This is a genomic window from Paraburkholderia sp. SSBN10T, from assembly GCF_056619545.1.
This window is the reverse complement of the sequence record NZ_JBWQQI010000003.1, coordinates 115,344-228,174: the sequence shown is the minus strand read 5'-3', so window position 1 is coordinate 228,174 and position 112,831 is coordinate 115,344. Positions and strand designations below refer to the sequence as shown.

104 protein-coding genes and 1 pseudogene (1 of these 105 running past the window's edge) are annotated in these 112,831 nt (G+C 63.7%); 65 read left to right on the top strand and 40 right to left on the bottom strand.

The window, feature by feature from the left end:
• The 4 genes from AC1ECK_RS05910 to AC1ECK_RS05895 form a co-directional block, all read right to left on the bottom strand.
• Positions 1–736, bottom strand: partial view of a xanthine dehydrogenase family protein molybdopterin-binding subunit gene (locus AC1ECK_RS05910; RefSeq protein WP_480316863.1) — the beginning only. It extends 1,499 nt beyond the left edge of the window; 736 of the gene's 2,235 nt are visible here — the first part of the coding sequence; it begins with the start codon at positions 734–736; its stop codon lies off the left edge, out of view.
• Complete coding sequence (locus AC1ECK_RS05905) at positions 733–1,734, bottom strand: FAD binding domain-containing protein (protein ID WP_480316861.1); 1,002 nt, start codon at positions 1,732–1,734, stop codon at positions 733–735. Before AC1ECK_RS05905 ends, AC1ECK_RS05910 begins: the two co-directional genes overlap by 4 nt.
• 9 nt (positions 1,735–1,743) lie before the next feature.
• Positions 1,744–2,448: a 2Fe-2S iron-sulfur cluster-binding protein gene (locus AC1ECK_RS05900; RefSeq protein ID WP_480316859.1), complete on the bottom strand. Its 705-nt coding sequence runs from the start codon at positions 2,446–2,448 to the stop codon at positions 1,744–1,746.
• Positions 2,449–2,820: 372 nt separating this feature from the next.
• On the bottom strand, positions 2,821–3,732 hold the full coding sequence (locus AC1ECK_RS05895) for a LysR family transcriptional regulator (RefSeq protein WP_480316857.1): 912 nt from the start codon (positions 3,730–3,732) through the stop codon (positions 2,821–2,823).
• A gap of 93 nt (positions 3,733–3,825) precedes the next feature.
• On the opposite strand from AC1ECK_RS05895, the gene AC1ECK_RS05890 reads away from it, so the two are divergent.
• Positions 3,826–4,914, top strand: a complete 1,089-nt coding sequence (locus tag AC1ECK_RS05890) for a zinc-binding dehydrogenase (protein WP_480316855.1) — start codon at positions 3,826–3,828, stop codon at positions 4,912–4,914.
• Between the two features lie 21 nt (positions 4,915–4,935).
• On the opposite strand, the gene AC1ECK_RS05885 is transcribed toward AC1ECK_RS05890, so the two are convergent.
• The 3 genes from AC1ECK_RS05885 to AC1ECK_RS05875 form a co-directional block, all read right to left on the bottom strand.
• Positions 4,936–6,267 (bottom strand): type II toxin-antitoxin system HipA family toxin, encoded by a 1,332-nt coding sequence (locus tag AC1ECK_RS05885; protein WP_480316853.1) that lies wholly within the window; start codon positions 6,265–6,267, stop codon positions 4,936–4,938.
• Positions 6,268–6,269: 2 nt separating this feature from the next.
• A complete protein-coding gene (locus AC1ECK_RS05880; protein WP_480316851.1) occupies positions 6,270–6,725 on the bottom strand; it encodes a helix-turn-helix transcriptional regulator in 456 nt (151 codons plus the stop codon).
• A gap of 341 nt (positions 6,726–7,066) precedes the next feature.
• Entirely contained in the window at positions 7,067–8,359 is a 1,293-nt protein-coding gene (locus AC1ECK_RS05875) for an aspartate carbamoyltransferase (protein WP_480316849.1), read from the bottom strand.
• A gap of 336 nt (positions 8,360–8,695) precedes the next feature.
• Between AC1ECK_RS05875 and dapA the strand changes: the two genes are divergently transcribed.
• Positions 8,696–9,553, top strand: coding sequence for a 4-hydroxy-tetrahydrodipicolinate synthase (dapA, locus tag AC1ECK_RS05870; protein WP_480316847.1), 858 nt, complete (start codon positions 8,696–8,698; stop codon positions 9,551–9,553).
• Between the two features lie 41 nt (positions 9,554–9,594).
• Here the strand turns inward: dapA and AC1ECK_RS05865 are convergent, their stop codons facing one another.
• From AC1ECK_RS05865 to AC1ECK_RS05855, 3 genes are all read right to left on the bottom strand, one after another.
• Complete coding sequence (locus tag AC1ECK_RS05865) at positions 9,595–10,395, bottom strand: hypothetical protein (protein WP_480316845.1); 801 nt, start codon at positions 10,393–10,395, stop codon at positions 9,595–9,597.
• A gap of 108 nt (positions 10,396–10,503) precedes the next feature.
• Positions 10,504–12,573, bottom strand: a complete 2,070-nt coding sequence (locus tag AC1ECK_RS05860; RefSeq protein WP_480316843.1) for a putative bifunctional diguanylate cyclase/phosphodiesterase — start codon at positions 12,571–12,573, stop codon at positions 10,504–10,506.
• Between the two features lie 93 nt (positions 12,574–12,666).
• Positions 12,667–13,107, bottom strand: coding sequence for a rhodanese-like domain-containing protein (locus tag AC1ECK_RS05855; RefSeq protein ID WP_480316841.1), 441 nt, complete (start codon positions 13,105–13,107; stop codon positions 12,667–12,669).
• 97 nt (positions 13,108–13,204) lie between these two features.
• Here AC1ECK_RS05855 and ftrA point away from each other — a divergent pair, with 97 nt between their 5' ends.
• Positions 13,205–14,173 (top strand): transcriptional regulator FtrA, encoded by a 969-nt coding sequence (gene ftrA / locus AC1ECK_RS05850; RefSeq protein ID WP_480316839.1) that lies wholly within the window; start codon positions 13,205–13,207, stop codon positions 14,171–14,173.
• A gap of 150 nt (positions 14,174–14,323) precedes the next feature.
• Positions 14,324–15,235 (top strand): hypothetical protein, encoded by a 912-nt coding sequence (locus AC1ECK_RS05845; protein WP_480316837.1) that lies wholly within the window; start codon positions 14,324–14,326, stop codon positions 15,233–15,235.
• A gap of 131 nt (positions 15,236–15,366) precedes the next feature.
• Here AC1ECK_RS05845 and AC1ECK_RS05840 read toward each other — a convergent pair whose 3' ends face one another.
• Positions 15,367–17,493: a DUF6600 domain-containing protein gene (locus tag AC1ECK_RS05840; protein WP_480316835.1), complete on the bottom strand. Its 2,127-nt coding sequence runs from the start codon at positions 17,491–17,493 to the stop codon at positions 15,367–15,369.
• Positions 17,494–17,966: 473 nt separating this feature from the next.
• Here AC1ECK_RS05840 and AC1ECK_RS05835 point away from each other — a divergent pair, with 473 nt between their 5' ends.
• Complete coding sequence (locus AC1ECK_RS05835) at positions 17,967–19,229, top strand: DUF2252 domain-containing protein (protein ID WP_480316832.1); 1,263 nt, start codon at positions 17,967–17,969, stop codon at positions 19,227–19,229.
• A gap of 109 nt (positions 19,230–19,338) precedes the next feature.
• Here the strand turns inward: AC1ECK_RS05835 and AC1ECK_RS05830 are convergent, their stop codons facing one another.
• A complete protein-coding gene (locus AC1ECK_RS05830) occupies positions 19,339–20,355 on the bottom strand; it encodes a sterol desaturase family protein (protein WP_480316830.1) in 1,017 nt (338 codons plus the stop codon).
• 52 nt (positions 20,356–20,407) lie between these two features.
• Positions 20,408–21,421: a YVTN family beta-propeller repeat protein gene (locus AC1ECK_RS05825; RefSeq protein WP_480316828.1), complete on the bottom strand. Its 1,014-nt coding sequence runs from the start codon at positions 21,419–21,421 to the stop codon at positions 20,408–20,410.
• 215 nt (positions 21,422–21,636) lie between these two features.
• On the opposite strand from AC1ECK_RS05825, the gene AC1ECK_RS05820 reads away from it, so the two are divergent.
• From AC1ECK_RS05820 to AC1ECK_RS05810, 3 genes are all read left to right on the top strand, one after another.
• Positions 21,637–22,956, top strand: a complete 1,320-nt coding sequence (locus tag AC1ECK_RS05820; RefSeq protein WP_480316826.1) for an Nramp family divalent metal transporter — start codon at positions 21,637–21,639, stop codon at positions 22,954–22,956.
• Positions 22,957–23,041: 85 nt separating this feature from the next.
• Positions 23,042–23,533, top strand: coding sequence for an N-acetyltransferase family protein (locus AC1ECK_RS05815; protein WP_480316824.1), 492 nt, complete (start codon positions 23,042–23,044; stop codon positions 23,531–23,533).
• 207 nt (positions 23,534–23,740) lie between these two features.
• The gene (locus AC1ECK_RS05810; protein ID WP_480316822.1) at positions 23,741–24,490 is read left to right on the top strand and encodes a glycosyltransferase family 2 protein; all 750 of its coding nucleotides are present in this window, start codon (positions 23,741–23,743) and stop codon (positions 24,488–24,490) included.
• A gap of 70 nt (positions 24,491–24,560) precedes the next feature.
• On the opposite strand, the gene AC1ECK_RS05805 is transcribed toward AC1ECK_RS05810, so the two are convergent.
• On the bottom strand, positions 24,561–25,568 hold the full coding sequence (locus tag AC1ECK_RS05805; RefSeq protein WP_480316820.1) for a flippase-like domain-containing protein: 1,008 nt from the start codon (positions 25,566–25,568) through the stop codon (positions 24,561–24,563).
• Between the two features lie 335 nt (positions 25,569–25,903).
• Entirely contained in the window at positions 25,904–26,401 is a 498-nt protein-coding gene (locus AC1ECK_RS05800; RefSeq protein WP_480316818.1) for an arsenate reductase ArsC, read from the bottom strand.
• A gap of 153 nt (positions 26,402–26,554) precedes the next feature.
• On the opposite strand from AC1ECK_RS05800, the gene AC1ECK_RS05795 reads away from it, so the two are divergent.
• The 11 genes from AC1ECK_RS05795 (at position 26,555) to AC1ECK_RS05745 (ending at position 36,027) form a co-directional block, all read left to right on the top strand.
• Positions 26,555–26,893 (top strand): hypothetical protein, encoded by a 339-nt coding sequence (locus tag AC1ECK_RS05795; protein WP_480316816.1) that lies wholly within the window; start codon positions 26,555–26,557, stop codon positions 26,891–26,893.
• Positions 26,894–27,187: 294 nt separating this feature from the next.
• The gene (locus AC1ECK_RS05790) at positions 27,188–29,569 is read left to right on the top strand and encodes a HAMP domain-containing protein (protein ID WP_480316814.1); all 2,382 of its coding nucleotides are present in this window, start codon (positions 27,188–27,190) and stop codon (positions 29,567–29,569) included.
• Between the two features lie 54 nt (positions 29,570–29,623).
• Positions 29,624–30,346 carry a methyl-accepting chemotaxis protein gene (locus AC1ECK_RS05785; RefSeq protein ID WP_480316812.1) on the top strand — a complete coding sequence of 241 codons (723 nt, stop codon included), beginning with the start codon at positions 29,624–29,626 and terminating at the stop codon, positions 30,344–30,346.
• A gap of 11 nt (positions 30,347–30,357) precedes the next feature.
• Positions 30,358–30,897: a hypothetical protein gene (locus AC1ECK_RS05780; protein WP_480316810.1), complete on the top strand. Its 540-nt coding sequence runs from the start codon at positions 30,358–30,360 to the stop codon at positions 30,895–30,897.
• 25 nt (positions 30,898–30,922) lie between these two features.
• Positions 30,923–31,882 carry a chemotaxis protein CheX gene (locus tag AC1ECK_RS05775; protein WP_480316809.1) on the top strand — a complete coding sequence of 320 codons (960 nt, stop codon included), beginning with the start codon at positions 30,923–30,925 and terminating at the stop codon, positions 31,880–31,882.
• 21 nt (positions 31,883–31,903) lie between these two features.
• The gene (locus AC1ECK_RS05770; protein WP_480316807.1) at positions 31,904–32,269 is read left to right on the top strand and encodes a response regulator; all 366 of its coding nucleotides are present in this window, start codon (positions 31,904–31,906) and stop codon (positions 32,267–32,269) included.
• 197 nt (positions 32,270–32,466) lie between these two features.
• Positions 32,467–33,072 carry a GNAT family N-acetyltransferase gene (locus tag AC1ECK_RS05765; RefSeq protein WP_480317337.1) on the top strand — a complete coding sequence of 202 codons (606 nt, stop codon included), beginning with the start codon at positions 32,467–32,469 and terminating at the stop codon, positions 33,070–33,072.
• An 85-nt stretch (positions 33,073–33,157) separates the two neighbouring features.
• Positions 33,158–33,700 carry a PaaI family thioesterase gene (locus AC1ECK_RS05760; RefSeq protein WP_480316805.1) on the top strand — a complete coding sequence of 181 codons (543 nt, stop codon included), beginning with the start codon at positions 33,158–33,160 and terminating at the stop codon, positions 33,698–33,700.
• Positions 33,701–33,881: 181 nt separating this feature from the next.
• Positions 33,882–34,808 carry an ABC transporter ATP-binding protein gene (locus AC1ECK_RS05755; protein WP_480316803.1) on the top strand — a complete coding sequence of 309 codons (927 nt, stop codon included), beginning with the start codon at positions 33,882–33,884 and terminating at the stop codon, positions 34,806–34,808.
• Positions 34,805–35,566: an ABC transporter permease gene (locus AC1ECK_RS05750; protein ID WP_480316801.1), complete on the top strand. Its 762-nt coding sequence runs from the start codon at positions 34,805–34,807 to the stop codon at positions 35,564–35,566. Before AC1ECK_RS05755 ends, AC1ECK_RS05750 begins: the two co-directional genes overlap by 4 nt.
• A 152-nt stretch (positions 35,567–35,718) precedes the next feature.
• Positions 35,719–36,027 carry a hypothetical protein gene (locus AC1ECK_RS05745; protein WP_480316799.1) on the top strand — a complete coding sequence of 103 codons (309 nt, stop codon included), beginning with the start codon at positions 35,719–35,721 and terminating at the stop codon, positions 36,025–36,027.
• Here the strand turns inward: AC1ECK_RS05745 and AC1ECK_RS05740 are convergent.
• On the bottom strand, positions 36,024–37,055 hold the full coding sequence (locus AC1ECK_RS05740) for a substrate-binding periplasmic protein (RefSeq protein WP_480316797.1): 1,032 nt from the start codon (positions 37,053–37,055) through the stop codon (positions 36,024–36,026). The two genes, AC1ECK_RS05745 and AC1ECK_RS05740, sit on opposite strands and share 4 nt — an antisense overlap.
• Here AC1ECK_RS05740 and AC1ECK_RS05735 point away from each other — a divergent pair.
• From AC1ECK_RS05735 to AC1ECK_RS05715, 5 genes are all read left to right on the top strand, one after another.
• Positions 37,015–39,171 (top strand): ATP-binding protein, encoded by a 2,157-nt coding sequence (locus tag AC1ECK_RS05735; RefSeq protein ID WP_480316795.1) that lies wholly within the window; start codon positions 37,015–37,017, stop codon positions 39,169–39,171. The genes AC1ECK_RS05740 and AC1ECK_RS05735 overlap by 41 nt on opposite strands.
• Entirely contained in the window at positions 39,168–40,799 is a 1,632-nt protein-coding gene (locus tag AC1ECK_RS05730; protein ID WP_480316793.1) for a hybrid sensor histidine kinase/response regulator, read from the top strand. The genes AC1ECK_RS05735 and AC1ECK_RS05730 overlap by 4 nt, the downstream gene beginning before the upstream one ends.
• On the top strand, positions 40,796–41,428 hold the full coding sequence (locus AC1ECK_RS05725) for a response regulator (protein WP_480316790.1): 633 nt from the start codon (positions 40,796–40,798) through the stop codon (positions 41,426–41,428). The genes AC1ECK_RS05730 and AC1ECK_RS05725 overlap by 4 nt, the downstream gene beginning before the upstream one ends.
• 142 nt (positions 41,429–41,570) lie before the next feature.
• On the top strand, positions 41,571–41,819 hold the full coding sequence (locus tag AC1ECK_RS05720) for a hypothetical protein (RefSeq protein WP_480316788.1): 249 nt from the start codon (positions 41,571–41,573) through the stop codon (positions 41,817–41,819).
• Between the two features lie 28 nt (positions 41,820–41,847).
• Positions 41,848–42,057, top strand: a complete 210-nt coding sequence (locus AC1ECK_RS05715) for a hypothetical protein (RefSeq protein WP_480316786.1) — start codon at positions 41,848–41,850, stop codon at positions 42,055–42,057.
• A 31-nt stretch (positions 42,058–42,088) separates the two neighbouring features.
• On the opposite strand, the gene AC1ECK_RS05710 is transcribed toward AC1ECK_RS05715, so the two are convergent.
• Complete coding sequence (locus AC1ECK_RS05710; protein WP_480316784.1) at positions 42,089–43,054, bottom strand: LysR family transcriptional regulator; 966 nt, start codon at positions 43,052–43,054, stop codon at positions 42,089–42,091.
• Between the two features lie 99 nt (positions 43,055–43,153).
• On the opposite strand from AC1ECK_RS05710, the gene AC1ECK_RS05705 reads away from it, so the two are divergent.
• The 5 genes from AC1ECK_RS05705 to AC1ECK_RS05685 all read left to right on the top strand — a co-directional run bounded on the left by AC1ECK_RS05705 (position 43,154) and on the right by AC1ECK_RS05685 (position 48,063).
• On the top strand, positions 43,154–44,236 hold the full coding sequence (locus tag AC1ECK_RS05705; RefSeq protein WP_480316782.1) for an ABC transporter ATP-binding protein: 1,083 nt from the start codon (positions 43,154–43,156) through the stop codon (positions 44,234–44,236).
• Between the two features lie 65 nt (positions 44,237–44,301).
• Complete coding sequence (locus tag AC1ECK_RS05700) at positions 44,302–45,018, top strand: HAD-IA family hydrolase (protein ID WP_480316780.1); 717 nt, start codon at positions 44,302–44,304, stop codon at positions 45,016–45,018.
• A complete protein-coding gene (locus AC1ECK_RS05695; RefSeq protein WP_480316778.1) occupies positions 45,015–46,328 on the top strand; it encodes an NAD(P)/FAD-dependent oxidoreductase in 1,314 nt (437 codons plus the stop codon). Before AC1ECK_RS05700 ends, AC1ECK_RS05695 begins: the two co-directional genes overlap by 4 nt.
• A gap of 53 nt (positions 46,329–46,381) precedes the next feature.
• A complete protein-coding gene (locus AC1ECK_RS05690) occupies positions 46,382–47,275 on the top strand; it encodes an ABC transporter permease (RefSeq protein ID WP_480316776.1) in 894 nt (297 codons plus the stop codon).
• Positions 47,272–48,063 (top strand): ABC transporter permease, encoded by a 792-nt coding sequence (locus AC1ECK_RS05685; protein WP_480316774.1) that lies wholly within the window; start codon positions 47,272–47,274, stop codon positions 48,061–48,063. Before AC1ECK_RS05690 ends, AC1ECK_RS05685 begins: the two co-directional genes overlap by 4 nt.
• On the opposite strand, the gene AC1ECK_RS05680 is transcribed toward AC1ECK_RS05685, so the two are convergent.
• The gene (locus AC1ECK_RS05680; RefSeq protein ID WP_480317335.1) at positions 48,050–49,744 is read right to left on the bottom strand and encodes a GMC family oxidoreductase; all 1,695 of its coding nucleotides are present in this window, start codon (positions 49,742–49,744) and stop codon (positions 48,050–48,052) included. The two genes, AC1ECK_RS05685 and AC1ECK_RS05680, sit on opposite strands and share 14 nt — an antisense overlap.
• Positions 49,745–49,758: 14 nt before the next feature.
• Positions 49,759–50,796, bottom strand: coding sequence for an ABC transporter substrate-binding protein (locus tag AC1ECK_RS05675; RefSeq protein ID WP_480317333.1), 1,038 nt, complete (start codon positions 50,794–50,796; stop codon positions 49,759–49,761).
• A 443-nt stretch (positions 50,797–51,239) separates the two neighbouring features.
• Between AC1ECK_RS05675 and AC1ECK_RS05670 the strand changes: the two genes are divergently transcribed.
• Positions 51,240–51,665, top strand: coding sequence for a DUF3830 family protein (locus tag AC1ECK_RS05670; protein WP_480316772.1), 426 nt, complete (start codon positions 51,240–51,242; stop codon positions 51,663–51,665).
• 142 nt (positions 51,666–51,807) lie between these two features.
• Here AC1ECK_RS05670 and shiA read toward each other — a convergent pair whose 3' ends face one another.
• Positions 51,808–53,127: a shikimate transporter gene (shiA, locus tag AC1ECK_RS05665; RefSeq protein WP_480316770.1), complete on the bottom strand. Its 1,320-nt coding sequence runs from the start codon at positions 53,125–53,127 to the stop codon at positions 51,808–51,810.
• A gap of 424 nt (positions 53,128–53,551) precedes the next feature.
• Between shiA and AC1ECK_RS05660 the strand changes: the two genes are divergently transcribed.
• The 4 genes from AC1ECK_RS05660 (at position 53,552) to AC1ECK_RS05645 (ending at position 56,576) form a co-directional block, all read left to right on the top strand.
• Positions 53,552–53,926 (top strand): DUF2946 domain-containing protein, encoded by a 375-nt coding sequence (locus AC1ECK_RS05660; RefSeq protein ID WP_480316768.1) that lies wholly within the window; start codon positions 53,552–53,554, stop codon positions 53,924–53,926.
• A gap of 299 nt (positions 53,927–54,225) precedes the next feature.
• Positions 54,226–54,696, top strand: coding sequence for a copper chaperone PCu(A)C (locus AC1ECK_RS05655; RefSeq protein WP_480316766.1), 471 nt, complete (start codon positions 54,226–54,228; stop codon positions 54,694–54,696).
• 33 nt (positions 54,697–54,729) lie between these two features.
• Positions 54,730–54,906 (top strand): hypothetical protein, encoded by a 177-nt coding sequence (locus AC1ECK_RS05650; RefSeq protein ID WP_480316765.1) that lies wholly within the window; start codon positions 54,730–54,732, stop codon positions 54,904–54,906.
• 260 nt (positions 54,907–55,166) lie between these two features.
• A complete protein-coding gene (locus AC1ECK_RS05645; RefSeq protein ID WP_480316763.1) occupies positions 55,167–56,576 on the top strand; it encodes a DUF2252 domain-containing protein in 1,410 nt (469 codons plus the stop codon).
• Positions 56,577–56,614: 38 nt separating this feature from the next.
• Here AC1ECK_RS05645 and AC1ECK_RS05640 read toward each other — a convergent pair whose 3' ends face one another.
• From AC1ECK_RS05640 to AC1ECK_RS05625, 4 genes are read right to left on the bottom strand one after another with little or no spacing between them, the layout of a single operon-like run.
• The gene (locus tag AC1ECK_RS05640) at positions 56,615–57,376 is read right to left on the bottom strand and encodes an energy transducer TonB (protein ID WP_480316761.1); all 762 of its coding nucleotides are present in this window, start codon (positions 57,374–57,376) and stop codon (positions 56,615–56,617) included.
• Entirely contained in the window at positions 57,369–57,767 is a 399-nt protein-coding gene (locus AC1ECK_RS05635; RefSeq protein ID WP_480316759.1) for an ExbD/TolR family protein, read from the bottom strand. Before AC1ECK_RS05635 ends, AC1ECK_RS05640 begins: the two co-directional genes overlap by 8 nt.
• A complete protein-coding gene (locus tag AC1ECK_RS05630) occupies positions 57,764–58,369 on the bottom strand; it encodes a MotA/TolQ/ExbB proton channel family protein (protein ID WP_480316757.1) in 606 nt (201 codons plus the stop codon). Before AC1ECK_RS05630 ends, AC1ECK_RS05635 begins: the two co-directional genes overlap by 4 nt.
• Before the next feature lie 40 nt (positions 58,370–58,409).
• On the bottom strand, positions 58,410–60,761 hold the full coding sequence (locus tag AC1ECK_RS05625; RefSeq protein WP_480316755.1) for a TonB-dependent receptor: 2,352 nt from the start codon (positions 60,759–60,761) through the stop codon (positions 58,410–58,412).
• A gap of 356 nt (positions 60,762–61,117) precedes the next feature.
• On the opposite strand from AC1ECK_RS05625, the gene AC1ECK_RS05620 reads away from it, so the two are divergent.
• From AC1ECK_RS05620 to gndA, 7 genes are all read left to right on the top strand, one after another.
• Positions 61,118–63,091, top strand: a complete 1,974-nt coding sequence (locus AC1ECK_RS05620; protein ID WP_480316753.1) for an APC family permease — start codon at positions 61,118–61,120, stop codon at positions 63,089–63,091.
• 108 nt (positions 63,092–63,199) lie between these two features.
• The gene (locus tag AC1ECK_RS05615) at positions 63,200–63,958 is read left to right on the top strand and encodes an SDR family oxidoreductase (protein ID WP_480316751.1); all 759 of its coding nucleotides are present in this window, start codon (positions 63,200–63,202) and stop codon (positions 63,956–63,958) included.
• 49 nt (positions 63,959–64,007) lie between these two features.
• Complete coding sequence (locus AC1ECK_RS05610) at positions 64,008–64,340, top strand: oxidoreductase-like domain-containing protein (RefSeq protein WP_480316749.1); 333 nt, start codon at positions 64,008–64,010, stop codon at positions 64,338–64,340.
• On the top strand, positions 64,337–65,194 hold the full coding sequence (locus AC1ECK_RS05605) for an NAD-dependent protein deacetylase (RefSeq protein WP_480316747.1): 858 nt from the start codon (positions 64,337–64,339) through the stop codon (positions 65,192–65,194). The genes AC1ECK_RS05610 and AC1ECK_RS05605 overlap by 4 nt, the downstream gene beginning before the upstream one ends.
• A 225-nt stretch (positions 65,195–65,419) precedes the next feature.
• On the top strand, positions 65,420–66,025 hold the full coding sequence (locus AC1ECK_RS05600; RefSeq protein WP_480316745.1) for a pyridoxamine 5'-phosphate oxidase family protein: 606 nt from the start codon (positions 65,420–65,422) through the stop codon (positions 66,023–66,025).
• Entirely contained in the window at positions 66,026–66,643 is a 618-nt protein-coding gene (locus tag AC1ECK_RS05595; RefSeq protein ID WP_480316742.1) for a DUF938 domain-containing protein, read from the top strand.
• 184 nt (positions 66,644–66,827) lie between these two features.
• Positions 66,828–68,237, top strand: coding sequence for an NADP-dependent phosphogluconate dehydrogenase (gene gndA, locus AC1ECK_RS05590; protein WP_480316740.1), 1,410 nt, complete (start codon positions 66,828–66,830; stop codon positions 68,235–68,237).
• 139 nt (positions 68,238–68,376) lie between these two features.
• Here gndA and AC1ECK_RS05585 read toward each other — a convergent pair whose 3' ends face one another.
• Both AC1ECK_RS05585 and AC1ECK_RS05580 read right to left on the bottom strand, forming a co-directional pair.
• Positions 68,377–69,120 (bottom strand): DUF2968 domain-containing protein, encoded by a 744-nt coding sequence (locus AC1ECK_RS05585; RefSeq protein WP_480316739.1) that lies wholly within the window; start codon positions 69,118–69,120, stop codon positions 68,377–68,379.
• Positions 69,121–69,255: 135 nt separating this feature from the next.
• Positions 69,256–69,576 carry a hypothetical protein gene (locus AC1ECK_RS05580; RefSeq protein WP_480316737.1) on the bottom strand — a complete coding sequence of 107 codons (321 nt, stop codon included), beginning with the start codon at positions 69,574–69,576 and terminating at the stop codon, positions 69,256–69,258.
• Positions 69,577–69,899: 323 nt separating this feature from the next.
• On the opposite strand from AC1ECK_RS05580, the gene AC1ECK_RS05575 reads away from it, so the two are divergent.
• The 3 genes from AC1ECK_RS05575 (at position 69,900) to ltaE (ending at position 72,229) form a co-directional block, all read left to right on the top strand.
• Positions 69,900–70,211, top strand: coding sequence for a cupin domain-containing protein (locus AC1ECK_RS05575; RefSeq protein ID WP_480316735.1), 312 nt, complete (start codon positions 69,900–69,902; stop codon positions 70,209–70,211).
• Positions 70,212–70,329: 118 nt separating this feature from the next.
• Positions 70,330–71,079, top strand: a complete 750-nt coding sequence (locus tag AC1ECK_RS05570) for a peptidoglycan DD-metalloendopeptidase family protein (protein WP_480316733.1) — start codon at positions 70,330–70,332, stop codon at positions 71,077–71,079.
• 142 nt (positions 71,080–71,221) lie between these two features.
• The gene (ltaE, locus tag AC1ECK_RS05565) at positions 71,222–72,229 is read left to right on the top strand and encodes a low-specificity L-threonine aldolase (RefSeq protein WP_480316731.1); all 1,008 of its coding nucleotides are present in this window, start codon (positions 71,222–71,224) and stop codon (positions 72,227–72,229) included.
• 171 nt (positions 72,230–72,400) lie between these two features.
• On the opposite strand, the gene AC1ECK_RS05560 is transcribed toward ltaE, so the two are convergent.
• Both AC1ECK_RS05560 and AC1ECK_RS05555 read right to left on the bottom strand, forming a co-directional pair.
• Complete coding sequence (locus tag AC1ECK_RS05560) at positions 72,401–73,768, bottom strand: MFS transporter (protein ID WP_480317331.1); 1,368 nt, start codon at positions 73,766–73,768, stop codon at positions 72,401–72,403.
• A gap of 411 nt (positions 73,769–74,179) precedes the next feature.
• Positions 74,180–74,407 carry a hypothetical protein gene (locus AC1ECK_RS05555; protein WP_480316729.1) on the bottom strand — a complete coding sequence of 76 codons (228 nt, stop codon included), beginning with the start codon at positions 74,405–74,407 and terminating at the stop codon, positions 74,180–74,182.
• Positions 74,408–74,737: 330 nt separating this feature from the next.
• Between AC1ECK_RS05555 and AC1ECK_RS05550 the strand changes: the two genes are divergently transcribed.
• A complete protein-coding gene (locus tag AC1ECK_RS05550; protein WP_480316727.1) occupies positions 74,738–77,191 on the top strand; it encodes a glycogen/starch/alpha-glucan phosphorylase in 2,454 nt (817 codons plus the stop codon).
• Between the two features lie 66 nt (positions 77,192–77,257).
• On the opposite strand, the gene AC1ECK_RS05545 is transcribed toward AC1ECK_RS05550, so the two are convergent.
• The 5 genes from AC1ECK_RS05545 to AC1ECK_RS05525 all read right to left on the bottom strand — a co-directional run bounded on the left by AC1ECK_RS05545 (position 77,258) and on the right by AC1ECK_RS05525 (position 80,490).
• A complete protein-coding gene (locus tag AC1ECK_RS05545) occupies positions 77,258–77,722 on the bottom strand; it encodes a hypothetical protein (RefSeq protein ID WP_480316725.1) in 465 nt (154 codons plus the stop codon).
• 2 nt (positions 77,723–77,724) lie between these two features.
• Positions 77,725–78,213 (bottom strand): helix-turn-helix domain-containing protein, encoded by a 489-nt coding sequence (locus AC1ECK_RS05540; RefSeq protein ID WP_480316723.1) that lies wholly within the window; start codon positions 78,211–78,213, stop codon positions 77,725–77,727.
• Between the two features lie 57 nt (positions 78,214–78,270).
• A complete protein-coding gene (locus AC1ECK_RS05535) occupies positions 78,271–79,347 on the bottom strand; it encodes a hypothetical protein (RefSeq protein WP_480316721.1) in 1,077 nt (358 codons plus the stop codon).
• A 244-nt stretch (positions 79,348–79,591) separates the two neighbouring features.
• Complete coding sequence (locus AC1ECK_RS05530; protein WP_480316719.1) at positions 79,592–79,921, bottom strand: hypothetical protein; 330 nt, start codon at positions 79,919–79,921, stop codon at positions 79,592–79,594.
• Positions 79,922–80,082: 161 nt separating this feature from the next.
• Positions 80,083–80,490, bottom strand: coding sequence for a DUF6232 family protein (locus AC1ECK_RS05525; protein WP_480316717.1), 408 nt, complete (start codon positions 80,488–80,490; stop codon positions 80,083–80,085).
• 345 nt (positions 80,491–80,835) lie between these two features.
• Here AC1ECK_RS05525 and AC1ECK_RS05520 point away from each other — a divergent pair, with 345 nt between their 5' ends.
• Both AC1ECK_RS05520 and AC1ECK_RS05515 read left to right on the top strand, forming a co-directional pair.
• Positions 80,836–81,207 (top strand): YciI family protein, encoded by a 372-nt coding sequence (locus tag AC1ECK_RS05520; RefSeq protein WP_480316715.1) that lies wholly within the window; start codon positions 80,836–80,838, stop codon positions 81,205–81,207.
• On the top strand, positions 81,204–82,472 hold the full coding sequence (locus tag AC1ECK_RS05515) for an RNA polymerase sigma factor (protein ID WP_480316713.1): 1,269 nt from the start codon (positions 81,204–81,206) through the stop codon (positions 82,470–82,472). Before AC1ECK_RS05520 ends, AC1ECK_RS05515 begins: the two co-directional genes overlap by 4 nt.
• Before the next feature lie 70 nt (positions 82,473–82,542).
• On the opposite strand, the gene AC1ECK_RS05510 is transcribed toward AC1ECK_RS05515, so the two are convergent.
• Complete coding sequence (locus AC1ECK_RS05510; protein ID WP_480316711.1) at positions 82,543–83,460, bottom strand: LysR substrate-binding domain-containing protein; 918 nt, start codon at positions 83,458–83,460, stop codon at positions 82,543–82,545.
• A 180-nt stretch (positions 83,461–83,640) separates the two neighbouring features.
• On the opposite strand from AC1ECK_RS05510, the gene AC1ECK_RS05505 reads away from it, so the two are divergent.
• From AC1ECK_RS05505 to AC1ECK_RS05495, 3 genes are all read left to right on the top strand, one after another.
• Positions 83,641–84,339: a pirin family protein gene (locus AC1ECK_RS05505; RefSeq protein WP_480316709.1), complete on the top strand. Its 699-nt coding sequence runs from the start codon at positions 83,641–83,643 to the stop codon at positions 84,337–84,339.
• Between the two features lie 47 nt (positions 84,340–84,386).
• Positions 84,387–84,809, top strand: a complete 423-nt coding sequence (locus AC1ECK_RS05500; RefSeq protein ID WP_480316707.1) for a DoxX family protein — start codon at positions 84,387–84,389, stop codon at positions 84,807–84,809.
• A gap of 64 nt (positions 84,810–84,873) precedes the next feature.
• The gene (locus tag AC1ECK_RS05495; protein ID WP_480316705.1) at positions 84,874–85,764 is read left to right on the top strand and encodes an aldo/keto reductase; all 891 of its coding nucleotides are present in this window, start codon (positions 84,874–84,876) and stop codon (positions 85,762–85,764) included.
• Positions 85,765–85,840: 76 nt separating this feature from the next.
• On the opposite strand, the gene AC1ECK_RS05490 is transcribed toward AC1ECK_RS05495, so the two are convergent.
• On the bottom strand, positions 85,841–86,824 hold the full coding sequence (locus tag AC1ECK_RS05490) for an aldo/keto reductase (protein WP_480316703.1): 984 nt from the start codon (positions 86,822–86,824) through the stop codon (positions 85,841–85,843).
• A gap of 129 nt (positions 86,825–86,953) precedes the next feature.
• Here AC1ECK_RS05490 and AC1ECK_RS05485 point away from each other — a divergent pair, with 129 nt between their 5' ends.
• Positions 86,954–87,856 carry a LysR family transcriptional regulator gene (locus AC1ECK_RS05485; protein ID WP_480316700.1) on the top strand — a complete coding sequence of 301 codons (903 nt, stop codon included), beginning with the start codon at positions 86,954–86,956 and terminating at the stop codon, positions 87,854–87,856.
• Between the two features lie 16 nt (positions 87,857–87,872).
• On the opposite strand, the gene AC1ECK_RS05480 is transcribed toward AC1ECK_RS05485, so the two are convergent.
• Entirely contained in the window at positions 87,873–89,273 is a 1,401-nt protein-coding gene (locus tag AC1ECK_RS05480) for a sensor domain-containing diguanylate cyclase (protein ID WP_480316698.1), read from the bottom strand.
• 400 nt (positions 89,274–89,673) lie between these two features.
• Here AC1ECK_RS05480 and AC1ECK_RS05475 point away from each other — a divergent pair, with 400 nt between their 5' ends.
• From AC1ECK_RS05475 to AC1ECK_RS05450, 6 genes and pseudogenes are all read left to right on the top strand, one after another.
• Complete coding sequence (locus AC1ECK_RS05475; RefSeq protein WP_480316696.1) at positions 89,674–90,585, top strand: substrate-binding domain-containing protein; 912 nt, start codon at positions 89,674–89,676, stop codon at positions 90,583–90,585.
• Between the two features lie 161 nt (positions 90,586–90,746).
• Positions 90,747–91,172 (top strand): annotated as a pseudogene (locus AC1ECK_RS05470) (hybrid sensor histidine kinase/response regulator); the annotation flags it as partial.
• 84 nt (positions 91,173–91,256) lie between these two features.
• On the top strand, positions 91,257–92,924 hold the full coding sequence (locus AC1ECK_RS05465) for a PAS domain-containing sensor histidine kinase (protein WP_480317329.1): 1,668 nt from the start codon (positions 91,257–91,259) through the stop codon (positions 92,922–92,924).
• Between the two features lie 159 nt (positions 92,925–93,083).
• Complete coding sequence (locus AC1ECK_RS05460) at positions 93,084–94,190, top strand: extracellular solute-binding protein (RefSeq protein WP_480316694.1); 1,107 nt, start codon at positions 93,084–93,086, stop codon at positions 94,188–94,190.
• A 158-nt stretch (positions 94,191–94,348) separates the two neighbouring features.
• Positions 94,349–95,857, top strand: a complete 1,509-nt coding sequence (locus AC1ECK_RS05455) for a DUF3138 family protein (protein WP_480316692.1) — start codon at positions 94,349–94,351, stop codon at positions 95,855–95,857.
• 41 nt (positions 95,858–95,898) lie between these two features.
• A complete protein-coding gene (locus AC1ECK_RS05450) occupies positions 95,899–97,539 on the top strand; it encodes an amidohydrolase (protein ID WP_480316690.1) in 1,641 nt (546 codons plus the stop codon).
• 53 nt (positions 97,540–97,592) lie between these two features.
• Here AC1ECK_RS05450 and AC1ECK_RS05445 read toward each other — a convergent pair whose 3' ends face one another.
• Positions 97,593–98,414 (bottom strand): helix-turn-helix transcriptional regulator, encoded by an 822-nt coding sequence (locus tag AC1ECK_RS05445; RefSeq protein WP_480316688.1) that lies wholly within the window; start codon positions 98,412–98,414, stop codon positions 97,593–97,595.
• Between the two features lie 369 nt (positions 98,415–98,783).
• Between AC1ECK_RS05445 and AC1ECK_RS05440 the strand changes: the two genes are divergently transcribed.
• The 3 genes from AC1ECK_RS05440 to AC1ECK_RS05430 all read left to right on the top strand — a co-directional run bounded on the left by AC1ECK_RS05440 (position 98,784) and on the right by AC1ECK_RS05430 (position 103,807).
• Positions 98,784–101,003: a LamG-like jellyroll fold domain-containing protein gene (locus AC1ECK_RS05440; RefSeq protein WP_480316686.1), complete on the top strand. Its 2,220-nt coding sequence runs from the start codon at positions 98,784–98,786 to the stop codon at positions 101,001–101,003.
• Positions 101,004–101,257: 254 nt separating this feature from the next.
• The gene (locus AC1ECK_RS05435; protein ID WP_480316684.1) at positions 101,258–102,514 is read left to right on the top strand and encodes an MFS transporter; all 1,257 of its coding nucleotides are present in this window, start codon (positions 101,258–101,260) and stop codon (positions 102,512–102,514) included.
• 216 nt (positions 102,515–102,730) lie between these two features.
• Positions 102,731–103,807 carry a porin gene (locus tag AC1ECK_RS05430; protein ID WP_480316682.1) on the top strand — a complete coding sequence of 359 codons (1,077 nt, stop codon included), beginning with the start codon at positions 102,731–102,733 and terminating at the stop codon, positions 103,805–103,807.
• A gap of 7 nt (positions 103,808–103,814) precedes the next feature.
• Here the strand turns inward: AC1ECK_RS05430 and AC1ECK_RS05425 are convergent, their stop codons facing one another.
• Positions 103,815–104,279 (bottom strand): MarR family winged helix-turn-helix transcriptional regulator, encoded by a 465-nt coding sequence (locus AC1ECK_RS05425; protein ID WP_480316680.1) that lies wholly within the window; start codon positions 104,277–104,279, stop codon positions 103,815–103,817.
• Between the two features lie 163 nt (positions 104,280–104,442).
• On the opposite strand from AC1ECK_RS05425, the gene AC1ECK_RS05420 reads away from it, so the two are divergent.
• The 5 genes from AC1ECK_RS05420 (at position 104,443) to AC1ECK_RS05400 (ending at position 109,951) form a co-directional block, all read left to right on the top strand.
• Complete coding sequence (locus tag AC1ECK_RS05420) at positions 104,443–105,225, top strand: crotonase/enoyl-CoA hydratase family protein (RefSeq protein WP_480316678.1); 783 nt, start codon at positions 104,443–104,445, stop codon at positions 105,223–105,225.
• A 75-nt stretch (positions 105,226–105,300) separates the two neighbouring features.
• Positions 105,301–107,184, top strand: a complete 1,884-nt coding sequence (locus AC1ECK_RS05415) for a feruloyl-CoA synthase (protein WP_480316676.1) — start codon at positions 105,301–105,303, stop codon at positions 107,182–107,184.
• A gap of 14 nt (positions 107,185–107,198) precedes the next feature.
• Positions 107,199–108,101, top strand: coding sequence for an amidohydrolase family protein (locus tag AC1ECK_RS05410; RefSeq protein ID WP_480316674.1), 903 nt, complete (start codon positions 107,199–107,201; stop codon positions 108,099–108,101).
• A gap of 21 nt (positions 108,102–108,122) precedes the next feature.
• Positions 108,123–108,896: an SDR family NAD(P)-dependent oxidoreductase gene (locus AC1ECK_RS05405; protein ID WP_480316672.1), complete on the top strand. Its 774-nt coding sequence runs from the start codon at positions 108,123–108,125 to the stop codon at positions 108,894–108,896.
• A gap of 104 nt (positions 108,897–109,000) precedes the next feature.
• A complete protein-coding gene (locus AC1ECK_RS05400; RefSeq protein WP_480316670.1) occupies positions 109,001–109,951 on the top strand; it encodes an alpha/beta hydrolase in 951 nt (316 codons plus the stop codon).
• Between the two features lie 68 nt (positions 109,952–110,019).
• On the opposite strand, the gene AC1ECK_RS05395 is transcribed toward AC1ECK_RS05400, so the two are convergent.
• Positions 110,020–111,123 carry an NAD(P)-dependent alcohol dehydrogenase gene (locus AC1ECK_RS05395; protein ID WP_480316668.1) on the bottom strand — a complete coding sequence of 368 codons (1,104 nt, stop codon included), beginning with the start codon at positions 111,121–111,123 and terminating at the stop codon, positions 110,020–110,022.
• 27 nt (positions 111,124–111,150) lie between these two features.
• Positions 111,151–112,632 carry a benzaldehyde dehydrogenase gene (locus AC1ECK_RS05390; RefSeq protein WP_480316666.1) on the bottom strand — a complete coding sequence of 494 codons (1,482 nt, stop codon included), beginning with the start codon at positions 112,630–112,632 and terminating at the stop codon, positions 111,151–111,153.
• Positions 112,633–112,831 lie beyond the last annotated feature (199 nt).

The following is a 112,831-nucleotide window of genomic DNA, read 5'->3' as shown; positions in this document are numbered from 1 at the left end:
AGCCCTTGCCGCCGAAACCGCCACCGATGAACGGCGAGATCACGCGCACGTTGTCGGGCGATACGCCAAGCGCTTTCGCCACGGCGTTGCGCGTACCGCTCACGCCCTGGGTGGAGTCGTACAGCGTCAGTTGCGGGCCGTCCCAATGCGCCATGGTGGCGTGCGGCTCCATCGGGTTGTGATGTTCGACCGGCGTCGTATAGACGGCGTCGACGCGCACGCTGCCGGCGGCGAGCCCCGCATCGAAATCGCCGCGCCGCGTGTCGGTCTGGCGGCCCTGCGGACTGATCGGCGCGTGCGCGTTCGCCTTGGCACTGTTGAAGTCGAGCACGCCGGGCGCGGACTGGTACGCGATGCGCAGTTGCTGCGCGGCGTCGGTGGCATGTTCGAGCGTATCGGCGACAACCACCGCGACCGGCTCGTTACTGTAATTAATCTGGTTGTTCTGCAACAGCGAGAGATAACGGCCGGCCGGCTGCGCCAGCGGCGGGCGCCCGCCGTTGGGCAGGCGCGGCGCGTTCTGATAAGTCATCACCAGCAGCACGCCCGGCAGCGATTGCGCGCGGCTCGCGTCGATCGACGCAATGGTGCCGCTCGCGATGGTGCTGGTCACCAGTACCGCGTGCGCGAGGCGCGCCTCGGGAAATTCCGCGGCATAGCGGGCTTCGCCGGTGACTTTCAGCAGGCCGTCGGTGCGGTCCATCGGCTGACCGACCAGTGGGGCATTCAGGTTCATGCGACCCCCCCGGTCCGGCCGGCGGCCTGGTTCACGGCTCGTACGATCGAGCGTTGCGCGAGGCGCACCTTGAAGCGGTTGCCGCTGAGCGGCTGCGCCTCGCCCATGGCGGCTGCGGCGGCTTCGCGCAACCTCGCATCGGCGAGCGGCCGGCCGGCGAGCATCTGCTCCGCGATGCTCACGCGCCATGGCTTATGCGCGACACCGCCTAACGCGATATGCGCAGTCGTCACCGTATTGCCGTCCATTTGCAGCGCCGCGGCCACCGAGACGAGCGCAAACGCGTAGCTCGCGCGGTCGCGCACTTTCAGGTAGTGGGAATGGTCGCTAAAAAGCGGGGGCGGCAGGTCGACCGCCGTGATCAACTCGCCGGGTTGCAGCGTCGTATCCACCTCCGGGTGGTCCGCGGGGAGGCGGTGAAATTCGCCGATCGGAATGGTGCGCTCGCCACGCGGGCCGCTTACGCGCACCACGGCATCGAGCGCCGCGAGCGCGACGCTCATATCCGACGGGTTCACGGCGACACATTGCGAACTGGCGCCGAGAATCGTGTGCGTGCGGTTTTGTCCCTCTATCGACGCGCATCCGCTGCCCGGCTCACGCTTATTGCATTGCGTGAAGGCCGTGTCGTAGAAGTAGCCGCAACGGGTGCGCTGCATCAGATTGCCGCCCACTGTCGCCATGTTGCGCAATTGCGGCGAGGCGCCCGCCAGAAAGGCTTGTGAGAGCAACGGATATGGCTCGCGCACCAGCGCATGATTGGCGGCGTCGCTGTTGCGCACCAGCGCGCCGATGCGCAGGCCGCCGTCGGGCAGGGTGCCGATCGTGTCGAGCCCGCGCAGGTGTGTGATATCGACGAGGTGCAGGGGCCGCTCCACGCCCCCTTTCATCAGGTCCAGCAGATTGGTGCCGCCGGCGATAAACGCCGTGCCGGGTTGCTGCGCTGCGCGCAGCGCGCTGCCGAGGTCGACAGCGCGTTCGTAGGAGATCGCGTCCATGCGGGCCTCCTAGGCGTTGCCGGTGTCGCCGCTGTGCACGGCGCGCACGGCGGCGACGATATTGGCATACGCACCGCAGCGGCAGATATTGCCGCTCATGCGTTCGCGGATTTCGTCGTCGGAGAGTTGCGCGGGACGGCTGCGCACATCCGCGGTGACGGTGCTTGCCGTGCCGCCGTTGAACTCGCTCAACAGTGCGGTCGCGGAGCACAGTTGCCCCGGCGTACAGTAGCCGCACTGGAACGCGTCATGTTCGATGAAGGCGCGCTGGATCGGACTCAGCACGCCGTTGCTGGCGAGGCCTTCCACGGTGGTGATCGTCTCGCCATCGTGCATCACGGCGAGCGTGAGGCACGAGTTGATGCGCCGGCCTTCCGCCAGCACCGTACAGGCGCCGCATTGCCCGCGGTCGCAGCCTTTCTTCGTGCCCATCAGGCCGGCGTATTCGCGCAGCGCATCGAGCAAGGTCACGCGCGGCTCCAGTTGTAATGTGTAGGCGCGGCCGTTGATGTTGAGCGTGACCGGCCGTGGCGGCTCAGGTACGCGTGCTGCGGCGGGCGGCGCGACAGCGGGCTGCGTTTGCGCTTGCAGACGCGGTGCGACACCGACAGTCGCGGCGGCAGCCGCGGATTGCAGGAAGCGCCGGCGCGAGGGTTGATTGGGGCTGGCGATAGATGTTTCGTCCGAACCCGGAGAGACTCGATTCCTGGACATAACGTTCTGTTTGCTCCATGAAAGGTCGATGCAATGCACTGACAGCGAAGGGTCAAGTAATTCCGGTGCCGCGGAGGCGCCTGATGGCCCGTTCGGGCTGCGACGGTTCAACAGGGCGAAGCCCCGGGACAGAAAGGCACAAGCAGGCACAAGCGGACACCCCGTGGCATTGCTCTGCACAATGCGTTTAACTATATGCAATACGAGAGATGGTCAGGCGCTGTTTATTGGGCCAAAACCGAAACACTGTTTTGTGCGATACAGAGGACCGACGCGGCCGTCGCACGCGGGGCATGAGAGACGGTATTCAGGCTGGTGCCGGAAACATCGCTGACTGCGCTTTTTGGTAAGGCATGCAGATCAAATAAAGCCTTATGCCGAGGCCAGAGCCGTTAACGTTTCGCGCAACCACACGAGCGCCGGATCGACATGATTGCGCGGATGCCATGCGAGAAACAGCGTGAAACCGCGTGCCTCGAACGGCAGTTCGAAAAGGTCGAGCCGGTTGGTGTGACGCGCGGCAAAGCGCGCCGGCAAGGTGGACACGTAATCCGAATGGGCCAGCAGCTCGGGGACCAGCGTGAAATGCTGGACCGAGAGCGCGACACGCCGCTCGCGGCCGAGCGCGTCGAGATGCTCGTCCATGAAGCCGTGGAAGCTGCCGCCGCTGGTCGACACCAGTACATGATTCAACGCGCAGTAGGTCTCCAGATCGAGTGGTGCGGTGCCGCGCGGATGCCCCTTGCGTTGCGCGAATACGAAACGCTCGTCATGCAGTTTGCGGGCTTTCATCGCGGCCGGAATCATCCGCTCCGAGCCGAGCAGCAGATCGATCTCGCCGCGCTCGAGGCGCTCCGCCACCGACGGCTGATCGGCCACCACGAACGCGATGCGCACGCCCGGCCCGGCCAGTTCGGGCAGCCGCTCCATCAAGGGCAGGCCGAGCACGGAGGTGGCGTTGTCGTTGGCGGCGATCACGAAGCGGCGCGTGTCCGTATGCGGATCGAAGGCCGGCTGGTGGCGCACCACAACTTCGAGGTTCTTCAGCGCCGCATGCAACGGCTCCATCAAGGCGAGAGCCCGTGCGCTGCGCGTCATGCCGCGACCGGTTTCGGCGGGGATCAACAGCGGGTCGCCGAAGATCTGCCGCAGCCGCGCGAGTTGCGTCGAGACGGCCGGCTGCGTCAGATGCAGGCGCTCGGCAGCGCGGGTGACGTTGGATTCGGCGAGCAGGGCGTCGAGCGATACCAGCAGGTTCAGGTCGATACCACGAAGATCAATCATATTGATGGGTCGCATTCCAGTAATTGATTTCAAGAATACGTAGCCGGTGGCTAGAGTTCAAGCGTCCACTCAACCCCTTCTCTGGAGTCAGACATGAAAGCCTGGATGCTCGATCAACCCGGTCAACCGCTTGCCCTGCGCGAGGTCGCGCAACCGCTGCCGCGCCGTGGGGCGGTGCTGGTGCGCATGGAGGCGGTGCCGCTCCTCAGCTACACGCGCAGCTACCTCGAGGGCAAGCTGCCGTATGCGTATCCGCCGGGACCGTTTTCGCCGGGGACCAATGGCGTGGGCCGGGTGGAAGCGCTCGGCGAGGGCGTGGTGGCGTTTCGCGTGGGCCAGCGCGTGAGCGTGAATCCTTACTGGGTCGCCGACGAAACCGTGCGCGAACCGGCTCAGGCGCTGCTCGGCCTGACGGCGATCAGCGCCGACAGCGGCGCACTGCTGGCCGAGTTCCCGCACGGCACATGGCGCGAACTGGCCGAATTCCCTGCGGCGACGCTGATTGCGCTGGACGGTCTCGACAGCACGCCTTCCGCGCGGCTCGCCGTGCTCGCCAAACTTGTGGTGCCGTTCGGCGGCCTGCGGCGCGGCCGGCTGGCCGCAGGCGAGACGGTGGTGGTGAACGGCGCGAGTGGCTACTTCGGCTCAGCGGCGGTGCTGGCGGCGCTCGCCATGGGTGCGAGCCGGGTGGTCGCGCTCGCCAGGCGGGCGGAGCCGCTGCAGGCGCTCGTCGAACTGGGGCGCGGGCGGGTGGTTCCGGTCGTGTTGTCCGGCGAGGTGGCGCGGGACGTGGCGGCGATTCGCGCCGCCTCAGGCGGCGGGGCGGATCTCGCCTTCGATATGGTCGGCCAGGCGAGCGATCCGCACGCGACGCTTGCCGTATTGCGCAGCTTGTACCGCGGTGGCCGGCTGGTATTGATGGGCAGCATGCAGGTCGAGTTGCCGATTGCCTATCAGGAGATGCTGCTGAACAACTGGGAGTTGATTGGCCACTTCATGTACACGCGCGCCGACTATCTCGCGCTGGTGGCGTTGGCAGCGTCCGGGCAACTTTCGCTCGACGCAGTGGAGTTGAAGCCGTATTCGTTCGCCGCTCTGGAGGAGGCGATCGACGCGGCCGGCGAGATGGCGGGGCTGCAATGCACTGTGGTGAGTTCGGCAACCGGGCAAGCCTGGGGCTGATGCAGGGGCTTATGCAGGGGCTTATTGAGCGGTGAGCTTCGTGCTTTGTCGCAGCATGCCTGCAAAAATCGCGTCGGATACGTCCTTCGGGAAGCCGGCCGGCAACAGCGCCCCTACCTTCGCTACGACTTCTTCTGTCATGTCTGCCAGGGCCGTGATCATCTCTTCGACATCGGCCGGGGCCAACGTCACGCGTTGGCCCTGTGCAATCCAGTGACTGGGCCGGATTTCATTGATCAGGTAGTGGGCGTTCTTGCCCCGTACCGCCATGGCGAGCCTGGCACGGCGCGCAGGGAGCCGGTTCGGGCCATTCCCGATGATCGGATGCGCGGAAAGCACGTCATAGAGCGGCGTGGCCTCATAGCGGTTCGACCTCAGGTGAGCGATGCTGAAATTCTTCGCGTGACCGTCCGTTGCGGCGAGCATCCAGAAAACCATCTGTGTCATGAAGAAATTGCGCTGGTCGAGCGCAGCCTGCTCGGAACCGGCGAGGACTTCCATCACCTTCTGGATGCCTGGGCCACCCTCCGATTCATATTTCGCCGCCGCGGGCGTACCGGTCGCCTGACACATATCTTCCTGGGGAAGCCGCAGGATCCAGGATGCGTCACTCGCGAACCTCCGATCGAACCGCTCGACAACGAGCACTTTCTGGTCCTCGAAGGTGGCGATTTCGCAATTGGCGACAGGTAAGCCGTACGCGGCCACGATCTTCGAGCATAGCCACTCGTTTTCTACGGAAGTGCGCATGTCGGCGCGCATGTTTCCGACCAGTCCAAGCGGTAGCTTCAGGATGTGAGTGGTCGGTGTGCTGCCTTCGGGCAGGAGCCACTGGTTGTCATGCCACAGAAGCGCGGTCTTTTCCTGCGCGCCGGCGATGGACAGGCGCAGGTCGTCGATGGGTTCGTGCTGGCCCAGCAAGGGCGCGGCGGTTGTTTCGCGCAGCAGAAGGGCGACTTCTGCCTCCTTGAGCGGGCGAGCGCGGATCTGCTCGAGATCGTCCGGTGTTTCGTCGGGCGGCAGCATCTGGATCGCGCCCACGCAGTCGCGGCCCAGCGTTGCCAGCAGTTCGAAAGGCGATGTGCCGCCGGTTTTGTAGCGCCCGGCAATGCGCTCTCGGATCGCCTTGCTGTCGGGCAACAGGTTATCGAAATAGTCCGACACGACCTTGCCCCGATAGGGCTGGTTGCCGGCCGTAAAAGGCAGCGAGAGCGACAGGGGGCGCCCTTGTTCGTCCGCGATCCAGTCTTCGAAGTAGGTGAGCTTTTCCCCGTCTCTGGTGGTCTCCCACGTTCCCACGGGCAGACCGTTCATCCAGAGCTTCAGGCTTTTGGTGTGTGCGCGGCGGGCCATCGTTACCAGTCTTCCCGCTTCCTGGTGGCCGCGCCTGTTGGCGCCTTTGGCTTGCCGGCGGCCGGTTTCGACGACCCTTGGCCGGGACCGGGCGCCGGTGTGGCGCCGGTCCCGGCAGCGCCCGTTGCCGGCAATGCGGGCGCGCTGATTGCGCGCTTTTTCACGGCGCTTTTCTTTGCTGCGACCGGTACTTTGATGGTTCGCGTGCGCCCGGGCGTGCGGCCTTTGACGAGCGCCGAGGGCGCCGCCTGAGTCAGAACGATACCGACCTTGAGCATCTGCAAAATATGGAATAGCCGATCCAGGCTGGCGGATTCGGGCTTCGCTTCGAGCTGGGCGTAGGTCTGCTGAGTGACCCCCAGACGGGCCGCCACCTGAGCCTGGGTGAAACCCGCCGCCTTGCGGAAGCCCATAAGGAGCGGACGCAGTTGGCGGGGAGTTTTGACGGGATAGTCCACGACGATCTCCGGTAGGCGCGAAAAACAGGATATAGGCTGTAAATGACAAAAACAGTATATAGCCTGTATTCGTCAAATACAATAAATTGACTGTAAATGGCGAATACAGGAAATAGCCTGTTCGACGAGTCATCCCGGGGGAAGCGGGCGAAGGTTTTTGCCGTGGGCGGTGTGGGGTGAGCAGAGGGTGTAAGGGAAGGGGCCAGTCGGCTTGCGTGGGCGGCGCGACTCAAGCAGCCCATTGCTGGCGGGCGAGTCGGCGCATCGAGCCGAGAGAGGGCGCGGTCCTTTCGAACCGCAGCCGCGGCCAACCCGGGGCCGGCCGCGACCGCTCCTCTCGCTCAATCGATGCCGTGAAACACCGCGTCATCCGGGCCGAGATACACCGGCGGACGCCAGGCCGCATCGCGCATCGAATGCTGGACGAGCTTCTCGACGCCGAGCAGCACGGCGAAAATCGCCATCCGCACCGGGATGCCGTTGTCGGTCTGGCGGAAGATGGCCAGACGCGAATCGTGGTTCAGATCGACGCTCAGGTCGTTCGCGCCCGGCCGGCTATCGCGCGGCAGCGGGTGCATGATCAGCGTATCGAGCCCGCACACGCTGTCCACCAGCGCCTGATTGATCTGGAAGTCGGGCGTATAGCCTTCGAACGACTCGTCCGCAAAGCGCTCTTTCTGGATGCGCGTGGCGTACACGACGTCGGCGCCGCGCAGGCCCGCCTTGAGGTCGTGGGTCTGCTCGACCACGTGCTCGTTGCGCGAAATCTGCTCGACGATATAGCCCGGCATTTCCAGCGACGGCGGCGAGATCAGCGTGAACTTGATGCCGCGATACAGCGCCAGCAGCTTGACCAGCGAATGCACGGTACGGCCGTACTTGAGGTCGCCGACCAGCGCGATATGTGAGCCGTCGACAATCTTGCCGAGGCGCGAGAACTCACGTTGGATCGTGTACAGGTCCAGCAGCGCCTGGCTCGGATGCTCGCCCGGGCCGTCGCCGCCGTTGATCACCGGCACGTTGGTCGCGCGCGCGAATTCGGCCACCGAGCCTTGCTCCGGATGGCGGATCACCAGCGCGTCCACATAGCCGCTCATCACGCGGCTCGTGTCGTAGATCGACTCGCCCTTGGCCATCGACGAGAAGGTGAAACCGGTGGTGTCGCACACCGAGCCGCCGAGCCGGCAGAAGGCCGCGCCGAAGCTCACGCGCGTGCGGGTGCTGGCCTCGAAGAACAGGTTGCCGAGCACCGCCCCTTCCAGCACGCGGGAAATTTTGCGGCGCCGGGCGATGGGCTGCATGATGTCGGCCACCCGGAACAGGGCTTCGACCGAATCGCGCGAGAACTGGTCCACCGACAGCAGTTGCGGCTTGCCTTCAAACAGCATCTGGCTGGCCAGCGATTGTGAGTCTACGCTTTGCGTATAGTTTTCTCCCGGCTCGCCGTGCACCACGATTTCCGACACGAAGCGTTCGACGATTTCCGGCATGGCCCGCGATTCCTGCGAGTCGTCGGGCAGCAGCCACGTGTCCAAAGCCCGGCGCGACACACCGATACGGCTTGCGAAGGTGTCGCGGGTCATGTTGAGGCGACGCATGGCGTCGCGGAGGAAGGCTTGCTGCGGGACGCTCATGCGGTCACCTTTGGGTCGGGTTAATGTACGCGTTGCGTATATTAGATCGGCGACAGAAGAAGTCAAGCAATTTTGCGACAGGTGTTACACTGCTCGCCATGCAAACCGGCCACCTGCTCCGCTCAACCGCAACCCGCCTCGCGCTCGCGAGTGTGGCGTCTGCCTGCGCGGCCGCTAGCGCCAAAGCCAAAAAACAGCTGCTCATCTGACCGGAGCCTGCTGTTCCGTCAGATGTCGACGGAACAGTCTTTCAGGGCCCGCGTTTTACCTCCCCGCTTTTGACCCCTTCCTCGCCATGCTGAACGGAATCGATACGGTCGCGTTCGAGGTTAAGTCATGTCTATCTTTTCGGGTATCTGGATTCCTGTCATCACGCCGTTCGCCGACGGCGCCGTCGATCACGCCGCGCTGCGCCGGCTCGTGCATGTCTATGCCGAAGCGGGCGTGGCGGGTCTGGTCGCGCTCGGCACCACCGGTGAGCCGGCGGCGCTCGAGGCCGCCGAGCAGGACGCGGTGCTGGCGACCATCCTCGCCGAGGCGGGCGCGCTGCCGGTGCTGGCGGGCGTGGCCGGCAATCACAGCGCGAGTCTGCGGACGCGCATCGCGCAGTTGAACGAACTGCCGGTGGCGGGAGTGCTGATTTCGGCGCCGTACTACATCCGGCCTTCGCAAGCTGGGCTGATCGAGCATTTCACCATGCTGGCCGATCTCAGCAGCAAGCCGGTCGTGCTGTACGACATCCCGTATCGCACCGGCGTGCGCCTCGAACTCGCGACGCTGCTGACGCTCGCTGCGCACCCGCGGATCCAGGCAATCAAGGACTGCGCCGGTTCGCTCGACACGACGCTCGCGCTGATTCTCGACGGCCGCCTGCAGGTGCTCGCCGGGGACGACATCAACCTGTTCAACACGCTGTGCATGGGCGGCAGCGGCGCGATTGCCGCGTCGGCGCATCTGCAGCCGGAGCGCTTTGTGGCGCTGTACCGTGCGCTCACGCAAGGGCGGCTCGAAGACGGGCGAGCGATTTTTCATTCGCTCGCGCCGTTGATCCGGGCGCTGTGCTCGGAGCCGAATCCCGGTCCCGTCAAGGCGGCGCTGGCGGGCCTTGGGTTGATCCGCGCCGAACTGCGGGCGCCGATGACGAGCGCGTCGGACGAACTGCACGAACGTCTGCGCCAACTGCTGGCAGCCTGAACGCGAGGCCGTGGAGCTGGGCCGCATTGCGTCCCATGCGCTCAGGTGAGATCCGGCAGGGACGCGCGCGGTAACGGCGCGCGCTGCTCCGGCAAGCCAGCCGGTTCAGGCGCGTTGCCGCTCAGCGCCGGATTGAGCGGCGCGAGCCGCTGCGCGGCTTCGCGGTCGAGATTGGCGAGCATCCCCTGTTCGGCGATCAGATGCTGCAGGGCCAGCACGATCAAACCGATGATCAACAGCAGGTCGCCGGCGAACACCACCGCATAGAGTGCCGAGGTGGTCTGTGGATTGCCCAGCAACAGTGACAGGTTGCCGCGATTCATCAGCACCAGCGTCAGCGGCACGACTGCGTTGAGGCTCGCAATCACGCTGGCGATCGCCACCAGCATGCGCGCCGGACCGAGGTCCGGGCGGCGTCTGCGGCATACCTCATAGAGCGTCAGCGCGCGGCACGGCAGGAAGAACAGCGTCAGCAGCGCTGCCCGGTACACGGGCGGCGCGTCGAGCCTGTGTGCCAGCGCGAACAGCACGCAGAACAGCGCACTGATCGCCAAGCCCTTGCGCAGCGAGACAGGGGCGCCGAACAGCACCCGCGTGCCGCTCCAGATCAGGATGCGCGATTGCAGGCCCAGCACCGCGGTGGCGATCAGCAGCAGCTTGGTCGGCCACACCGCATGCAGGCCGAAGCACGCGGCCGCTGCGCTCATCAGAAAGAACGCGGCGGACCAGAAGCGGAATGCCGCGACACGTTCGAAGATGCGCGAGAGTGCCGCGGAAACGATTGCGCTGCAGAGGAACGTCATCAGGCACAGCGTATTGAACGTTGCTACGTCGAATCTCATGAAATCTCCAGCGGGCAAAACCTGTCTGCTGCAACGCATCGGTAAGAAAGGGTTGCCGCCCGGCATTCGCGGCTCGATTGAATTGCTGATCCGCCTGTCGAGTATTGCCTAGACCATCGTCATCCGTTCCTTGAGCAAGGCGCCGAAGGTGTCGGCCGACAGCGGTTTGCCAAGTAGAAAGCCTTGCATCTCGTCGCACATCATCGCTTTGAGCTTGTCGAGCTGCGAGGCCGTTTCGACGCCTTCAGCCACCACGTCCATGTCGAGCGAATGTGCAAGCGCGATGATTGCCGAGACGATCGCCGTGCCCTCCGGACCGTGGTCGTCCAGACCGTTGATGAAGAACCGGTCGATCTTCAGTTGCTTGACGCGAAAGCGCTGCAGGTAGGCGAGGCTCGAGTACCCGGTGCCGAAATCGTCGATCGCGATTTCGAAGCCGCTCGCCTGAAAGTCGCGGATCATCTCGATCGTGCGCGGCGCGTCCTGCATGGCCACCGTTTCGGTGATCTCGAACATGATGCGATCGCACGCCACCTGTTCAGCTTTCACGATCTCGAGCACGTTCGCGACGAGGTTCGGCTGGGAGAGCTGGCGCGGCGACAGGTTGATCGCCACCTTCATCGAAGGCAGGCCGTCGGCCTCCCAGCGGCGAATCTGCCGGCAGGTTTCGCGTACCACCCAGTAGCCGATCTGCACGATTTGTCCGGAGCGTTCGGCGATCGGGATGAATTCGAGCGGCGTCAGTGCGCCGAGGATCGGATGGTTGAGGCGGATCAGCGCCTCTGCACCGACCAGTTGATTGCCGTCGCCGCGAAATTTGGGCTGGAACAGCAGCGTGAAATAGCCGGCGGCCAGCGACTCGTGCAGCGCATGCTGGATTTGCAACGTGCGCGTCGCCGCTTCGTTCATGCTCGCTTCGAAGAACCGGTAGGTGCTGCGGCCCGCGCGCTTGGCTTCGTACATCGCGGCATCGGCGTGCTTGAGCAGCGTGTCGACGGAGTCGCCGTCCTGCGGAAACAGCGCAATACCGATACTGGGCATCACCTGCAACGGCTCGTCGTCGTTCCACATGCCCTCGCGCATGCGCTCGAGCACACTTTCCGCGATCAGCTTCGCGTCCTGGCGCGACACCAGATTCTCGCAGAGCACCACGAATTCGTCGCCACCCAGCCGCGCCACGGTATCGGTGGCGCGAACGCAGGCCTGCAGGCGCTGGGCAAAGATGGCCAGCACCTGATCGCCGGCGGAGTGGCCGAGCGAGTCGTTGATGGTCTTGAAGCCGTCCAGGTCCATGAACAGGATCGCGAACACGTTGTGGCGGCGGCGCGCCAGTTCGATGGCGGTGTCGACGCGCCCGGTGAGCGTGGCGCGGTTCGGCAAGCCGGTCAGCGTGTCGAACGTGGCAAGGCGCATGATCTGGCCGTTCAGGCTGGAGACGGCGCTCGCGAGGAACGTCGTACGCGCGTCGAAGCGCGACAGCATCAGCGTGACGATCAGGATTGCAAACGTGAAGAGGATCACCGCCGCAGCCAGCCACGCGGTATTGCCGCCACCGGCGGCGCCGCAGATCGCGCCCGCCGGGAAGTGCGCCGCCGCCATGCCGGTATAGTGCATGCCGCTGATCGCCACTGCCATCACCAGCGCCGCGCCAAGGCGCGCACGTCTGACGTTGTACCCATCGTCGTCGCGCAGGCGGCGGGCGATCAGCAGGGCGGCCATCGAGGCAGCGATGGCAATCGCAATCGAGGCGGCGACCCAGGCCGGCTGGTAGTCGATACCGGGTTGCATGCGCAGCGCCGCCATGCCGGTGTAGTGCATGCCCGCAATGCCGAGCCCCATCAGCACGCTGCCGAGTGCGAGATGGACCAGCGTCAGCCATGCACGGGTGGTGGCGAGCAGGGCCAGATACGACACCAGCACCGCGATGGCGAGCGAGTAGCCGGTCAGCGCAAAGTCGTAGCCGAGCGGAATCGGCAGCGACAGCGCTAGCATGGCGATGAAGTGCATCGACCAGATGCCCACACCCAGGGCGGCTGCGCCACCTGCCAGCCACGCGTGCCGCGGGCGTGATTCTGCCAGCAGCGCGATGCGTCCGGTCAGGTCGAGGGCGGTGTAAGACGCGAGCGTCGCAACGACGAACGAGACCGCTACCAGCCAGAAGTTGTATGTGCCAAGCATGTTTAGTCCAGCCGTATAGGGGAGACGGCTCAACTGGTTATCGACCGCCGGCAGCAATTATTTAATGAAATTGCAGGGAAAAGCACCCTGGTTTTAGCGTGGTCCCGCATCGGCGTTGGCTGTGCTCAATCCGAAGCCTTCATCTAGCCAGCCGGTGATGCCGCCAATCATCAGCTTCACCGGCCGCCCGAGTTGCGCGAGACGCAGTGCGCCGCGGGTGGCGCCGTTGCAATGCGGCCCTGCGCAATAGGTGACGAATAGCGTGTTATCAGGGTAATCCACGAGCTTCGAGGCGACGATTTTTCCGTGCGGCAGGTTGACGGCGCCGGGGATATGTCCGCGCGAATACAACGCGGGGCTGCGCACGTCGAGCAGCACGAAACCGGGTTCACCCTGGGCGAGCGCGGCAAACACATCGGAGCAATCGGTTTCGAAACGCAGCGATGCTTCGAAATGCGCGAGGGCGGTGGCGCTGTCGGCGGCGGCGATGGTCGTGACGGCGTTGCTGGGTGTGAGTTCGTTGGCGTGCGGCATGACAGGGCTCCTGTGCGGGTTCGACGAGGCTTCATTGTTGCGGACAGCACGCGTTGGCAGAAGTGGCGTAATCGTCAATCTCCGGTAACATCGCGCCATGCAAGATCATCTCGTCGCTGCGCTGGTCTACGACCGGCTCTGTACCTTCGAATTCGGTTGCGTCACCGAACTGTTCGCGCTCGAGCGGCCCGAACTCGGACGCGACTGGTATCGCTTCGCGGTTTGCGCAGCCGAGCCGGGCCCGCTGCGCGCAGCGGGCGGCATTACCGTGACGGCGCCGCACTCGCTGCGGCTGCTCGATCGCGCTGCGACGATTGTCGTGCCGGGCTGGCGCGATGCCGACGAACTGCCGCCCGCACCGTTGCTGGCGAAAATTCGTGCAGCGTACCGGCGTGGCGCGCGGCTCTGCTCGATCTGCTCCGGGGTGTTCGTGCTTGCTGCAGCGGGCGTGCTCGACGGCAAAACCGTCACCACCCATTGGCGCTACGCCGACAAGCTGCAGCAGCGCTATCCGCAGCTACGTGTGCAAACGGATGCGCTGTATGTCGACGAGGGACAGGTGATGACCTCGGCGGGCTCGGCTGCCGGGCTCGACATGCTGCTGCATCTGGTGCGGCGCGATCACGGCAGTGCGATCGCCAACCGGGTGGCGCAGCGGTTGGTGGTGCCGCCGCATCGCGAGGGCGGTCAGGCGCAGTTCGTGCCGCGGCCGATGCCCGCCGACGAGGGCGGCCGGGTGGCCAGGCTGATGGACTGGGTGCGGGCCAATCCCGCGTTGCCGCATACCTTGCACTCGCTTGCCGAGCGTGCGGCGATGAGTGCGCGCACGCTGCAGCGCCAGTTTCACGACGCCACCGGAATGGCGCCGTACGAATGGCTGGTGCGTGAGCGTGTGGCGATTGCGCGAGAACTGCTTGAGGCGCAGCCGTCGATGCCGATGGCACGGGTCGCACAAGCGGCCGGGTTTGGGTCCGAGGAGTCGTTGCGGCGGCATTTCAGGCGGATTACGTTGACGAGCCCTGGGGCGTATCGAAAGAAGTTTGGGGCAGAGGTGGGCGGCGGCTGACGAGCGGTCGCTCCGGCGCGGGTTCGCGCATTCGTCGATTTTCTGTCAGCATCTCCGGTAGGGCACCGACCTGAGAAGGCGCACTCGCGTAACGGGCGCGCTCATGCGGGACATTCGTTATCGAATACGTGACTACCATCGCTTTCATCCATGCGTGCAAACCCTCTCCTCGTCGCTGCTATCGCTGTGCTGGCGCCGTCGCTCGCTACCGCCCAGGCGTTCGACAGCGGCTCGCGCGCCGAGTTGTACCGGCGCTATGTGCTGGCCGGCAGGGATGTGCAGTGCCGCACCAATGCCTCGTGCGCGGCGCTGGGTGTCGAAGCGCTCGACGCAGGCCGTATCAAGGATGCGCAAACGCTGGTCGATATGGAGTCGATGCTGGCGGACGCCGCCACCTTGCAGGCCGAAGAAGAGAACTCACCGAAGGCGATCAATTCGGGCCACGCACGCGTGGCAATGGCGCTGATCCATCAGGGTGACGTGCAGGCCGGCCTGGGCGCGTTTTCGAATGCGCGCGCCTACTACCGCACTGCCGCAAGCCGCGGCAAGGAAGCGCAGGACGACGCGATGCTGAGCCGTGTCGTCGAGGTCGCACAACAACGCCTTGCGAGCGTCGCCGACAAGCAGGTCGTGCAGGGCCTGCCTGAGTCCGGTGTGCACTTTGCGCGTTATCTGAAACTCGGTGCATGGAGCAGCGTGACGTTCACGCCCGTCAAGGGGCGTCGTGGCGTCTACCGCCTTGTCGCGGACTTTCTCTATCCGACGGTCAGCAGCAGCGGTGAGCCGGTGGCGAGCACCGGCACCCTGGTGGCTAACGTACGCTTCTTCGGCGGCATCGCGCGGGTAGCGGTCTCGGATGAACCAGCGGGCACGCCGCTCGAGGCCACCACGAAAATGACCAACGTCGCTGCCTTCGACGGGCATGCGGACAAATGCCTGCTGGAGTTCCGCCTGACCGAACCGGAGACGCTCGACGTCGCGACGCACGGCTCCGTGAACGCCTGTCGCTTCGGTCCAAAGGTGACGGCCGACGGCCGGTATTACCTAAAGACGGATTCTTGAACCGGCATCCTGATTCTTTCGCCGGGTGAACGTATGCAACATGCCACCTGGCGAAAGACGCGAGGCGGCACGTGCAACTTCAGGTGACTGCCCGCAGCAAGGCGGGCAGTCACGACGCGCCTCGCGCGGATTCACTTCGCGTGCTCTTCCTTATGCTCACCCTCCGGCTTGTGCTGTTGCGCCGGATGCTGTTGCGGGTGAGGGTGTTGCTGCGGATGCTGCGCCGGGTGCGGATTGGCATGCTGGGCCGGATGCGGGTTCGCGTGCGGCGCGGGAGCGGGCTGCTCTTCGTGCTGCTTCGGAGCGGCTTGTTCGGCACGCGGCGGCTCGGCATGCTGCGGCTCGGAATGCTGTGGTTCGGCGCCACCCGCTTCAGGCGCATGCTGCACTTCCGGCTGCGCGTGCTCGCCTTGCGCTGCATGCGGCGCCTGAGCATTGGCTTCTTCCGGCCGGACGTTGTGCTCTTCCGCTTGCGCATGCTCAGCTTCGCCTTGCGGATGCGGCACGCCATTCTCATGAACCTCGTTCGGATGCTGCGGCTCTTCGGCTTGCGGTCTCTGCTCCGCGCCGTTCGGTGCGTGCTCCTGCTGCTCGGCCGGATTCGGCGCGCGACCCGCTTGCGCTTCGTTGCCGTGTCCCGGCGCGCCCTGCGGACCGACCGGGTGAACTTCGGCACGGTTGACCACATGGAAGCCTGCCGGAGCGGCCACGGCGCCCGGCGTGCCCGGATGGTTCGCAGCGGCGAATGCGGCCGGCGCTGCGGTGCGCACCACCGGTGCGCCAACCCCTTCTACCTTGCCGCCGCTCGCGGCAAAGCGTTGCGCGAGCGTGTCGTGATAGGCCGGCGGCACGACCGGCACGCGGGTCGCCACCACCTGACGCTGCGCGAGCCTGGCCGGGGCCCCGACGTTGGCCGGCCGCAATGCGCCGGCAAAGCTCTGCTGAACCGGAGCGATGGCCGGTGCGCCGGCACCGATCTGCGCATGGGCGAGGGCCTGGGCGTTGAACGGACGAGCCGCACGCGCGACCGGCTCGCCGCGCACAAAGGCGTTCGCCGGCACCGCGGTGATCGCGCCCGGCGCATTCTGGTTGATGTACGTGTTGTGGATGTTGGTGACGTTGTTGATGATCGTCGTGTTGTGAACATTGGTGATGTTCACGTTGTTGATGCGGTTGTAATAGGTCGGGCTGTAGTGATACGCCGGATGCCACGGTTCTCCCGGTCCGAGCGCAAACCACGCTACGCCTGCACCGATTGCGCCGCCGATCGCCAGGTCGACGCCCCAATGCGCGCCGCCGCCCCCGCCGCCGACGAAGGCCACCAGAGCCGGCGCATACACCGGAGGCCGGGTCACGACAACCGGCCCCGGCACCCATGCCCAAGCACGGTCGACATACGCCCAACGGCCATAGTGGAAGGGAGCGAAGCCCCACGGCGCATCGTCCACCCACGTCCAGCCCCACGGCGCGATCCATGCCCAGTGGCCGGCGTGATACGGCGCCCAGCCTGCCGAGACGGCGACCGTCGGCACCCACACTTCGCCATAGGTCGGATCGTTGCGCCACGTGCCGTTGGCATCGAGGTCTTCATAACCGGGGATTTCACGCGACACATAGCGCGCGGAGATCGAGTTGTCTTCCGCACGGTCGCGGCCGGCCACCCACTGGTCGAACGCATCGAGTGACGGTGCCGAGCCACCTGCCTGCTGCTGCAGATTGACGCCGACAAACTGGATCTGCTGGCCCGCGCTCATCTGGAACGAGCCGCCGTCGCCGTACAACGTCGCATTGCCGGCGCGCAGCGTGACGGTCGTCGAACTGCCGTCGGCCGCCACGTCGACGCGGAACAGGCCCGGCGTGGTGGCCTCGAGCGCCACGTTCGGCGTGTCGATCTCGAAGTTCTGGCCGGCCGGCAACGCGCGTACATGAGCGGACAGCGTGCCTTGCGTGACCTTCAACTGGGTGGTGGTGTCGTTGAGATTGACGATGTCGAGCGCAGTCTGCTGGTCGAGTCGCAGCGCGGTCGAACCGGCGTGCAGTTCGGCGCGCGCGTTGGCGTCAGCCCACAACTGGTCGCCGGTCGTGAGCGGCCGGTTGAGGACGGCATAGGACCAGTCGGTCAGGCCAGCCGGCTCCAGCGTGACGGTGCCGGCAAAGTAGTCCAGACGGGCGACGCGGTCGGGCGGGTCGCCGCCGGACACTGCGGCGGCGGGAGCCGTGGGCGACGGCACCTGGGCCATGCCTGTGAGCGGAATCATGGCGAGAACGGCTGAGACAGAGACTGCGGTAGCGCGCAAGCGGTGGAAGGCTGTTGTCATTGTTGGCTGCTCCGAAGGTTTCATTTTGTCAGGCCCGAAGGCGGCCCTTATGCGTACGTCCAACTGGCTAACGTGGCGAACATGGCAGCGGATGACATTCGCGCTGTAACCGGGACGCGAGTTTGCAACGAAATGTGAGCGCTGCATAGAGGTTGCACGCGCAATGCCGGTGCGGCTTTGCGGGCAGCACAATTCATTCCTGTAAGGCCTGATCGCTTGCGCGGAGAATTTGTAAGGACGCGCAATCATCATGTAATGGGGCGTGAATGCCGTGTCGCGCATCAGCCTGTGAGTTGATGCGTGGTGGGTCGGGCTAGCTGCCGGCGAGGCGCGATCTGGTCATCTTGATGGTATGGTCGATGCCCTGGCCGCAACAGTCGGCGCTCAGTCAAAACGTCACAAGGGAATCCCACATGATCGATATCGCCAAGGAGATCGCCGCCTTCAACGCCGGCCGAGAGCCCGAGCGTCTCGCGATGAAATACCAGCTCATGCGCACCTCGCCGTTTGTGTTCCTGCGCGGCACCTGTCATCTGTTCTACCAGCGCCTGCCGCATGGCAGCGTGCTTGACGCGGCGCCGCCGGTATGGGTCTGCGGCGACATGCATCTGGAGAACTTCGGCAGCTACAAGGCCGACAACCGGCTGGTGTATTTCGACATCAACGATTTCGACGAGGCCTGTCTCGCGCCGAGCCTGTTCGAACTGATCCGCCTGTTGGCCAGCGTGCTGGTCGGTGCGGCCGATCTGCGCGTGAGCCGCGCCGAAGCGCTTGCGCTTTGCCACACCGCGGTCGATGCATACGCCGCCGCGCTGAGCTTCGGCAAGGCACGCTGGATCGAAGAGGAAACCTCCGAGGGAATGGTGCGCGATCTGTTCGATGCGCTGCGCAAGCGCTCGCGCGTCGATCTGCTGAACCGGCGCACGGAACTGAAGGGCAAGAAGCGGGTACTGCGTGTCGATGGCAAGAAGGCGCTGGCGGTGAGCGACGAAGCGCGCGCCGAGGTCACCGCGTTCATGAACGAGTTCGCGAGGCATCAGGCGAGCAATCCTGGCAATCCGAACCATTCGAATGGCGCAGAGAACGCGGATTTTTATCGCGTCATCGACGTCGCCCGCCGGGTGGCCGGCACGGGCAGCCTCGGCGTCGACCGTTATGTGATGCTCGTGGAAGGCAAGGGCTCGCCCGACGGCAACTTCCTGCTCGACCTGAAGGAAGCGTTGCCTTCATCCGTGGCGCCGCGCGTCAAGACGAAGCAGCCCGCATGGGGTAGCGAGTCCGAGCGTGTCGTGGCGATCCAGCGGCGCAGCCAGGCGGTCTCGCAGGCCTTTCTGCATGCGGTGGAGTTCAGGCAGCGGCCTTATGTGCTACGCAGCCTGCAACCCAGCGAGGACCGCGTGGCGTTGAGCGACTGGGACGGCAAGCTGCCGCGGCTCGAAGCCGTCGTCAACAATATGGCGGAACTGAGCGCCTGGGCGCAGTTGCGCAGCAGCGGCCGGCAAGGCTCGGCAATCGCGGACGAACTGATTGCGTTCGGTTGCCGCAAGGACTGGCAGATGCCGCTCGTCGAACTCGCGGTGCAATGCGAGGCGCAGGTGATCGAAGACTGGAAGGCGTATTGCGCGGCTTACGACAGCGGCGCATTTGGCGCGGTGCCCAACGCGGCGCCCAAGTGAGCTCGGGCGGCAGGGCGTAGCAGGCGGGGCGGGAACGAAGCAGCGAGCAGAGCAGGGAGCGAAGAGAAGAGGCGCGCCGGGCGGGAACCCGCCCGGCACAGATAATCGATCAGTTGGCTGCGTCGATCGTGCCCGGCGCGTAGGCACGTTTGCCGCGCACGCGGTCGACGATGCGCACGAACGCCAGCCACTGCTGCGCAAGCAGACCATTGCCATAGGGGCGGCCGTCGCCGTGCGGCGGCGGCAACTGATCGCGGATGCCGGTCGGCTCGACCACCCGGTTCCACGATACCGTACGGAACATCATGTCCCACCACGGAAACAGCACGCCGAAGTTGCAGCCGTAAGCCGTGCCTTCATGGCCATAACCCACTGCGTGATGGCGGCGATGAAAGATCGGGCTGACGATGATGCGCTCCAGCAGCCAGCCGTACGGCAAACGCGCATTGACGTGCTGCACGCTCTGCATGAAGTTGCTGACGGCCACCAGCACCACGAACTGCGTGGGCTGCACGCCGATAAACAGCGAGATCGCTGCGAAGAATGCCGCCTGGATGATGTCGTCCAGAAAGTGATTGCGGTCGTCGTTCCACAACGACATCTGCTGCTGGCTGTGATGCACCGCATGCAGTTCCCACCAGACGCCGAAGCGATGCTGCCAGCGGTGATACCAGTAGCCGGCAAAATCGAGCACCACCAGATAGATCAGGAACGAGACGATCGGCTGGTCGGTGACGCCCGGCCAGAGACTGTCGATATCGAGGTTCGGGATGTTGTAGATCGAGATCAGGCTCTGCCAGTGATCGAACAGCGGCTGGAGCAGGAAAAAGAACGCAATGTTGATGATGCCGAGCTTCGCGATCCACGTGTAGATCACGTCCGCGCGCAGCGCCTTGCGGTCCTTCCATTGCTCGACGGGACGCAGGGCTTCGAGCGGCCGCAACGCCAGATAGGTGACGATGATTTCGAGTACGCCGATGATCACCCAGTAGAGTGCGTCATAGGTGTCTTCGTCGTAACCCATCAGGCCGAAGCGATAGAAGAACGGCTGCACCACATCGACATACAGCAGCGTCTGCAGCGCAGACACCATGTTGTCGAGCTGCGCGACGATTTCATGGAACATCGGAATCCTCGTGAATGACTAGTCAGGCAAGGGCTGTTTCAACAGGCCGCGTTCAGTCCGGGTTCGGTGCAACGACCGGCGCGCGGTTGTCGAAAAAGATGCCGTGCGGCGAGCGGCCCACCGCGATGGTGTCGATCAGCTTGCGCGTCGTGAGGTCGATGATGCCCACGTGCTTGGCGAAACGAAACCCGACCCATAGATAGCGCTTGTCCGGAGTAAGTTCCATGTCGTCCGGTCCAGGCATCAGGCCGGTGATGTCGCCGGCGTTGGTGAGCGTGGTGTAGTCGATCACGCTGATGGTGCTTTCGACCCGGTTGGAGACGGCCACGTGCGTGCCGTCGTCGAGATTGCGGAAGTTATGCGCGCCGCGGCCCGTGTGGATCTTCTTGACGATCTGCTGCTTGTGCCAGTCCACCACCACCACATCGTCCTCGCCGGTCATGCCGACCAGCAGGTACTTGTCGCCGGGCGTCATCCAGAGACCCGCCGGCTCGTTGCCCACATGCATTTTCCACAGCACGGTTTGCGTGGCCAGGTCGATCGCGGCGAGTTCGCCGGAGTCCTGCAGCGTCATGAACACCGTGCGGCTGTCGGAGGCGAACGTCATGTGGCTCGGCGTCTTCGCAAGCGGGATGTGCTTGACGAGCGTCATGTTCGTACCGTCATAACGGTAGATGTCGGCGCGGTCCATCCGGAGCGCGGCGGTGACGAACCACTTGCGATCGGGCGAGAAGCCAAGCTGATACGGGTCTTCGATGTCCTCCACCGTGCGTTGCACCTGGCCGGTGTGGGGATCGAGGAACATCAGGTTGTTCGAGACGGAATCGGCGACGATCAGCGACTTGCCGTCCGGCGTGATCATCAGATGGTGCGGTTCTTTGCCGGTCGGCTCGGTGCCGACCACTTTGTGGGTGGCTTCGTCGATCAGCGAGAGTTCGGATTCGCCCGAGTCGAGCACGATGACCCGGTCGGCGGCATGAGCGGTATTCAGATGGCCGATCAGGGAGAAGACGACCGCGGCGGATAGGGTGGCTCTCGAAAGGAATGTAACCGGCGAATAAGGCATTCTGTAAAGTATCCGAAGATGTAAAGCGACACCGAAAAGCTGTGCCTTCATGGAAGTGCAGCGCGGCTGCGCTTCGGGTTGCGTTTCGTTAACGTCTCGTGCGCCGTTTTCGATGACGCAAGTTTTGGGCAAATGTGAGAAATTAGCATGCGTGGGCCGATCAAATGCCTGCGGATCCGATCTTTTGCGATCCGCGGCAATCGGGCGAGGCACAGATGGACGAACGCGTTCGCGACAAAACCGCTTCCGGCACCATCACCGGGCGCACTACCCTGGCAATCCGCGAGGTGCTGGAAGGCCGCCGCCGCGGCATGTCCATGGTGCTGCCGTTTGCGGGGCCGGCCGTGGTCGTCTCGGTCGCCTACATGGATCCGGGCAACTTCGCGACCAACATCCAGGCCGGCGCCCGTTACGGCTACGCCTTGCTGTGGGTGGTCCTGCTCGCCAACGTCGTAGCCATGCTGTTTCAGGCGCTCTCGGCCAGGCTCGGCATCGTCACGGGCCGCAATCTCGCCGAATTATGCCGTGAAAATTTTCCGGCGCCGCTGGTCTTGGCCATGTGGGCCGTGAGTGAAATTGCCGCAATGGCCACCGATCTGGCCGAATTTCTAGGCGGTGCGATCGGCCTCGCGCTGCTGTTTCACATGCCTCTGCTCGCCGGCATGATCGTGACCGCTGTCGTGACGTACGGCCTGCTGCTGTTCGAGAAGGCCGGCTTCCGGCCTCTCGAACTCGCGATCGGCGCACTGGTGGGCGTTATCGGCCTGTCCTACCTGGCGGAACTCTTCATTACCCCGGTCGCGTGGTCCAGCGTCGCCGGCCACCTGTTTACGCCGCAGTTGCCCGATGCGGACGCCGTGACGATCGCGGTCGGGATCATCGGCGCCACCGTCATGCCGCACGCGTTGTTTCTGCACTCGGGACTCACGCAACATCGCGCCACCGCCCGCAACGAAGACGAGCGGCGCACGCTGCTGCGATTCTCGAATATCGAAGTGGTGATCGCCCTCACGATTGCGGGCCTGATCAACATGGCGATGGTCATCATGGCGTCCGGGGCTTTTCATGCCGGGCATCCGGAGGTGGCCGAAATCGAATCGGCCTATCACACGCTCGCTCCGCTGCTCGGCATCGGCGCGGCAGGCATTTTCCTGCTGTCGCTGATCGCCTCGGGCATCTCCAGTTCGGTGGTCGGCACGATGGCGGGGCAGATGATCATGCAGGGCTTCGTCGGCTTTCAGATTCCCTTATGGTTGCGCCGTGCGATTACGATGGCGCCCTCGTTTATCGTGGTCGGATTAGGGGTCAATGCGACGCAGGCACTCGTCGTCAGCCAGGTGGTGCTGAGTTTGGCGCTGCCCGTGCCGATGGCCGCACTGGTCTGGTTCACCTGCCGCACGCCCGTGATGGGCCGCTATCGCAACGGCCTCGCGATGACGATCGCCGCCGTGGCTTCGGCGATCGTGGTGCTGGTGCTGAACGGGGTGCTGCTGCTGCAAACGTTCGGCGTCGCTGTGCCGGGACTGTCCAGTTGAGGACGGTGCGGCCGCAGGTGCCGCGCGGCCCGGCTTGGCTCGTGCGACGAGTTCTTGTAGAGTCCGCTTCACCGTGAAAACAAACTTGGCATTCATCACACGTGCGGCGACGGCCGGCGACCTCGGCGGCATCACCGAAGTCTTTCTCAGAGCGCGCAAGGAGTTGATGCCCTTCGCGCCGCTCGCACATTCCGACTATGCGGTGTGCCGCTGGATCGCGGACTGGTTGATCCCTGCGGGTGGCGTTACCGTGGCAACCGATGCGCAAGGATTGATCCTCGGGATGGCGGCCACGTGCGAGGCCGACGGCGTACTGTGGCTCGATCAACTGTATGTTTCGCCGCTGTGGATCGGTCATGGCATCGGCACGCGCCTGCTTGCCCTTGTGACCTCGAACACGCGTTTGCCGGTGCATCTGCATTGCTTTGCCGAGAATGCCCGCGCTCGCGCGTTTTACGAGCGGCACGGCTTCACGGCAATTGCCTTCGGCGACGGCAGCGACAACGAGGAAGGCTGCCCCGATATTCTGTATGCGCTGCCGCGCTCCGCGCAAACAGAGCGGTGCGAGTCGCCCTGACGGGGGGCTGTCCGGCGTGCAAAAAGGGCCGCATTGTCACGCGCACGACTTCTTCATGTGGTCCCCTGCTGCGCAGTTCCGAAACAGATGACATGACCGCCAAGCGCGGTCAGAATCAGATGTTCGTTCATCCTGACGATCGCTGTTCGCTCGCCGGCTGACCGCGTGATCGGGCTGTCCCTCTCCCGCACCAAGACGACTATTTCTATGCCATCCAGAGGTCACCGAGTTTCGTGCATCATTTGCGCCTACAACGAAGCGCCGCGCATTGCGGCTGTGCTGGCGGTGGCGTCGGTTCATCCGCTGCTCAGCGAAGTCATCGTCGTGGACGATGGCTCGACTGACGGCACCGCCGACGTGGTCAGACGTTTTCCCTCGGTCAGGCTGATCGAATGCGCGGAAAACGGCGGTAAGAGCGCGGCCATGGCAGCGGGCATCGCCGCTGCCGAAAACGAGTGGCTGATGCTGCTCGATGCCGATCTGAAAGGGCTGGCGCCGGACCATATCAGCGGACTCGCCGCGCCGGTACTGAGCGGCCGTGCGGATGTGAGCCTGAGCCTGCGGCAAAACAGCCTGCTGATTTTCCGTTTTATCGGCCTCGACTTCGTTTCCGGCGAGCGTGTCGTCAGGAAGCAGTTGCTCGACGAATCCCTCAAGGAAATTCATGGCTTGCCTCGCTTCGGCATCGAGGTGTTCATGAACCGGCGCATCATCGCGCGACGGCTCTCGATTGCCGTGACGCACTGGCCGCACGTCACGCAAGCCCGCAAAACTGAAAAACTTGGCTACTGGAAGGGTATTCGCGCGGAATGGCGCATGATTGCGGACCTGCTGAAGGTCACCTATCCGCTCGCGCTGATTTCGCAAACGCTGCAGCTATTTGCGTTGCGGGTCGACCATCCGGGGCGTGCGCGGCTTTCGGTGCGCATCAGGAAGCCGCGCGATACGGCGGCTTGAGGCGTCCGTCGTGCGGGAGGTCGGCCACGGGGTTTGCCTCGTGGTTCACGCTCGTCCCACGCGCCCGCTTCTACTGGGCCATTGGCAAGCCGGCGCGGCGCCGCCACGCCAGCGCGATAAAACCTGCGGCGCCGAGCAGCAACGGGCAATAGAGCGTAGCGAAACGCCATAGCACCAGCGCTGTCGCCATTGCCGCGCCCGGCACCCACGGCGCGAATGCGGCGGCGAGCGCCAGATCGCCGCCGCCTCCGCCGGCAGGCACGCCGGTCCAGAGCGCAGCGTGCAGCACCACGGCCTGCACGGCCAGCACAAAGCCGAGCGGCAACCGGTAACCGAGCTCCTGCAGGATGAACCACAGCGCGCTGTAGCGCAGCAGCCATTGCAGCGTGGTCAAGAGCAGCAGCGCCGCGAGACGCCAGCGCGGTCCGGTGAGCAGCAGCACCCATTGCCGGCCCACGCTTTGGCGAAACCTGTTCCAGCGCGCCCGCCGGGCCCGCAGCCATAGAATGCGGCGGCCGGCAGCGTCCAGTGCGGCAGCGGCGGGCCGTCGGCAGAGCCACAGTGCGAGCGCGACCAGCGCAATGGCCGCGAGGGTGCCGACGATCGCCGGCAGCGGGAAATTCGGCGTGACCTGGGTGAGCGGGCCGAGTGCAAGCAGCAGCGAGATCGGCACCGCAATGGCGAAGAACGTCAGGTCGAGCGCCTGGTCGGCGCCCACCACGGTGGTGGCGAGAGCCCATGAGGCCCCGGCGCGCTGCAGCAAGCCCATGTTCACGCCATAGCCCGCCGCGCCCAGCGGCGAAACCAGAAAAGCGAAATCGGTGACGACGGTAATGGTGAGCGTGCGCGCGAAGCGCAGCCGCAGGCCAAGTGCCGCTTGCATGAGGTGTAGCTTGCCTGCCTTCGCGGCGGCGCTCAACGCGGCGCTTGCCGCGAGCACCGCAAAGATCTGCGGCGAGACGTTGCGCAAGCCGGCGAACACCGCATGCGCGCCGAGGATAAAGGGGGCTCCCATGGCCAGCGCCACACCGAGCACGGCGAGCAGGGTGGCTGCATGACGGACATGGAGCCGGGTCATCGGCTTCGCCCCGGCGGGCGGGGCAGCGGGGGCAGGAGGCGCGGAGCCGGCGCCACGCACGCTCGGGTCGTCAGAACTTGGGGTTCGCAAGGACTTGAATTAAGCATGCAGAAAGCAGGATCGTGACAGGCCAGGTGACCACCGGGGTAAGTGCGATGCGCGCCAGCATGGCGCCTTGCACACCTCGGACTCCGGTCATCATTGTGCCTGCAATTCCGTTCCGCTTCCGCAATCTGGTGGAGAGCAAGGTCGCGAATGCCAAGCGGCCGCTCCGTGGATGCGAACGAGTCATCCTAGGGCGCGCCTATGAACCTTTTAAGTCAGTGGCGGCATGCTCAATCGACGGCGATCGAGGGCGGCGCGTGTTCGTCCATCGCGTTGACGGCCAGACGTTGCTCCGCGGCCTTCATCGAATGCAGCGGCAGCGCGACGAACACGCTGATGCGCCGCAGAATCTGCCGGAACACCTGCTCGAACACGCGCTTTTGCTCGCCGTCGTCCGCGCCGACTTCGAGCGGGTCCGCAAAATTCCACTGGCAGAAGATCGGCTTGCCGGGAAAAGCGGGAGCGTGCGTTTCGCCCGCTTCTTCGCACATCGCAATCACCACGTCCATGACCGGCGCATCCGCTTTCGTATAGACGCTCCAGCTCCTGGGCCGCATTTTGCCGAGGTCGCCCATGGTGGGGCGCAGTTGCGCGAGGGTGAGCGGATGGACGTCGTCAGCCGGCTCGATACCGGCGCTGAATGCTTCAAAGCGTTCAGCGCCGAGTTCGCGCAGCAGCGCTTCGGCCATGATGCTGCGCGCCGAATTGGCTCGGCAGAGGAACAACACATTGCATTTCCGGCTCATCGAAGCACCCCCGTAATATTCTGGTGACAATCTTTGCTGAGAATTCTGCGAGAAGAGTTTTGCGTGTCGATGACAGGCGCATGAACCTAACAAGGGTTCTCGATCTGAAGCGGCACGTGCGCCGCCGGGGTGGGCGTGCAAGCGATTCGCCTGGCAGTTTTGCGAGTGCCTTCTATTGCATGGAATGGCACATTTAGTCGTATGTTATCGCTTGAGGACCGTTTGAATCAATTTGCCAAATCGATATCGATGCATTCGCAGATGCATCGAAGCGTAGAAGAATTGTCATTTGCATTTGTAGTTCTGCTGAACCAGCCGCTTGCGAGAGTCGAGGCGGCGAATCGCTTCGAGCGATTGTGGAATGAGACCAATGAAGCCGCGAGTGCGAGCCTTGGTACAGAGCGCGCCGTCAGCTATATCGCGCTGCTGAAAGACATGGATGCGAGATGGCGCCACCTCAGGGTGCTCAACTAGCTTGCATGGGCGCGCGCCGGTGTGCGATCCATCAAGGGGCTTAAGTTAACGGCATTAATTCAAAAAACTTTAGGAATTTTTTATTCAAATTACGTTTATTCGGAATTCGCAATAATAACGCGTTATTTCTTACCAATTCTTTAGACGTTTAAATCAGGGCGCTATCTCTAGTCATCGATCGGTCACATACCATCCCCGATAATCGTGGCGCTCGACAATACGACCAACTTCACAAGGTCGGGCGGCTCTCATGAAGAGCACGACACACACGTTAGACCCCGGGGATTTGCACAAATGACTATCCGTCATCGCATTACGCTATTGGTAATCCTGATGTTCGTCGCACTGTCCGCCATCGGCGGCTATGCGGTCTATCAGACCCGGCACAGCGCCGTCGAGGTCAAGCAGGTGACGGAAGGCGTCGTGCCTAGCGCGTTGGCTTCCGCCGACCTGGTCTCGCAGGTCAAGGACGTGCAGCTCGCGATCATGACGCTGGTCTATGCGCCGGACGGCAACGTCGTCGCGCAGGCCCAGGACGAACTCAAGAAGAAGAAAGCCACCTTGCAGCAGGCACTGGCGCTGCAGGCGCGCGACGCCGCCAGCCACGCGCAGAAGGGCCTCGTGGCGCAGGCCGCCGATAGCCTCGAGAACTATTTCTCGGCCATCGACGACACGGCCAAGATGAAGGCCGCCGGCAAGAACGATCTGGCGCAAGCGTATCTGTTCGCGAACGTGGCCCAGTACCGCGACGAACTCGAAGGCATCGTCGAGACGCTGCGCATCGAGAAGAACCGCGAGAAGGACGAGGCCATCACGACGCTGAACGGCACGCTCGCTACGACCACCACCGCCATTGCGATCGTCACCGGTATCGCGATCATTCTGCTTACCTCGATCGGTTCGTTGCTGTATCGCCAGATCACGCGACCGCTTACCCGCATGCAGGAGATGATGAGCGAGATCGCCTCCAGCCAGGACTTCACGCGCCGCGTGCCGGTGGGCCGGATGGATGAAATCGGCCACTCGATCGTGGCGTTCAACGGCATGATCGAGAAGATCCAGGAAAGCTCGCTGCAGCTCAAGCAGAAGACCGCCGATATTCAGGCGATGTTGCAGAACATGCAGCAGGGCATTCTGACGGTGGTGGAAGGCGCGGTGATTCACTCCGAATATTCCGCGTATCTGGAAGCGATCTTCGAGACCAATGACATTGCCGGTCGCAGCCTGATGGATCTGGTGTTCGCGGACACCGATCTCGGCGCGGACATCCTCTCGCAAGTCGATGCCGCGAGCTACGCGTGCCTCGGTGAAGACGCCATCAATTTCGCCTTCAATGAACACCTGCTGGTCACCGAAATCTCGAAGCGCATGCCCGATGGCCGCGTCAAGATTCTCGACCTGAACTGGTCGGCGATTACCGACGACAACGACACGATCGTGCGCCTGATGCTGTGCGTGCGCGACGTCACCGAACTGCGCAAGCTTGCAGCGGAAGCGGGCGAACAGAAGCGTCAACTGGAAATGATCGGCGAAATTCTCGCAGTCAGCGAGGAGAAGTTCCACCACTTCATCGAAAGCTCGGCCGGCTTTATCAACGAGAACGAGCGCATCATCCGCCAGCATTCGCAAGCCGACCGCGAAGCGATTGCCGAACTGTTCCGCAACATGCACACCATCAAGGGCAACGCGCGGACCTACAACCTGCAGCACCTGACCAACATCGTGCACGAGACCGAACAGCGCTACCACGAACTGCGCCACTCGGAAGAAACCCTCGCGGCGTGGGATCAGGACAGCCTGATGCAGGAACTGGCGCGCGTGCGGGCAGCAGTGGAAAGCTACGCGACGATCAGCGAGGTCAGCCTCGGGCGCAAGGGTGCGAGCAGCCGCGAGAGTGCCGAGCGTTTCCTGATGGTCGACATCGCGCATATCCAGGAGAGCCTGCGTCTGCTCGAAGCAGCCAAGGCCGACGACCTGCATGCGCTGCAATCGATGCGCAAGAACGTGCGTCAGGCCTTGCGCCTGCTGGGTACGGAAAGCGTAGGCGAGGCGCTGTCCGGCGTGCTCGATTCGCTGCCGTCGCTGGCGCAGGAATTGGGCAAGGAAGCGCCGGTCGTGCAGATCGGCGACAACGGTTACCGTTTGCGCCGCGAAGCGGGCGGCACCTTGAAGAACGTCTTCATGCACCTGCTGCGCAACTCCGTGGACCACGGTCTCGAAGCCGCCGACGTGCGCACGGCGCAGGGCAAGCCGGCTGCGGGTGCGATCAATCTCGACGTGGGTGTGGACGCCGGTACGCTGCAGATCACCCTCAGCGACGATGGCCGCGGTCTTGCGCTCAAGCGGATTCGCGGCATGGCGGTAGAGAAGGGCTGGATTACCGCCGACCAGTCGCTCAGCGACGAGGAAATCGCCGAAATGATTTTCCGCCCGGGCTTCTCGACCGCCGACCAGGTTACCGAAGTCTCGGGGCGCGGGGTCGGCATGGACGCGGTGCGCGACTTCCTCAAGCGTGAGCAAGGCAGCATTGCCCTGCGCTTCACGGACGACCGCAAGGGCGCGGATTTCCGCCAGTTCCAGACCATCGTGAGCCTGCCGGAAAATCTCTCGGTGGACACCGCGGGTATCGGTGCGCGCGGCGACGCAGACGAACTGCAACTCGATACGATTGGCTGATTGAGCGGCTCACTCAACCCTCATCGCTGCGATGGACACTCGGAAGGATTGGTTGTGATTCAACAGTATCTTGTAGCCGCACTGGCCGGCAGCATCGTCACCGCCCTCATCGCGCTGGTCGCACACCGGTTGGCGAGTGCCAAGGTGCTGCGCCGCCTGCGCTCCGAAGCGGACCGGCAGGTGGAGGCGCTTGGCAAGACGAGCGCCGAACAGACCCAGCAGAGCGCGCTGCACGAGCAGCAGAAGCAGGATCTGGAAGCCATGCTCGCGCAATTGCGCGACGAACTGAAGCGCGAGGCGCAGAGCGCCGAGGAAGTCCGCGCGGAGCTGAAAGCCGCGCTCGACGGCAAGGACCAGTTGGCGCAAAAGGCCGCCCAGCTCGCAGCCGAGGCCGCGCGCCTCAAGGGCCTGGCAAGTACCTTCGAGCGCTGGCACGAACAGATGATTTCGCTGATGACGCAGAACCAGGACATGCACGCGAAAAACCGCGAGCTGTCGTCGATCGTCCGCCACGTGGTGATCGTCTCGCTGAACGCGTCGATCGAGGCTGCCCGTGCGGGAACGGCGGGCCGCGGCTTTGCGGTGGTGGCGAGCGAAGTGCGCTCGCTCGCCGCGCGCTCCGAAGAACTCTCGAAGAGCTATCGCGATAGCCTGCACCGAAACGACCTGACCACCACGGCGACCTTCCAGGACATCCAGGCGGGCGGCAAGATGATTACCGCGTCGCTTTCGAGCGTCGAGTCGCTGGCGAACCAGTTTCAAGCAACGCTTCACTAGTAGGCCTAGACGTGATCAGTGCGCATGCGAAAGACAGTATCGAACGCATCTTTTTCAGGGCGGCCAGGTCGCGCCTGACGATGGACGCGGGCGACGTCTGCGAGATCGTGCCGGCCGGTGCGCATGGCGCGCATAGCCTGCCCGATGTCAACCTGGTGATCCTGACGATTTCCGGAATCGCGTTCCGGCTGCTGCTGATTCTGCATTTCGACGAGGACGAGCGCACCAAAAACTACTTCGTCAAGGAAGAGTCGGAACGCGCGTTCCTGGAAGTGTTTCTGGAGGTCTGCAATATGTGCTGCGGGGCAGTGAACCAGGAACTGCTTCAGTATTTCCCGGATCTGGGCATGTCGACGCCCTATGTGCTGAGTGCGCGTTGCATGCCGTATCTGGAAGCGCTCAAGCCGGAATTTCTGGCCTCGTATGCCGTCGCGATCAACGATTCAGTCAGGTTGGGGGCGACGATTTGCGTATGCGCTCATGCGCCGATCGACTTTGTCGCCGAAACGAGCGTGGTCGAAGATACCAGCGGCGAACTCGAGCTGTTTTGAAACAGGCAGGAAGCAGGGAAGCAAGATGAACGAGAACAAGCCCGTCAGCAAGCTATTGGTTCTTGAGGATTGTCCGGCGCACGTGGACGCGATAAGGAATTTCTGCGACGAGAACAACCTGATCGGTGTGCAGGTGAGCAAGAGCCGCCTCGCCTCGGCGTTACGCTCGAACTTCGATCTGGGTGCGATTCTCGTGTCCGAAAGCTACGGCGGATCGATCGAAGAGAGCACGGCGATTGCGGTCAGGATTCACGCGGCGCGGCCCGAGCTGCCGATCATCATCCGGCGCGAATCGGGCGCGACGCGCGAGGGTTTGCCGGCGGCGCTCGATGCGGTGGTGTGCGGGGCATATGTCGTGGGCGACATGGGGTCGCTGCGTAGCGTGATCGACGAATACATTTTTAACCGCGAGTATCCGAACGCGCTCGTGCGGGGCATTGCGGAGCTGACGAGCACGGTGCTCGGTAGCCTGTTTAGCGACATGAGCGTGGCGACCGATGCGCCGTGCATTGTGCGCGACCGCGTTATCTTCGGCGAAGTGTTCAGCCTGATCCCGCTGGAAAGCTCGTGGTGCCGCGGCTACATGATGATTCAGGCCGAAGAGCAGCCGATTCTCGACCTGCTCAGCCGGCGCGAAACTTCCGATTACACGGCTGATTTCCGCGATCTGAACAGCCTGCTCGGCGAGCTGACCAACATGATCTGGGGGGCGTTCAAGAATCGCTATGTAGGCGACGCGGCGGGCTTGTCGCATAGTCAGGTGCAGGTGCCGCTCCTGATCAACCACAAGCAAAAGTACATTTCGTTCGGTTCGGAAAGCCCGCACTTGTGCTTCACGTACCGGTTGACCGATGAACAGTCGGGGCGGGTCGTGAAGCTGCATCAGCGCTTCGCTTTTAGCTTGAGCTGGTCGCCCGAAGACTTTCAGGAATTCGAGCAGAGCGCCGACGACAGCGTGGGCGCGGGTGAACTCGATTTATTTTGATTGATGCCAAAGGAAATAGACATGTCGAAAATTCTGGTGGTGGATGACTCGAGCACGGTGCGTGACGAGGTAGCCGGCTTCCTGAGAAAGAATGGCCTGGACGTCGATACGGCAGTGGACGGCAAGGACGGCCTGACCAAGCTCAAGAGCAGCCCCGGCATCAAGCTGGTGATCAGCGACGTCAACATGCCGAACATGGACGGTCTGACGATGGTCGAAAAGATTCGCGGCGAACTCGGCAACAGCGCGGTCAACGTGATCATGCTGACCACCGAAAGCAGCCCGGCCATGAAGGAACGCGGCAAGGCTGCAGGCGTGAAGGGCTGGATCGTCAAGCCGTTCAAGGGCGATGCCGTGCTGGAAACGTTCCGGAAGCTGGCAAGCTGAGCTGTGCCGGGCGGTGCGGCGGCTGTCGGCCCGCACGCGCCCCGCATGCGCCCACACGCGCTCGCATGGCTGGCGCGGCAAGCGCCGCGCCCGGAGCGCGTGTTTTCGTTCTTGCGTCACCCCCTGTAAAACGCACCTTGCGGCCGATTCAGCGCATCATTGCCTATTTGCGCATTCTGAATCGAGGACACCCCCGCATGACTCGTGATGAAAACAATCTGGAGCCCGTTCTCAGCGGCCGTCACGTCGTACTCGAGCCGCTGCAACCCGGTCACGAGCAGGCGCTGGTTGCCGCGGCCGCCGACGGCGAGTTGTGGAACCTGACGCTCACCGTCGTCCCCAGCGCCGACACGATGGCGCGCTTTATCGAGCGCGCCTTGGCCGCGCGCAGCGCCGGCACCGTGATGCCGTTCGTGATTGTCAGGCGCGAGGACAACCGCGTGGTCGGGAGCACGCGCTTCTGGAAAATCGATCGCCATAACCGCAAGCTCGAAATCGGCCACACCTGGCTCTCTGAGTCGGTACAACGCTCGGGCGTGAATACTGAGGCCAAATTCCTGCTTCTGCGCCACGCCTTCGAGGTGATGGATTGCGTTCGCGTGCAATTCACGACCGACGAACTCAACGAGAAATCGCGCGCCGCGATCCTGCGGATCGGGGCAAAGCAGGAAGGCATCGTACGCCACGAACGCATCATGCCGGACGGTCGTAAGCGCAATTCCGTGCGCTTCAGTATCATTGACACCGAATGGCCGGAGGTGCGCGCCGGATTGGAGCAGAAGATGGCGCGCACCGAGGGCTGAACGGCGCCGTGCCGGGTGAAGCTGGCAATGAATGCAGCAATCATGCAGCAACAAACGCGGCGTCAATCGAAACCGGAGAATTCATTTGACGTCAGAGCAAGTGATCGAGACGTGGCTGGCCGAGGAGGCGGAGATCCTGAGCCGGCTGGAAGCGGGCCCAGGCCCGGGATTGGCAAGCCCTGAACAGGTCGCCGGCAGGACCGGTCTGGAAATATTGCAGGCCATGCTGCGCGGCGAAATACCCTATGCGGCGATCGCGAAGACACTCGATTTCGTCTTCATTGAAGCGAGCGAAGGCCGTGCCGTGTTTCAGGGCAGGCCGCTCGCACAGCACCTGAATCCGCTCGGCACGGTGCATGGCGGATGGGTGGCGACGCTGCTCGATTCGGCGCTCGGCTGCTCCGTGCACACCTTGATGCCGCCCGGCCGGAGCTACACCACGGCCGAACTCAGCGTGAACTATGTGAAGGCGCTCACGCCTCGCGTGGGACGGGTGCGCGTGGAAGGCAAAGTGGTCCATTGCGGCCGCCAACTGGCTACCGCCGAGGCGCGTCTGGTCGGGCCGGACGGCACCTTGTACGCGCACGGTACGACAACCTGTCTGGTGTTCGAGATTCCCCAGCGCTAATGCGATGCGCCGCAAGGCGCGCTCGCCCCGCGAATGCCGGGGCAAGTTCATGCGCCCATGCATCCGGGCGCTTTCTTTTTATATTGCAAGGGTCATTATGGATTCCGGATCATCCCTCCGGGCTGCGGCCCGGCACACACAACCGGCTCAGCCGACATCTGCGTCCGCACCCGTGTCCTCCATGCAGCCTATCGTCGCCGTCACGAATCTTTCCAAGACCTACGCCTCGGGCTTTCATGCGCTGAAAAACATCAACCTGGCCATCCGCCGCGGCGAAATCTTCGCGCTGCTGGGGCCGAACGGCGCAGGCAAGACCACGCTGATCAGCACCATTTGCGGCATCGTGCGGCCGAGCGAAGGCTCGATCCTGGTGGACGGCCACGATATCGGCACGGCTTACCGGGCGGCGCGCTCGTTGATCGGTCTGGTGCCACAGGAACTGACTACGGATGCCTTCGAGACCGTCTGGGCCACGGTTTCGTTCAGCCGCGGGCTGTTCGGCAAGCCGGCCAATCCCGCTTACATCGAGAAGGTGCTCAGGGACCTGTCGCTATGGGACAAGCGCAACAACAAGATCATCACGCTCTCGGGCGGCATGAAGCGGCGCGTGCTGATTGCCAAGGCGCTGTCGCATGAACCGCGCGTGCTGTTTCTCGACGAGCCGACCGCCGGCGTCGACGTCCAACTGCGGCGCGACATGTGGCGCCTGGTGCGCTCGCTGAGCGCGAACGGCGTGACGATCATCCTGACCACGCACTATATCGACGAAGCTGAAGAAATGGCCGACCGGATCGGCGTGATCAACGGCGGCGAGATCATGCTGGTCGAAGAGAAGGCCGAACTGATGCGCAAGCTCGGCAAGAAGCAATTGACGCTGCAACTCGAACACCCGCTCGAACAGGTGCCCGCGCAACTCGCGGAATATCGCCTCGCGCTCTCCGGCGACGGCAACGAACTGATCTACACCTACGACACGGAACGCGAGCGCAACAGCATGATTGCCTTGCTGAAGGCGCTGGACGACGCGGGCATCCGCTTCAAGGATCTGCAGACGACGCAGAGCTCGCTTGAAGACATCTTTGTCAGCCTGCTTAGAGGTGACCAATGAACATTTACGCAATCCGGGCCATCTACAAGTTCGAGATGGCGCGAACCTGGCGCACGCTGATGCAAAGCATCATTGCACCGGTGATTTCCACCTCGCTGTATTTTGTCGTGTTCGGCGCGGCGATCGGTTCGCGCATCAAGGAAGTGGACGGCATCAGCTATGGCGCGTTTATCGTGCCGGGCCTCATCATGCTGTCTCTGTTGTCGCAGAGCATTTCGAATGCGTCGTTCGGGATTTACTTTCCAAGGTTTACGGGGACGATCTACGAGCTGTTGTCGGCGCCGGTCTCCTATCTTGAGATCGTGGTGAGCTATGTCGGCGCGGCTGCAACCAAATCGATCCTGCTAGGGTTGATCATTCTCGCGACCGCCGGCCTGTTTGTGCCGTTGCAGGTGCTGCATCCGTTCTGGATGGTGCTGTTTCTCGTGCTCACGGCGGTGACGTTCAGCCTGTTCGGTTTCATCATCGGCATCTGGGCGGACAGTTTCGAGAAGCTGCAACTCGTGCCGCTCCTGATCATCACGCCGTTGACGTTTCTCGGCGGCAGCTTTTACGCTGTCAATATGTTGCCGCCGTTCTGGAAGATCGTGACGCTGTTCAATCCGATCGTGTATCTGGTGAGTGGTTTTCGCTGGAGTTTCTACGGCATGGCGGATGTGAATATCGGCGTGAGTCTCGGTATGACCGCACTGTTTCTGGCGGTTTTTCTGGCGATCGTCGCGTGGATCTTCAAGACGGGATACCGGTTGAAAACCTAAGACAGGCAATCCGTCCCTCGAAGCGCGGAATTCAGGATTTCCTGACTCGGGATTCAGCATCCATCTCGCGCATTTTCCACGCTTCCTGACTGCATTTCGTTGACCGCGCGCCTAGGATGAGATATCGAAATCGTCTATCGGGTTGGTGCGCCATGATCTCCTATCTGTCCGAGCGCGAAAACGCGGTGGAGCAGATCAACTCGATCTGTATGCGCCTGTTCGACACATGGTGCGAGCATAGAAGCGTAACGTCGCTGGCTTATCTGCTGCATTGCTGGCCGCTGACGGACAGCGAGCCCTCATCGATCCGCAAGCTCGGCGAAACGTTATGGGAACTGCGCAAGACCCACGCTGAATCGCTCGGTGGCGACGTCGTGCGAATCCTGCTCGATCTGGCGGACTGGGTAGACGAGATTCTGCTGTACGCCTCAGCCCCGAAAAGACTCGTCGCAAGCGGCTAATGCAAGGCGCCGGGATCGAACCAGAGGTCCTTGCGCGACACTGGAACCCACGCCGGCAGATAGGGATTCTGGAGTTCGATCACAGTTCGTTCCCGCAGCTTGAGGTCGGCCAGTTGGCGGGCGAAGTGCTGGTCGAAGAACGCGTCGAAACTGCCGTCTTTTTTCATCTGTTCCAGCCCGTCGCGAATGCGGGCGGCGAGGTGCGGTTCCGATTTGCTCACATAAAAGAATTGCGCGAACGGATAGCGGATCAGAAGGTGGCGATCGATCGCGAGGCGAGGGTAGCGAGGGGCATAGGCACGCAGTTCCTCCGGCGCTTCGGTCACGCCCCTCGGAAACAGTTCGAAGCGTCCATGTAAAAGCATCAGAAAAAGCGATTCGTAGGTTTGTGCTGTCCTTACCGGCACATGGTTGAACTCATAGACGCGTACGTCGCCCCAGTTGCTGCCCTGGCCGACTGACAGCGTGCGGAGTTGTCCGAGCGTCTGGATGGCGTCGATCTTCGGCTGGTTGTTGGCGTCGATCAGCGCCACGCGGTAGCCGAGCAATCCCTTGTCGATCGGAAACGGAATCGGAATCATGCCTTCGTCGAAGTCCTTATGGCCGGCATCGCTGATCATGATGTTGATACGTTCGCCCCTCAGGGCCTCTTCATGTGAACGCGCGACGGAAATGGCGTCGGTGTAGGGCTCCTCAACATAAGGGCCATATGCCGGGGTGGTACGTTTGAGCACTTCTGTAAGCAGTTCGAACGGGTAGGCGTAGCGAACCAGGAATTCTTCAGACTTAAGCGGTTTGACGGTATCCAGTGCGAGCGCGGGTGGGGCCATCGCGGCCCAGAGCAACAATGCCGTGGCGAAGCCACGCACAACTGAGAGGGCGCTGCGGCGCCGTGGCTCGCTGCTACCCGGCGCTCTACAGGTAGACCGCTGATCGGCAACGAGTGCAGAATAGGGAAAACGAGAACCAGAGCACTCGCGGGGGAATATGGCTCTCAACACGTTCGGCGCATGGTGGGGTTCGCTCAATCGCTTTCGCCACAGCGTGGTTCTGCGCTTACTTGCTACGGTATTCCTGTTTAGCTGCGTAGTCACGCTCTTGCTGACCGCGCTGCAGCTGTACCGTGATTACGAGCGAGGCATCGAGCTGGTCCAGACCCGTCTTGCCGACATCAACAGAAGCTACAGCGGCAGCGTCGGCGAGGCGCTCTGGCGGCTCGATCAGCCGCAACTGCAAATCGAACTGGACGGCATTCTGCGTCTCGAAGACATCCGCGCCGCGGAAGTGACCGAAGCCGGCTCGGCCGCGCCGATGGTCGTGACGGCCGGCCGGCGTACCGCGGGCCCGGCGATCGCCCGTGAATTTGCGCTGGTTTACCGGGTGCAGGGCAAGGATCAGCGGATCGGCACGCTGTACGTCCAGGCGACGCTGGCCAATCTGTATGACGATCTGACGCGCACCGCGCTGCTCATTCTGGTGAGCCAGGCGGCCAATACGTTTCTGGTCTCGCTGTTTACGATCTACATTCTGTCGCGGCTCGTCACCCGGCATCTTGCTGCGATCGCACGCAGCGTCGGCGACTACGATTTTCACGAGACGCCGCAACCGCTCGGCCTGCAGCGGCGAGCGCCCAACGAGCCGGACGAACTCGACCGTGTGGTGGCAGCCGTCAACGCGATGGGCGCGCGCTTGCATCAGGCGTATCTCGACGAGCGTGCTGCGGCGATCGAGCGGGAAGCTCGGCACTCCGCCGAGGCAGCGAATCGCGCCAAGAGTGAATTCCTTGCCAATATGAGCCATGAATTACGCACGCCGCTCAACGGCATTCTCGGCTACGCTCAGATCCTGCGGCGCGACCTCGCGCTGGGCGAGCGGCAACTCGAAGGCGTTGCGGTGATCCAGCGTAGCGGCGAACACCTGTTGACGCTGATCGACGACACGCTCGACTTCGCAAAGATCGAAGCCGGCAAATTGCGCGTCCAGATTGGCGACGTGCCGCTGGCAGGACTGGTAGACATGTTTCGCGAGATCGTCGGCGTGAAAGCGGAGCAAAAGGGTCTCGACTTCATCTGCGAGATCGCAGCCGACGCGCCGCCCGGCGTGCTTGCCGACGAACGGCGCTTGCGCCAGGTGCTGCTCAATCTGCTCGCGAATGCGGTCAAATTCACCGATCAAGGCAGCGTGAGCCTGCATATCATGAGGGCTGCAGCGGGGGCGGTGCGTTTCGAGGTGCTTGATACGGGTATCGGCGTGCCCCCCGAGCAGTTGGAGACGATTTTCGAACCCTTCGAACAGGCCGGCGGCCGGGAGCGCTGGGCAGGCGGCACCGGGCTGGGTCTGGCGATCAGCCGCGAGTTGGTCCGTGCGATGGGCGGCGAGATCCGCGTCGAGAGCCGGGTTGGCCAGGGCAGCACGTTCTGGTTCGAACTTGCGCCGGCTATCGCGCTGCCGGATACCCGCTCCGTCATGCCGCCCGTGCTGGACGTGACAGGCTATGATGGTCCGCGCAAAACGGTGCTGGTGATCGACGACGTGCCGGTCAATCGTGCAGTCGTCGTCGCCCTGCTCGGCCGGCTCGGTTTCGACACGCTCGAGGCGGCGACTGGCCGCGAAGGGCTCGCGCAGGCGCAAGACCAACGGCCGGCCTTGATCGTCACCGACATCGTGATGCCCGACATGGACGGCCTCGAAGTGACCCGGCGTCTGCGCCAGTCGCCTGGCCTCGTGGATGTGCCGATCATCGCGGTGTCCGCGAGTCCCTCCGGCACCGATGAGAAAAGGAGCCTTGCCGCCGGCGTGAATGCCTTTCTCCCGAAGCCGGTCGACTTCGACCGGCTGCTTGGGCAGATCGCTGCGTTGCTCGGACTGAGGTGGACGTATGCACCCGCCAGGGCAATCGCGCAGCACGCCGTGACGCTTTCCGAGGCGCGGCTTGCCGTGCCGGCGCAGGAAATGGACGAGCTGCACCGCCTCGCCCGTCACGGCGACATGCGGGAAATTTCGCGCTGGAGCGAGCGCGTCGCGGCACTCGACGCACGCTACGCGCCCTTCGCGGAGCAGGTGCGTCTACTGGCGAAGCGTTACCAGTCGAAGGCGATTCTTGAGTTGGTCGAACAAAATCTTGCGCAAAGGCCGGCACCATGAGCGACGCTACGAGCCATTCCAGCGAGCCGCCCACGATCCTCATCGCCGACGATACGCCGGCCAATCTCGGCGTGGTCGTCGACAGTCTGACTGAACGCGGGTTTCGCGTCCTGGTCGCGCTCGACGGCGCGGAGGCGCTCGAACGCGCGCAATTCTCGCAGCCCGACCTGATTCTGCTCGACGTCAAGATGCCCGGCATCGACGGTTTCGAAACCTGCCGGCGTCTGAAGATGGACGATCGCACGCGCGATATCGCGGTGATCTTCATGACTTCGCGTACCGGCAGCGAGGACATGGTCGAAGGATTTTCCGCGGGCGGAGTCGACTACGTGACCAAACCCGTGCACGTCGACGAAATGATTGCGCGCGTGCGCACCCATCTCTCGCTGCGCACCATGCACAAGCAACTGGTTGCGCAGAACCGGCAACTGCTCGCTGAAGTGTCGGTGCGCCAGCAGGCCGAGGCGGCGTTATCGCGGGTACGCGACGAACTGGAGGAGCGCGTTGCGCTTCGCACTGCTGAACTGGCGCGGGTGAACCAGAACCTGACCGCACAGATCGAGGAGCGCAGGCGAGCCGAAGCGAAACTGCTGTCGAGCGAGGCGCGTTTTCGCACGATTGCCGAGACAAGCCCGGTGCCGCTGTGCATTACCGCGATGCCGGATGGACAGATTCTCTATACCAATGAGCCATTGCGCCAACTGTTCGGGCTCGGCGTGCGCAATGACGCCGCTGCCAATATCGTAGACTTCTACGTCGACTCGGCGGAGCGAGACGAACTGGTGGAGCATTTGAGCCGCGAGGGGAGCTTTCGGAATACCGAGATGCAGTTCAGGCGGCCAGATGGCTCCGTCTTCTGGGCGATGGCGACGGCACGCGTCGCCACCTATGGCGAGGTGCCGGCGATTTATGTCGGCTTCAACGACATCACGGAGCGCAAGCGCATCGAGCAGGCCCTGTTCGAGTCGCGCGAACAGTTGCGCGAGCTGTCGGCCTACATGGAGGCGATTCGCGAAGAGGAAAGAAAGCGTATCGCGATGGAAATTCACGACGAACTGGGACAGCTCCTCACAGCGTTGAAAATGGATGTCTCGCTGCTCAAGATGCGGCTTGCCGGCGACCCGGAGGCGGCCAAGAAAACCGACGACATGCGCGAACTGGTCGAGACGACCATCTGGATGGTCCGCAACGTTGCGAGCCACCTGCGGCCCGCCGCACTCAATTTCGGCATTGTTTCCGCGCTGGAGTGGCTGGTGGAAGATTTCAGCCGCCGTAACGGCATTCCGTGCCAGTTTCGCATCAACGGCAGCGAGCCGGTTCTCCCGGATGCTCATGCGACGGCGGTGTTTCGCATCGTCCAGGCCTCGCTCACCAATGTCGCGCGCCATGCCCGTGCCACAAGGGCGGACGTGACGCTGACCCGCTCGGCGACGGCGCTCGATTTGCACGTGAGCGACGACGGCTGCGGCTTCGATCAGGAAGCGGCGCGCAAGGGCTATTCGTATGGTGTGCTTGGCATGAGCGAGCGCGCCCGGCTGATCGGCGCTTCGTTGTTGATCGACAGCGCGCCCGGAACGGGCACATCGGTTTCGATTCACATTCCACTAGATGACGACGTTCACAGATGATCAAGATACTCATTGCAGACGACCACGCGATCGTGCGCGGCGGATTGAAGCAGATCATTGCGACGACCGCTGATATTGTCGTGACCGGAGAGGCCGCGCAAGGCTCCGAGGTCGTCGACAAGCTGCGCACTTGCGAGATCGACCTGTTGCTGCTCGACATGACGATGCCGGGCATCAGCGGCGTCGACCTGATCCGGCGCGTGCGCGCCGAGCAACCGGCGTTGCCGGTGCTGGTGCTGAGCATCCACAACGAAGCACAGGTGGTATCGCGCGCGTTGCGCGCGGGTGCGACCGGCTATGTGACGAAAGACAGCGATCCCGAGGTGCTGCTTGCCGCGATTCGCAAACTGGCAGGCGGCGGCCGTTTCATCGACCCGAAGCTGGTCGACGCGATCATCTTCGAGACGCACTCGGGCGATGCTCCGCCCCACGAAATCTTGTCCGACCGTGAATTCCAGGTGTTGCAGATGCTGGCATCCGGCAAGAGCATCAACGACATTGCCGAGGCCTTGGCGCTCAGCGCCAAAACCATCAGTACTCACAAGATGCGCCTCATGCAGAAGCTTGGCCTGGGTAACAATGCGGAGCTGATCCGCTACGCGATCAGACACGGGCTCGCCGCCGAATAACAGGGGCACTCGAATAGTCTAAGGATTGTTAAGGAATTCCTGAGTGGATAATCAGCCGTTCCCGAGCTCACTATCCGCCGCTCCCGATAGAGGTGCATTGACAGACACCCTACGATGGTCTCATGGGCACCACGGAGGGGCTATGAGTACCGCGGAGAAGTCGTTGCGCTTGCTGGTCGAGAAATGGCTTGGGGCGGCCGGCGGCCAGCCGGTCCGGGTACTGCTGACACAGCGTTCGCGCTCGGGCCGGATTTGCCGCGTGTGCATCGAGGCGGATTGCCCGAGCGGTCCCGTCACCCTGTTTTTCTTCCGCCACGACGACGGTAGCTGGCATGTATTTCCGCCCGCCAACCGCCAGCCTGCGATGAGCATTGGCCGGCTGGCCGCCTGACGGCATGACCACGGGAAGGAGAGAGCGCATGGCTCACGACGAATCCAACGGGTTGCCGCAACATGTGATCGACCTGCGTGCCTGGATGACCGCATGGTACGAACATGCGGTTTCGGTGGGCTTTATCAGGCCCCCGTTCACGCTCGACGAAGCCATTGCTGACCGGCTCGAGGGGTATTTCAAGGTCGGTCTCACGCCGGTCGAAGGTGCCGACGTGATTTTCGGCGTCACGCATTGAGGCTGCCAGAGTCTCGCGCCGGCAGGGGCGGCTAAGGCCTTCTGTAATCGCGCAGCGTCGCCGCGAGGCGCAGGTCGGGGTAGGTCTCGTCGACGCGGATCATGTCTTTGCGCAGCTCTTCGATGATCCAGTCGCGCAGCGCAGTCACCACGGGGCGCATCGGACGGCTGGCCGGCCACACCAGACAGCAGCGGCGCTCCGTGACGATCAACTCGTGTTCTGCGGGAATCAGCGCGCCGTCGGCCAGCCAGTGCGACAGCACGTTCAACCAGCCCAGCGCAACCCCTTGGCCCAGCAACGCGGCCTGCACCACGATCGCATAGTCGGAAAAGCTCAGCATCGCCGCGGCCCTGCGCCGATGTTCGGCGAACGCGGCGAAGCGTTCGTGCCAGCCGCGCTCGCCGTCGTCCATGTTGATGACAGTGTCGTTGTGCGGGCTGCCGGCGTCCTGCAACAGCTGCTCGTGATAGCGGCGATTGCAGACGGGCAGCAGGATTTCCGGCATCACCAGCACGCTGTGCGCATCGATCTCCTCGTCTTTCCTGAAGCGCATGCCGAGGTCGACATCGACGAGCGGCCCGCCGATGCGGCCTGAAATCAACTGGAAACGCAGATCGACGCCCGGGAACGCCTGATTCAGGCGGTTCATGCGCGGCATGAGCCAGTGCGTGGTAAAGGCCGTCGAAACCGACAAGGTGACGGTTTCGATGCCGGTGGCGCGGGCCTCGATTTCGCGTATCGCGGACTCGATCCCGTTGAAGCCTTCTGAAATCTTCCGATACAGGATCTTGCCGTTTTCGGTCAGCTCGATGCCACCGCGCACGCGCTCGAACAGTTGTACCCCGAGGTGGTCTTCCATGCGCGCGAGCATGCGGCTCACGGCCGGCTGGCTGACATACAGCTCTTCGGCCGCACGCGTGAAGTTGCCGCAGCGTGCCGCCGCCTCGAACACGAACAGGGCGTTGGCGCTGGGGAGTTTGCGGCGGAGATTGGGCATGACGTGATGTTATGCCTGATCCAACAATTTGGGAATTGCTGACGAAATAACAGCCACGTATATTTTTCTTACCGATGGTCCTGTGGACGGGAAACAAGTATGGACGCGAGAGCGAAAGCAGATGTGTCGATCCGCTCGGCAGCGCGGCGCTACGGTCCGGTTGTCGCGCTCGACGACGTGTCCATCGATATCGCGCCCGGCGAGTTCGTGTCCTTGCTCGGACCCTCGGGGTCCGGCAAAACCACGCTGCTGGGCATTCTCGGCGGCTTTGTGCAGCCGAGTTCGGGCTCCGTGTGGGTGGGCGGCCGTGATATTACATTTGCGCCGCCGCACAAACGCGATATCGGCATCGTGTTCCAGAACTACGCGCTGTTTCCGCATATGACGGTCGGCGAGAACGTCGCTTTTCCGCTGCGCGCGCGGCGTCAGCCGAAGGCCGGTTGGGCGAAAAAGGTCTCGGACGCGCTCGCGATGGTCGAGTTGAGCGGCTACGAAGGCCGGCGCATTTCCCAACTCTCCGGCGGCCAGCGGCAGCGGGTCGCGCTCGCGCGTGCGATGGTGTTCGAGCCGCAACTGATCCTGATGGACGAACCGCTCTCGGCCCTCGACAAGCAATTGCGCGAAACCATGCAGATCGAGCTGCGCCGGCTGCATAGAAAGCTGGGCGCGACGATCGTCTATGTGACGCACGATCAGCGTGAGGCGCTGACGATGAGCGACCGCGTCGCGGTGCTGCGCCACGGCCGCCTCGTGCAGATCGATACGCCGGAGCACCTGTACGACCGGCCGTGCGACTCCTTCGTGGCGAGCTTTATCGGCGAAGCGACCTTATTGACCGTGACCCGCGCCGGCGCCGACGCGGTGCAACTTGGCGCGGCCGTGCTGCGCACGGCGCATCCGCTGCCACGCGCCGAAGCGTTACTGCTGGCGGTGCAGACAGAGAAGTTGCGGATTCACGACGGCCGCGACGACTACGGCGCGCAGCTCAACCAGTTGCGCTGCCGCGTCACCGAGGTGCTGTATCAGGGCGAAAGCCTGCGCGTATTCGCCACGCTGCCGGACGGCACGGCGATCAGCTTGCGCCAGCCGGGCAGTTACCACGCTCGTCTGCAGATTCCCGCGCCCGGCATGGAGATGACCGTGGTGCTCGACCCGCAGGACACCATTGTCGTGCCAGCCTGATTCCATATGCCCGCACCGGCGGGTTCTCTCATCCAGGATTCACATCAAACTGCAGAGGAATACGAATGAAAAAACTGACCGATTTCAAAGTGCTGACGTTCGACGTCGTCGGCACGCTGATCAACTTTGAAAAGGGTGTGCTGGAATCGATTCGCCGGCTCGGCGGCGAGGCTGCCCGCACGCTCACGGACGACCAGATCTTCGCGCCGTACATCCGCGGCCGCGCGGCTTATCCGGGGCGCTCCAGCCATGCGATGGCGAGTGTCTATCAATCGCTTGCGGCTGAACTCGGCTTGCCGGCCGATGCGCAGACGGCCGCCGCGTTCCAGCGCGACGTGCTGGACTGGCCGGCTTTCGACGACTCGGCGGCCGCGTTGCGGCGCCTGCGCCGCCATTTCCGGCTGGTCGCGATGACCAACGCCGACCGCGTGGCGCTGTCGGCCTATGCGCACACGCTCGGCGATCCGTTTGACGACAGCGTGACCTGCGACGAAACCGGCGTCGCGAAGCCCAACCCACAGTTTTTCGCCTATAACCGCGGGCGCCAGGCCGCCTTCGGCTACAAGTTCGGCGACATCTTGCATGTCGCGCAGAGCCAGTACCACGACATCGGCGTGGCCCGCGAACTCGGCTATACGGTGTGCTGGATCGAGCGCCGCCAAGGACTGCAAGGGTTCGGCGCCACGCCGGTGCCCGAGCGCGTCACGACGCCCGATTTCAAGTTTCCGACGCTCAAGGCGCTGGCCGACGCGGTCGAAGCCGAGGAGCAAGTCGCCGCATGAAGCCGCCCGCCGCCCGGCAGTCCGTTGCGTCGCTCTGGTCGGCGCTGGGCGGCGCCACGGCGCCGCTCAGTACCGGTGCGCCGCTCGCCCGCGATCTGGTTGCCGAGGTGGCGGTGATCGGCGCCGGTTACTCGGGGCTTTGCGCTGCCCACGCCCTGCAGAAGCGGGGCGTGGATACCATGGTGCTCGATGCGAACCCGGTCGGTTGGGGCGCGAGCGGCCGCAACGGCGGCGTGGTGTCGTCGAAATTCCGCCTGTCGTTTCCCGCCATCGCGCGGCTGCATGGGCTCGATACCGCGCGCACGATGCATCGCCTCGCTCACGAAGGGATGCGCGTGGTCGAGTCGCTGGTCGACGAATTCAAACTCGATGACGCACATTTCCGGCGCACCGGCAGCTTGCGCTGCGCGCATACCGAGCGCGCCTTCGCGACGATCCGTGCTGAAGCGGACTGGGTGCGGCAGACGCTCGGCGACACCTCGATGTCGGTGCAATCGCGCGCCGAGGTAGAACGTGAGACCGGCTCGCGTGCCTTCGTCGGCGGCGTGCTGAGTGCCGACGCCGGCACGATCTGGCCGCTGCGCTACGTGCAGGGTCTTGCCGCGGGGTTGACGGCCCGCAAGGTGCCGATCTACGAATCGAGTCCGGTCGTCGACATGCAGCGCACCGGTTCAGGCGTGCTGTTGCGCACGCCTGGCGGCACGGTGCGGGCGCAGCAGGTGATCGTCGCGACGAACGCGTATTCCGGTCTGACGGCAGCCACCGGGGACTACCAGCGCACGCTGGTGCCGTTTCGCAGCGCGATCATTGCAACCGAACGCCTGCCCGCCGAGCTGGACGAACGCCTGATGGTCGAACAGCGCAGCTACACCGAAACGCGGCGCATGATGAAGTGGTTCCGCAAGGTAGATGGCCGGATGGTGTTCGGCGGACGCGATGCGTTCGGCAAGGAAGGACAGCTCAGCGGCTTCGACGCGCTGCAGCGCGCCATGGTCGCCCTGTTTCCGGAGCTTGCCGGTGTGCAGGTGGAGCACCGCTGGTCCGGTTATGTCGGCATGACCTTCAACCAGTTGCCCCACGTGGGGCGCAGCGACAGCGCGACCACTTTTTGTCTGGGCTATAACGGAGCGGGTGTCGCGATGGCGAGCCTGCTGGGCCAGCAGGCCGCGGCACTCGCCCTCGGTGAGAAGCCGGAGTTGGCGCTGCTCGCAGCGAACGGTCTGCAACCGGTGCCCTTTCATGCGCTGCGCTCGCCGGCGGTGCGGATGGTCGCGGCGTGGTATCAGTTTCTCGATGCGATAGGTGCGTGATGCCAGCTCAACGCGACGCCGCCGCGAGGCGGATTTCTGCAGAAGATGGGTTGATGCCTTCTTTCGCGGCCGATGCGGCCGATGTTGCGGCAGCCGATGCTGCGGTACGGTATCAGCGCCGCGAAGACCGCAAGATGCTGTTGCTGATGGCGCCGGCGCTGATCGTGATCGTCGTGTTGCTGGTAGCGCCGCTCGCGTGGCTTTCCTGGCAATCGATCTACGCCGACGGCTTTACGCTCGAAAATTACCGGCGCATTTTCACCGAGAGCGCCTACTGGGAAACCTTTGCGCTCACTTTCAAACTCAGCTTCGTCGTGACGCTCGTGACGTTGCTGCTCGGCTATCCGGTGGCTTATGCGGCCGCGGCGCTGCCGCCGAAGTTGAGCGCGCTCGTGCTGGGACTCGTGATTCTGCCGTTCTGGACCAGCGTGCTGGTGCGCACCTACGCATGGCTCGTGCTGTTGCAGCGCACGGGGCTCGTCAACAAGGCGCTGTTGTCGATGGGCGTGATCGACCATCCGTTGCAGTTGGCCTACAACCAGTTGGGCACGATTATCGCAATGGTGCATATCCTGCTGCCGTTCATGGTGTTGCCTCTGTACTCAGCGATGCAGAAGATTCCGGAGAACCTTTCGCATGCCGGTGCGAGTCTCGGCGGTTCGCCGCTGCACGTATTTCTGCGCGTGTTCTTGCCGCTTTCGCTGAGCGGCGTGCTGGCGGGCGTCACCCTCGTGTTCATTCTCTGTCTCGGCTTTTACATCACGCCGGAGCTGATGGGCGGCGGCAAATCGGTGATGGTGTCGATGGTCGTGAGCCGTAACGTGGAGCTATACGGCAAGTGGGGGGCGGCGAGCGCCGTCAGCGTGGTGCTGCTTGTCTGCGTGTTCGCGATCTTCTATGCCGCGAGCCGCGTGATACCACTCGAGAAGACGCTGGGGGCCAAATGAAAAGATCCGCATCGGGCAAGATCGTCCTGGGCGCCGTGGTCGGACTGATTCTGCTGTTTCTGATCGTGCCCGTCCTGATCGTCGTGCCGCTGTCGTTTTCCAACACGCGTTTCATGACCTTTCCGCCGCCCGCTTATTCACTGCGCTGGTACGAGGCGTTTGTCGGCAGTCCGATCTGGATGGCGGCGGCCCGCACCACATTGACGGCCTCGCTGTGCGCCGCGGCCATCGCGACGCCGCTCGGCGTCGCCGCCGCCTACGCGATCCAGAACAGCACCCACTGGTGCATGCGCTACGTGCGTCTCGTCCTGATGTTGCCGTTGATGGTGCCGATCATCATCGTCGCGGTCGGGGTGTTCTTCGTGTATGCCCGCACGGGTCTCGTCAATAGCATGACGGGGCTGATTCTCGCCGATACGATGCTCGGCCTTCCGTACGTGCTGATTTCCGTGGGCGCGGATTTGCGGACCTTCGATCAGACTCAGGAGATGGTGGCCCGTAGTCTCGGCATGAACCGCTTGCGCAGTTTTATGACGGTGACGCTGCCGCAAATCAGATCAAGCGTGATTTCCGCAGCGGTATTCGTGTTCATTCAGGCGCTGGATGAGACCGTGGTTGCCCTGTTCGTTTCCGGCGGCGACAACCAGACGCTGACACGGCGGATGTTCGTCGCGCTGCGCGATGAAATCGATCCGACCATTGCGGCCATCAGCACCTTGCTGACTGCGCTGACCTTGTGTCTGGTGGTGCTGCTCGTGATGAGCCGCAGGCCGGCTACGCGGACCTGATCAGGTCCGCGATCCGCTCGGCGATCATGATGGTCGGAATATTCGTGTTGGCGCAGGGGATCGAGGGCATCAGCGATGCATCGCATACGCGCAGGCCAACAACATTTCGCACCGAGCCGCTTGCGTCGGTCACCGCCTGCGGGTCGCCGGGCGCGCCCATCCGGCACGTCCCGGACGGATGCCAGGTGCAGCCCACGGAGCGCGTGACAAAGCGGGTCAGCGCCGCATCGTCGGCGAGCAGGTCGCCGATCGTGACGCCCTGGGTAATCAGCCGCCGGATCAGCCAGCCGCGCAGCGGTCCCGCGATATCGAGCAGTGCGCTGAGCGCGCCGCGCTGCACGGCGTTGACCAGGCCGGGCAGCGCGACTTTCGCCACGCGGGGCGAATAGCTCGATGGAAAAATCGTGCCGCGCATGCCTGCCATCGACGCCTCGGCGAGCGTGGCGGCGCCGAAGCGCAGCGCCAGCTTCAGGCGTTCGAGGTCGCGCGGATCGGACAGCATGCGAAAGTCGATCGCCGGTTCTTCGCGCGGATCGGCCGAGACCAGTTTCAGTTGACCGCGCGAGTACGACTTGTTCACCCAGAAAAACATCGTGCCCAGCCGGTATCCGATCGAATGCCAGCCGGAGCGTGACAGGATCGCGCCATGCATGTCACCTGCCACGGTGTCCGGCGAGCCCGACGAGAAACGCACGATGGCCTGCTCATGGTGTTCTTCGGGATACGGTGTGCGCGCTGCGTACGGCAGCCAGGTGGAAACGGCGATCGACGGATGCTCCATCAGATTGCGGCCGACGCCCGGCACATCGGCGACGAGCGGAATGCCAAGCGCGGCGAGATCGGCGGCTGGGCCGATGCCGCTGCGCAACAGCAGGGCGGGACTATGAATCGCACCCGCGCAAACGATGGTTTCGCTCGCGTACAGATCTTCGGTCGAACCGTCTTCATGCCGCAAGCGCGCACCTGTTGCACGCGAGCCTTCGAAGTGGAGCCGCTCGGCGACGAGCTGCGTGCGAATGATCAGATTGGGCCGCTGGCGGACCGCATCCGTGAGATAGCAGACCGAAGTCGGAATGCGCTCGCCGTTTTCGCTGACCGCGATCGAGCCGAGATAGGTGCCGTCTTGCCACGGGCCGTTCTGATCCGCGTGCCGGCGATGGCCAAGCTGTTCCAGCGCACCCAGCACGGCTCGCACGAACGGCGACACGCGGGGCCATTCGGTGCGCCGGATGCGCACGGGTCCGTGCTGGCCGTGCAGTTCGCCGTCGAAGTCGCAATCGGTTTCGAGCTTGCGAAAATACGGCAGGCAGGCTTGCCAGTTCCAGCCGTGTGCGCCGAGCGCCTCCCACTCGTCGTAATCGGCGGGGGCGCCGCGATTGGCCATCAAGGCGTTGATGGCCGAACCGCCGCCGAGCAGGCGCGCCTGCTCGTAGCGCCGCGCCGGGCTGGCGCCGGAGGGTGCGAAGGGCGTGGCCATCACCGCGGTGAGCCGCCGCCAGATATTGCTGAGGTCGAGGTACGCGCGGCCCGGGTAGCGGCTGCGGATCGCATCCGGCATGCTCGCGTGCGAAATGTCCCTGCCGGCCTCGATGAGGCACACGGTCTTGCCCGGGTCTTCGGAAAGACGCGCGGCGAGCACGCAGCCCGCCGAGCCTCCACCGAGAATCAGATAGTCGATCACGTTGCCCGCTGCCGTTACTGCATGAACTTCAGCCAGCGAGCCCGGGCGGCGATACCCGCATCGGAGGCCCACCATTCTTCGTCGAGCAAGGCCTGTCTGGCTGCGTTAGCGGGCGAACTCGGCAACTCGGCCGCGCGTTGCGGGGCGATCTTGCCGGTCTTGAAGGCGGCCGGATTGCCGGGACCGTAGTCGATATAGAGCGGCAGGTTGGCCTGCAAATCGGGCGAGAACGCCGCGTTGAGGAATTTGACCGCGGCCGGCAGATTCGGCGCGTTCTTCACGATGCACAGTTGCGTGTTCTGCAGCAAGCCGTCGTTGAACGTGAAGTCGACATCGGGGTCGTCTTTGCGCACGGCGCTGGCGCGGCCATTCCAGATCATTTCCATATCGACCTCGCCGTCGTGCAGCAACTGCGCCGACTGGCCACCCGAGGTCCACCAGACGGTAATGTCGGGCTTGATCTGCTGCAGCTTCCTGAAGGCCCGGTCCACGTCGAGCGGGTAGAGCTTGTCGCGCGGCACGCCGTCGGCGAGCAGTGCGGCTTCGAGCGTGCCTTGCGGATCGTTGCGCAGCGCGCGCGTGCCCGGGAAGTCCTTGACGTTCCAGAAGTCGGCCCAGCTCTGCGGGACCTTCTTGAGCGTCTTCTTGTTGTACGCGATCACCGTCGAATAGAACTCATAGGCAGCCGAATAGGGCGTGCGGTATTTCTCCGGCATGGATGCGGCGTTCGGGATCTTCGAGAAGTCGAGTTTCTCGATCAGGCCTTCCTTGCCGCCGCGCAGGCAGTTCGAGGTGGGCGTGTCCACCACGTCCCAGATCGGCTTGCCGGCGGAGGCTTGCGCCTTGATGGCCGGGTACGCGTCGGGAATGCTGTCCTGATTGACGGTGATGTCGAGCAGCTTCGCCGCCGGATCGAGGATGGCCTTGGTTTGCGCTTCCTGGTAGACACCGCCTTGCGAGACGAAGGTGATCTGGCCGCTCGCGGCCAGCGCAGGAGTGCTCAGGAGTGTAATGGCGAACGACAGAACGGTGACGCGACCCGGCTTCATCATTTTCACGACGGCTATCCTCTGGGTTGGATGGTTCTTTAGCAGAGCCCGTGTGCGCATGTCATGCAACTCAAGCGTGCAGGCTGCTATCTGCGAAGCGTATCGGCGCGTGATGAACAGGGTGCCGGGAACGTCGTGGTCAAAATGTAGAGGACCATTTTCCCGCTCGCAATTCCTGAATTGTTAGAGCGGGCATAACGCTACGTCATGGCTGGGTGAGCGCTGAGGCGTGTGGGTGTGCGTGCTGCATGGCGCATCGCGACGGCACGCGGTGCGATCGTGACGGCGAGTCGCGTCGTCCTGACTAGCCCGCAAAACCGGGCCATGCAGGAGTTGACTGGCCTGACCGGCGCCGTCGAAACTGTATCTGTCGGCGCGCAGCCCGCACCGGCAGAATAACGGCCGGCCGACCATCCCGTTCAACCTGATCCAGCGGACAGACAGCAATGACCCGACTTCGCATTACCTCCTGCGGCCACGAATTTATCGCCGAAACCCACCCGGATGCACCGCAGACGGTGGCCGCCTTCCTGAAGCTGCTGCCGTATCGCCAGAAGCTGATCCACGTGCGCTGGAGCGGCGAAGGCTGCTGGGTGCCGCTCGGCGACTTCAAGCTGGAAAACGACGGCACGGCTGTGGGCTTCGAAAACCATACGAGCCATCCGTCGGTTGGGGACATTCTGTTCTATCCCGGCGGCTACAGCGAAACCGAGATCATCCTCGCCTATGGCTCGTGCTGTTTCGCCAGCAAGATGGGGCAACTGGCGGGCAATCACTTCCTGAGCGTTGTCGAAGGCAAGGAGCACCTGCGCGCCCTCGGCACCAAGGTGCTGTGGGAAGGCGCGCAAGACGTGCTGTTCCAACAGATCTGATCAGCGCCGCCCTGCGAGTGTGCGATACACCGCCGGCGCAAGATCGCAGTCGGCCGTAGCACGCCTCGCAATGACGCTATCCGGCATTGACGAGGCGGCGCCTGGCTAACCGTATGAGGTATGGAGCGGGGCGTGGCATCGCTTAAGCCACCGCGCGGCCGGTTTTCATGCGCGCGGCGACCAGCAGCGAAATCAGGCAGCCGACACCCAGGTACGCCGCCACCGGATGCCACGAGCCTCCCGCGAGGCTCACCAGCGCCACGGCGATGAACGGCGTGAAACCGCCACCCACCACGCTCGCCACCTGGTAGCCGACCCCTGCGCCGCTATAGCGGTACTCGGTGCCGAACAGTTCGGTGAACATCGGCTGCTGCACGCTCACTATCATGTCGTGTGCCACGTTCGCGAGCATCACCGCGAAGATCACGATCCACACCGTCGCCCGCGCTTCGAGTGCGAGGAAGAACGGCAACGCGCTCAACATGCCGGTCAGCGCTCCCACCATATACACGCGGCGCCGGCCGAAGCGGTCGGCAAGCCATGCGAAGCAGGGGATCGTCACGCAACTCAGCGCACCCACCAGCAGGCCGATGTTCAGGAAGAACGTGCGCGGCATGCCGAGGTTCGCGGTCGAGTAGTTCAGTGCGAAGGCGGTCACGATATACATCGTGAACAGTTCCGCAAGACGCAGCGCGATGATCAACAGAAACGCCTTCGGATGCTTGAGCAACGCTTCGACGATCGGCAAGCGCGGCCGCACAGCGCCTTTTTCAACCACCCTCTCGACGAACTCCTGCGACTCTTCCATGTTCGAGCGGATCCACAGCGCAATCAGCACCAGTACCACGCTGAACAGGAACGGCAGGCGCCAGCCCCAGGCGAGGAAGGTGGCGTTGTCCATCGAGTGGCTGATGATCGACACGAGGCCGGTGGCGAGCACGAGGCCGACGCCATAGCCGACCTGCACGCCGCTGCTGTAGAACGCCTTCTTTTTCTCCGGCGCGCTTTCGACGGCCATCAGCGCTGCGCCGCCCCATTCGCCGCCGACCGCGAAACCCTGAATGGCGCGCAGCGTCACCAGCAGCACCGGCGCCCACCAGCCAATGCTGAGAAACGACGGCAGCAGGCCGATCGCGGCAGTGGAGAGGCCCATCATCATGACGGTCAGCACCAGCATGCGCTTGCGGCCGAGGCGGTCGCCGTAGTGGCCGAAGATGAAGCCGCCGAGCGGCCGGAACAGGAAGCCCACGCCAAAGGTTGCGAAGGCCGCCAGCGTGCCCATCGCCGCGCCGACTTGCGGAAAGAACTGGGTGTTGAACACAAGCGCGGCGACGATGCCGTAGAGCAGGAAGTCGTACCAGTCGACCACCGCGCCCACAAAGCTGCCGAGCGCCGCCCGGCGGGCGCGGTTTGCATTGCTGGCGGCGTCGCGTGGGGCCGCTGTCGATACTGCCGTGGTCATGAGATGTCTCCTGAATGTCTGGACCGCAGTCGAGGTTCGTGCGACGGCCGGTGTCTGTTGGCCGGTTACCGCGCGCTGTCCGCTGCAAGATTCCCCGAAGAATAATGAGGCTGCGAGTCTTCTACAATCCGCGTTTGGGGTCAACTGCGCGATTGGCGAACGGCTGTGCGCGCATAGCGCGCGTTTTGCGCGTTAACACCAAGGCGTAGCGAAGCGTTGGCTGCGCCTGTCTGTTGCCAGCGAGAAGGGGCGGATTCCGTGCCTACCGGAGTTAGCGCATGCTTGCGCGGTAAGGTCCGTGCTATTTGTCCCGCCTATGCGCCTCAATTCGTCCGCGCAGCACTCTGCCCGGGCTTGCCGCGTTGAACCCGGCCAACCGGCGCGTGGCATAATTCGCGGGCTTTCATTTTCCCGCCCCCGTCGTATGCTGCGTCGCCAGCTCCGGAAGATCGGCAGTATCCTCGGATTGCTCGCGATCCTGATGGCGACGCTCGCGCCCACGGTATCGCAAGCGCTAAGCTCGCATGAGCGGCTCGACGTCGCGCTTGCCGAGCGCTGTTCGGCGGCGCAGGACGTTACGGATGTCGACCGAAGCGCGCCGCATCCACTCGTATTCCATTGGCAGGCTTGCGGCTATTGCGGCCTGCTCGCCCATTTCCCCATCGTGCCTCCGGCCGAGGTCGCGTTCGTTTCGCGGGCGGTCTTCGCGCATGCCGTCACCGTGCATGCGAGCGTCGGCACGCGATCGATTTTCCCCACTACTTCGGCGCAGCCTCGCGCGCCGCCTGTCGTTCTCTGATTTTTCCCAGCTTGTCGGGTTGCCGGTTCCGCTGATTCCGTTGGTGTTGTTTCGACAACGCCAACGCGTCATGGCGGCTTCCGTCACGTGGTCGCTTGACGCCGTCGTTTTAACGCAGGCGCGAACTGCGCCGTGGCGAACGAACCTCGCGCGTTCGACGCGCGCAACCTGACCCACAGCACAACCGCTATCCATCCGTCGTCGATGCGCGCCTGGCGAGTTCGACGATCAAATACGCCGGCGCAGGACGCTCTGTCCCGGCCGGCATGCATGACGCGTTTTAACTAGAGGAGTGAATGATGAAAGCAGGCAAGTTGATTCAATGGAGTGCCGGCGTGGCCGTGGCATGTCTTGCATGGAACGCTCAGGCAGCGCAAACCCAGGCCGCCGGCGTGCAGGTCGAGCAGTGCTGGGTGCGGGCGATGCCGGCTTCGATACCATCCGCCGGCTACTTCACGCTGCGCAACAATGGCGATAAGGCCGCCACTTTGAGCGACGTCGCCACACCGGCCTTCGGCATGGCGATGATGCATCGCAGCGAGAGCAACGGCAGCATGTCGTCAATGGAGATGGTGTCGTCGGTGCCGGTGCCTGCGCACGGTTCGGTCAGCTTTGCGCCGTCCGGCTATCACGTGATGCTCGAGCAGCCGGCGAAGCCGTTGAAGATCGGCGCAACGCTGCCGCTCACGTTGAGCTTCGCAGATGGTTCGAGCGTGAGCGCGAACTGCGCGATCAAACCGGCGGCGACGCTGGGGCAACCGGCGCAGTGACGTCGCGCAGTGTCCTGGTCGATGGAGATAGCGATGAAACACGGTGAATCTTTGCGCGACTGGCTGGCGCGCCACCGCATGCACTTGAACATCGCGGCGTTGCTGGCCTGCGGTGTCTGGGCGGGCTGGCTTGCCTGGATGACGCGGCCCGATGACACGGGCATGACAGCACCGGCCTCGCCGATCTGCTGTTTTCGCGCGGTGAAGTAGCCGGCCGCGCTGGAGAAGGGGCGGGAGCGCGTGGGCGGCTCCCGCCCCTTCTGCTATCTGGCCCGAATGCACTTGCGCCCGCGTTCTTCACAGGATTTAATACGGCAACGCGACGGCGCTTGCCAGCGTGGCAAGTGGGCGGTCTTCGAAGCTATAACGAACAGTGCGATCCGGTGCGCTTGCATCCAGCGCATCGGCACGGTACCGGCATGGGGCCAGGCCCATGTTGGCTACGGCGGGTCACCATAACGGAGAAGAGCATGAAAGCCAGCAGCATCGCGGAACGGGAGGCTAGCGGCCGGGCAGCGCGCGAGCATTCCAGGCGTTCGAGCCATCGCACGTTCGGCGATATCCATCGCGACCCGATCGATCTGCTCAAGCAAAGCAGCGAGGGCCGGGTGCAGAAGCTGGTGCCGTTGCGCTACGGCCGCATGGCCGTGTCGCCTTTCACTTTCTTTCGCGGCAGCGCGATCCTGCAGGCTCAAGACCTGAGCCGGATTGCCGACACCGGCATCGTGCTGCCGATCTGCGGCGACGCTCATCTGATGAACTTCGGCGGCTTCGCCACGCCTGAACGCCAACTCGTGTTCGATCTGAACGACTTCGACGAAGTCGCGCTCGGACCGTTTGAGTGGGATCTCAAGCGCCTGACCGCCAGCCTCGTGGTAGCCGCACGGCACATGCGTTTAAGCCGCGGTTTTGCGGCCGATCTGGTGATGACGGCGGTGAGCGAGTACCGCGATCGCATGAGGCAGTATGCGCAATGCGGTGCGCTTGAACTCTGGTACGAACGCATTACCTTCGAGCGCATGGCCGAGACCGCGTTGACGCCGGAGCGCCGCCGCACGGTCAGGCGTGGCATGGAAAAGGCCGCCGGGCGCACCCAGGAAAGCATGCTCGACAAGATGTGCGAGTACGACGGCGATCACCTCGTGATTCGTGATGCGCCGCCGGGTCTCTTTCACGTACATGGTGCGAATACGCTGTTCGAAGCGGAAGACGACTGGTTTGCGCTCGGCAACTGGCGCAAGCTGATTGGCCCGATGTACGGCGAATATCTGAAAACGCTCAGCCATGACAGGCGCGAGCTGCTCGGCCATTTTTCGGCACAGGATCTGGTGTTCAAGGTGGTGGGCGTCGGCAGTGTGGGCACGCGTTGCCTGGTGCTGCTGAGCACCGACCACATGGCTTCACCGCTCTTCCTGCAGATCAAGGAAGCACGCCAGTCGGTGATTGCACATTACTTCAAGGGACCGTCTTCGCCGCACGACGGCGAGCGCGTCGTGCGTGGGCAGCGTTTACTGCAAGCAGCCAGCGATATTTTCCTCGGCTGGGCAACCGGGCCTTCAGGCCGCCATTTCTATTTCCGGCAACTGCGCGATATGAAGCTCTCGGCCAATATCGAGCTGTTCGACAACGACCTGCTCGAGGGTTACGCGAAACTGTGCGGTTGGGCTCTGGCGCGAGCGCATGCCAAGGCGAGCGGTAAAGCGATTGAGATCAGCGCCTATATCGGCCGTAGCGACCAGTTCGCCGAAGCGCTGACCGAGTATGCGTTCGCCTGCGCGGATCAGGTCGAGAAGGACTACGATGTGTTTATGAAAGCCTGCCGCAGCGGCGAGCTTGAGGCTCGCAGCGACGAAGACATGGCGGCGGATTTCCGTATGTAGTTCTTGGCAGGCCATTTCGAGTGGTTGTGCGTGGTCGCTTAGCTCACGGAGAAATGCACCCGCACATCCTGATCGCTTTCCACCGGATGGCCGTTTTCCATCGCCGGAAAGAAGCGCCAGCGGTGCAAGGTTTCCAGCAGGATCTGGTTGAGCCGAGGGTTTTGCGTGGGCTTGACCAGTTCGACCTCGAACGTCCCGTCGGCATGCACCCTGAAATGCGCGACCGCCGTCACCTGATAGCCCTGTTCGCGCAGGTCGTCGGGCAGCATGGGCACCGGTTGCGAGAGCAGGCGTGCCTGGGTGTTGCCGGACGGCGCGGGCGGTGCGGCGGAGTTCGCGCTGTTCGACGGCGCTGAGGGGCTCGAAGCGGCCTGCGCAATAGCGGCGAGCGCCGGCGTCGAAGGCGCCGTGGGTTGATCGTGTGCAACTGGCTCCGTCGTCGGCGCAGGCGCTTCTTCATGTGGCTGCGGAGTGGGTGCGCGAAGCGGCGCGACCGCACGCGCGAGCGGCGCCGCACGCGGCGTGGGCTTCGCGGTTGGCGCCGCCGCTGCATGCGCGGCAGGCATGACAGGCGCGGGTGCCGCAGCCGCCGGCGGTACAACCGGTGCAAGTTCGACGAGTTGCATCTCCATCGGCTTCGACACAAGCGGTGCTGGTGGCGCAGCCTCGCGGCTCGCGAGCCAGCCTACGGAATGTGCGAGTAACGCGAGACAGAACACGGCAGCCAGGATCAGAGCAAGCACAAACCTGAGGTACTCGCGATCGGTGAGCGACAACAGCCGTTGCAAGCCGCTACTCACGATGCACGGCGACGAGGAAGTGTTCGGCGCCCGCCTGGCGTGCCGCCAGCATGGCTTGCACGACGACCCCGTGCGAGGCGTGCTCGTCGGCCGCCACCACCACGTTGGCGTCGGGGCGCAACAGCCGGGCGATCGTCGGCGTCACCTGATCGAGTCGTACGGCCCGTTGATTGATAAACACCTGATTGGCCTCGTTCACTGAGAGCGTCAGCGGCCGGTCCTGTGACATCTGTTGCGCATGCCCATTCGGCAGGTTGATCCGCACGGCGTCGAGGCGCTGCATGGCGAGCGAAGTCAGCATGAAGGTCGCCAGCAGAAAGAACATCACGTCGATCATCGGAATGATCTCGATGCGGCCGCGCTTCGAGCGGCGTGAGCGCCGCAGTTTCATGATGGCCGTCCGCCCTGTTCGCCGGCAAGGCGCAGGTCGCTGAGCGCTTCGTTGGCGAACGATTCGAGTTCGTCCATCAGGCGGTCGATGCGGCGCGAAAAGAAGTTGAACGCGAACAGCGCGACCAGAGCGATGACCAGACCGATCGCGGTGGCGATCAGCGCCTGTGCGACCCCGCCGGTGACGCCCGACGGACTCACGAGACCATCTCCGCCGATCAGCCTGAACGAATGCATCATGCCGACAATCGTGCCGAGCAGGCCCAGAAGCGGCGCTGCCGTCACGATGGTTTCGAGCAGCCACAGACCGCGGCTCATGTCGCGCTCGATCTGCGCCGCGGTGGCTTCGACCCGCGTTTCGATGCGCCAGAGCGGCGCACGCGAGTCGTCGAGCAAGCGGCCAATCCGGCTGAACGCATGCTGCTGCGGCAGGCCGCCGGGAAGCTGCGCGTTATCCGGTGTCCGCGGCATGCGCGCAAATCTCCAGAGTGCGTAGGCGCGATCGAGCGTGATGGCGAGTGCGATGACCGCCAGCACGGTGAGCGGATAGATCACCCAGCCGCCGAGACGGGCTGCGTCGGCGAGATTGGTCCAGTCGTTCATGGTCAAACTCCTTCGTGTTGCTTTCCCGGCACCGGCACGATCAGAACCGCTTGGTGATGCCGGCGTAAATGGCGCGTTGCGGGCCGTATTGCGGGGCTTCGACGCCAATGCCCGAACCGTCGCGCAGTTCGTACACGCTGTTGATTGCATTGATCAGCACGAGGCGCGCTTCGAACTTGCCGATAACCGGTTCGTTGAAATGCTCGATCACGGCCAGATTGAGTTGCCCGTACCACGGCAGCTTGTCGGTGTTGGCAAAGCCGCTGCGCAAACCGCTGCCGACGATTGCATCCGCCGTGAAGGTGGTCTTGCCCAGATCGTAGGCCGCACCGAGCGAGGCGGTCACGCGCTGGTCGTGATCGAGGTACACCCAGTTGCTGGCGATATACGAAAGCTCGGCGGCGCTGAAGTTGAACTGCGCCGAATCGACGTTCTTGCCCTGGGCGCGGCTATAGGCGAGATTCAGATACGCGGAAAGGTTGCCCTGCTTGTAGTTGGTGGTGAATTCGAGTCCGTACACGCGGCCGTATTGGTAGTTGAACGGCGTATAGATCAGCGCCGTGCCGAACTGGCCTTCGTCGAGCAGGTTCGAGGCGATCTTGTAGTACGCGTCCAGTCCGACGGTCAGCGCGGGCGTCAGGCGTTGCGTGATGCCGATGTCGAAATAGTGGCTGCGTTCAGGCTGCACCGGACTGTCCTGGGTCGTCTCGCTCTGGTTGGTGGTGCCGTTAAAGCGCGTGACGGTCGAGGCCGAGACCAGTTCGAAGTCAGGCGGCGTGAAGTAGCGCGCGTAGCCGGCGTGCAGCGTGGTGGCGTTGGTCGGCTGGAATACGAGACCAATGCGCGGGCTCAACTGGCTCGCGTGCACATATTCGTCCATGCCGTCGTAACGCAGGCCGTAGTTTAACGTCAGCTTGCTATTGAGCTTCCATTCGTCCTGCAGGTACGCGCTATACAGGTAGCCGGTGCTGGCGCCCGCATCGTTGATGGTGAACGGGACATTCGAGAGCTGGTTGCCGTTGGCGTCGGCCGGAAACACCGCGACGCTGTCATTGAACACGGCATGTTCCTGCTCGACCCACAGCCCGCCGCGCAACGTGTGTGCGTCGTTGAGGCGGTAGGTCGTATCGGCTTGCACGCCTTCGGCCTGGTTACTGCGGAAGTCGTTCGAGGCCACCCCGTTGAACATCAGATCGCCGATCGTGTCGGGATTGAACTGGGTGCGCGTATAGCGCGTGAAGAGCGCCACCTGATAGTCGAGCGCGCCGCCGTTGGTGCCCTGCAAGGCTAGCACGCCGAAGTTGTTCAGCTCCGATTGCGTTTCGTTGAGATTGGCGGAATTGAACGTCGTCTGCCCGGCCAGCGCGTAGTTGGTCGGCAGGCCCGGAGTATTCGGCAGTTCGAACTGGTTGGCGGCGGTGCCGGCCATCAACGTCACGCGGGTCAGCGGATTGATGATGTACGACAGGTAGCCGAAGCCGTTGCCCTGGCGCGTATGGTCGTGCAGCGGACTGCCGTCCGAGGTCGGCGCTTCGATGCCGAGGTTGTTCACGCCGAGCGTGCCGGTGAAAAAATAACTGAGCGGTCCTTGCGAACCGTAGACGTCGGCGCTGCTCTGCAGCGTCTGGTGGCTGCCGCCGTACACATCGACCGCGCCGCCGTTGCCGAGGTCGCCCGAGCGGGTGGTGATGTCGACGATCCCCGCTGTCTTATAGCCGTATTGCGCCGGCAGCGCGCCGGTGATCAGGTTGACCTGATCGATGATGTGCGTATCGAGCGATTGTCCGAAGCCGCTGATCGGCTCGGGAATGATGATGCCGTTGATGCGGTATTGCAGGTCGGCGTGGTCGCCGCGCACATGGAGCTGGCCGTATGAATCGTTGGCCACGCCCGGCGCCTGCAGCAGCACCTGGTTGATTGGCGTGTTGTCGCCTTGCGGCAGCGCCTGGATGTCCGCTTGCGTGAAGCGGTAGACGCTCGCGCCGACTTCCGGCTGCAGGCCGTTGCGAGCCACGTTGAGGCGCTGGGCCTGAACGTTGACGTCCATCGCCGTGCCTTTCTCGAGCGCCACCTTGAGCGGGGCAGGCATGCTGTCGCCGACCGTGGCGATGCTGGTATTGGCGCCGAAGCCCTGCGCACCCACCGTTACCGCATAGGTGCCCGGCTGGACGCCGGGCAGCACAAAGCTGCCGTCATGACCGGTGTGCGTTTGCGCAAGCGTATGGCCGTCGGCATCCTGGATCGATACGGCTGCGTTTTCCACTGCATGACCCTGAGTATCGGTCACGGTGCCGCTAAGCGGCGCACCCGCCGACGCGGCGAGGACATGCAAGGAAATCGTCTGTGCAAACAGCAGCAACGCGGCACGCGGGATGAGTGTGTGATGTTTCATGTTCTTGTTGTGCGGGTGGAAGATCCTCTTGTCGCGCGTGACGGCGGCGCCGTATGAGAGGCCGGTCGAGCGCGCGAATATAGAGATGTTATAACATAACAAATTGATTCGGCAATGACGGATCGACGCCCGTGTGGCGAACCCGCACACCCCGCGAAACGGATGAACATGCTTTGGACAGTTAACTGAAACCGAGTTGAAAGACTGGCTTGGCGGATACAACGTGGCCGCAAGTTTCGGTGCGAGGCGTAGTGTCTGCTTAAGCGTTTGGGGTAACGCCGACTGGCAGATGGTCGATAACTGCCCTACATTTCGAGTGCGAAGAACACCGACGACACCCCTCGCCCGGAGACGCCATGACAGCAGCGAACAAGGTGTGGCAACTACTCTTCGGCAAACCCCTCGATCCGCTCGATCCCCGCACTCGCCACGCGATTGCGGTCACGCCGATCCTCGCGTGGGTGGGACTCGGCGCCGATGGCTTGTCTTCGTCGTGCTATGGGCCGGAAGAGGCGTTTCTCGCGCTTGGCCAGCATACCCAGCTCGCGCTCTTCCTCGCGCTCGCCACCGCCGCGACGGTGTTCGTCATTGCGCTGGGCTACAACCAGGTGATCGAGTTGTTTCCGACCGGCGGCGGTGGCTACCGGGTCGCGACCGCGCTGCTCGGTCCTCGTCCCGGACTGGTGTCCGGCGCGGCGCTGCTGGTCGACTATGTGCTGACGGTGGCGACCTCGCTTGCGAGCGGCGTCGATGCGTTCTTCAGTCTGCTGCCGGTCGGCGCGCAGGAGTTCAAGCTCGCGACCGAGCTGATCCTGATCGTGCTCATGACCGGCCTCAACTTTCGCGGCATGCGGGAATCCATCATGGTCCTGCTGCCGATTTTCATGGGCTTCGTGATATTGCACCTCGGGTTGATCGTCTACGGCGTGGCCGTACACGGCGGCAATCTGGTCCATGTGGTGCCCAACGCCGTTGGCGAAGCGCACAGCATGTCGCATGCGTTCGGGCCGCTGGTGGTCGCCGCGCTGCTGATGCGTGCATTCTCGCTGGGCGGCGGTACCTATACCGGTCTCGAAGCGGTGTCGAACAACGTCAACATGCTGGCCGAACCACGCGTGCCGGCCGGCAAGGTGACGATGTTCTACATGGCCACTTCGCTCGCGTTCACTGCGGGCGGCATCATCCTGCTTTACATGCTCTGGCACGCGAGCCCGGTTGAAGGGCAGACGCTCAACGCCGTGGTGTTCGGCAGCGTGATCGACCATCTCGGACTAGGCTCGGCGTTCGCGCGTCATGCGTTGCTGGCCGCCGTGCTCGCCTTTGAAGCTGGACTGTTGCTGGTGGGTGCGCAAACCGGCTTTCTCGACGGGCCGGCGGTGCTGTCGAACATGGCCGGCGATTCGTGGGTGCCGCGTCATTTCCGTGACCTGTCGACGCGCCTCGTGCGGCAGAACGGCATTGTCGTGATGGGTGTCTCCAGTCTGGCGATCCTCATGTGGACGCGCGGCAACGTGGATATCCTCGTGGTGCTGTACAGCATCAACGTGTTTTTGACGTTTAGCCTGTCGTTGCTGGGTTTGTGCACCTATTGGTGGCGGCATCGCCACGAAGGGCGGGGCTGGGTGCGGCACTTTGCGCTCTCCGCCCTCGGGCTGACGGTGACGAGCGCGGTGCTGGTGATCACGCTGATCGAGAAATTCACCGAAGGCGGCTGGCTCACCGTGCTGGTGACGAGCGCCGTGATCGCGCTGTGCTTTCTCATCAAGCGCCATTACAGCGATACGCGGGCCCAACTCGCCAAGGAAGATGCGCTCTTTGCCGGCGCAGCGCCGACGCCGCCGGAGGACGCGGCGCTGCTCAAGCCCGATCCGTCGCAGCCGACCGCGATCCTGCTGGTGGGCAAGCACCGCGGCGCCAGCATGCATGCGCTGCTGTGGGTCAACCGGCTGTTTCCAGGCCACTTCAAGAGCATCATCTTTCTCGCAGTGGGTGAAGTCGACGCGAAGAGCTATGAAGGCGAAGAACACTTGCAGCGCTTGCAGCAGACCATCGGGGCATCGCTTGCCTATTACGTCGGCTTTTGCCGCCAGCATGGCATTGCGGCCGATTCCCGGATCGCCTTCGGCACGCACCCTGTCATCGAGTTTATGAAGCTTGCCGACGCGACCATGGACGAGTTTCCAAACAGCGTATGTTTTGCCAGCAAGCTGATTTTCAAACGGGTCAACTTCCTGACCGCTTGGCTGCATAACCAGACGCCCGTCGAAATCCAGACCCGCCTGCATCAGCAGGGCAGGCAGATGGTGTTGTTGCCGATGAACGTCGGTTGAGCATCTCCTGATTTCTTATGGACTTGAGCGAGCAGGTCCGCTTCACTGCCGTAAAAGCGCAGACGTGGTACGTTCGCAGCGAACTGCTCATTTGCAAGGAGACACGTTGTGACGGCAACCAACAAGATCGCGCTGGTCACCGGCGCAGGTAGCGGCATCGGTTTCGCGACGGCGCGCAGGCTGCTCGCGCATGGCTATAGCGTAGTGCTGGCAGGGCGCCGCCAGGCGCCGCTCGATGCGCTTGCCGACGAGGCGCGGCAACGCGGAGAGGAGGCGCTCGCCGTAGCCTGCGACGTGAGCGACGCGGCGAGCGTCGCCGCTTTGTTCGATGTAATACGCAAGCGCTACGGCCGCTTAGACGTGCTGTTCAATAACGCCGGCCGCAATGCGCCGCCGGTGGAGATCGACGAGCTCAGCATCGAAGACTGGCGCGCGGTGGTCGATACCAATCTGACCGGGGTGTTTCTCTGCACCCGTGCCGCCTTCGCGATGATGAAAACGCAGACACCGCGCGGCGGCCGCATCATCAACAACGGTTCGATCTCGGCACACGCGCCGCGGCCCAACAGCATCGCCTATACATCGACCAAGCACGCCATCACCGGGCTGACCAAATCCGTCTCGCTCGATGGTCGTCCTTACGATATCTGCTGTGGCCAGATCGATATCGGCAACGCCGCCACCGAGATGGCCGCGCGGATGGCGCGTGGCGTGCCGCAGGCCAACGGCGAGATCGTGATCGAGCCGCTGATGGATGTCGAACTGGTTGCGGACGCGGTATTGCATATGGCGGATCTGCCGTTGTCCGCGAATGTGCAGTTCATGACCATCATGGCGAGCAAGATGCCGTTCGTCGGGCGCGGGTGAGGCCAGGGCTGATCCGGGAAGGGCAGATCCCGCGCGCCCGATCCCGCTCGTGATTGCGCGGCAATGGCTACCCGGCGTGCGGCGAAACGGCGTTGTCAGCGCCCGCACCGCACGCCGCACGCCGGATCAACTTATACTGATCGATCCATTTCACCCGGACTTAGCCGTGCCCCCAGCCTCGCGGAAGGACACACTGCGCGACGGGACGCAGAACGACCCGCTCGACGATCCACGCCCGGTTCCGCCCACGCGTCCCGGCCTCGACGATTGCTGTCATAGTGGCTGCAGCCCCTGCGTCTTCGATCTGTACGAGGACGCGCTTGAACGCTATGAAGCTGCATTGGCTGCGTGGCAGGCGCGCTATCCCCGTTCGCAGCCATGACCGCTCTCCAGCCCGCCCTCATCGAAACGCCCACACTCGACGCACTGCATGACTTCGTGCAGCGCAATCCGCGTCTGTTCGTACTGTCGGGCGCGGGCATCAGCACCGACTCCGGTATTCCCGGCTATCGCGACGAAAATGGCGAGTGGAAGCGCTCGCCGCCGATCACCTTGCAGGAGTTCCTCGGCTCGCTGGCGTCGCGCCAACGCTATTGGGCGCGCAGCATGATCGGCTGGCCGGTGGTCGCGCAGGCCCAGCCGAACGCCGCGCATCGGGCGTTGGCGCGGCTCGAAGCCGCCCAGCACGTGCCGGCGCTCGTGACGCAGAACGTCGACGGCTTGCATCAACGCGCCGGCAGCAGCGATGTGATCGAACTGCACGGCAGCATCGGCGCGGTGACGTGTCTGGACTGCGGCACGCGGCATGGCCGCGCCACGATCCAGCAAATCCTCGAAGCCGATAACCCGGCGTTGCTCGACGTGGCCGCCGAGCCGGCCGCCGATGGCGACGCGCACCTCGAATGGCACGATCTGGGCGGCTTCCGGATTCCGGCGTGTCCAGCGTGCGGCGGACTGCTGAAGCCCTCGGTGGTGTTCTTCGGCGAGAACGTGCCGCGCACGACCGTCGACGCAGCCAGCCGCGCGCTCGAGGCGGCGGATGCGATGCTGGTGGTCGGTTCGTCTCTGATGGTGTATTCGGGCTACCGCTTCTGCGTGTGGGCGCAAAAGATGGGCAAGCCGATTGCCGCGATCAATCTCGGCCGCACGCGCGCCGATCCGTTGCTGTCGCTGAAAGTGGCCGCGCCGTGCGCCGAGATTCTGACCGCGCTGGCTGCGCGTCTTGCCCTCGACTGAGACGCGGGCAAGACGCGCAGCCCGGATTCGGCCTGAACCGCACCCGAACCGAACGTGGATCGCCGATAATGAACACCTGCACCTCGCCCCGACACTCCGGGCCTGGCGACGAACCCGCTTTGCATGAGACCAGAGTAGGCGCTAAAGCGCTAACGCTGGTCGACCGCTTTGCATGGGATCGGAGTAAGTGCTGAAGCACTAACTCCGATCGACACAGGAACGCCCATGCTGACCACCATCGAACAACTCGAGAAGCTGTACGGCGAGCCGCACGAACGCTCGATACGTAAGGAAATTCCGTACGTCAACGAGGACTACCGTGCATTTATCGAAGTCGCCCCGTTCGTGGTGCTGGCCACCGCCGGGCCGGAAGGGCTCGACTGTTCGCCACGCGGCGACGCCCAGGGTTTTGTGCGCATCATCGACGAGCGCACGCTGGCGATTCCCGACCGGGTGGGCAACAACCGCATCGACAGCTTGCGCAACATCATTGCCTGCCCGCACCTCGCGCTGCTGTTCGTGGTGCCGGGCGTCGGCGAGACGCTGCGGGTCAATGGCCGCGGGCGCATTTCCGATGATGCCGCACTGCTCGCAAGCTTCGCCGTCGATGGCAAGCTGCCCCGCACGGTGCTGCTGGTCGACGTCGACGCGGTGTATTTCCACTGCTCGAAGGCGCTGGCCCGCTCCAGACTGTGGGATCCTGAGCGGCACGTAGAACGCTCGCGGCTGCCGAGCGCCGGCGCCATCCACAGGCGCCTGAACGGCGAAAGCTTCGATGCTCTCGCGTACGATCGCGATCTGGTCGAAAGAATGCGCACGAGCCTCTACTAAATGACGAACTCCACCGATCCCGCGATGCGCCAGCATGCTCCCGCCGCCGAACGCAATCGCGAACCGATTCTCGAGGTGCTGCGGCGCGTGCTGCCAGCTAGCGGCCTGGTGCTCGAAATTGCCAGCGGTACCGGCCAGCACGTCGTGCACTTCGCCGCGGCGCTGCCTGAGCTGATCTGGCAGCCGAGCGACCCGGACGCCGAGGCGCGCGCCTCGATTGCCGCGTGGACGGCCCACGCCGGTCTCGCCAACGTGCGGGCGCCGCTCGAACTGGACGTCGAGCGCATGCCGTGGGGCATCGACGCAGCGCAGGCGCTACTCTGCATCAACATGATTCACATCTCGCCGTGGAGCGCGACGCAGGCTTTATTCGCCGGCGCGGAGCGCTTGCTCGGCGGCGCAGGTGTACTGTATCTGTACGGACCGTACCGGCGTCACGGCGCGCACACGGCGCCGAGCAACGAAGCGTTTGACCAGCAGTTGCGCAGCCGCAATCCTGCCTGGGGCGTGCGCGACATGGAGACCGTGGTGGCGCTGGGCGAGGCGCATGGCTTCGTCTGCGGCGAGCCGCTTGCGATGCCCGCTAACAATTTCAGTCTGGTGCTGACGAAACGCTAGCGCGCCAAGCGGGTCTGATGGGGGATTCGCACGCCGCCCGGGCAGGCGGCAGGCGCGGGTCGGCCATTTTTGCAGCGCGCCGGCAAGCGCCAATCAGGCATTTCTTTTATGCTTTCATCCTCGACGCCCCGCCGACGGTATGGATGGTGCGGCGTCTCGACATTTCGGAATCTGGAGAATTCAAATGGGCAAACAGGCAATCGGCGTAGTGGGGCTAGCGGTCATGGGCCGCAATCTGGCACTCAACATCGAGAGCCGCGGTCATGCGGTGTCCGTGTTTAACCGCAGCCGCGAGAAAACCGATGAACTCATCGCAGAGTTTCCTGACCGTAAGCTGGTGCCGACCTACACGCTCGAAGAGTTCGTCGAGTCGCTGGAAAAGCCGCGCCGCATCCTGATGATGGTCAAGGCCGGCGAGCCGACCGACGCCACCATCGCTTCGCTCAAACCCTTGCTGGACAAGGGCGACATCCTGATCGACGGCGGCAACACGCATTTCACCGACACGATCCGCCGCAATCAGGAACTGGCCAAGGCCGGTCTGCATTTCATCGGCACGGGCGTCTCGGGCGGCGAAGAAGGCGCGTTGAAAGGTCCGTCGATCATGCCCGGCGGCCAGCGCGACGCGTACGACCTGGTCGCGCCGATCCTGACGGAAATCGCCGCCAAGGCGCCGGACGGCGAGCCGTGCGTGGCCTATATGGGCCCGGACGGCGCCGGTCACTTCGTGAAAATGGTGCACAACGGCATCGAATATGGCGACATGCAACTGATCGCCGAGAGCTATTCGGTGCTGAAGCAGGTGGTCGGCCTGTCGAACGAGGAACTCGGCGCCGTCTATACCGAATGGAACAAGGGCGAACTCGACAGCTACCTGATCGAAATCACCTCGAAGATTTTCAGCAAGAAGGACGACGAGACCGGCAAGGATCTGGTGGATGTGATCCTCGACCGTGCGGCGCAAAAGGGCACCGGCAAGTGGACGAGCCAGAACGCGCTCGACCTCGGCGTGCCGCTGCCGCTGATTACCGAGTCGGTGTTTGCGCGCGTGCTGTCGTCGCTGAAAACCGAGCGCGTCGCCGCAAGCAAGGTCATCCAGGGGCCGGCTGCCAAGGCGTTCGACGGCGATCGCGCTGCGTTTATCGAATCGGTGCGCCGCGCGCTGTATTTCAGCAAGGTGATCTCGTACGCGCAGGGCTTCGCGCAATTGCGGGCCGCTTCGGTGGAGTACAAATGGGATCTCGACTTCGGCACGATCGCGAAGATCTTCCGCGCGGGCTGCATCATCCGCGCCCGCTTCCTGCAGAAGATCACCGACGCGTACACGAAGGACAAGGCAATCGCCAACCTGCTGCTCGATCCGTACTTCAACGACATCGCCTCGAATTATCAGGCGGCCCTGCGCGACGTGGTGATCGCCGCGGTCAAGGCCGGGGTGCCGGTGCCGGCGTTCGCGTCGGCGGTGGCGTACTTCGACGCGTATCGCTCCGAGCGTCTGCCGGCCAACCTCGTGCAGGCGCAGCGCGATTTCTTCGGCGCGCACACGTTCGAGCGCACCGACAAGCCGGGTAGCTTCCACGCTAACTGGTCCTGAGCGTCGCGTCGTAAAACGTCAAGGCTTCGGGCGGGGCGCAAGCCTGCCTCGCCAGCACAATCAGCCCGGCCCGCCCCTTTATGGGGGTGGGCCGGGCTTGTTTTTTGAGCGAAGCAAAGTGCTGCTTGAGGCGAGCCGCTCAACGGCCCGGCAAGTGCGGCACGCCTTCGTTGCTCGTCAGGTTGAGCTGATGAATCTGCCGGTGCGCCTTGTTCAACTGCGCCTGCGCCGCCACACGCTGCGCCTCCAGTTGCGCGACCTCCTTGCGCACTTGATGCTGCCGGCCGCTCACCGCCTGTTCCTGCGCGGCGTTGCGCTGCAAGTCGCAGCGCAGGCGCTCGGCCTGTGTTTCCGATTGCGCGATCAGCCGCGCGAGCTGCTCGTTTTGCGCCGCCAACTGGGCACGGCGGATCTCTCCCTCGGACAGGCGCGTTGCCTGCTCCTCGAAGTGATGGAAGGCGGCCTCGGCGGCATCCAGATCCGCGGCCTTCAGGGCGCGCCACATGGTGCCGTCCTGATACAGCGCCACGTAATACGCCAGTTCGCGCGCATGGAACAACAGGCTTACCGAATAGTCGAAACTTCGAAATACCCGGAACGGCGTCAAGGCTTCTTCCTCGGCCAGCCACTCCACTTCGGCGGTGTCGGCCATCTGCACGGCCCGGCCGCTCACTTGCGAGGGCACCACGGGCACCGGCCGCAAGGTCGTGACGGGCCGCGAGGGTTCGGCCGGTTCGGCCTGCTCCGCGGCGGGCGCCGGCCCTGCGGCAGACGAGGCAGCCGGCTCGTCGTGTGGCGAGGCGGTGCTGTCGTGGGCCACCTGGACGAGGTGGGAGGGGCCGGAGGCAAGCAATGCACTGCGTCGGTTCAGGAGACTTTTCACGGCAGTTCCTCAGAGTGACTCGCCCGCTGCCGCGAGGCGGCGCCGACGCTGGAGCATGCCGGGCCGCAAGGCGGTGCGTGCGGTGAACGAAAGCGAAGGGGGCGGCGGCAGGGCCGCCAACCCGCAGCAGTGCGGCTAGTGCAACGTGCGATGCCGGCGCGCGATGTCGTCGAACAACTCGCTGCTCGGTTCGAGCGCAAGCAGCCACGACTCGTCGTAGCCGCTCAGGTTGTCGAGCGCTTCGCGCAAGCGCTCGAGAGCCAGCGCGGGAATCTCCACGCTCGCCTCGACACCGCTCGCCAGCCGGGCGATGCTGGCAAGCTGAACCAGGGCGTCAGCGGCTTCGGCGACATCCGCTGCGAAGACAAGGTGGGTATTGAGCAGCTCGACTAAACCCGGGGATGCGGCAACATCTTCGACGTTCAACTGCACGGCCAGAAACGTGGCTTTGTTCATCCCCGAGCTCCTCACGGACAGTGCATGGCGGCGAGCGGTTCGCCTGCTGTGCGTTGCGTCAGCAAGACCCAGTATAGGCGAGGCGATGCTGGTTGCAATGGTCACACCAATACCGGTGGCCGCCGCCGGGACTTGGCGCGGCGTGGCCGGCGGGTATCGCCCCCTATAATGGCGCGAGCGGATTCGCCGGGCGGGTTGGATTGCGGCGCTGCACAAATGCTGTTAGCGAGGGCGCCGGCGGATTCCGCTCGGGGCGCCACAGGCCCGCTTCCTGCCGGCGCAGTGGCTGGCCCAATGAGTTCGATTCAGTCGGCATATCCATCATGAAGATTATCCGTAGCAGGACCTTTAGGGCAGAGCGTCCGTGGGGCGCACTCGATATCGCCAACATGCGCGGGATCACAACCCGGCTGCACTGGACAGATCAGCCTTACAAATGGCATGTCAACGACGGCGAGGAAGTGTTTGCCGTCCTCGATGGCCGGGTCGAGATGCGCTACCGCGAAGCGGGCGAGGAGCGCTCGGCGATGCTGGAGACGGGCGATGTCTTCTACGCGTCGATCGGCACCGAACATGTGGCGCACCCGCTCGGCGAGGCGCGCATTCTCGTGGTCGAGTCCGAGGGGAGCGTGTAAGCAGGGCGGCTGGGCGACGGCGCTTCGGCGGCGGTGCGAAAGCGCCATTATTCCGCGACAAAAACGCTGGCGCACGGACGCTTGAAGATTGATTGACTCACGTGTCGAGGATTATCAGATGACGAAAAAATCGCATCGTGTAGCTTCGCAGGTTTCGATTGCCGTGTTCGTCGCAGCCGCGTTCAGCGGTTGCACGATTACCCCGTGGGGCTCGGCGCCCGAACCCTACGCCAATACTTCCGGCAGTTATCAGACGAATGGCGCGGCGACGGCGCCCGTGGCGGCCGGTTACTACCGCGTCAACCCGGGCGACACCTTGCCGGGTATCGCCGCAGCCTACGGCCAGCGTCCGCAGGATCTGGCGCGCTGGAACGGCCTCACACCGAACGCCAGCGTGACGGTGGGGCAGGTGCTGCGAGTGGCGCCGCCGCCGGCTGTGGCCGGCTCGGCCGCGCCGGGTGGACCCGCTGCGCCGGGCGCTGGTGCAATCGCACAGCAGGGCGCGTTGATGTGGCCGCTGCGCGGTCCGGTGCTCAAATCCTTCGTGCCGGGCAGCACCAAGGGCATCGTGATCGGCGGCAGGGTCGGCGATCCGGTCAAGGCCGCAGCAGCCGGACGCGTGGTGTACGCCGGCACTGGGATCGAGGCGTATGGGCCGCTCATCATCATCAAGCACAGCGACTCGCTGATCACGGCGTATGGTCAGAACAGCACCTTGCTCGTCAAGGAAGGCGACGCGGTTACGCAAGGCCAGACGATCGGCGAGGTGGGCGCCGATAGCCGCGGCATCGGCTCGATCCAGTTCGAGGTGCGTCAGGACGGGCACCCGGTCGATCCGCTGGCGTGGTTGCCGCGGGCGGGCAGCTAGGCGTGAGGGCGGTGTCGTCATTTTGCCCGGTGTTCAGCGCCTGCGGAATTGAATACACTGGACGATTCACGCACCGCCAAGCCGCGCCGCGGAGATGCGCAAGCGTTTCTCCGGCCACGGCGCTTTCACACAGGAATCTCCGATGATCGATTTGCGCAGCGATACCGTCACCCGCCCGAGCCAGGCCATGCTGGCCTCCATGGCAGCCGCCGAAGTGGGCGACGACGTGTGGGGCGACGACCCGACCGTGTTGCGCCTGCAAGCCACCGTGGCCGAGCGCACCGGCAAGGAAGCGGGCCTGTTCTTTCCGAGCGGCACGCAAAGCAACCTGGCTGCCTTGATGGCGCATTGCGCGCGCGGCGACGAGTACATCGTCGGCCAACTGGCCCATACCTACAAATACGAAGGCGGTGGCGCGGCGGTGCTCGGCAGCATCCAGCCACAGCCGATCGAGAATGCCGCCGACGGCTCGCTGCCGCTCGACAAGATCGTCGCCGCCATCAAGCCGATCGACGACCACTTCGCGCGCACACGCCTGCTGGCGCTCGAAAACACGATTGGCGGCAAGGTGCTGCTGGCGGGCTATGTAGCCGAGGCGGTGCAGCTTGCGCGTCAGCACAAGCTGGCCACCCATCTCGACGGCGCGCGGGTCTGCAATGCGGCGGTCGCTTCGGGCCAGCCGCTGGCGGCGCTGTGTGGGCCGTTCGATTCGGTCTCCATCTGTTTTTCGAAGGGGCTGGGCGCGCCGGTGGGTTCGGTGCTGGTCGGCAGCAAGGACTTGCTGCAGAGCGCGCACCGCTGGCGCAAGGTGCTGGGCGGCGGCATGCGTCAGGCCGGCGTGCTGGCGGCGGCTTGTCTGTATGCGCTCGATCACAATGTCGAACGCCTCGCCGAGGATCACGCCAACGCCGCACATCTGGCCGCCGGTCTCGCGCAGATCGAGCAGGTCAAGGTGCTTTCGCAGGCCACCAACATGGTGTTCGTGCAGTTTCCGCCGGAACACTGCGCACCGCTCGAAGCGTGGCTCAAGGAGCGCGGAATCCTGACGCAGATGCTCTACGCGTCGCGCTTTGTCACGCATCTGGACGTCTCGCGAGCCGATATCGACACGTTTGTCGCGGCCGTGAAGGGCTACTTCGCCGCGCGTTGAAGCGGCTGCCTGCGGCTGGTCGCTGCGCCGCGCGTTGACGCAGCCGACCGCCGCTGGTTACTTTGCCATGCATTGGAGCGGCCGCCCGCCGCCGGTTATTTCGCCATGCATTGACGCGGGCGCCCTCCGCTGGCCGCTTCTCCTCGCATTGGCGCGGCCACCAGCCGCCGGTTACTTCGCCGGCGTCTGGACACCCACCGGGGTGCGATGCGAAGGCGCGAACAGCCTCAAGCCGCTCGCGATGCTCGCGGCCCCGGCGAACACCGCTCCCGCCGTAAGCGCCAGCGTCGGCCCATGCCGGCCGGCGATCCCGAAACTCAGCGCCACCAGCGCCGCGCCGGTTGTCTGACCGAGGAGCCGCGCGCTGGCGATAATGCCGCTCGCGCCGCCGCTGCGCTCAGGCGGCGCGCTCGCCATCAGCGCCTTCAGATTCGGCGACTGGAAAAAGCCGAAGCCCGCCCCGCACACCGCCATCCGGACCCCGATATCGAGCACGTGTGGATGCGCCGGCAAGAGCGCCAGCGACACCATCCCCACAGACAGCACCGCCAGGCCAATGGCGCCCAGCAAGCCAGGCGGATAGCGGTCCGACAGGCGTCCGGCGAACGGCGCCGCCAGCGCGACGACCACCGGCCAAGGGGTCATCAGGAAGCCCGTCTCGACCTGGCTGCGATGCAGCACATCTTCGAAGTAAAACGGCAGCGAGACGAACGCCAGCCCCTGCGCGGCGAACGAGCACACAGCCGTCACCGCCGACAGCGCGAACACCGGCAGCTTGAACAGATCGACGGGCAGCATCGGCGCCGGGTGTCCGGCTTCGCGCCGCATCAGCAGCACGCCGAACACAATGGCGACGGCCGCCGCGCCTAGCACGTACTGCGCGGGCTCGCGCTGGGCGGCTTCGCCTAGCGCGAAGATCAGCGCCGCGAAGGTGATCACGTTCAGAAGCGCGGCGACCCGGTCGAAATTGTGCGTGCCGCGCGTCGTCTGGGGCAAGGCAGGCAGCGCGAAGGCGAGCGCCAGCACGCCGAGCGGTACGTTGATGGCGAACAGCCACGGCCAGGTGCCGAGCGAGAGGATCAGCGAAGCCACGGTCGGGCCGACCGCGAACGATACGCCCACCACCAGCGCGTTCAGGCCGACGCCGCGGCCGAGCCGGTGCGGCGGGTACAGATAGCGGATCAAGGCGACGTTGACGCTCATGATCGCGCTGGCGCCCAGTCCCTGCAGCACCCGCGCCGCGGCCAACTGCGGCAGCGTCCCGGATAGCGAGCAGGCGAGCGAGGCCACCGTAAACATGGCGATGCCGCCGATATAGATGCGCCGGTGGCCGACGATGTCGCCGAGCGCCGCGAGCGGCAGCAAGGTTGCGACCATCGCGAGCTGATAAGCGTTGATGATCCACACCGAAGCGGCCGGCGCGGCGTGCAGGTCGGTGGCAATGGCCGGCAGGGCGGTGTTGGCGATCGCGGTATCGAGCGTGGCGAGCGCAACGGCCAGCATGATGGCGGCCATCGCGCGCCGGTTGCCGGCAGACATGGGAGCGTCGGCGGGCGGCGCGTAGTCGGGGGAAAGCGGGGTCTTCACGGACAAGGCCTTGCTCGTCGGGTGGCGCGCGTTCCGGCGCGAGAGGGCCGGCGGGGCGCCTCGCGGGATCGATGGTCGACACGCGGATTAAAGGGCGCGCGTGAGCGATAGACCGGCGTGACGCTCCGACGCGCTGCGAATGAAGTGATTGTTACAGACCCGGCAAAATTCTGCTGGCTGTCGAGCAGGGCACGACCTTCGGGACCACGGCTTTGGGCGGTTGGGAACGCAACTAACGGTCAAGCCCGGCAGGCGCCCACCCGCACCAGCCACAGTGGCCACAGGTCATACCTGGCGGGCCAACCGGCCGCCACAAAGCGCGGCCGTGAGCCTCGTCGACTCGATGCAATCCGTCAACCGAAATCAGCTAAAAGAAGCCAGCAAAATGGACAATTTGCGGATGTGCGTCTTGAACGCCTCCGTCGTTTCGTGCTCATGCGCGGCGCTCAGGTGAGGCGCCTCGGCCAGCTCGACCTGTTGCTGGAATTCGTCGGCAATCCTGCGCCGCGTCTCCGGCGGCAGCGCACGAATCAGCGAGACCAGCAGCAGTTCCTGGGCATGGAACATTCCGAGCATGGATTGTGCGTTCATCTCGACCTCCGTCGGAGCAGGATGAAGAAGGCAGGCGTGACATATGCGTGCGGTTCGCACGGTCGTGGAGATGCCTTCTTCTTCCTCCATACTAGTGCAGGCAAGCCGGTCGCTTGAGGCGTGCTTGCACCGTATCTGTGCTTGAGGTGGTTTGCGGGGGCTCGAGCGCCCGCACGAGCCCCGCTGCGCGCAGCGCCGCCGGCCCGGTGCCCCGGTGACGGGAGATCGGAAATGTCCTACTCTGCATATTTACCCGCCTGACCGGCACGCGCCTCCCGTCCGTCAACTGTGCGGTTTGCGTGTGCTGTGTCGCTCTTACCGGAGGCTTCAATGACAGCCGTGGATCTGGAGTTCGACCAGCTCAACAGTACTGTCGATGCGCTACGGCGCTCTATTTCCAACCGCATGATGTATGGCGTCGGTAAGGACGCCGTCACCGCCCGTCCGCATGACTGGCTGCACGCCGCGGCGCTCGCGGTACGCGACCGGCTGGTCGCGCGCTGGATGAAGACCACGCGCCTGCAGTACGAGCAGGATGTGAAGCGCGTGTATTACCTGTCGATGGAATTCCTGATCGGCCGCACGTTCACGAATGCGTTGCTCGCGCTCGGCATCTATGAGCCGATGCGCGAGGCGCTCGCGAGTCTCGGCGTCGATATGGAAGCGTTGACCGATATGGAGCCGGACGCCGCGCTCGGCAACGGCGGCCTTGGCCGCCTCGCGGCCTGCTTTCTCGATTCGATGGCGACGCTCGGTATTCCGGGCTTCGGCTACGGCATTCGCTACGAGTACGGCATGTTCCGTCAGCAGATCGTCAACGGTGAGCAGGTGGAGGCGCCGGACTACTGGCTGCGCGCCGGCAATCCATGGGAGTTTCCGCGCTCCGAAATTCAGTATCTGGTGCATTTCGGCGGTCGCACGGTGCAGCGCGGCGAGCACGTCGAATGGATCGATACCGAGCATGTCAATGCAATGGCCTACGACACGGTCATCCCCGGTTATGCGACGAGCGCGACCAACACGCTGCGCTTGTGGTCGGCGCGGGCAACGGAAGAACTCGATCTGTCCGCCTTCAACCGTGGCGATTACCGCCGCGCGGTCGACGCGAAGACGATGTCGGAGAACGTTTCGCGTCTGCTGTATCCGGACGACTCGACGACGGCCGGCCGCGAACTGCGGCTGCGCCAGGAGTATTTCTTCGTCTCGGCGACGATGCAGGATCTGATTCGCCGCTATCAGCGCACGCACAGCACCTTCGGCCGCTTTGCGGAGAAGGTCGCGGTGCATCTGAACGATACCCATCCGGTGCTGGCTATTCCTGAACTGATGCGCCTGCTCGTGGACGTGCATCACGTGCCCTGGGACAAGGCATGGCACCAGATCCAGCAGATGTTCTCGTACACCAACCACACGCTGATGCCCGAAGCGCTCGAAACGTGGGATGTCGAGACGCTCGCGCGCCTGTTGCCGCGCCACCTCGAGATCATCTTCGAGATCAACGCGCAGTTCCTCAAGCACGTCAGCGAACAGTCCGGTCACGACGCCGAGATGATCCGGCGCATTTCGCTGGTGGACGAATATGGCCAGCGGCGCGTGCGGATGGCGTACCTGGCGATCGTGGCGAGCCGGAAGGTCAACGGCGTCTCAAAGCTGCATTCGCAACTGATGACGCGCGACATCTTCGCGGACTTCGCGCGCATCTACCCCGAACGCTTTACCAATGTGACCAACGGCATTACGCCGCGGCGCTGGCTGGCGCAGGCGAGTCCGTCCTTGTCGTCGCTGATCGACGCGCAGATCGGCACGCACTGGCGCCGCGATCTGTTCGAACTCGAGCGGCTACGCGATCTTCGCAAAGACAGCGCGTTCGTCGACGCGTTTCGCGAAGCGAAGCGGCAGAACAAGCTACGCCTTGCGCAGCGTCTCGCCCACCATACGAAGGTTTCGTTCGATCCGAATGCGTTGTTCGATCTGCAGGTGAAGCGTATCCACGAATACAAGCGGCAGCTTTTGAACGTGCTGCACGTGATCGTGCGCTACAACCAGATCCGCGCCAATCCGGAACTCGACTGGGTGCCTCGCGTGGTGATGTTTGCGGGTAAGGCGGCTTCCGCGTACCGGATGGCAAAGACCATCATCAAGCTGATCGGCGACGTGAGCGAGAAGGTCAATCACGATCCTTTGATCGGCGACCGGCTCAAGGTGGTATTCGTGCCGAACTACGGCGTGAGCGTGGCGGAGCTCATCATTCCGGCTGCGGATCTGTCGGAACAGATTTCGATGGCGGGCACCGAAGCGTCGGGCACCGGCAACATGAAGCTGGCGCTCAACGGCGCGCTGACTATCGGCACGATGGACGGCGCGAACATCGAGATTTGCGATGCGGTCGGGCGGGAGAACATCTTTATCTTCGGCCATACCGCCGACGAGGTGGACGACCTGCGCGCAGCCGGCTACCGTCCGCGCCAGCTATACGAAGAAAACCCGGAATTGCGCATGGCGCTCGATCAGATTCGCACGGGCTTCTTTTCGCCAGATGATCCGCTGCGCTTCTCGGACATTTTCCATACGCTGGTGGATTGGGGCGATCACTACATGGTGCTGGCGGATTTCGCGGCGTTTGCGCAGGCGCAAAAGGAGGTGGATGAGCGCTTCCGCAATCCGCGGGCGTGGGCCGAGAGCGCGATCGAGAACGTCGCCGGCATGGGGCAGTTCTCGTCTGATCGCACGATTGGCGAATATGCGCGCGAGATCTGGCATGTGAAGCCGCTGGATATGTCTTGAAGGAAGGCGCTGTGCCGCGGAGAGAGGGCGGCACAGCGTGAATGGCGACGCGCAGTCGATGTGACGCTAAGTGTTCCCGGGTCTCGACCGGCCGGCGCGAACGGTTGCTCCGAAACCAATCTGCAGGCGTCCGGCCGTCATCTCCTCGCCGTCCGCGATGACGACCGTCTTCAGGGTCATACTTCTGTCCACCACAAACGGGCTAATGAACAGATTCGCTCCTATCGAAGTTCTGAGTACCGGGTCGCCGTCATCAACAGGCGTCCGGATGTCGCTTTGAATTCGTGCGAGCGTTTCTGACGGAATCGGATTGTCAACCAGGATCCGTTCGCCTTCTCTGATCTGAACGGTCAGCGAATGGAAGGGTTCGTCGGCAGGTGTGATGGCGAAGGCGACGACGCACAGCTTGGGCAGAACTGTTGGATTGGCGGGTACTAACAGATCCCCTCCGTAGAGTCCCATGATCGAGGTCTTGAAGCCCATTTCTACGCGGACGTCGTCGCAGAAGTGGCAAAAGGAATACCGGCTCATCGCTACTCCGAAACCGATTCGCGGACTGCCTGCTCAACCAGCGGCCGAAGCTCGTCCAAGGTGACGCCCAATGCGTCGGCCAATTGCATGGCGGTCGTGAACTGGATCTTTACCTTGCCCGCTTCTATTTTTGCGACGTGAGGCTGACTCGTGCCGAGTTTTTCAGCGAGCGCTACTTGAGACAGCCCCTTGCTGAGCCGCATCTGCGAAAGCGATTTTGGTGTTCCATATAGTTCTTCGGCTAACCGTGTTCGTGCCGCTGACATCCGGGTAGCGTATTCGGGATTGGATTTCTCGCGACCCGAAAGGATATTGGCGGCAGAGACCGCACCGGGTCGTCTGGGGCGTGGGGCAGTCTCACGCGTGTCTACCCAGAGCGCCACGGCCGAAGTGGAAGATTGGGAGGTCTGCGGTTCGTTAGTGACGAATAGGGAGTTCCATGAACTCGTACTCGTCGCAAATTCGGCGGGTGATGTGGTGATCCGGCTCATAGTTGTAGGCGCTCCTGCGCGATGACTCCGGCGCTGCCGATTGATGCGAGCTAGTGCTTAAGGCGCCAACGTCTCCGACGTCTTCGCCGCATGCAGCCCGAGCTGGCCGTGCTGGAAGTCGAGCAGCAGGTCGAGGTTCTGCATCGCCATCAGGCCGACCACAATCCGGTTCGCGCCCGGTTTTGCCTTGACGATCGTGACCTGAGCGCTTTTATAGCCGTGCACCCACGAACCGACGCCGAGCGCCACGTCGTAGTTGCCTTGCGCGAGCACGGTGTTTTCGTCGCCGTCGCCGGTCCAGTTGGGCGCCTTGTCGGTTTCGAGCCGGATCATGCCGGTGCTGCCGGTGGCGAACACCACAGGCGCGCAGAAGCGCATCTTGTCGCCCACCTGAACGCAGCCCACCGGCCACTGACTGCCGCCGTCTTGCGCGGCCATCATCGGCACCATCGTGAAATTTCGCGTGAGACCGTTCGACGGGCTCAGGATCACAAACGGCTTGCTGAAATTCGCGCGCACCAGGTAGCGTTGGCCGAGGCTGTCCGGCAACGCCCGCAGCGGCGGCGTGCAGCAGCCGTCATCCGCTGGCGCCGCGCCGGCGCCGAAGATGCCCGAGAACGCCCAGCCGAACACGCCCGTGTAGCCGTCCATGGCCACGCAGCGTCTGTGGGTGCGCAGGCAGCGTATGTCATCGACACTTTGCACGACGACCTCCACCGGCCTCGTGCCGATCACGCTGAGCGGCAGCTTGACCGATGGGCCCGAAACCTGGGCGCCGTTCTCAAACGTCAGGGAAGTCGTAGCGCCGGCAACCGGATAGTTCGTGCCGGGCAACACCTTCGACAACACGCGCACCCCTTGGGTGCCGGTGTCGAACGCCATGTAGACAGCTTTGCCGTCGAGCTGGACCGGCAGGCCGAGCCGCGCGTGACCTTCATCGGCGCGTTCGACTTTCAGCGGGACCAGCACGCCGTCGTTACCGCCGTTGATCAGCGTGGCGGCGGGGGCGGGCGGCGTGGGCACCGGAAAGGTCACGGCGCAGCCGCTCAAGGCGGCGCCGACGAGCGCCGCCGTGGTGAGCGCGCTCAAACGGCCGCGCAGGGAACTCGGTGAATTTCGGGACAGCAGGAGCATGGGGCACACTTTGCGAAAGAGCGTGTCCCTGACGGAGGCGATGCATCGTGAACTGTAAAGCGCGCCGCAAGGGCGACAGTCGCGAAGGCCGTTTGCCTTGTGGGTAATGGAAGCGGAAGCAGGGCGCTTGCGAGGCCAGCGCAAGGGAACGCGGGGTAACAGAACCGCAGACTCTACCTGCCTCGCTATATCGAATTGAAAAAATGCGTAAAGGCTTGATTCGTATCAAAGACTGCGCGGACGATTACGCAGGACGACGGATCATGCTTTGCATCGCGCGGCCGAGGATGGCGCGGTCCAGCGTACCGGCGAGGGCGCCGATCACTTCATCGAGGGTGCGGGAGATGACTTCGACGCGGAACGTGATGCGCTCGTTGCGCTTGTCGATGGTGACAACGTATAGCTGCAGATTCTTGCCAAGCGCGGCGTGCAACGCCCGCCTGCCGATTGCCGAAGAAGTGCCGGGCACCGTGACGTCGAGGGTGACGAGTGGTACGCGCACCGGTGTCGAGGATGCGGGCGCGCGCAAACCTCGGTGGCTCGGCGTGGCAGGTGTGGCGGTGGACTGTAACATCGTGGGGCGCCGCCACGGAGGTCGGCGGCGTGTTGTGGAGACGAGTCCACTGTAGCCCCGCGAGCCTCAAGCGAGTGCAAAAGCTCGCGGCTTCCGGGTTAATTTTGTGTTAACGCCGAAGCGGGCGAGAGCCGTACGTTTTAACGCGCGGGGTCACCCGGTCAGGCTTGCGACGCCGCTGCCTGGCCTTGAGCGGGTGCGGCGTCCATGGTTTGTCGAACGGTCTGCGCGACGCGTTCGACAAACTCGAGATCGATGCTCGACAGCGCTTCACGCTCGCCGCTGCTGGTTTCGACCATCAGGCGGTGCGTCACGTCCTGGGTGGACCACGTGAGCCAGCCCACGACCACGAGCATGATGCCGCACACGATGCCCGCGGACGAGCGGAACAGACCGCCCACAATCGCGCCGACGAGGCCGATCACCGAGATCGCAATGGGCAGGATCCTGTTCTTCTGTATTGTGACGACACGCACGTTGAGAATTTCGCGCAGCGGAAAAACCTGCCCGGCGGCGGAGAGCGCGTTGCGCGTGACCGAGACGCCACGGTCGTTGAAAGGGGTTTCCATCGGATCGGATGCAAGCTGTAGCAAAGGGCGCAGGGTACCAGACTTCAAACAACTAAAGATATGGGATTGTCGGTTGCCCTTGACGCCCGACACGTGGGGCGTTTGTCGCCGGTTGACCAAGATTCGGAGTGGTGGGATTTCGTGCCTGAACTATACGGCTGGCTTCGTCATCTCTCGCACGCCGAATTTTGCCGGCTAACCATAAAATCATAGTGCGTCTTGCGTTCGACTAGCCTGGGAGGACGATTTTTTCGACGCTGCCTGTCCGTCAGCATGCGGCCCGAGCGTCATTGTAGTGGCGGCCCGATGTCATTCAGCCGCCTTAACCCCATGACGGAGGCTCATATGCAATATCTATTGATGATCTATTCGGAAGAAAACGGCTGGAACCGGATGACCGACAGCGAGCGGCAGCAAGGGGTTGCCGCCTATCAGGCGTACACCGAATCGTTGAAAAAAGCGCAGGTACTGGTGGGCGCCAACCGGCTGCAGCAAACGAACGCGGCCACCACGGTGCGGCTCGTCGACGGCAAGCCGCAGGTGCTTGACGGACCGTATTCCGATTCGAAGGAGCAGCTCGCCGGCTACTACCTGATCGACGTGCCCAACCTGGATGCGGCGATCACGTGGGCGTCGCGTTGTCCCGGCGCGGCGCATGGCCTCATGGAAGTGCGCCCGGTCTGGACTGCGCCCTACGACGCGCCATCCGCCGCATGAATCTGTCCGGCGGCGGCCGTGACGCTGACGGCGCCGCGCACGCGATTGCCGAGGCGGTCGCGCGCCGCAGTTATGGCAAGCTCGTCGCGCTGCTGGCGATGCGCACGCGCGACGTCGCCGCGGCCGAGGACGCGCTGGCCGACGCGTTTGCAGCCGCGCTCGCGGACTGGCCGAACAGAGGCTGCCCGGCGAATCCCGAAGCGTGGCTGATGACGGTTGCGCGCCGCCGGGCGCTCGATGGCGCGCGTCATCGCCGTGTCGGCGACGAGGTGACGAACCAGCTCGCGATCCTCGCCGACGAGATCGACGAGCGTGAAGCGGGCAGGTTGCCCGACCGGCGGCTTGCGCTGCTGTTCGCGTGCACGCACCCTGCACTCGAGGCCGCGATCCGCACGCCGCTGATGCTGCAGGTGGTGCTGGGGCTCGAAGCCAGGACGATTGCGTCCGCGTTTCTGATGTCGCCCGCCGCGATGAGCAAGCGCCTCGTGCGGGCGAAGAACAAGATCCGCGAAGCGGGCATTCCGTTCAGCGTACCGGAGCGCGAGGAGTTGCCCGGCCGGCTCGCTGCGGTGCTGGAAGCGGTCTACGCGGCGTATGCGGAAGGGTGGACCGATCCGGTCGGCGGTGATACCGAGCGGCGCGATCTCACCGGCGAGGCGCTGTTTCTGGCGCAACTGCTTGTCGAACTGCTGCCCGAGGAGCCGGAGACGCTGGGTCTGCTCGCGCTGATGCTGTATGCGCAGGCGCGGCGCCATGCGCGACGCGATGCGGCCGGCGACTACGTGCCGCTGTCGGCTCAGGATCCGGCGAGATGGGATGCGCCGATGATCGACGCAGCCAACGCACTGCTGCGGCGCGCCAATGCATTCAACGCAATCGGACGCTTTCAGCTCGAGGCCGCGCTGCAGTCGGCGCACGTGCACCGCTGCCAGACGCGTCGCCCGAACTGGGACGAGATTGTGCAGCTCTACGATGCGCTGCTCGCGATTGCCGCGTCGCCGGTGGTCGCGGTGAACCGCGCGCTCGCGCAGGCGGAACGGGACGGCCCGCAGGCGGCGCTCGACGCGCTCGAGCCGTATGCGGACGATCCGCGGCTGGCCGACTACCAGCCGTACTGGGCTGCGCGTGCCGATCTGCTCGCGCGGGCCGGCGCGACGGCCGAAGCGCTCGGCGCGTACGATCTCGCGATCGGACTCGAGCGCGATCCGGCCGTGCGCCGGTTCCTGCAGCGCAAGCGCAGCGAGCTGTTAGCGGCGAGAAGCTAGCTTGGCGCGTTGTGTTTGCCGCGCGAGGTTGCAGGCCTCGCGCTGACTGCCGCGGCAGCGTCCGGCCGCTCTAGCGCTGCCGGTTCAGACCTTCGCACCCCGAAACGAGTGCATCGAGCAAGTGACGGACGGCCGGAACCATGCCTCGGCGCGTAGGGAAGATCGCATGGACCAGGCCCGGCGTGCTGGCCAGATCCGGCAGCAGGTGCTGCAGGCGGCCGGCCTGAATATCGGCCTCGACCAGTTCCCTGGGCAGCATGGCCACACCGACGCCCGATATCGCCGCAACCCGCAGGCTCGCCAGGTCGTCGGTCGCGAGGCGCGGCTGATGCGCCCATGACGTCACGCGTCCCTCGGCGTCAACCAGGTTCCAGACAAATCGCTCGCTGCTGCTGGCCATGGAGAGAGTGGGCCATTGCTTCACGGATTCGATCGAGCTGGGCGCCGGATGGCGCGCCGTCAAAGCGGGGCTCGCAACCAGAATGCGGATCGACAAGCCCAACTGGCGGACGGCGAGATCGGTATTCTCCAACGGCGGAAGCCTGACCCGGATGGCAAAGTCCAGGCCTTCCTCGACGACATCCACGCGGCGGTTGGTTGCATCGAGCAGGACCTGCACGTCGGGGTTGTCTTGCACGTATCGCGCGATGATCGTGGAGATGCCGGACTCCAGCAACGCTACCGGGCAGGCGATGCGCACCGTGCCCTGCGGCCTGGAGCGCGTGCGCTCCACGATGTCTTTGGCGGCCATTGCCTCCGCCACCAGGGCCAGGCAATGCTGGTGGAACTGCCGCCCGGTTTCCGTCAACGACAGGCTCCGGCTGGTGCGATTGAGCAGGCGGACGCCAAGTTCTTCTTCCAGCGCACGAATACGCCGGCTGAGTTTCGACGTCTGCAGGCCGAGGCTACGCGCGGCCGCCGTGTAGCTTCCATGCTCGACCACCTCGGCGAAGAGCCGAAGATCGTTGAGGTCAGTGATTGCGTTCATAAGCAGGCCTCGACTCCTTCTGATCGTTCTATTTGAAGCAATGATGCGTTCCAATCCAGGATCTATGCGCTGATTCATTGCAAATATAGCATTCATCCCATCGCATGTACCGACGCCGAATTCGGCGGATGGCACAGGCGGCCGGCGTCGCATGTGCGACGGCGGGAAACGGAGATGGACATGCTCACACACAGGCGTTGGCAATCATTGGACCGGGCGGACCTCGGCTGGCTGCGCGCGAAACACCACTTTGCGGTCAGCGTCGACGGCAATCCCGCGCACGCCGCCCTCGGTCCCCTGATTGTCTGGAACGACGACGAGATTGCCGTTGGCAGCGGTTTCCCCATGCACGGACACCGTGATATGGAAATCGTCACCTATGTGCGCCAAGGCGTGCTTGGGCATCGGGACACCTTGGGGTCCGAGGGAACGATCCACGCAGGCGACGTCCAGGTCATGAGCGCCGGCACGGGCATCCGCCACGCCGAGTTCAACCGGGGCGACGTGCCGCTCAAGCTCTATCAGATCTGGCTGCTGCCTCGTGAAGCCGGTGGCGAATCCGCGTGGGGCACGAGGCCGTTTCCCAAAGGCGACCGGTCCGGACGCTTCGTAGTCCTCACCAGCGGGTTCGCCGGCGACGAAGGTGCACTGCCTGTTCGCGCCAATGCGCGTGTGCTCGGCGCGATGCTAAAGGCAGGCGAAAGCGTTCGATACGAATTGGCTCAGGCGCGCCATGCCTATCTGGTCGTGGCCTCGGGACGCATTGAAGTGAACGGTGAGCCCGTTGGGCCGCTGGACGGCGTGGCGATCACGAAGGTCGCCGCGGCGCAGATTTCCGCTCTTGAAGATTCTGAGCTGGTGATGGTGGACGCCGGCTAATCCCTTTTTCGTTATCCACCTACGCAAATTCATTTCTGGAGATCGTAATGGAACGTTTTAAATTTCTTCCGCTGTTGGGCCGCATCCTGATCGGTGCGCCGTTTGTCATGAGCGGGCTGGGCAAGCTCGCGGCGTATGGTGCGACGGTCGGCTATATCGCAGCCATGGGTCTGCCTGTGCCGCCACTCGCGTTCGTGCTTGCCGTGCTGACCGAGCTGGGTGGTGGCCTGCTGCTGCTGTCGGGCTACCGGGCGCGCGTCGTGTCGCTGGCGATGGCGGTGTTCTGTGTCGTCACGGCGATTTTCTTTCACCACAACTTCGCGGATCAAAACCAGATGATTCACTTCCTCAAGAACGTGATGATGGCCGGTGGCCTCCTGCAGATCACCTACTTCGGCGCCGGCGCGCTCAGTCTGGACGCGCGCTCCCGGCGGACCGCTGCGGGTGTTTCGGCTCTGAAGGCGAGCTAGGAAGACGGGTTCGTCGAGGCGATCGCCAGGCCTGATCCGGTGTCGATCGTCTCGTCGTCAAGTCATGCAGAAAGGCGGTTTCGGCGGGACGCGAAGACTCTATCGGGAAACTCTCATGCAAAACGTTCATGTTGGTCACGCGGCGATTCCGGCCATCGGCTTTGGAACTTACGGAATGGGCGCCGACGACGTCTATCGAGTCATTCCCGCCGCCCTTCGCGCCGGCTTCCGTCATATCGACACCGCGCAAAGCTACCGTAACGAGGGCGAAATCGGTGACTGCGTCGCCGCGTCCGGCATTCCAAGAAGCGAAATCTTTCTGACGACCAAGGTCTGGGTAAGCAACTACCCGGAAAGATTTTTCGAGGCGTCGGTTGACGAGAGCCTCCGCAAGCTCAGGACAGACTATATCGATCTGCTTCTGTTGCACTGGCCGGGATCGGAGGTGCCGTTGGCCGAGCAGATCGCGGGACTCAACGCAGTCGTACGCGCCGGAAAGGTCCGGTACATCGGCGTGAGCAATTTCAACCGCGCACTGATGACGGAGTCTGTCCGGCTCTCCGCGGCGCCTCTCGTGACGAACCAGTTTGAATACCATCCGTATCTGAACCAGTCCTTGCTCATCGAGAGCACGCTGCAGGCAGGGCTTGCCGTGACAGGATACTGTGGCATGGCAGTTGGCCGTGTCTTCTCGGACCCGACGCTCAAGGAGATTGCGGCGAGCCATGACAAAACCATCGCTCAGATCGTCCTGCGGTGGCTTGTTCAGCAGCGCGGGATGGTGGCGCTTTCGAGGACTACCCGGATCGATCGGTTGGCGCAGAACCTGGCGGTATTCGATTTTGAGCTGGATGACGCGGACATGGCTGCGATTCACGCGTTGGCGACGGCGGACAGCCGGATTGTCGATCCGCCCGGACTCGCTCCGCGGTGGGACAGCACTTCCGCGCGCTAGCCCGCCAGCGTCGGCGCGTCGGTTGACGCGCTGCCGGCGCGGGACGTGAGCACGCTTGGTTGCGGTTGCGAGAACCTTAGCGGTCGATGCTCCGCTGGAACTGGGCTGGGTAGCGATCGCCCACCACCTTGATCTGCTGTAGTGCGGCTTCGATGGCGGCCAGATCGTCAACGGACAGTTCGACCGCGGCCGCGGCGATGTTTTCTTCGAGGCGATGCAGCTTGGTGGTGCCCGGGATCGGCGCGATCCACGGCTTCTGGGCGAGCAACCAGGCGAGTGCGATCTGCGCCCGGGTCGCGCCCTTGCCGTCGGCGAGCTTGCCGAGCACTTCGACGAGGCCCGCGTTGGCGCGGCGATTTTCCTCGGAGAAGCGCGGCACGATGTTGCGGAAGTCGTTCTTCTCGAAGGTTGTGCCCGCATCGATCGCGCCGGTCAGGAAGCCTTTGCCGAGCGGGCTGAATGGCACGAAGCCGATGCCCAGTTCCTCGAGGGTCGGCAGGATCTTCTCTTCCGGCTCGCGCCACCACAGCGAGTACTCGCTTTGCAACGCGGCGACCGGCTGCACGGCGTGCGCGCGGCGGATCGATTTCTCGCCGGCTTCGGACATGCCGAAGTGCTTGACCTTGCCTTGCTGGATCAGATCCTTGACGGCGCCGGCTACGTCTTCGACCGGCACGTCTGGATCGACACGGTGCTGATAAAACAGGTCGATGCGGTCGGTCTTCAGGCGCTTCAGCGAGGCCTCTGCGACAGCGCGGATGTTCTCGGGGCGGCTATCGAGGCCCTTGGTGACTTCTCCGTCCTTGAAGCCAAACTTGCTGGCAATCACGACCTGATCGCGAAACGGCGCAAGCGCTTCACCGAGCAGTTCCTCGTTGGCGAACGGCCCGTAAACCTCGGCGGTATCGAAGAACGTGACACCTTTCTCGAACGCTGCCTGAATCAGCCTGATGCCCGCGGATTTTTCCTGCGCAGGGCCATAACCGAAGCTCAAGCCCATGCAGCCGAGGCCAATTGCCGAAACCTCGAGGCCGCTCTTTCCCAATTGACGCTTTTGCATGTTCGTTCTCCTTTAAACAGGTCGCTGCTGCCGATCGGCAATGGCGATCAATACCGGTGGAGCTTAGGCTGTTGTACCTCATTCAACAATACGGCTAAAATTTCATAGGCCTTTGAGGAAAATTCATCTATGTCGCGTGCCGGCTTATCCGAGCTGACTTCTTTCGTTGCGATTGCCCAGCAGCGCAGCTTCAGCGCGGCCGCGCGCACGCTGGGCGTTTCGCCATCGGCGCTCAGCCACGCCATGCGCGGTCTCGAGGCGAGACTCGCGGTGCGGTTGTTCAATCGCACGACCCGCTCGGTCGCGCTGACCGAAGCGGGGGAGCAACTCCTGCGGCGCGTGGGGCCGGCGATTGCCGACCTCGAGGAGGCGGTCGACGAAGTGACTTCCGCACGTGGCGTTCCGTCGGGCTCGATCCGCATCAGCGCTTCCGAATCTGCCGCGAAAGCGCTCGTTCGGCATGTGTTGCCCGATTTCCTCGCCGCCTACCCGAATATTCACGTGGAGTTCGTCGTGGATACGCGCCTGGTGGACATCGTCGCCGACGGTTTCGATGCCGGTATCCGTGTCCTGGAGGATGTGCCGCGCGACATGGTGGCGGTCCGGTTCGGCCCTGACTTTCGATTTGCTGCGGTGGCTTCGCCCGGATACCTGGCCGGTCGCGAGCTGCCGAAGGAGCCGCACGATCTGACCCAGCACCGCTGCATTCGCTTCCGCTTCGAGAGCGGGGCGATCTATCGGTGGGATCTTGCCTGGCGGGGTAAAAGCGCCAGCGTCGATGCGGAGGGGCCGATGACGCTCGGCAATACAAACCTGATGGTCGAAGCGGCGCTGGCAGGTATCGGCATCGCGTGGGTGCCGGACTATCTGGTTGCCGAGCATCTGGCGTCGGGCCGGCTGGTGCAACTGCTTGCCGAGTGGAGTCCTTCGTTTCCGGGGCTTTGCCTCTACTATCCGGCCAATCGCCATCCGCCGACGGCGCTCAGGCTGTTCGCGCAGGCCGTTCGCGATTGGGCCCGGCAGTGCGAGTGAAGACAACTGCCTGGCGTTATTGATCCACGGATGCGATTTCGACCCGGCCTCGCCCCGCGGCCTTCGCCAGATAGAGTGCGTGATCGGCGGCCTTTGTCAGATCCGTCATCTCGACGTCCGCTTCGACGATCCGGCTGGTGACGCCGACACTGATCGAGACATGGGGCAGATGCGGCGAATCGTCGTTGGGAATCGCCAGTTCGAGCACCGCGTCGCACATGCGCTGGCCGACGTGGGCCGCTGACGCCGCATCGGTATCCGGCAACAGAACCACGAATTCCTCGCCACCGTAGCGCGCAACCAGATCGCTTCCGCGTCGCACGGTCCGGGCGAGACATTCGGCAATGAGCACGAGGCACCGGTCGCCTTCGACATGGCCGTAGCGGTCGTTGAAACGTTTGAAGAAGTCGATGTCGATCATCAGCAACGAGAGCGTCGAGCGGTCGTGGACGGCGCGTTGCCAGTGCGTCATCAGTGCGGTGTCGAACGCGCGGCGATTGGCGACACCGGTTAGCGGATCGGTCGTGGCGAGCCGTTTCAACTCGTCAAGTGCTGCAGCAAGCCGCGAATGAAGAAAGGTATTTTCGACCAGCAATAGCAGCAGCACGAAGCTGGCTGCGCATATGCCATAGAATCGTCCGACATAGAAGCCGAGGTCGTAGCGCCCTGCATTGAATACGGCGCTCAGCGCAACGTCGCAGATCCAGACGCACATCACGACCATGAGCCACAGGTCGATCGTCGACCGCGATCTTTGTCGGTACAGCACGGCAAAGGCGAGCAGACAGAATCCCCAGGTGGATCCCGCTACCCACCGCATCGTCGGCGAGTAGTGGGTGGTGCTCTGCATGATTTCAGGCAGCAGGTGTTCTCCTGCTATCGCGAGGACAACCATCCCCGCGGCGAGGCCAAGCACCGCGCCGACAATCGACATCAGCCTGCGTGTCCCGATGGTGTGGCCCATCTCCCGGGTCTGTTTCCTGTCTTTGAGCAGCGCATAGGCGATGACGAAGCACGGAAACCCGGCGTGCCAGAACATGTATATCCAGGCCGTGCTTTGCGGCCCGGCATTCAGGAGGCCGGTTGGCGAGAACAGGCCGGGAAAGCTCAACATGTGAAGCAGGGCGATCGCCGATGTGTACAGATAGCCGCTTGCCAATGCGCCAAGTGCCCGCGAACGTGCGATCACAGACTGGCCGAACAGAAGGACCGAGGTAATCAGATCGTTAAGGATGAGCGCCGACTCGTAGACGGGGATAAAGGCGGGCACTTGCGGCAGCGGTGTCTTCGCGAACGGCGCGGCGGCGAGAAAGACCAGCACCGAGAGGAGCGCAACGGCTGCGGGAAGCAGGCGTGCGTGCCGGCCTGGCGAATGCGAGCGCGGCGAATCAGCTTGCTCGTTGATGAATTCAGGCATCAAGCTTGGTTCAGCCGTCATTGTTGAACAGGTTCGGTCACGTCATGGGGGATCGACCGCATGGTCTTTGTGTTGCAGCGTCATGCCAGCCATCACTTGGACCGTGAGACGCAAGCTGCGACAGTCTAAATCACCGTTATAAGCGCCGAACTGTAGGTTTTTGATGAAATTGAGGTGAGGATATCCTGAACTCAGGCTGAGCAATATATCGACGGGTCGCTTGTGGATACGGGACATCGCACACGGGCATGGGGACGTTGACGCAAACGCTCGGTTACAGGGCGTTCGCGTGGCCTGCGTTTTACCTGACTTGACCTTGGCTCCGATCAGGCGCGAAGATGGTCGCCCCACAGATGAGCGCTCCGGTGCGGCAGCGATGCGTAGATTTCTTAGACCCGTAGTGCTGTTTGCCGCCTTGGCCGGGGCGCTGCCCACGGCACACGCCACCAAGGTCGGTGTCGTGCTGGCCGGATCGTCGCTGGTCTTCTACCAGGCGATGATCAAGGGAATCGAACGGGCCGCCGCCGATCAGCATGTCCAGCTCCTGATGCGCAACCCTTCCGACGGCACGTCGCTCGACACGTCCAATCTCCAGTTGCGCATCATCGACTACCTGGTGCAGCAAGGCGTGGACGGCGTCGTATTGGTGCCGGAACCTCTCCAGGGGAAAGCACCTGTTTCGGTCTCGGTCCCTGTGGTCCTAGTCGATCGGGACAGCACCGATTACAACGGCATCTCGACTGTTTACACCGACAATTTCGCTGCCGGCAAAAAGGCTGCGCTGAGCCTCGTGCCCGTCCTGGGAAAGGGCGCCAAGGTCGCACTGCTGCGGCTCGCGCCGAACATCAGTTCCACGACCGGGCGCGAAAGCGGGTTTCTAAGCGTCGCGCGGGAACAGGGCTGGGATGTGGTGGTTGATACCTACGTGGGTTATCGGCCTCGTGAAGCGGAGGAATCGATCGCCAAGGCGCTGAGCGCCTATACGGGCCACCTCGATGCTGTCTTCGCGCCGGCTGAGCCGATCGCCTATGGCGCCCTGCGAGTCATTGAAGCGAAGGCGAGCGGCGATCGTCCGCGCCTGGTCGTATTCGACTGGCGCCCGGAATTCATGGATGGGCTCAAGCACGGCGTCATTCATGCCGACATATTGCAGGACCCTTATCGCATGGGTTATCTTGCCGTGGAAGCATTGGTTGGGGCCTTGCAGGGCCATGCGCCGCGCTCCAAGGTATTCGTCGACGTGGTGACGGTGACGCCGAACAACATGAGTGATCCGGCGATCCGTGCAGTGTTGGCGAGCTACGCCCGGTAAGCGCTCCAGCGCCGCTTCTCGCACTCCGGCTGCGATCGTCGGGTCTGTGCGCCTGGCCGATACCCACTCAGTCCCGTGATCCGTATCCGCGGCATGGAAATAAATGTCACGATGGCTCGTCTTATCTGGAGCGGATCTTGCCGGCTGCGCATCCTGGCTCAATGCCCAAAACTTTCAGTGCGCCACGCGGCGGCATTGCTCTCGCTCTGCTGAGCCGCGTCTTGCTGTTCAGTACGATGGTGACGCTGGTGGTGACCGTCGTTCAACTGTTGCTAAGTTACCAGGTCGATGTTGCGGGATTGCAGACCCGCTTCAACGAAATCGAGGAAGGCTACGCGCCCAGTCTGGGCAACGCGTTGTGGGCGCTCGACAGCAAACAGTTGGAGGATCAGCTCGACGGCATGCTGCGTCTGCCGCTGATACGTTACGCCGAAATCCGCGAAACGCAGGCCGCGAATCCACTGACGATTTCCCGGGGCGCAGTGCCGGTCGAAAACGCGGTCGTCAGGGAGTTTCCCGTCTATTGCTGTGACAACGACCGTCGCCAGATCGGAGTACTGCATCTCGAGGGCAGCCTGACCGATATCTATCGCGATCTGTTGCGCCAGGCGTTGGTGATCCTCGTGAGCAACGCGGCGAAGACGTTTCTGGTCGCGCTGTTCATCCTGTTTATGGTTCACAGGCTCGCGACGCGCCATCTCGTCGATATTGCCGCGACGCTGCGAGGACGCACACCAGGCATTGCCATGGCGCCATTGCGGCTGCACCGGACGCGGCGCGAGCCCGATGAACTGGATCAACTGGTCGACGCCCTCAATGTCATGCTCGAGGGACTTCAGCAGCATGCAGCCGAACTTCGCAGCGCGAACGCGCAGATGGCCGCGATCCTCGACAACATTCCGGACCTTGCCTGGATCAAGGATACGCACGGCCGTTACGTGGCAGCCAATCGGGCGTTAGCGCGTATCCTGGGCTACGCTGAACCGGCTGACGTGATCGGCAAGACCGACTTCGATCTGCACCCGCTCGAGCGCGCCAATGCATACCGCGCCGACGATCTCGAGGTGATGGCCTCGGGGCGCCGAAAACGGGTCGAGGAAACCCATATCGAGGTGAACGGTTGCTGGCGGTGGGTGGACACGATCAAGACACCTTTCTCCGACGGACATGGACAACCGGCAGGCACGGTCGGCATCGCTCGCGACGTTACCGAACGCAAGAAAGTGGAGGAGGAACTCGCGCGAGCGAATGCGGGCCTGCGCTCCGAGGTCGAGCAGCGTAAGGAGATCGAAGCACGGCTACAGTCCAGCGAGGCGCGCTTTCGCGCGATTGTCGAGACGAGTCCAGTGCCGCTGTGCATTATCTCGATGCCGTCGGGCGAGATTTTCTATTCGAATGAGCCGTTGCGCGCGCTGTTCGGACTCGGTCCGCATCACGGCGCAATCAGCAATTTCGGTGACCTCTATGTGGATGCGGCTGAATGCGACAGGCTGGTAGAGCATCTGCGGCAGGAGGGCAGTTTTCGCAACACGGAGGTTCATTTCCACAGACCGGACGGCACCACGTTCTGGGCAATCGCAACGGCGCGCGTCGCCACGTATGACGATGCGCCGGCAATCTACGTCGGCTTGAACGACATCACAGAGCGCAAGCGCATCGAGCAGGCGCTGTTCGAGTCGCGCGAACAGTTGCGCGAGGTGTCCGCCTACATGGAGGCGATTCGGGAGCAGGAACGAAAGCGCATTGCCATGGAAATTCATGACGAGCTGGGCCAGTTGCTCACCGCATTGAAGATGGATGTGTCGTTGCTCAAGATGCGCCTTTCCGGCGATCCGGACGCCGTGAAAAAAACCGACGATATGCGCGAGCTGGTTGAGAAGACTATATGGATGGTGCGCAATGTGGCGAACCATCTGCGGCCCGCAGCGCTGAACTTCGGGATTGTCTCGGCGCTCGAGTGGCTGGTCGCAGACTTCGCTCGACGCAACGGCATTCCGTGTCAGTTGCGGATCAATGGCCATGAACCCGTTTTACCGGATGCGCATGCGACGGCCGTGTTCCGTATCGTGCAGGCGTCGCTGACGAATGTCGCGCGCCATGCCGGCGCGACGCGGGCCGACGTGACGCTGACCCACTCTGCGACCGCGCTGGACTTGCACGTCAGCGACGACGGCCGCGGGTTCGATCAGGAAACGGTGCGAAACAGCTATTCATACGGAGTGCTTGGCATGAGCGAGCGGGCCCGGCTGATCGGCGCTTCGCTGCTGATCGACAGTGCGCCCGGGATGGGTACTTCGGTATCCATTCACATCCCGCTCGAGGGCGAATCCCGCTCGTGATCAGTAGACCGTGTTGCGCCCCCGTGTAATCCCTTGTCCCCCGCAGGGGGGGACACAAGATCTAATTTGTCCTCCCTAGACTGCTTCCCAAGGTCGCCACCGGGTCGGTTCACGGACCTGCCCGGATCGCGCAATTCGTTGATTCAAAGGGGAGAAGTCATGAGCAAGCTGTACAGAAGATGGGGTAAAACGTTTCTCGCATGCGCCTGTCTGCTGGTCCAGTCCACCTATGCGCCGGCAGGTGAGAGCGTGTCGGTCTACAACTGGGGCAATTCGGTCGGCCACGACACGATCGCCAACTTCCGGCGCGACACCGGCATCAAGGTCAACTACGACGAATTCGACTCCAACGACACGCTGCAGGCCAAGTTGCTGGCCGGCAGTTCGGGCTATGACGTGGTGGTGCCGTCCGACGCATACTGGGCCAAGCAGATCCAGGCGGGCGTCTATCAGAAGCTCGACAGATCGAAGATTCCCAATGCGGCTCACCTCGATCCCGTATTGATGAAGTTGCTCGACAAGGATGATCCCACGCACGACTACGGGATTCCCTGGAGCTGGGGTACCGACGGCCTGGGCATCAACGTGCAACGCGTGCGCGAGGTGCTCGGTGCCGATGCTCCGCTTGACTCGCTCGCCCTGGTCTTCGATCCAAAATATACCGGCAAGCTGAAAAAGTGCGGCATCTCCATGATCGATACGCCGATGGACATCTTCGGTCTGGCCTTGATCTATCTGAAGAAGGACCCGTTCAGCAAGAACCCCGCGGACTACCGCGCCGCCTACGACTTGCTGAAAACCGTGCGCCCGGACATTGGGCAGTTCAATTCGGGCAGCTATATCGGCGATCTGGCGAATGCCGATATCTGTATCACGTTAGGCTGGTCGGGCGACGTCAATACGTCGCGTGTGACGGCGCTGGCCGCGAAAAAGCCTTATGAAATCCGCTACGTGATTCCGAACGAGGGCAGCGTCATCTGGTTCGACATGATGTCGGTGCCGAAGGATGCGCCGAACCCGGACGCGGCGATGAAATTCATCAACTTCGTGCTGTCCGATCGCGAGAGCGCGAACCTCACCAACGACACCTACTATCCGAGCGCGATTCCGGGCGCCCGGCCGATGATTCGCGCCGACGTTCTGCAAGACCCGTCTGTCTATCCGAGTCCGGAACAGTTGCGCAAGCTGACGCCGATCACACCGCTGCCGGTCGAGATCATGCGGCTCGAGACGCACCTTTGGCAACAGCTCAAGAACAACGACTGAGCGCCGCCTTGCACTAGTCGCACGAACAGCACGACCCGCGCTCCCGCGCATTTTCCCGAGTGTTCCATACCCCTGGCCGCTGCGCCGGCCGGGGGGCGCCACTTCGCCCCAACTTTCTGATTACGCAGCCCTCACGGCCGCACGGACAGTCATTTGCCATGAAAACCAACCTGATTGCCGCATTGGCGCTTGCCCCAGCTTTGCTTCTTCCCGCCTGCGCGTCGGCGGACCCTACGACGGACGCGGAGATCGGCGAATTGAAGAAGGCGCTGAGCGCGCTGCAGCAAAGACTCGATGCGCTGGAGCAGGCCAAAACCACGCCGGCTTCGCTTCCCGCGGCGGCGGCCGTGCCCGACCCGGTGCAGTTGAGCCGCGCAGACGTCGATGCGATTCATCAGCAACTCAGCTCGCAGCAACTCAAGGTCGACACCCTCGAAGACGCCGCGACTACCGGACCGCTCGCCGGCTTGAGCGTGACCGGGTATCTCGATCCCGTCTACATGTATAACCGGGTGCAGCACTCAGGCGGCTTCCATTTCGTCAACCAGGACCCGGGCGTCTACGACTACTACAACAGCAGCATCGGCGACGTCTACCTCGACATCAAGAAGACCTTCGGCGTCGGGCCGCTTGCGCCCAGCGCCGAGGTGATCATCGAGCCGAACCGCGGGGCCGGCGCCAACCTGCTCAACGAGAAGGGCGGCTACGGCGGCAATATCTTCACGCAGGCCGACGTCAGCATCCCCCTCACGACGCGCCAGACGGTGCTGGTCGGTCTGCTGCCGAGTCTCGCGGGCTACGAGGCGCAGCCGTCGAACACGATGCTCGCGCTGACCCACAACCTGCTGTACGACTTCAGCGAACCGGCGAGCTATCTGGGCGTGGAGTGGAGGTCGTTCTCGAGCGACTACAAGTACCTCTGGCAGGTGATGATCGGCAACGAGCAACTGCATACCTCCAGTGCGATTGCGAACGGCTCCAGTGGTTCGACGAAGAGCGACAACCTACCCAACCTCTCCGCCCGCCTCGACTACACTTACTCGACTGCACTCGACCTGGGCGTCTCCACCACGCTCGGCCGGCAAAGCATCTATTCGCCATGCAGTTCGGGAAGCTATGGCTATCAGTGCGACGGCACTCATCCGTTTGGCGCATATCTGTACGGCGAAACGGATTTGACCTACATCTGGGGCAAGTCCCAGTACAACGCGCAGATCGACGTCGGCACCCAGGGGCACGGTGCATGGAACGGTGGCAATGCGCGCTGGTACGGAATTTCGTTGCAGGCGCATCGAACGTGGACGGCGCCCCTGGTCGGCAAGATGGGGGCGACCCTGCGCGTCGATTACCTCGACGACACAGCGAACGGCGGCGGTGGCCCGGGCATCGTCTACGGCCTGAGCGGGACCAATGCCTCGGTCAACGGCACGAGTGGCTTCGGTATCGACCCGTCGTGCCTCGCCCAGTCTTCCGACAACGGTCGCGAGTGCAAGGGCGCACGCCGCGCGGAGTTTACTGCCGATCTGCTGTTCTATCCCGCGAGCCAGACCATCGTGAAGTTCGAGTACCGCCACGACTGGGCCAGCAATCATGTGTTCGAGACCAGCAGCGGATCGTATTCGAAGACCAACGACATCTTCGCGACCACGCTCATCTATTCATTCTGATCGCGCACGCCGCTTCGCGCGGCGCAGCGACGGCGCAACCAATGACAACTATGACAACACTCCATTCCGACAGCGACTGCGTATTGGTCAACGCGTCGCTTTACACCGCGCTGCCGCCTGGGCCATGCCATACCGCCGTGGTGATACGCGATGGGCGCATCGCGTATGTGGGAGACGATGCCACGGCACGCAGCGGCGCGCGCGCGGGCGCCCGCGTGATCGATCTCGGCGGGTGCACGCTTGCGCCCGGTTTTACGGATGCCCACGTTCACCCGATCGATGGTTTCCTGCTCGCGAGCGACTGCGATCTCGCGGCGGCCGGTTCACCATCGGCAATCCTCGCCGGGCTGCGCACCGCGGCCGAGCAGGGTGCGGGCGACGGCTGGCTCATGGGCGGCAACGCCAACCTGCAATTGTTCGGCGCCTACCCGACGCGCGAGATGCTCGACGCGGTCGTGCCGCACCGTCCCGCGCTCGTGATCGGCCAGGACGTCCATAGCGGCTGGTTGAATACGGCGGGGTTGAAGGCCGCCGGCATCGATGCGCATACGCCGGATCCTGCCGGCGGCGCCTATGAGCGCGACCCCGCCACCGGCGAGCCAACCGGTATCGTGCACGAAGCGGGTTTATACCGGCTGTTCCCGCTGCTGCCGCAAATGGGCGCCGACAACGTCGCCCGCGCGCTCGACAAGGCGCAAGCGCTCGCGCATGGCTTCGGCATCACCGGCTGGTTCGACGCGCTGGTCGGCGAGCGTCTCTTGCATGGCTACGTGAAAGCGCGCGATGCCGGCTCGCTGAACGTGCAGGCGAGCCTCGGCCTGCTCGCTTCGCCGCATGCCCCGTTGGCCCCGCAGATCGAACGCTTTCAACGCTGGCGGGCCGACTACGACGGCGGCAATCTGCGCTTGCATACAGTGAAGGTCTTTGTCGACGGCGTGCTGGAAAGCCGCACCGCGGCCCTGCTGGAACCCTATGCGGACATGGACACGCTCGGGACTCACCACTGGGAACCCGCGCAGTTGCGTGAAATCGCCGAGCTGGCCGACCGTGCGGGTTTCGACCTGCATTTCCATACGCTTGGCGACCGGGCGGTGCGCATGGCGCTCGACGCAATCGAGCACGTGATCCGTGTGAATGGCGTGCGCGACCGGCGGCCGCAACTGGCGCACGTGCAACTGATTCATCCGGACGACGTGGTTCGTTTCAGACGTCTGGGCGCGATCGCGAATATTCAGGCGACGTGGAGCGGGGCGCCGCCGTACCTGCTGGAGCTTTACCGGCAACTGCTGGGCGACGCCCGCATGGCGCGCAACTACGTATTCCGCAGCCTGACGAATGCGGGTGCGCTATTGAGCGCGGGTTCGGACTGGTCGGTGTCGACGATGAATCCGCTCGTCGCGATCCAGACCGCCATGACACGCATGCCGCCCGATGTACCGGATAGTGAGGCGTGGCTGCCCCTCGAGAGCGTCGAACTGCCGACCATGCTCGACGCCTATACGCGCAACGCGGCATGGAGCCTGCGTTTTGACGGGCGGGCCGGCACCTTGAGCCCCGGTAGCGATGCATCGCTGGTGATTCTGGATCGGGATCTGTTCGCTACGCCGCCCACCGGGATTGCAGCCGCGCAAGTGCAAGCCACGCTGTTCTGCGGCCGCGTGGTGCATGGCGAGCTAGCCTAGATGGCCTGTAATGTAATAGGCGCGAACGGACCCTGCGCTGCACGCGGCACGATTCAGCGCGCCTCATGCAGCCAGGACAGCAGGTCGCGTCTGGAACCGACACCGAGTTTCGCGAAGGCGCGTTTCGTGTACGTCTTGGCGGTCGACTCCTTGATTTGCATCGTTTCGGCAATCGCCGCGAGGGTTCGGCCCTTCACGAGGGCCGAGCAAATATCGGTTTCGCGCTGCGACAGGTGGACGCCGCGCCGTGCGGCGGCGGCCGAGAAGATGCCGTCGGATGGGCCGGCCTCGACGCGGGCGGGTGCGTCGACCACCTGGAGCGCATGCAGGTAGGTGAGGGGGAGCAGCACTTCACCGAGCTCCTTGAGCCGGCTGAGTTCCGATACGGAAAAGGGCGGCAAGCGCTTCGAGCGGCACAAGGAAATCGAGTACTGCGCGTCGGCTATCGTACGGAGAACCAGGCATTCATCGTGAATCGCCGCAACATCGAAAATCAGCCGCTTGCATTCGGCGTCCGCCACCGCAGCGGCGGACCGCTGGAACAGTTCGATGCTGCGTTCCGCCGGAACGTGCCGCGCGATCGAGTCGTCCGCGGCAAAGCGCCTGAAATAGAGCGCCATGACGGCCTGCAGATCGCTGTCCCCATAGCTGCAGTAACTGCCGATCCAGTCGATCCGGCATCCTTTCGGCGCTTCGGGGTCGAGCCGTGAGCGTTGCAGGTGCAAAGTGTCGCAATCGGCGAACCCCGCAATGAACGTATTGAGCGCGCGCAGGAAGCGTGGTGTTCCCACTGCTTCGATCACAGGGCCAAGCGCCGACGCGAACGATCCGACGAAGCCGAGCGTAAGGTCTGGCGAGGTGCCGGATGGGGTCATGGTCTTGTTGCGATACACACTTATAAGGCCGTCGTCCTGGTAACGAGAGGCGGCAGGACTCGCGCCAACTTTGGCCCACCATTAATAGCCGGACAAAATGCGTTCGGCAAGCCGCCGGATGAACGGCACGCGTTTCAGTTTTTCCTTACGCGAAATTCAATATATCCGTACGCCATTCAGGCTGTGCGAAAAGACGTCTGCGTCCGATAACCAGATGGGGCAGATCGTGTTTTTATCGTTATGCTGGTCGTCGAGGCAAACGTTTGCGAGCAAATGTCCGCCGGCTTCGCTGGTGTCGTGACGATGCGATCGCCCGCTGGCGTTTCACCTTCCACCCGCGGTTCATCCGCCACATCACATAAGGACAATATGACGAGTCACGACGATCAAAACAAAGGAATATCGCGGCGCAGCTTTCTGTATAGCCTCGGCGCGCTCGCGCTGTCCGCTTGCGACGGGACCTCCAGCAGCGCGGCGATGGCCGTGAGTCGCGAGACAAGCCGGGAGGCCACCTCGAGTGTGACATTGGCCCGTGCTGCCAACGGCGCCACGAACATCGCCACGAGCGGCGCATTCGTTCATCCTGGGTTGCTGCATACGCAAGCCGACTTCGAGCGGATGGCGCAGAAGGTCGCCGCTCAGGCGTCCCCGTGGTACCAAGGCTGGCAGTTGCTGGTTGCCAACGGCCACACAAGGTCGTCGTGGTCGCCGCGGCCCCAGGTCGAAGTCGATCGCGGGGGGAGCGGTTCGCAAAACTATCCGGTGCTGTACAACGACATCGCCGCGGCCTATGCATGCGCGCTGTACTGGAAAGTCACGGGCGAGGTCAACACGGCCTATGCCGACAAGGCCGTGCAGATCATGAATGCCTGGTCTTCGACGTTGCAGCGGCTCGGCGGCGACAGCAATGTCGATCTCGCGGCGGGTATTTACGGCTACGAGTTCGCGAACGCCGGCGAAATCATGCGTGGCTACAAGGGCTGGGCCGCAGCCGATTTTGCGGCGTTCCAGTCGATGATGCGCAACATCTTCTATCCGATCAACGTCGATTTTCTCAACCGGCATAACAATACCGATATCACGCACTACTGGGCTAACTGGGATCTATGCAATATGGCGTCGATCATGGCAATCGGCGTGCTGTGCGACGATCACGCGCTGTTCGATCAGGCGGCCAACTACTTTATCGATGGGACCGGCAACGGTGCGATTGCACAAGCGGTTTACTACCTGCACCCTGGCTATCTTGGACAATGGCAGGAGACGGGCCGCGACCAGGGGCACAACACGCTCGGCATCGCGCTGGGTGGCGCCATCTGCGAGATGGCGTGGAACCAGGGAATCGACCTGTACGGCTATGACAACAACCGCTTTCTCGCCGGCGCGGAATATGTGGCGAAGGCGAATCTCCGGCAGGCCGACGGTACCTACCTGACGGTGCCGTATGCCATCTATTCGAATGTCGATGTGACACAAACGGTCTTTTCGACGAACGCGCAGGGCACGATCCGGCCATGCTGGGCGCTCGTCTACAACCATTACGTCAATCGTAAAGGGCTTGCGGCCCCCTGGTCGACGAAGTTCGCGCTGGCGATCCAGCCCGAAGGCGGGGGCGGCAACTACGGCACCACAAGCGGCGGCTACGACCAGCTCGGCTACGGCACGTTGACTTGCACACGCGAGGCCGTCACGCCCGCTTCTGCGCCGACCGGTCCGACGGCATTCCCGAACGCGGGACAGGTCGTGCTGTCATGGTGGGGTGTGGCGAACGGCACCAGCTATAGCGTGAAGCGTGCGTCCAGTTCGGGCGGACCGTATACGACCATTGCGAGCGGTATTACCGATCCGCTCACATACACGGATGATCCGTCAGCAGGCACCTGGTATTACGTCGTGAGCGCACAAACCGCTTCGGGCGAAAGTGCGGACTCGGCGGAGGTCGCCGCAGTGACGGCGCTGCAATTGCATACGTATCTGAAATTCGACGAGACAAGCGGCACGAGCGCGGCCGACGCGACGGGCAACGGCTATACGGGCACCCTCGTTGGCGGGGTGGCCCACGTCGCGGGTCACGCGGGCAACGCGGTGTCGCTCGACGGCGCGAGCGGCTACGTCAGCCTGCCCAGCAACGTGGTCGCCGATGTCTCGGATTTCACCATCGCTGCATGGGTCTTCTGGAACGGCGGCAACGCATGGGCCCGCATCTTCGATTTCGGCGCGGGCACGGGACGCTACCTGTTCCTCACGCCGAAGAGTTCCAGCGGTGTCATGCGCTTTGCGATTACGACCAATGGCGGGCACGGCGAGCGTGGCATCAACGGCAACGTCGCATTGCCAACAGGACAATGGACGCACGTTGCCGTGACGTTATCAGGCACGGCCGCCACGCTGTATCTGAACGGCGGTGTTATCGGCAGCGCGTCCGATGTCATTTTCACGCCGTGGCGCGTCGGTCCGACCGCACAGAACTGGATCGGACGGTCGCAGTATTCCGGCGACCCGTTCTTCAATGGATCGATCGACGAATTTCGTATCTATCGCGGCGCCAAGTCGGCCGATCAGATCACGGCGCTGATTCAGGCTTCGTAACCCAGGCCGCGAACGGACGTTTCATCTGCCGGCGCCCGTGAAGGAGCGCTCCGCACGATAGGTCCCGTTCGCTGCCATGCGACGCCTCACATTCAACTTTCCCTCTGCCGCGCCGACGTCCGCCGTACTGGACGCCGGCGCTTTCAGCGTTTTCCCCTAGCAACCGTCGCTTGCATTCACCGGTAAACAACTTATTATCTATAACAAATATAAAACATAATCAAATTGCCGGACAACAGGACAGGAGACGCCTTATGAGCACAATCCCGCAACACGACACCGCCTACGAGCGCAAGACACTCATTCTGCTAGGCCTTGGGTTCGGCCTCGTCGGCCTTGACCGATGGATCGTCGCACCGCTGTTCCCTTACATGATGCGCGACCTTGGGCTCAATTTTCAGCAGCTCGGCAGTCTGATCGGCATTCTGAGCGTGACATGGGGAGTCTGGGCGATCGCCATGGGGCCGGTGTCGGACCGTATCGGCCGCAAGAAAATGCTGGTTGTCACGATGGTCGCTTTCTCGCTCTTGTCGAGTCTCTCAGGGCTTGCCACCAGCTTCGCCAGTCTGATGCTGATCCGTGCGGTAATGGGGATTGCCGAAGGCGCCTTCACGCCCGCAAGCGTTGCCGCCACCGGCGAGGCCTCGTTGCCGTCGCGCCGTGGCTTCAATCAGGGCCTGCAGCTCAGCATGTTCTCCCTGCTAGGTCTCGGCTTCGCTCCCATCCTCGCGACGCAGTTGTTGCGCGTCGTGCCGTCCTGGCACTGGGTGTTCATGATTTCGGCGGTACCGGGGTTGATCGTGGCGGCGCTGATCGCACGCACGCTGCGCGACCAGCCGCGTAGCGAGCTGAAGACTGCGCCTTCCGGAGCGGCGAGGCCGCGCTGGACGGCGCTCTTCGCCAGCCGCAACGTATGGCTGGCCATGACGGCGATCCTGTGTGCGATGGCCGGCATTTTCGTCGTCAGCGCAATGGTGCCAACGTATCTCGTCGAAGTGCTGCATCTGGATACGCAGAGCATGGGTTTCGTCGTGTCGGCAATCGGCTTCGGCGGCTTCATCGGCTCGTTCGGTGTGGCGGGCGTATCCGATTACATAGGACGCCGTAATGCAGCATTCATCGCGTTTGCCGCCGCGGCGGTTCTGCTGTACGTGTTCTCGCAGACGGGCCCGAATCCGCCACTGCTGTTCGCGTTGCTGTTCGGCATTTCGGTGTTCGCGCTCGGACTGCTTGGGCTGCTGAGCGGGCCGATTGCCACCGAAGCGGCGCCGCTTGGACTGGTTGCCTCGTCAGTCGGTTTCGTCTCCGGCGCCGGAGAGATTTTTGGCGGCGGTCTCGCACCTGCGATTGCGGGCTTTATCGCGCAGCACTTCGGTCTGGCATTCACGCTTGATTTCGCGCTCGGCGGCCTGATTGCCGGCGCCGCCGTTTCGCTGTTCCTCGCCGAGACGGCGCCGCGCAAGCTCGAAAGCAGGGCCGCCGCGCTCGGTACGTCGGGCGATCCAGTGTGACGCACTAGCGCACTTGCCGCGGGCCGCGCCGCGCCCGTCGAGGCGTAACACCGGCGCATCCGCACAGATTCAACCTCCCGGCTTCAGATCGGCCAACCGGCTGTGGATCGGCTCGTCCGTATCTGCCGCAGCGAATCCGGGACGCGTGACAGAAGCAACAGCAAACCAACTGACGACGAAAAGTCGCGATTCATATCCAAGGTAAGGAGACAGTCGATGAAGATGAAAGCGGTCTGTACGGCGACCGGCATGCTGTTCGCGTGCCACGCGTTCGCCCAGAGCAGTGTGACGATCAGCGGCCTGATCGACGGTGGTGTGTCGTATGTCAGCAATGAGGGCGGTGGCCACACGCTGAAGTTCGACGATGGGATTGCGGTGCCGAATCTGTTGAAGTTTACCGGCAAGGAGGATCTCGGCGGCGGTACGCGGGCGGTGTTCGACCTGACCAATCAGTTCGAACTGGGCAGCGGCTCGTTCATGCCGGGGCAGAGCCTGTTCAGCCGCACGGCGTACGTGGGTCTCGACGACGACCGGTTCGGGCGCCTCACGCTCGGCAATCAGTACGACTTCATGGTCGACTCGCTGTTCTTCGGTTACAACGACGCGGCCCTTTACGCGCAGGGTGTCTACGACTTCCGTAACGGGCCGTTCAACAAGCTTGCGCTGCCGGATAATCCGACCGGTGGGTTCGACTGGGACCGGATGGCCGGCGAGCGGATCAGCAATTCGGTCAAATATCAGAGTGCCAGCTTCTACGGCTTCTCGGCCGGCGCGATGTACGGCTTTGGCGGCGTGGCCGGATCGATCGGCGCGGGCAACGCATCGAGCTTCGGGCTCAACTATGTGAACGGCGCGTTCGGCGCGAATGCCGCGTATACGCTTGTGAAAACCGCGGTAACCGCGGGGCAGGACAGCGTGCGTAACTGGGGCGTCGGCACGCACTATCACCTGGGTGCCGTTACGCTGACGGGGCTTTTCACCACCGTGCGCAATAACCTGAACGGCGCGGGAGTATGGCAGGCTGAGGCCGGCGGCGTATGGCAGATCGGTCCCGTGTGGACTTTGAGCGGCGCCTATTCGTATATGAAGGGTAACGAGGTCGTCGACGACAATCATGCGCATCAACTTACCGCGATGCTGCAATACACGCTGTCCAAACGCACCAGCGTCTATGTCGCAACGATCTATCAACGGGCCAATCAGGGGGCCAACGCGCAGATCAACGACGTGATGGTGGCGTCGAGTTCGGCGTCACAGTTTATCGGCCGCATCGGCATGCAGACGCATTTCTGAGTGTCGGTTAATCCGTAAAGATCTTCTGCAACAGTGCTTTCAACTGCTCGCGTTCGGCCGCGGAAAGGCGCTCTACCGCCGCATTGTCCGCGTTCGCCGCCGCTTTCATGGCGCGGCCGCAGAGTTGGGCGCCTTGCGTCGTCAGTTCGACGAGCTGCGCCCGCTTGTCGTCCGGGTTGCGCTGCCGGGTGAGCAGGCCGCGTGCTTCGAGCCGGTCGAGCAGCGTGGCGAGATTGGGCGGTGCGACCACGAGCGCCTCGGCCAGCGCCTTCTGATTGATCCCAGGATTGCTTCTCACGACCGACAGCACGCTGAATTCCGCCTGCCGCAGGTCGTGTTTCTCCATCCACGCGTCGAAGTGCGACTGGATGACGAGATACGCGCGGCGGAGGTTGTAGCCGACGAGGCCGAGCAGTTCGGACTGGTCGGCCTGATCGGCGGCAGCGTTGTCTGGAGCAGGTTTTGACGCCATGGAGGTAGATGCTTTCGCACAAGAAAGGGCGCGCCGATCATAACACGCAGGGTTGTCGAACCAGCCTGCAGGGCCACGGTGAATGCAGAGAAGCTTGCTACGTTAATAGTTATGTTGTATAACTAAATCCATGCTTCAACACCGACACTCAACGACCATGAACATGACGCAACCTTCCTATCAGTATCTGAATGTCCAGTTCGAGGAGCAAATCGCGCTGGTCTGCCTCAACCGTCCCGCCAAGCGTAACGCGATTAGCGACGCGTTGGTGGCGGAATTGCGTCACGCGTTCGAAACGATGCCGGCAACCGTTCGCGCCATTGTCCTGCACGCCGAGGGCGAACACTTCTGTGCGGGGCTCGATCTGGCGGAGATGCGCGAGCGCGAAACGGTGGAGGCGATGCACCATTCGCGCATGTGGCACGCCGCCTTCGAGCAGATCCAGTTCGGCCGCGCTCCGGTGATCGCCGTGCTGAAGGGCGCGACCATCGGCGGTGGCCTCGAGCTTGCCTCCGCCTGTCACGTCCGCGTCGCCGAGGAGTCGGCGTTCTACGCGCTGCCTGAAGGCAGCCGCGGGCTTTTCGTCGGCGGTGGCGCGTCGGTGCGGGTGCCGCGCCTGATCGGCGTGGCGCGGATGGCCGACATGATGCTGACCGGCCGGGTCTACGACGCGCAAGAAGGGTATGCCGCCGGCATTGCCCAGTATCTGGTGAAGAGCGGTGAAGGACTTGCGAAGGCACGCGAGCTGGCCGGGCGGATCGCACAGAATTCCCCCACCACCAACTACGCCGTGACGCAGGTGCTGCCGCGCATTGCTGACCAGTCGATTCAGGATGGGCTGTTGACCGAGTCGCTGATGGCCGCGATTGCACTGAGCGACCCGCAGACGCAGGAGCGGCTGGCTGCGTTCCTGGAACACAAGGTGGGTCGCGTGCGCCCGGGGTAAATCCTCACTCGCTCACTGCGCAACAAGACGGCTGAACACGGCTGCTGCAAACAGGATGATGGACGGAGACAATTGATGCCAGCACATGCCTATCGACGCGTAAGTTTCGGCGTCGGTCCCCTCGAAGTGACTGAAACGCCCGACGGCGCGTTACGCGTTCGCTCGACGACGCCGCTCGCGCCGTATCCGCAGCGTGTGATCGACAGCTTGTTCGCCCACGCTGCGGCAGCGCCTGAGCGCACCCTGGTTGCGCGCCGCGGCCCCGACGGGCAATGGCAGCACGTCACCTACGCGCAAGCCGCGGCGGCGGCGCGCAGCATCGGGCAAGCGCTGCTGGCGCGCGGCCTGTCGGCCGAACGTCCGGTGGCGATTTTGTCCGGCAATTCGCTGCAACACGCGCTCGTGGCGCTCGGTTGCATGTGTGCCGGAGTTCCGTATGCGCCGGTATCGCCCGCGTATTCGTTGCTCGACAAGAGCTACGGGAAACTGCGCCATATTCTGGCGATGCTGACCCCGGGGCTGGTTTTCGCCGACGACGGCGCGCGCTTCGCGCCGGCCTTGTGCGATGCGGTCGCGGCCGACATCGAAGTGGTCGTCGGCGAGGCGCCGCCCGCCGGGCGCGACACAACATTGTTAGACGAGCTGCTGGCCACCGTGCCGACCGAGGCCGTCGACCGGGCGCGGGCCGCCACCGGCCCCAACACGATCGTCAAGTTCCTGTGTACGTCGGGCTCGACGAAGATGCCGAAGGCGGTGATCAACACGAACCGGATGTGGTCCAGCAACCTCGCGATGGAAACCGCTGCATGGCCGTTTCTGGCCGAAGAGCCGCCGGTGTTCGTCGACTGGCTGCCTTGGCATCACACGTTCGGCGGCAACCAGAATTTCGGACTGACGCTGTTCCACGGCGGCTCGCTTTTCATCGACGACGGCAAGCCGACCGCGGACGGCATCGCGACCACGCTCGCCAATCTGCGCGAGATCTCGCCGACGGTTTATTTCAACGTGCCGAAAGGGTGGGAAGAAATTGCCTGCGCGCTCGAACACGATGCCGGATTGCGCGAGACCTTCTATCGTCGGCTGCGCATGCAGTTCTATGCGGGAGCGGCACTCGAGCAACCGGTGTGGGACCGGCTCCACGCGAGCGCCGTCGCGCATTGCGGCGAGCGGATCGTGATGAATACGGGCCTCGGCATGACGGAGACCGCGCCATCGGCGCTGGTGATCGTCGAGACCGAGGTGATGGCGGGGCAGATTGGCGTGCCGCTGCCGGGCATGGAGCTGAAACTCGTGGCCGTCGGCGATGGCGGCAGCCGCAAGCTCGAGGTGCGCTATCGCGGCCCGAACGTGACGCCTGGCTACTGGCGCGCGCCGGAGCAGAGCGCCGAAGCGTTCGACGAAGAGGGCTTCTTCCGTTCCGGCGACGCGGTGCGCTGGCTCGATCCGGCCGATCCCAACCGCGGCTTCGTGTTCGACGGCCGGGTGGCCGAAGACTTCAAGCTGAATACCGGCACCTGGGTGAGCGTGGGTCCGCTGCGGCAACGCGTGATTGCGGCCGGCAGCCCGTATGTCGGCGACGTCGTGGTCACCGGGCACGATCGCCACGAGATCGGCGTGCTGCTGGTGCCGAACCTCGCCGCCTGTCGTCAGCTTTGCGGCGCATTTGCCGACGTGCCGGCCGCGCAGGTCTACGCGCATTCGGAGGTGGCGGCGATGTTCGGCGCGCTGATCGAGCAACTGTACGCCGAGGGCACGGGCAGCGCGAGCCGGGTGGCGCGTGCTGCGCTGCTGGACCCTCCGCCGTCGCTCGCGAGCGGCGAAGTCACCGACAAAGGTTCGATCAATCAGCGCGCGGTGCTCGCGCAGCGCGCCGCCACCGTCGACGCGCTGTACCGCGGCGACGCCGCGCTTACGGTCTGGGTGCCGCGTTCGCTCCCGGCTGCCGCAAACAGTCACTGATGGAGAACGGCTTGATGGATATCGATAACCTGATTGCAATCGACACACACGTTCATGCCGAGGTGTCGTGCTGCCAGCCGCCGGACCTGTTCGGCAAGGAGTTCGACGACGCGGCGGACAAATACTTCGGCACCGTATTGCGCCAGGGGCGCCGCCCGACGATTCCCGAGACGATCGACTATTACCGCGAACGCAAGATCGGCTTCGTCATGTTTACCGTCGACGCCGAGAGCCAGATGGGCCGCCGCCGGATTCCAAACGAAGAGATCGCCGAGTTTGCGGCGAACAACCGGGACATCATGATCGCGTTTGCGAGCATCGATCCGCACAAGGGCAAGATGGGCGCGCGCGAAGCGCGGCGGCTGATCGAGGAGTGCGGCGTGCGCGGCTTCAAGTTCCATCCGACCGTGCAAGGCTTCTATGCCAACGACCGGATGGCCTATCCGCTCTACGAGGTGATTGCGGAATACGGGCTGCCTGCGATATTCCACAGCGGCCATTCCGGCATTGGCAGCGGCATGCCCGGTGGCGGCGGACTGCGGCTCAAGTACTCCGAACCGATTCATCTCGACGATGTGGCGGCCGACTTTCCCGAGATGAAGGTGGTGATCGCGCATCCGTCGTGGCCGTGGCAGGACGAGGCGTTGTCGATATGCCTGCACAAGCCGAACGTCTATATCGACCTGTCCGGCTGGTCGCCGAAGTATTTCCCGCCGCAACTGGTGCAGTACGCGAATTCGCTGCTGAAGGAACGCATGCTGTTCGCTTCCGATTTCCCGCTGATTCGCCCGGACCGCTGGCTCGACGATTTCCAGAAAGCGGGTTTCAAGCCCGAAGTGCATCAACTGCTGCTCAAGGACAACGCGGTGCGCCTGCTTGGTCTCGGTGCGAAGTCCGAACCGGCACAGGTTGGCTGATCTTTTAAAGGAGCTCAAGGCATGCAAGCAGAAGGACAGGCGGCGCTCGTCACCGGCGCCGCATCGGGGCTCGGCGCGCAGACGGCGCGCGCATTGGTTGCAGCCGGCGCACGCGTCGCGCTGCTGGACGTGAACGAAGCGGCAGCACACGCGCTGGCTGAAGAACTCGGCCATGCGCATGCGTTCGCCCAGCGTTGCGACATCACGGACGCGGCCTCGGTCGAAGCGGCCCTCGACGCGGCCGAGCGTGCGCACGGCGTGGCGCGGATTCTGGTCAACTGCGCGGGGATCGGCGGGGCGAAACGGCTCGTCGGCCGCGACGGCACGCCGATGCCGCAGGAGGATTTCGCACGCGTCATCAACGTGAATCTGCTCGGTACGTTCAACGTGATCCGCCTTGCAGCAGCACGCATGAGCGCGACTGAACCGCTGGCGGACGGCGAGCGCGGCGTGATCGTCTGCACGGCGTCGGTGGCTGCCTACGACGGGCAAGTGGGGCAAGCCGCTTACGCGGCGTCCAAGGGCGGGCTCGTTTCGCTCACGTTGCCGCTCGCGCGCGACCTCGCCCAGTACGGCGTGCGCGTGCTGACGATTGCACCGGGACTGTTTCTTACGCCCTTGCTCTATGCGCTGCCGGAAGAGGTTCAGCAGTCGCTTGCCGCTTCGATCCCGTTTCCGAAGCGGCTCGGCAAGCCCGAGGAATTTGCGGAGTTGGCGCTGCACATCGTGCGGAACGTCGCTTTGAACGGTGAAGTGATCCGGCTTGACGGCGCATTGCGGATGGCGCCGCGGTAACGCGGAGTCGTAACGCGCACCGCATCGCGCGGTTCGGATGCTCGCGCCGGCCGGAATGACAACGCACTTGCGGCACTCACAATCTCATCTGCCCAGGATCAATCATGCTGGATAAGCAACTCGAAGCCATCGTTGCATACGCGCGCGCAGCGGGTGCACCTGACCTTTGCGACCTGCCGCCAGCCGCTTCTCGCGGCTTATACCGGCAAATTCTCGCAGCCGCTGACGTCGCGCCCGCAGACGTAGACGTATCCGAGCGCACGATCGAAGGTCCTGGTGGACCACTTGATTTGCGCGTCTACACACCACGAGGCGAAGTGCCTCACGGTATCGTCGTCTACTACCACGGCGGAGGCTTCGTACTCGGCGATCTGGACGGTTACGACAATGTGTGCCGTCAACTGAGCGAAGATTCCGGTGCGGTGGTGGTGTCGGTCGACTACCGACTTGCACCCGAGCATCCGTTTCCCGCCGCGGTCGACGACGCGTGGGCCGCCTTCGAATGGGTAGCCGCGCATGCGGGCGCGCTGTGCAGCGAAGATGCCCGCCTCGCGGTAGCGGGGGACAGCGCGGGCGCCTTGCTTGCAGCGGTCACGAGCCTGCTGGCGCGAGACCGCAGGGGGCCGGCGATTGCGTTCCAGGCGTTGGTGTATCCACCGGCCGCAGCCGGCGTGCATGGTGATTATCCGTCCCGTGCCCGGCATGCCGAGGGGCCGACGCTGACCCTGCGCTCGATCGAGTATTTCAATCGCCACTATTTCGGCGCAGGTGTCGTGCCCTCGGATTTCCGTGCAGCACCGCTGCTCGCTACGGATCTCTCCGGCTTGCCCCCGACGCTGCTGCAGATTGCTGCGTTCGATGCGTTGCGCGACGAAGCCCTTGCTTACGGCGAGCGCCTGCTTGCGGCCGGTAATGCGGTGACGGCGATCGAATATCACGGGCTCGCGCACGGCTTCATCAGCATGGGCGGCAGTGTTGCGGCGGCTCGTCTTGCGCAACAGCAGCTTGGGCAGGCGTTGCGCAGCGCATTGCGTCAGGCACCGGGCGCTGCGTAACAGAGCCAGCGGAATTTCTTCAGATGCGGGCGCCGGTTTGCTGACCGGCGCCCGCATCTGCTTGTCACTTAAGCTTGCATCCGCACGATCGGCTTGATCGTGCGTCCTTCGAGCGAATCGGCGATCGCCGTATTGATCTCGTCGAGCGGATAGAACTTCACCATCCGGTCGAACGGAAAACGCCCTTGCCGGTGCAGTTCGATTAGCGTTGGGATGAAGGTGTCCGGATCCGATTCGCCTTCGACGATGCCCATCAGCCTGCGCCCGCCACTCATGAAATGCACCTCGTCGAGGACAATCTCGGTACCGGGCGCCGATGCCCCCAGTACGCCACAGGTGCCTCGTGGCGCGAGACTGTCGGTTGCCTGGCGAATCACTTTCGCGACGCCGGTTGTGTCGAGCGCATAGTCGATCCCGTAGCCGGTCAACGCAACCAGCGACGCGACCACGTCGTCGCGCGACGGGTTCAGCGTATGTGTCGCACCGATACTGCGCGCGAAGTCGAGCCGCTCGTCATGCAGGTCGATCGCCACGATCGTCGTCGCGCCCGCGACGCGCGCGGCCATCACCGCCGAAAGCCCGACCGAGCCGGCGCCGAACACCGCGAACGATGCGCCGGCCGGCACGCGCAATGCGTTCATGACGGCGCCCGCGCCGGTCTGCACGCCGCACGCGAGCGGACCGAGCAGTTCAAGCGGAGCATCGTCGGGCACTTTCACGACATTGCGTTCGTGACACAGCGCATGCGTCGCAAACGACGACTGGCCGAAGAAGTTGCTGTGAATCCGTTCGCCGTTCTTCGACAGCGCGCTAGTGCTGTCCGTGCGCGTGCCGAAGAAGTTACGCGGAAAGAACGCGTGGCAATAGCTTTGTGCATGCGCCGCACACGACGGACATTCGCCGCACGAGTCGTAGGTCATGACCACGGCGTCGCCCACGGCAACCTTGGTCACATTGCGTCCGATCCGCTCGACGACACCCGCGCCCTCGTGGCCGGGCACCACCGGATGCGGGGTTGGCAACAGGCCGTCGCGTACCACGACGTCGGTGTGGCAGACGCCGGTCGCGACCACGCGCACCAGAATCTCGTCGTCGCGCGGGTCTTCGAGGTCCAGGGTTTCGAGCGTGAGCGGTCCACCTTTGTCCCGCACCACAGCAGCTTTGATTTTCATCGTTTGTCTCCTTGTTCCGGGCGGCCGTTAAAACGGCGTCGGGGCGGCTGCGCCCTTCACCGTGACCCATTGCCATTGCGTATATTCGTCGAGATCGGATGGGCCGCCCACATTGCTGCCGTTGCCCGACTGGCCGCGTCCGCCGAACGGGTTGACGCATTCGTCCGCAACGGTCTGGTCGTTGATATGCAGGAGGCCGCTCCTCAGTCGCTCGCCAATTGCTGTTGCGCGGCCAACCGAGGCGCCGATCACCGCGCACGACAAGCCGTAATCGGTGCGGTTCGCGAGGGCGACGGCTTCGTCGTCGGTATCGAACGGTGTGATGGCCGCCACCGGTCCGAAGATTTCCTCGTCGAACGCGCGCATACCTGGCTGAACGTTCGACAGCACGGTCGGCTTGTAGAACAGCCGCTCGTAGGTGCCGCCTGCTTCAAGCACCGCACCCGCCTCGACCGAGGCGCGCACGATTGCGTCGACCTGTTGCAGTTGCCGTGCATTGATGAGCGGTCCGAGCGCGACGGTGCCGCTTGCAGGGTTGCCGACCGGCAAATGCGTGGCCTTCTCGACGAGCCGCCTTGTCAGTTCCGCGGCGATCTTGCGGTGCGCGACGATGCGCCCGGTCGCCATGCAGATCTGCCCTTGATGGAAAAACGCGCCGAACGCGGCATTGCTGGCGGCGACGTCGAGATTGGCGTCGTCGAGTACGATCAGCGTGTTCTTGCCGCCGAGTTCGAGCGAGACTTTCTTCAGATGGCGCCCCGCGAGTTCGCCGACCTTGCGTCCCGCGGCCGTCGAGCCGGTGAAGGCAATCATCCCAACCTCGCGCGCTTCGACGAGGGCCGCGCCGGCGTCGGCGTCGCCGGGCAACACCTGCAGCAGACCCGCAGGCAGGCCGGCTTCCTCGAATGCGCGGGCAATCAGAAAGCCGCCGGAGATAGGGGTCTGCGGATCGGGCTTCAGTACGACGGCGTTGCCGGTTGCGAGCGCGGGCGCAACCGAGCGCATCGACAGGATCAACGGAAAGTTGAACGGCGAGATCACGCCGACCACACCGTGCGGGACGCGCCGTGCGTAGCTTAGACGACCGGCGCTCGTCGGCAGCACGAGTCCTTGTGGCTGCAGCGGCAAAGCAGCGGCGAGGTGGAGGAGCGTCGCCGCTTCGGCGACTTCGTGCTGTGCCTTCGCCAGGATGCCGCCGGTTTCGCGCGCGATGTGGAGCGCGAGCGCTTCAGCGTCGCGTTCGAACGCTGCGGCGGCGCGGCGAAACACGGCTGCCCGTGCGCGTGGCGCAAGCGCGGCCCATGCCGGCTGCGCCGCTGCTGCGTGCGCGCAGGCGCGGGCGACATCCGCCGGGCGCGCAAGACCGACCTGAGCGAAGCGTTCCCCCGTAGCGGGTTCGATGACGTCGCGCGTCTCGCCTGCCTGGTACCAGGCGCCGTCCGCGCCGCCGAACAGACGGCCGGTCCAGATAGCGTGATCGATGAGCCGGTTCGGCTGGGTGTCTGCCATGTTGTCTGTCTCCTTGATTTGAATGGATGAGTGCGCTCGCTGCTGTTGATGCGCACGCAACGTTCTTTGCAATAGCCGTGCCATTGCCGTCGCACGTGCCACGCAATCGTTCCATATCCAGGCGTCGGAACGCTAGTGGCATGGGCGAGCCGTGGCGGCTTCTTGCATCGAAACGGCGCCTGGATTCCGTCCGCCGGAT

What these genes read in the sequence shown, in the direction of transcription:
- AC1ECK_RS05685 (WP_480316774.1), top strand. Translation starts at nt 47,272, where the DNA reads ATGAAAAGATCCGCATCGGGCAAGATCGTCCTGGGCGCCGTGGTCGGA.
- ftrA (WP_480316839.1), top strand. Translation starts at nt 13,205, where the DNA reads ATGCAAGATCATCTCGTCGCTGCGCTGGTCTACGACCGGCTCTGTACC.
- ltaE (WP_480316731.1), top strand. Translation starts at nt 71,222, where the DNA reads ATGATCGATTTGCGCAGCGATACCGTCACCCGCCCGAGCCAGGCCATG.
- AC1ECK_RS05390 (WP_480316666.1), bottom strand. Translation starts at nt 112,632, where the DNA reads ATGGCAGACACCCAGCCGAACCGGCTCATCGATCACGCTATCTGGACC.
- AC1ECK_RS05745 (WP_480316799.1), top strand. Translation starts at nt 35,719, where the DNA reads ATGATCTCCTATCTGTCCGAGCGCGAAAACGCGGTGGAGCAGATCAAC.
- AC1ECK_RS05705 (WP_480316782.1), top strand. Translation starts at nt 43,154, where the DNA reads ATGGACGCGAGAGCGAAAGCAGATGTGTCGATCCGCTCGGCAGCGCGG.
- AC1ECK_RS05395 (WP_480316668.1), bottom strand. Translation starts at nt 111,123, where the DNA reads ATGAAAATCAAAGCTGCTGTGGTGCGGGACAAAGGTGGACCGCTCACG.
- AC1ECK_RS05720 (WP_480316788.1), top strand. Translation starts at nt 41,571, where the DNA reads ATGAGTACCGCGGAGAAGTCGTTGCGCTTGCTGGTCGAGAAATGGCTT.
- AC1ECK_RS05600 (WP_480316745.1), top strand. Translation starts at nt 65,420, where the DNA reads ATGCTGACCACCATCGAACAACTCGAGAAGCTGTACGGCGAGCCGCAC.
- AC1ECK_RS05490 (WP_480316703.1), bottom strand. Translation starts at nt 86,824, where the DNA reads ATGCAAAAGCGTCAATTGGGAAAGAGCGGCCTCGAGGTTTCGGCAATT.
- AC1ECK_RS05405 (WP_480316672.1), top strand. Translation starts at nt 108,123, where the DNA reads ATGCAAGCAGAAGGACAGGCGGCGCTCGTCACCGGCGCCGCATCGGGG.
- AC1ECK_RS05560 (WP_480317331.1), bottom strand. Translation starts at nt 73,768, where the DNA reads ATGTCTGCCGGCAACCGGCGCGCGATGGCCGCCATCATGCTGGCCGTT.
- AC1ECK_RS05480 (WP_480316698.1), bottom strand. Translation starts at nt 89,273, where the DNA reads ATGCCTGAATTCATCAACGAGCAAGCTGATTCGCCGCGCTCGCATTCG.
- AC1ECK_RS05415 (WP_480316676.1), top strand. Translation starts at nt 105,301, where the DNA reads ATGCCAGCACATGCCTATCGACGCGTAAGTTTCGGCGTCGGTCCCCTC.
- AC1ECK_RS05675 (WP_480317333.1), bottom strand. Translation starts at nt 50,796, where the DNA reads ATGATGAAGCCGGGTCGCGTCACCGTTCTGTCGTTCGCCATTACACTC.
- AC1ECK_RS05710 (WP_480316784.1), bottom strand. Translation starts at nt 43,054, where the DNA reads ATGCCCAATCTCCGCCGCAAACTCCCCAGCGCCAACGCCCTGTTCGTG.
- AC1ECK_RS05830 (WP_480316830.1), bottom strand. Translation starts at nt 20,355, where the DNA reads ATGTTCCATGAAATCGTCGCGCAGCTCGACAACATGGTGTCTGCGCTG.
- AC1ECK_RS05765 (WP_480317337.1), top strand. Translation starts at nt 32,467, where the DNA reads ATGACTCGTGATGAAAACAATCTGGAGCCCGTTCTCAGCGGCCGTCAC.
- AC1ECK_RS05855 (WP_480316841.1), bottom strand. Translation starts at nt 13,107, where the DNA reads ATGCCGCACGCCAACGAACTCACACCCAGCAACGCCGTCACGACCATC.
- AC1ECK_RS05625 (WP_480316755.1), bottom strand. Translation starts at nt 60,761, where the DNA reads ATGAAACATCACACACTCATCCCGCGTGCCGCGTTGCTGCTGTTTGCA.
- AC1ECK_RS05605 (WP_480316747.1), top strand. Translation starts at nt 64,337, where the DNA reads ATGACCGCTCTCCAGCCCGCCCTCATCGAAACGCCCACACTCGACGCA.
- AC1ECK_RS05510 (WP_480316711.1), bottom strand. Translation starts at nt 83,460, where the DNA reads ATGAACGCAATCACTGACCTCAACGATCTTCGGCTCTTCGCCGAGGTG.
- AC1ECK_RS05670 (WP_480316772.1), top strand. Translation starts at nt 51,240, where the DNA reads ATGACCCGACTTCGCATTACCTCCTGCGGCCACGAATTTATCGCCGAA.
- AC1ECK_RS05435 (WP_480316684.1), top strand. Translation starts at nt 101,258, where the DNA reads ATGAGCACAATCCCGCAACACGACACCGCCTACGAGCGCAAGACACTC.
- AC1ECK_RS05495 (WP_480316705.1), top strand. Translation starts at nt 84,874, where the DNA reads ATGCAGAAAGGCGGTTTCGGCGGGACGCGAAGACTCTATCGGGAAACT.
- AC1ECK_RS05425 (WP_480316680.1), bottom strand. Translation starts at nt 104,279, where the DNA reads ATGGCGTCAAAACCTGCTCCAGACAACGCTGCCGCCGATCAGGCCGAC.
- AC1ECK_RS05520 (WP_480316715.1), top strand. Translation starts at nt 80,836, where the DNA reads ATGCAATATCTATTGATGATCTATTCGGAAGAAAACGGCTGGAACCGG.
- AC1ECK_RS05455 (WP_480316692.1), top strand. Translation starts at nt 94,349, where the DNA reads ATGAAAACCAACCTGATTGCCGCATTGGCGCTTGCCCCAGCTTTGCTT.
- AC1ECK_RS05655 (WP_480316766.1), top strand. Translation starts at nt 54,226, where the DNA reads ATGAAAGCAGGCAAGTTGATTCAATGGAGTGCCGGCGTGGCCGTGGCA.
- AC1ECK_RS05865 (WP_480316845.1), bottom strand. Translation starts at nt 10,395, where the DNA reads ATGAGATTCGACGTAGCAACGTTCAATACGCTGTGCCTGATGACGTTC.
- AC1ECK_RS05630 (WP_480316757.1), bottom strand. Translation starts at nt 58,369, where the DNA reads ATGAACGACTGGACCAATCTCGCCGACGCAGCCCGTCTCGGCGGCTGG.
- AC1ECK_RS05735 (WP_480316795.1), top strand. Translation starts at nt 37,015, where the DNA reads ATGGCTCTCAACACGTTCGGCGCATGGTGGGGTTCGCTCAATCGCTTT.
- AC1ECK_RS05545 (WP_480316725.1), bottom strand. Translation starts at nt 77,722, where the DNA reads ATGAGCCGGTATTCCTTTTGCCACTTCTGCGACGACGTCCGCGTAGAA.
- AC1ECK_RS05875 (WP_480316849.1), bottom strand. Translation starts at nt 8,359, where the DNA reads ATGAGCGTCCCGCAGCAAGCCTTCCTCCGCGACGCCATGCGTCGCCTC.
- AC1ECK_RS05530 (WP_480316719.1), bottom strand. Translation starts at nt 79,921, where the DNA reads ATGTTACAGTCCACCGCCACACCTGCCACGCCGAGCCACCGAGGTTTG.
- AC1ECK_RS05570 (WP_480316733.1), top strand. Translation starts at nt 70,330, where the DNA reads ATGACGAAAAAATCGCATCGTGTAGCTTCGCAGGTTTCGATTGCCGTG.
- AC1ECK_RS05725 (WP_480316790.1), top strand. Translation starts at nt 40,796, where the DNA reads ATGATCAAGATACTCATTGCAGACGACCACGCGATCGTGCGCGGCGGA.
- AC1ECK_RS05835 (WP_480316832.1), top strand. Translation starts at nt 17,967, where the DNA reads ATGATCGATATCGCCAAGGAGATCGCCGCCTTCAACGCCGGCCGAGAG.
- AC1ECK_RS05805 (WP_480316820.1), bottom strand. Translation starts at nt 25,568, where the DNA reads ATGACCCGGCTCCATGTCCGTCATGCAGCCACCCTGCTCGCCGTGCTC.
- AC1ECK_RS05885 (WP_480316853.1), bottom strand. Translation starts at nt 6,267, where the DNA reads ATGGCCCGCCGCGCACACACCAAAAGCCTGAAGCTCTGGATGAACGGT.
- AC1ECK_RS05790 (WP_480316814.1), top strand. Translation starts at nt 27,188, where the DNA reads ATGACTATCCGTCATCGCATTACGCTATTGGTAATCCTGATGTTCGTC.
- AC1ECK_RS05825 (WP_480316828.1), bottom strand. Translation starts at nt 21,421, where the DNA reads ATGCCTTATTCGCCGGTTACATTCCTTTCGAGAGCCACCCTATCCGCC.
- AC1ECK_RS05650 (WP_480316765.1), top strand. Translation starts at nt 54,730, where the DNA reads ATGAAACACGGTGAATCTTTGCGCGACTGGCTGGCGCGCCACCGCATG.
- AC1ECK_RS05840 (WP_480316835.1), bottom strand. Translation starts at nt 17,493, where the DNA reads ATGATTCCGCTCACAGGCATGGCCCAGGTGCCGTCGCCCACGGCTCCC.
- AC1ECK_RS05750 (WP_480316801.1), top strand. Translation starts at nt 34,805, where the DNA reads ATGAACATTTACGCAATCCGGGCCATCTACAAGTTCGAGATGGCGCGA.
- AC1ECK_RS05485 (WP_480316700.1), top strand. Translation starts at nt 86,954, where the DNA reads ATGTCGCGTGCCGGCTTATCCGAGCTGACTTCTTTCGTTGCGATTGCC.
- AC1ECK_RS05515 (WP_480316713.1), top strand. Translation starts at nt 81,204, where the DNA reads ATGAATCTGTCCGGCGGCGGCCGTGACGCTGACGGCGCCGCGCACGCG.
- AC1ECK_RS05620 (WP_480316753.1), top strand. Translation starts at nt 61,118, where the DNA reads ATGACAGCAGCGAACAAGGTGTGGCAACTACTCTTCGGCAAACCCCTC.
- AC1ECK_RS05700 (WP_480316780.1), top strand. Translation starts at nt 44,302, where the DNA reads ATGAAAAAACTGACCGATTTCAAAGTGCTGACGTTCGACGTCGTCGGC.
- AC1ECK_RS05440 (WP_480316686.1), top strand. Translation starts at nt 98,784, where the DNA reads ATGACGAGTCACGACGATCAAAACAAAGGAATATCGCGGCGCAGCTTT.
- AC1ECK_RS05550 (WP_480316727.1), top strand. Translation starts at nt 74,738, where the DNA reads ATGACAGCCGTGGATCTGGAGTTCGACCAGCTCAACAGTACTGTCGAT.
- AC1ECK_RS05770 (WP_480316807.1), top strand. Translation starts at nt 31,904, where the DNA reads ATGTCGAAAATTCTGGTGGTGGATGACTCGAGCACGGTGCGTGACGAG.
- AC1ECK_RS05500 (WP_480316707.1), top strand. Translation starts at nt 84,387, where the DNA reads ATGGAACGTTTTAAATTTCTTCCGCTGTTGGGCCGCATCCTGATCGGT.
- AC1ECK_RS05895 (WP_480316857.1), bottom strand. Translation starts at nt 3,732, where the DNA reads ATGATTGATCTTCGTGGTATCGACCTGAACCTGCTGGTATCGCTCGAC.
- AC1ECK_RS05465 (WP_480317329.1), top strand. Translation starts at nt 91,257, where the DNA reads ATGGTTCACAGGCTCGCGACGCGCCATCTCGTCGATATTGCCGCGACG.
- gndA (WP_480316740.1), top strand. Translation starts at nt 66,828, where the DNA reads ATGGGCAAACAGGCAATCGGCGTAGTGGGGCTAGCGGTCATGGGCCGC.
- AC1ECK_RS05860 (WP_480316843.1), bottom strand. Translation starts at nt 12,573, where the DNA reads ATGCTTGGCACATACAACTTCTGGCTGGTAGCGGTCTCGTTCGTCGTT.
- AC1ECK_RS05730 (WP_480316793.1), top strand. Translation starts at nt 39,168, where the DNA reads ATGAGCGACGCTACGAGCCATTCCAGCGAGCCGCCCACGATCCTCATC.
- AC1ECK_RS05645 (WP_480316763.1), top strand. Translation starts at nt 55,167, where the DNA reads ATGAAAGCCAGCAGCATCGCGGAACGGGAGGCTAGCGGCCGGGCAGCG.
- AC1ECK_RS05460 (WP_480316694.1), top strand. Translation starts at nt 93,084, where the DNA reads ATGAGCAAGCTGTACAGAAGATGGGGTAAAACGTTTCTCGCATGCGCC.
- AC1ECK_RS05535 (WP_480316721.1), bottom strand. Translation starts at nt 79,347, where the DNA reads ATGCTCCTGCTGTCCCGAAATTCACCGAGTTCCCTGCGCGGCCGTTTG.
- AC1ECK_RS05595 (WP_480316742.1), top strand. Translation starts at nt 66,026, where the DNA reads ATGACGAACTCCACCGATCCCGCGATGCGCCAGCATGCTCCCGCCGCC.
- dapA (WP_480316847.1), top strand. Translation starts at nt 8,696, where the DNA reads ATGTCTATCTTTTCGGGTATCTGGATTCCTGTCATCACGCCGTTCGCC.
- AC1ECK_RS05810 (WP_480316822.1), top strand. Translation starts at nt 23,741, where the DNA reads ATGCCATCCAGAGGTCACCGAGTTTCGTGCATCATTTGCGCCTACAAC.
- AC1ECK_RS05430 (WP_480316682.1), top strand. Translation starts at nt 102,731, where the DNA reads ATGAAGATGAAAGCGGTCTGTACGGCGACCGGCATGCTGTTCGCGTGC.
- AC1ECK_RS05420 (WP_480316678.1), top strand. Translation starts at nt 104,443, where the DNA reads ATGACGCAACCTTCCTATCAGTATCTGAATGTCCAGTTCGAGGAGCAA.
- AC1ECK_RS05400 (WP_480316670.1), top strand. Translation starts at nt 109,001, where the DNA reads ATGCTGGATAAGCAACTCGAAGCCATCGTTGCATACGCGCGCGCAGCG.
- AC1ECK_RS05905 (WP_480316861.1), bottom strand. Translation starts at nt 1,734, where the DNA reads ATGGACGCGATCTCCTACGAACGCGCTGTCGACCTCGGCAGCGCGCTG.
- AC1ECK_RS05690 (WP_480316776.1), top strand. Translation starts at nt 46,382, where the DNA reads ATGCCTTCTTTCGCGGCCGATGCGGCCGATGTTGCGGCAGCCGATGCT.
- AC1ECK_RS05445 (WP_480316688.1), bottom strand. Translation starts at nt 98,414, where the DNA reads ATGACCCCATCCGGCACCTCGCCAGACCTTACGCTCGGCTTCGTCGGA.
- AC1ECK_RS05450 (WP_480316690.1), top strand. Translation starts at nt 95,899, where the DNA reads ATGACAACTATGACAACACTCCATTCCGACAGCGACTGCGTATTGGTC.
- shiA (WP_480316770.1), bottom strand. Translation starts at nt 53,127, where the DNA reads ATGACCACGGCAGTATCGACAGCGGCCCCACGCGACGCCGCCAGCAAT.
- AC1ECK_RS05410 (WP_480316674.1), top strand. Translation starts at nt 107,199, where the DNA reads ATGGATATCGATAACCTGATTGCAATCGACACACACGTTCATGCCGAG.
- AC1ECK_RS05555 (WP_480316729.1), bottom strand. Translation starts at nt 74,407, where the DNA reads ATGAACGCACAATCCATGCTCGGAATGTTCCATGCCCAGGAACTGCTG.
- AC1ECK_RS05845 (WP_480316837.1), top strand. Translation starts at nt 14,324, where the DNA reads ATGCGTGCAAACCCTCTCCTCGTCGCTGCTATCGCTGTGCTGGCGCCG.
- AC1ECK_RS05540 (WP_480316723.1), bottom strand. Translation starts at nt 78,213, where the DNA reads ATGAGCCGGATCACCACATCACCCGCCGAATTTGCGACGAGTACGAGT.
- AC1ECK_RS05660 (WP_480316768.1), top strand. Translation starts at nt 53,552, where the DNA reads ATGCTGCGTCGCCAGCTCCGGAAGATCGGCAGTATCCTCGGATTGCTC.
- AC1ECK_RS05575 (WP_480316735.1), top strand. Translation starts at nt 69,900, where the DNA reads ATGAAGATTATCCGTAGCAGGACCTTTAGGGCAGAGCGTCCGTGGGGC.
- AC1ECK_RS05820 (WP_480316826.1), top strand. Translation starts at nt 21,637, where the DNA reads ATGGACGAACGCGTTCGCGACAAAACCGCTTCCGGCACCATCACCGGG.
- AC1ECK_RS05635 (WP_480316759.1), bottom strand. Translation starts at nt 57,767, where the DNA reads ATGAAACTGCGGCGCTCACGCCGCTCGAAGCGCGGCCGCATCGAGATC.
- AC1ECK_RS05890 (WP_480316855.1), top strand. Translation starts at nt 3,826, where the DNA reads ATGAAAGCCTGGATGCTCGATCAACCCGGTCAACCGCTTGCCCTGCGC.
- AC1ECK_RS05695 (WP_480316778.1), top strand. Translation starts at nt 45,015, where the DNA reads ATGAAGCCGCCCGCCGCCCGGCAGTCCGTTGCGTCGCTCTGGTCGGCG.
- AC1ECK_RS05505 (WP_480316709.1), top strand. Translation starts at nt 83,641, where the DNA reads ATGCTCACACACAGGCGTTGGCAATCATTGGACCGGGCGGACCTCGGC.
- AC1ECK_RS05755 (WP_480316803.1), top strand. Translation starts at nt 33,882, where the DNA reads ATGCAGCCTATCGTCGCCGTCACGAATCTTTCCAAGACCTACGCCTCG.
- AC1ECK_RS05580 (WP_480316737.1), bottom strand. Translation starts at nt 69,576, where the DNA reads ATGAACAAAGCCACGTTTCTGGCCGTGCAGTTGAACGTCGAAGATGTT.
- AC1ECK_RS05715 (WP_480316786.1), top strand. Translation starts at nt 41,848, where the DNA reads ATGGCTCACGACGAATCCAACGGGTTGCCGCAACATGTGATCGACCTG.
- AC1ECK_RS05775 (WP_480316809.1), top strand. Translation starts at nt 30,923, where the DNA reads ATGAACGAGAACAAGCCCGTCAGCAAGCTATTGGTTCTTGAGGATTGT.
- AC1ECK_RS05900 (WP_480316859.1), bottom strand. Translation starts at nt 2,448, where the DNA reads ATGTCCAGGAATCGAGTCTCTCCGGGTTCGGACGAAACATCTATCGCC.
- AC1ECK_RS05525 (WP_480316717.1), bottom strand. Translation starts at nt 80,490, where the DNA reads ATGGAAACCCCTTTCAACGACCGTGGCGTCTCGGTCACGCGCAACGCG.